Source organism: Streptomyces sp. 4N509B, from assembly GCF_052245655.1.
GTDB lineage: Bacteria > Actinomycetota > Actinomycetes > Streptomycetales > Streptomycetaceae > Streptomyces.
The window spans coordinates 1-114,937 of sequence record NZ_JBQQBZ010000012.1 but is presented as its reverse complement, the minus strand read 5'-3'; the positions used below and the strand labels follow the sequence as shown (position 1 = coordinate 114,937).

96 protein-coding genes, 2 tRNA genes and 3 pseudogenes are annotated in these 114,937 nt (G+C 72.7%); 32 read left to right on the top strand and 69 right to left on the bottom strand.

Features of this window, described 5'->3' with window-relative positions; translation table 11 throughout:
• Positions 1-83: 83 nt before the first annotated feature.
• The 3 genes from ACTWP5_RS14250 to ACTWP5_RS14240 form a co-directional block, all read right to left on the bottom strand.
• Positions 84-557, bottom strand: coding sequence for a Dps family protein (locus ACTWP5_RS14250; protein ID WP_443221280.1), 474 nt, complete (start codon positions 555-557; stop codon positions 84-86).
• Between the two features lie 134 nt (positions 558-691).
• Positions 692-1,492, bottom strand: coding sequence for an enhanced serine sensitivity protein SseB C-terminal domain-containing protein (locus ACTWP5_RS14245; RefSeq protein ID WP_443221279.1), 801 nt, complete (start codon positions 1,490-1,492; stop codon positions 692-694).
• Positions 1,493-1,725: 233 nt separating this feature from the next.
• Positions 1,726-2,439 (bottom strand): enhanced serine sensitivity protein SseB, encoded by a 714-nt coding sequence (locus tag ACTWP5_RS14240; protein WP_443221329.1) that lies wholly within the window; start codon positions 2,437-2,439, stop codon positions 1,726-1,728.
• Between the two features lie 491 nt (positions 2,440-2,930).
• Here ACTWP5_RS14240 and gcvT point away from each other — a divergent pair, with 491 nt between their 5' ends.
• Together gcvT and gcvH are read left to right on the top strand one after the other, a co-directional pair.
• Positions 2,931-4,058 carry a glycine cleavage system aminomethyltransferase GcvT gene (gene gcvT / locus ACTWP5_RS14235; protein ID WP_443221278.1) on the top strand — a complete coding sequence of 376 codons (1,128 nt, stop codon included), beginning with the start codon at positions 2,931-2,933 and terminating at the stop codon, positions 4,056-4,058.
• 112 nt (positions 4,059-4,170) lie between these two features.
• Positions 4,171-4,560, top strand: a complete 390-nt coding sequence (gene gcvH / locus ACTWP5_RS14230) for a glycine cleavage system protein GcvH (protein ID WP_443221277.1) — start codon at positions 4,171-4,173, stop codon at positions 4,558-4,560.
• On the opposite strand, the gene glgX is transcribed toward gcvH, so the two are convergent.
• Positions 4,555-6,816, bottom strand: coding sequence for a glycogen debranching protein GlgX (gene glgX, locus ACTWP5_RS14225; RefSeq protein ID WP_443221276.1), 2,262 nt, complete (start codon positions 6,814-6,816; stop codon positions 4,555-4,557). The genes gcvH and glgX overlap by 6 nt on opposite strands.
• Positions 6,817-7,271: 455 nt before the next feature.
• Between glgX and ACTWP5_RS14220 the strand changes: the two genes are divergently transcribed.
• The gene (locus ACTWP5_RS14220) at positions 7,272-8,522 is read left to right on the top strand and encodes a L,D-transpeptidase (RefSeq protein WP_443221275.1); all 1,251 of its coding nucleotides are present in this window, start codon (positions 7,272-7,274) and stop codon (positions 8,520-8,522) included.
• Between the two features lie 127 nt (positions 8,523-8,649).
• The gene (locus ACTWP5_RS14215; RefSeq protein WP_443221274.1) at positions 8,650-9,147 is read left to right on the top strand and encodes an ATP-binding protein; all 498 of its coding nucleotides are present in this window, start codon (positions 8,650-8,652) and stop codon (positions 9,145-9,147) included.
• Positions 9,148-9,221: 74 nt separating this feature from the next.
• Here the strand turns inward: ACTWP5_RS14215 and ACTWP5_RS14210 are convergent, their stop codons facing one another.
• A complete protein-coding gene (locus tag ACTWP5_RS14210) occupies positions 9,222-9,650 on the bottom strand; it encodes a hypothetical protein (RefSeq protein ID WP_443221273.1) in 429 nt (142 codons plus the stop codon).
• Between the two features lie 142 nt (positions 9,651-9,792).
• Between ACTWP5_RS14210 and ACTWP5_RS14205 the strand changes: the two genes are divergently transcribed.
• Positions 9,793-11,700 (top strand): ABC transporter ATP-binding protein, encoded by a 1,908-nt coding sequence (locus ACTWP5_RS14205; RefSeq protein WP_443221272.1) that lies wholly within the window; start codon positions 9,793-9,795, stop codon positions 11,698-11,700.
• Positions 11,697-13,763 (top strand): ABC transporter ATP-binding protein, encoded by a 2,067-nt coding sequence (locus ACTWP5_RS14200; RefSeq protein ID WP_443221271.1) that lies wholly within the window; start codon positions 11,697-11,699, stop codon positions 13,761-13,763. The genes ACTWP5_RS14205 and ACTWP5_RS14200 overlap by 4 nt, the downstream gene beginning before the upstream one ends.
• Here the strand turns inward: ACTWP5_RS14200 and glgP are convergent.
• From glgP to ACTWP5_RS14170, 6 genes are all read right to left on the bottom strand, one after another.
• Positions 13,760-16,564, bottom strand: coding sequence for an alpha-glucan family phosphorylase (glgP, locus tag ACTWP5_RS14195; RefSeq protein ID WP_443221270.1), 2,805 nt, complete (start codon positions 16,562-16,564; stop codon positions 13,760-13,762). The genes ACTWP5_RS14200 and glgP overlap by 4 nt on opposite strands.
• A gap of 142 nt (positions 16,565-16,706) precedes the next feature.
• The gene (locus tag ACTWP5_RS14190) at positions 16,707-17,756 is read right to left on the bottom strand and encodes an ABC transporter ATP-binding protein (RefSeq protein WP_443221269.1); all 1,050 of its coding nucleotides are present in this window, start codon (positions 17,754-17,756) and stop codon (positions 16,707-16,709) included.
• A complete protein-coding gene (locus ACTWP5_RS14185; RefSeq protein WP_443221268.1) occupies positions 17,753-18,925 on the bottom strand; it encodes an ABC transporter ATP-binding protein in 1,173 nt (390 codons plus the stop codon). Before ACTWP5_RS14185 ends, ACTWP5_RS14190 begins: the two co-directional genes overlap by 4 nt.
• Position 18,926: 1 nt before the next feature.
• Positions 18,927-19,895: an ABC transporter permease gene (locus ACTWP5_RS14180; protein WP_443221267.1), complete on the bottom strand. Its 969-nt coding sequence runs from the start codon at positions 19,893-19,895 to the stop codon at positions 18,927-18,929.
• Positions 19,895-20,899, bottom strand: coding sequence for an ABC transporter permease (locus ACTWP5_RS14175; RefSeq protein ID WP_443221266.1), 1,005 nt, complete (start codon positions 20,897-20,899; stop codon positions 19,895-19,897). Before ACTWP5_RS14175 ends, ACTWP5_RS14180 begins: the two co-directional genes overlap by 1 nt.
• Before the next feature lie 114 nt (positions 20,900-21,013).
• A complete protein-coding gene (locus ACTWP5_RS14170; protein ID WP_443221265.1) occupies positions 21,014-22,684 on the bottom strand; it encodes an ABC transporter substrate-binding protein in 1,671 nt (556 codons plus the stop codon).
• A gap of 292 nt (positions 22,685-22,976) precedes the next feature.
• Between ACTWP5_RS14170 and ACTWP5_RS14165 the strand changes: the two genes are divergently transcribed.
• The 7 genes from ACTWP5_RS14165 (at position 22,977) to ACTWP5_RS14135 (ending at position 34,156) form a co-directional block, all read left to right on the top strand.
• Positions 22,977-24,887: a rhamnogalacturonan lyase gene (locus tag ACTWP5_RS14165; protein WP_443221264.1), complete on the top strand. Its 1,911-nt coding sequence runs from the start codon at positions 22,977-22,979 to the stop codon at positions 24,885-24,887.
• Between the two features lie 131 nt (positions 24,888-25,018).
• Positions 25,019-25,813, top strand: a complete 795-nt coding sequence (locus tag ACTWP5_RS14160; protein ID WP_443221263.1) for a pectate lyase — start codon at positions 25,019-25,021, stop codon at positions 25,811-25,813.
• Positions 25,814-26,104: 291 nt separating this feature from the next.
• Positions 26,105-28,171 carry an alpha-1,4-glucan--maltose-1-phosphate maltosyltransferase gene (locus tag ACTWP5_RS14155; RefSeq protein ID WP_443221262.1) on the top strand — a complete coding sequence of 689 codons (2,067 nt, stop codon included), beginning with the start codon at positions 26,105-26,107 and terminating at the stop codon, positions 28,169-28,171.
• The gene (gene treS, locus ACTWP5_RS14150) at positions 28,158-29,861 is read left to right on the top strand and encodes a maltose alpha-D-glucosyltransferase (protein WP_443221261.1); all 1,704 of its coding nucleotides are present in this window, start codon (positions 28,158-28,160) and stop codon (positions 29,859-29,861) included. Before ACTWP5_RS14155 ends, treS begins: the two co-directional genes overlap by 14 nt.
• Before the next feature lie 247 nt (positions 29,862-30,108).
• Positions 30,109-31,575 carry a maltokinase N-terminal cap-like domain-containing protein gene (locus tag ACTWP5_RS14145; RefSeq protein WP_443221260.1) on the top strand — a complete coding sequence of 489 codons (1,467 nt, stop codon included), beginning with the start codon at positions 30,109-30,111 and terminating at the stop codon, positions 31,573-31,575.
• Positions 31,576-31,597: 22 nt separating this feature from the next.
• Positions 31,598-33,595 carry a 1,4-alpha-glucan branching protein GlgB gene (gene glgB / locus ACTWP5_RS14140; RefSeq protein ID WP_443221259.1) on the top strand — a complete coding sequence of 666 codons (1,998 nt, stop codon included), beginning with the start codon at positions 31,598-31,600 and terminating at the stop codon, positions 33,593-33,595.
• Between the two features lie 99 nt (positions 33,596-33,694).
• A complete protein-coding gene (locus tag ACTWP5_RS14135) occupies positions 33,695-34,156 on the top strand; it encodes a protein-tyrosine phosphatase family protein (protein WP_443221258.1) in 462 nt (153 codons plus the stop codon).
• Here ACTWP5_RS14135 and ACTWP5_RS14130 read toward each other — a convergent pair.
• Positions 34,132-35,355 (bottom strand): amidohydrolase, encoded by a 1,224-nt coding sequence (locus tag ACTWP5_RS14130; RefSeq protein ID WP_443221257.1) that lies wholly within the window; start codon positions 35,353-35,355, stop codon positions 34,132-34,134. The two genes, ACTWP5_RS14135 and ACTWP5_RS14130, sit on opposite strands and share 25 nt — an antisense overlap.
• 65 nt (positions 35,356-35,420) lie before the next feature.
• Between ACTWP5_RS14130 and ACTWP5_RS14125 the strand changes: the two genes are divergently transcribed.
• Positions 35,421-36,389 (top strand): serine/threonine dehydratase, encoded by a 969-nt coding sequence (locus ACTWP5_RS14125; RefSeq protein ID WP_443221256.1) that lies wholly within the window; start codon positions 35,421-35,423, stop codon positions 36,387-36,389.
• Positions 36,390-36,483: 94 nt separating this feature from the next.
• Here the strand turns inward: ACTWP5_RS14125 and ACTWP5_RS14120 are convergent, their stop codons facing one another.
• A complete protein-coding gene (locus tag ACTWP5_RS14120; protein WP_443221255.1) occupies positions 36,484-37,509 on the bottom strand; it encodes a 6-phosphofructokinase in 1,026 nt (341 codons plus the stop codon).
• 317 nt (positions 37,510-37,826) lie between these two features.
• Between ACTWP5_RS14120 and pyk the strand changes: the two genes are divergently transcribed.
• A complete protein-coding gene (pyk, locus tag ACTWP5_RS14115) occupies positions 37,827-39,248 on the top strand; it encodes a pyruvate kinase (protein WP_443221254.1) in 1,422 nt (473 codons plus the stop codon).
• Between the two features lie 74 nt (positions 39,249-39,322).
• Here the strand turns inward: pyk and ACTWP5_RS14110 are convergent, their stop codons facing one another.
• The 7 genes from ACTWP5_RS14110 to ACTWP5_RS14080 form a co-directional block, all read right to left on the bottom strand.
• Positions 39,323-40,777 (bottom strand): hypothetical protein, encoded by a 1,455-nt coding sequence (locus ACTWP5_RS14110; protein ID WP_443221253.1) that lies wholly within the window; start codon positions 40,775-40,777, stop codon positions 39,323-39,325.
• Positions 40,767-41,309 carry a DUF6114 domain-containing protein gene (locus tag ACTWP5_RS14105; protein ID WP_443221328.1) on the bottom strand — a complete coding sequence of 181 codons (543 nt, stop codon included), beginning with the start codon at positions 41,307-41,309 and terminating at the stop codon, positions 40,767-40,769. The genes ACTWP5_RS14110 and ACTWP5_RS14105 overlap by 11 nt, the downstream gene beginning before the upstream one ends.
• 148 nt (positions 41,310-41,457) lie before the next feature.
• Positions 41,458-42,081: a DUF6230 family protein gene (locus tag ACTWP5_RS14100; protein WP_443221252.1), complete on the bottom strand. Its 624-nt coding sequence runs from the start codon at positions 42,079-42,081 to the stop codon at positions 41,458-41,460.
• A gap of 564 nt (positions 42,082-42,645) precedes the next feature.
• Positions 42,646-43,641 carry a tetratricopeptide repeat protein gene (locus ACTWP5_RS14095; protein WP_443221251.1) on the bottom strand — a complete coding sequence of 332 codons (996 nt, stop codon included), beginning with the start codon at positions 43,639-43,641 and terminating at the stop codon, positions 42,646-42,648.
• 155 nt (positions 43,642-43,796) lie between these two features.
• A complete protein-coding gene (locus ACTWP5_RS14090) occupies positions 43,797-45,497 on the bottom strand; it encodes an acyl-CoA mutase large subunit family protein (RefSeq protein WP_443221250.1) in 1,701 nt (566 codons plus the stop codon).
• 85 nt (positions 45,498-45,582) lie between these two features.
• On the bottom strand, positions 45,583-45,915 hold the full coding sequence (locus tag ACTWP5_RS14085) for a DUF3817 domain-containing protein (RefSeq protein ID WP_443221249.1): 333 nt from the start codon (positions 45,913-45,915) through the stop codon (positions 45,583-45,585).
• Positions 45,916-46,038: 123 nt separating this feature from the next.
• Positions 46,039-46,548 carry a MarR family winged helix-turn-helix transcriptional regulator gene (locus ACTWP5_RS14080; RefSeq protein ID WP_443221248.1) on the bottom strand — a complete coding sequence of 170 codons (510 nt, stop codon included), beginning with the start codon at positions 46,546-46,548 and terminating at the stop codon, positions 46,039-46,041.
• An 82-nt stretch (positions 46,549-46,630) separates the two neighbouring features.
• Here ACTWP5_RS14080 and ACTWP5_RS14075 point away from each other — a divergent pair, with 82 nt between their 5' ends.
• On the top strand, positions 46,631-47,671 hold the full coding sequence (locus tag ACTWP5_RS14075; RefSeq protein WP_443221247.1) for a glycoside hydrolase family 6 protein: 1,041 nt from the start codon (positions 46,631-46,633) through the stop codon (positions 47,669-47,671).
• A 66-nt stretch (positions 47,672-47,737) separates the two neighbouring features.
• Here the strand turns inward: ACTWP5_RS14075 and ACTWP5_RS14070 are convergent, their stop codons facing one another.
• From ACTWP5_RS14070 to ACTWP5_RS14060, 3 genes and pseudogenes are all read right to left on the bottom strand, one after another.
• Positions 47,738-49,696, bottom strand: coding sequence for a galactose oxidase-like domain-containing protein (locus tag ACTWP5_RS14070; protein WP_443221246.1), 1,959 nt, complete (start codon positions 49,694-49,696; stop codon positions 47,738-47,740).
• Between the two features lie 398 nt (positions 49,697-50,094).
• Positions 50,095-51,852, bottom strand: a pseudogene (locus ACTWP5_RS14065) (glycosyltransferase family 2 protein); the annotation flags it as partial.
• A 207-nt stretch (positions 51,853-52,059) separates the two neighbouring features.
• Positions 52,060-52,404: a DUF3817 domain-containing protein gene (locus tag ACTWP5_RS14060; protein WP_443221245.1), complete on the bottom strand. Its 345-nt coding sequence runs from the start codon at positions 52,402-52,404 to the stop codon at positions 52,060-52,062.
• Between the two features lie 135 nt (positions 52,405-52,539).
• Here ACTWP5_RS14060 and ACTWP5_RS14055 point away from each other — a divergent pair, with 135 nt between their 5' ends.
• Positions 52,540-53,025, top strand: a complete 486-nt coding sequence (locus tag ACTWP5_RS14055; protein WP_443221244.1) for a MarR family winged helix-turn-helix transcriptional regulator — start codon at positions 52,540-52,542, stop codon at positions 53,023-53,025.
• Positions 53,026-53,112: 87 nt separating this feature from the next.
• Here ACTWP5_RS14055 and ACTWP5_RS14050 read toward each other — a convergent pair whose 3' ends face one another.
• Together ACTWP5_RS14050 and ACTWP5_RS14045 are read right to left on the bottom strand one after the other, a co-directional pair.
• Positions 53,113-54,873, bottom strand: a complete 1,761-nt coding sequence (locus ACTWP5_RS14050) for a sensor histidine kinase (protein ID WP_443221243.1) — start codon at positions 54,871-54,873, stop codon at positions 53,113-53,115.
• Positions 54,866-55,537 carry a response regulator transcription factor gene (locus ACTWP5_RS14045; RefSeq protein ID WP_443221242.1) on the bottom strand — a complete coding sequence of 224 codons (672 nt, stop codon included), beginning with the start codon at positions 55,535-55,537 and terminating at the stop codon, positions 54,866-54,868. Before ACTWP5_RS14045 ends, ACTWP5_RS14050 begins: the two co-directional genes overlap by 8 nt.
• A gap of 131 nt (positions 55,538-55,668) precedes the next feature.
• Between ACTWP5_RS14045 and ACTWP5_RS14040 the strand changes: the two genes are divergently transcribed.
• Complete coding sequence (locus ACTWP5_RS14040) at positions 55,669-56,568, top strand: PepSY domain-containing protein (RefSeq protein WP_443221241.1); 900 nt, start codon at positions 55,669-55,671, stop codon at positions 56,566-56,568.
• Between the two features lie 103 nt (positions 56,569-56,671).
• Positions 56,672-57,175, top strand: coding sequence for a GNAT family N-acetyltransferase (locus tag ACTWP5_RS14035; RefSeq protein ID WP_443221240.1), 504 nt, complete (start codon positions 56,672-56,674; stop codon positions 57,173-57,175).
• On the opposite strand, the gene meaB is transcribed toward ACTWP5_RS14035, so the two are convergent.
• Both meaB and ACTWP5_RS14025 read right to left on the bottom strand, forming a co-directional pair.
• Positions 57,159-58,190 carry a methylmalonyl Co-A mutase-associated GTPase MeaB gene (gene meaB, locus ACTWP5_RS14030; RefSeq protein WP_443221239.1) on the bottom strand — a complete coding sequence of 344 codons (1,032 nt, stop codon included), beginning with the start codon at positions 58,188-58,190 and terminating at the stop codon, positions 57,159-57,161. The genes ACTWP5_RS14035 and meaB overlap by 17 nt on opposite strands.
• A 109-nt stretch (positions 58,191-58,299) precedes the next feature.
• Positions 58,300-59,475, bottom strand: a complete 1,176-nt coding sequence (locus ACTWP5_RS14025) for an acetyl-CoA C-acetyltransferase (protein ID WP_443221327.1) — start codon at positions 59,473-59,475, stop codon at positions 58,300-58,302.
• A gap of 172 nt (positions 59,476-59,647) precedes the next feature.
• Here ACTWP5_RS14025 and mce point away from each other — a divergent pair, with 172 nt between their 5' ends.
• From mce to ACTWP5_RS14000, 5 genes are all read left to right on the top strand, one after another.
• Positions 59,648-60,109, top strand: a complete 462-nt coding sequence (gene mce / locus ACTWP5_RS14020; RefSeq protein WP_443221238.1) for a methylmalonyl-CoA epimerase — start codon at positions 59,648-59,650, stop codon at positions 60,107-60,109.
• Between the two features lie 159 nt (positions 60,110-60,268).
• Positions 60,269-63,586 carry a hypothetical protein gene (locus ACTWP5_RS14015; protein WP_443221237.1) on the top strand — a complete coding sequence of 1,106 codons (3,318 nt, stop codon included), beginning with the start codon at positions 60,269-60,271 and terminating at the stop codon, positions 63,584-63,586.
• A gap of 298 nt (positions 63,587-63,884) precedes the next feature.
• Positions 63,885-64,832 (top strand): cellulose-binding protein, encoded by a 948-nt coding sequence (locus tag ACTWP5_RS14010; protein ID WP_443221236.1) that lies wholly within the window; start codon positions 63,885-63,887, stop codon positions 64,830-64,832.
• Positions 64,833-65,116: 284 nt separating this feature from the next.
• On the top strand, positions 65,117-66,364 hold the full coding sequence (locus ACTWP5_RS14005) for an ABC transporter ATP-binding protein (protein WP_443221235.1): 1,248 nt from the start codon (positions 65,117-65,119) through the stop codon (positions 66,362-66,364).
• Positions 66,361-67,353: an ABC transporter permease gene (locus tag ACTWP5_RS14000; protein WP_443221234.1), complete on the top strand. Its 993-nt coding sequence runs from the start codon at positions 66,361-66,363 to the stop codon at positions 67,351-67,353. The genes ACTWP5_RS14005 and ACTWP5_RS14000 overlap by 4 nt, the downstream gene beginning before the upstream one ends.
• Here the strand turns inward: ACTWP5_RS14000 and ACTWP5_RS13995 are convergent.
• Entirely contained in the window at positions 67,334-67,687 is a 354-nt protein-coding gene (locus ACTWP5_RS13995; protein ID WP_443221233.1) for an ATP/GTP-binding protein, read from the bottom strand. The genes ACTWP5_RS14000 and ACTWP5_RS13995 overlap by 20 nt on opposite strands.
• A gap of 237 nt (positions 67,688-67,924) precedes the next feature.
• On the opposite strand from ACTWP5_RS13995, the pseudogene ACTWP5_RS13990 reads away from it, so the two are divergent.
• Positions 67,925-68,947, top strand: a pseudogene (locus tag ACTWP5_RS13990) (LLM class flavin-dependent oxidoreductase); the annotation flags it as partial.
• Positions 68,948-69,165: 218 nt separating this feature from the next.
• Here ACTWP5_RS13990 and ACTWP5_RS13985 read toward each other — a convergent pair.
• Complete coding sequence (locus ACTWP5_RS13985) at positions 69,166-69,558, bottom strand: SCO5389 family protein (RefSeq protein WP_443221232.1); 393 nt, start codon at positions 69,556-69,558, stop codon at positions 69,166-69,168.
• Between the two features lie 391 nt (positions 69,559-69,949).
• Between ACTWP5_RS13985 and nucS the strand changes: the two genes are divergently transcribed.
• The gene (gene nucS, locus ACTWP5_RS13980; RefSeq protein ID WP_443221231.1) at positions 69,950-70,630 is read left to right on the top strand and encodes an endonuclease NucS; all 681 of its coding nucleotides are present in this window, start codon (positions 69,950-69,952) and stop codon (positions 70,628-70,630) included.
• 24 nt (positions 70,631-70,654) lie between these two features.
• Here nucS and ACTWP5_RS13975 read toward each other — a convergent pair whose 3' ends face one another.
• The 3 genes from ACTWP5_RS13975 to ACTWP5_RS13965 form a co-directional block, all read right to left on the bottom strand.
• Entirely contained in the window at positions 70,655-73,234 is a 2,580-nt protein-coding gene (locus tag ACTWP5_RS13975) for an ATP-binding protein (RefSeq protein ID WP_443221230.1), read from the bottom strand.
• Between the two features lie 268 nt (positions 73,235-73,502).
• On the bottom strand, positions 73,503-73,799 hold the full coding sequence (locus tag ACTWP5_RS13970; RefSeq protein WP_443221229.1) for an STAS domain-containing protein: 297 nt from the start codon (positions 73,797-73,799) through the stop codon (positions 73,503-73,505).
• 321 nt (positions 73,800-74,120) lie between these two features.
• On the bottom strand, positions 74,121-74,978 hold the full coding sequence (locus tag ACTWP5_RS13965; RefSeq protein WP_443221228.1) for a 3-hydroxyacyl-CoA dehydrogenase family protein: 858 nt from the start codon (positions 74,976-74,978) through the stop codon (positions 74,121-74,123).
• A 153-nt stretch (positions 74,979-75,131) separates the two neighbouring features.
• Between ACTWP5_RS13965 and ACTWP5_RS13960 the strand changes: the two genes are divergently transcribed.
• Entirely contained in the window at positions 75,132-75,707 is a 576-nt protein-coding gene (locus ACTWP5_RS13960) for a cob(I)yrinic acid a,c-diamide adenosyltransferase (RefSeq protein ID WP_443221227.1), read from the top strand.
• 45 nt (positions 75,708-75,752) lie between these two features.
• On the opposite strand, the gene ACTWP5_RS13955 is transcribed toward ACTWP5_RS13960, so the two are convergent.
• Entirely contained in the window at positions 75,753-76,352 is a 600-nt protein-coding gene (locus ACTWP5_RS13955; RefSeq protein ID WP_443221226.1) for a hypothetical protein, read from the bottom strand.
• A gap of 144 nt (positions 76,353-76,496) precedes the next feature.
• Between ACTWP5_RS13955 and ACTWP5_RS13950 the strand changes: the two genes are divergently transcribed.
• Together ACTWP5_RS13950 and ACTWP5_RS13945 are read left to right on the top strand one after the other, a co-directional pair.
• Entirely contained in the window at positions 76,497-77,804 is a 1,308-nt protein-coding gene (locus ACTWP5_RS13950) for a sensor histidine kinase (protein WP_443221225.1), read from the top strand.
• Positions 77,801-78,487 (top strand): response regulator, encoded by a 687-nt coding sequence (locus ACTWP5_RS13945; RefSeq protein WP_443221224.1) that lies wholly within the window; start codon positions 77,801-77,803, stop codon positions 78,485-78,487. The genes ACTWP5_RS13950 and ACTWP5_RS13945 overlap by 4 nt, the downstream gene beginning before the upstream one ends.
• A 239-nt stretch (positions 78,488-78,726) precedes the next feature.
• Here ACTWP5_RS13945 and ACTWP5_RS13940 read toward each other — a convergent pair whose 3' ends face one another.
• The 24 genes from ACTWP5_RS13940 to ACTWP5_RS13825 form a co-directional block, all read right to left on the bottom strand.
• The gene (locus tag ACTWP5_RS13940; RefSeq protein WP_443221223.1) at positions 78,727-79,173 is read right to left on the bottom strand and encodes a DUF2550 domain-containing protein; all 447 of its coding nucleotides are present in this window, start codon (positions 79,171-79,173) and stop codon (positions 78,727-78,729) included.
• 93 nt (positions 79,174-79,266) lie between these two features.
• Entirely contained in the window at positions 79,267-79,656 is a 390-nt protein-coding gene (locus ACTWP5_RS13935) for a F0F1 ATP synthase subunit epsilon (RefSeq protein WP_443221222.1), read from the bottom strand.
• Positions 79,657-79,771: 115 nt separating this feature from the next.
• Positions 79,772-81,226 (bottom strand): F0F1 ATP synthase subunit beta, encoded by a 1,455-nt coding sequence (atpD, locus tag ACTWP5_RS13930; RefSeq protein WP_443221221.1) that lies wholly within the window; start codon positions 81,224-81,226, stop codon positions 79,772-79,774.
• Between the two features lie 2 nt (positions 81,227-81,228).
• Positions 81,229-82,158: a F0F1 ATP synthase subunit gamma gene (locus tag ACTWP5_RS13925; RefSeq protein WP_443221220.1), complete on the bottom strand. Its 930-nt coding sequence runs from the start codon at positions 82,156-82,158 to the stop codon at positions 81,229-81,231.
• Between the two features lie 2 nt (positions 82,159-82,160).
• Positions 82,161-83,732 carry a F0F1 ATP synthase subunit alpha gene (gene atpA, locus ACTWP5_RS13920; protein WP_443221219.1) on the bottom strand — a complete coding sequence of 524 codons (1,572 nt, stop codon included), beginning with the start codon at positions 83,730-83,732 and terminating at the stop codon, positions 82,161-82,163.
• 94 nt (positions 83,733-83,826) lie between these two features.
• Positions 83,827-84,657: a F0F1 ATP synthase subunit delta gene (locus tag ACTWP5_RS13915; protein WP_443221218.1), complete on the bottom strand. Its 831-nt coding sequence runs from the start codon at positions 84,655-84,657 to the stop codon at positions 83,827-83,829.
• On the bottom strand, positions 84,654-85,202 hold the full coding sequence (locus ACTWP5_RS13910; RefSeq protein ID WP_443221217.1) for a F0F1 ATP synthase subunit B: 549 nt from the start codon (positions 85,200-85,202) through the stop codon (positions 84,654-84,656). Before ACTWP5_RS13910 ends, ACTWP5_RS13915 begins: the two co-directional genes overlap by 4 nt.
• A 43-nt stretch (positions 85,203-85,245) precedes the next feature.
• Positions 85,246-85,470, bottom strand: a complete 225-nt coding sequence (gene atpE, locus ACTWP5_RS13905) for an ATP synthase F0 subunit C (protein WP_443221216.1) — start codon at positions 85,468-85,470, stop codon at positions 85,246-85,248.
• Between the two features lie 94 nt (positions 85,471-85,564).
• Positions 85,565-86,371: a F0F1 ATP synthase subunit A gene (gene atpB / locus ACTWP5_RS13900; protein ID WP_443221215.1), complete on the bottom strand. Its 807-nt coding sequence runs from the start codon at positions 86,369-86,371 to the stop codon at positions 85,565-85,567.
• Between the two features lie 228 nt (positions 86,372-86,599).
• A complete protein-coding gene (locus ACTWP5_RS13895; protein WP_443221214.1) occupies positions 86,600-87,055 on the bottom strand; it encodes a hypothetical protein in 456 nt (151 codons plus the stop codon).
• A 228-nt stretch (positions 87,056-87,283) separates the two neighbouring features.
• Positions 87,284-88,768 (bottom strand): MraY family glycosyltransferase, encoded by a 1,485-nt coding sequence (locus ACTWP5_RS13890; protein WP_443221213.1) that lies wholly within the window; start codon positions 88,766-88,768, stop codon positions 87,284-87,286.
• Between the two features lie 122 nt (positions 88,769-88,890).
• The gene (locus ACTWP5_RS13885; protein WP_443221326.1) at positions 88,891-89,586 is read right to left on the bottom strand and encodes an arsenate reductase/protein-tyrosine-phosphatase family protein; all 696 of its coding nucleotides are present in this window, start codon (positions 89,584-89,586) and stop codon (positions 88,891-88,893) included.
• A gap of 8 nt (positions 89,587-89,594) precedes the next feature.
• Positions 89,595-90,242: an L-threonylcarbamoyladenylate synthase gene (locus ACTWP5_RS13880; protein WP_443221212.1), complete on the bottom strand. Its 648-nt coding sequence runs from the start codon at positions 90,240-90,242 to the stop codon at positions 89,595-89,597.
• A gap of 37 nt (positions 90,243-90,279) precedes the next feature.
• Positions 90,280-91,185, bottom strand: coding sequence for a peptide chain release factor N(5)-glutamine methyltransferase (gene prmC, locus ACTWP5_RS13875; protein WP_443221325.1), 906 nt, complete (start codon positions 91,183-91,185; stop codon positions 90,280-90,282).
• A gap of 37 nt (positions 91,186-91,222) precedes the next feature.
• Positions 91,223-92,293 (bottom strand): peptide chain release factor 1, encoded by a 1,071-nt coding sequence (gene prfA / locus ACTWP5_RS13870; protein ID WP_443221211.1) that lies wholly within the window; start codon positions 92,291-92,293, stop codon positions 91,223-91,225.
• Between the two features lie 105 nt (positions 92,294-92,398).
• Complete coding sequence (gene rpmE / locus ACTWP5_RS13865; RefSeq protein WP_347585111.1) at positions 92,399-92,623, bottom strand: 50S ribosomal protein L31; 225 nt, start codon at positions 92,621-92,623, stop codon at positions 92,399-92,401.
• A 259-nt stretch (positions 92,624-92,882) separates the two neighbouring features.
• Positions 92,883-94,031, bottom strand: a complete 1,149-nt coding sequence (locus ACTWP5_RS13860) for an LCP family protein (RefSeq protein WP_443221210.1) — start codon at positions 94,029-94,031, stop codon at positions 92,883-92,885.
• 112 nt (positions 94,032-94,143) lie between these two features.
• Positions 94,144-96,141 carry a transcription termination factor Rho gene (gene rho, locus ACTWP5_RS13855; RefSeq protein WP_443221209.1) on the bottom strand — a complete coding sequence of 666 codons (1,998 nt, stop codon included), beginning with the start codon at positions 96,139-96,141 and terminating at the stop codon, positions 94,144-94,146.
• 393 nt (positions 96,142-96,534) lie between these two features.
• Complete coding sequence (gene thrB / locus ACTWP5_RS13850; protein ID WP_443221208.1) at positions 96,535-97,461, bottom strand: homoserine kinase; 927 nt, start codon at positions 97,459-97,461, stop codon at positions 96,535-96,537.
• 304 nt (positions 97,462-97,765) lie between these two features.
• A complete protein-coding gene (gene thrC, locus ACTWP5_RS13845) occupies positions 97,766-98,866 on the bottom strand; it encodes a threonine synthase (protein WP_443221207.1) in 1,101 nt (366 codons plus the stop codon).
• Positions 98,867-98,916: 50 nt separating this feature from the next.
• Positions 98,917-100,212 (bottom strand): homoserine dehydrogenase, encoded by a 1,296-nt coding sequence (locus ACTWP5_RS13840; protein ID WP_443221206.1) that lies wholly within the window; start codon positions 100,210-100,212, stop codon positions 98,917-98,919.
• A 193-nt stretch (positions 100,213-100,405) separates the two neighbouring features.
• Positions 100,406-101,803 carry a diaminopimelate decarboxylase gene (gene lysA / locus ACTWP5_RS13835; protein ID WP_443221205.1) on the bottom strand — a complete coding sequence of 466 codons (1,398 nt, stop codon included), beginning with the start codon at positions 101,801-101,803 and terminating at the stop codon, positions 100,406-100,408.
• Between the two features lie 175 nt (positions 101,804-101,978).
• Entirely contained in the window at positions 101,979-102,860 is an 882-nt protein-coding gene (locus ACTWP5_RS13830; RefSeq protein WP_443221204.1) for a DALR anticodon-binding domain-containing protein, read from the bottom strand.
• The gene (locus ACTWP5_RS13825; RefSeq protein WP_443221203.1) at positions 102,857-103,300 is read right to left on the bottom strand and encodes a response regulator; all 444 of its coding nucleotides are present in this window, start codon (positions 103,298-103,300) and stop codon (positions 102,857-102,859) included. The genes ACTWP5_RS13830 and ACTWP5_RS13825 overlap by 4 nt, the downstream gene beginning before the upstream one ends.
• A gap of 157 nt (positions 103,301-103,457) precedes the next feature.
• On the opposite strand from ACTWP5_RS13825, the gene ACTWP5_RS13820 reads away from it, so the two are divergent.
• A tRNA-Arg gene (locus tag ACTWP5_RS13820) sits at positions 103,458-103,529 on the top strand.
• Positions 103,530-103,822: 293 nt separating this feature from the next.
• Here ACTWP5_RS13820 and ACTWP5_RS13815 read toward each other — a convergent pair.
• From ACTWP5_RS13815 to ACTWP5_RS13790, 6 genes are all read right to left on the bottom strand, one after another.
• Positions 103,823-104,470, bottom strand: a complete 648-nt coding sequence (locus ACTWP5_RS13815; RefSeq protein WP_443221202.1) for a hypothetical protein — start codon at positions 104,468-104,470, stop codon at positions 103,823-103,825.
• 133 nt (positions 104,471-104,603) lie between these two features.
• Complete coding sequence (locus ACTWP5_RS13810; RefSeq protein WP_443221201.1) at positions 104,604-105,266, bottom strand: hypothetical protein; 663 nt, start codon at positions 105,264-105,266, stop codon at positions 104,604-104,606.
• Positions 105,182-105,901 carry a replication initiator gene (locus ACTWP5_RS13805; RefSeq protein ID WP_443221200.1) on the bottom strand — a complete coding sequence of 240 codons (720 nt, stop codon included), beginning with the start codon at positions 105,899-105,901 and terminating at the stop codon, positions 105,182-105,184. Before ACTWP5_RS13805 ends, ACTWP5_RS13810 begins: the two co-directional genes overlap by 85 nt.
• 619 nt (positions 105,902-106,520) lie before the next feature.
• Positions 106,521-106,829, bottom strand: coding sequence for a hypothetical protein (locus ACTWP5_RS13800; RefSeq protein WP_443221199.1), 309 nt, complete (start codon positions 106,827-106,829; stop codon positions 106,521-106,523).
• On the bottom strand, positions 106,822-107,121 hold the full coding sequence (locus ACTWP5_RS13795) for a hypothetical protein (RefSeq protein WP_443221198.1): 300 nt from the start codon (positions 107,119-107,121) through the stop codon (positions 106,822-106,824). Before ACTWP5_RS13795 ends, ACTWP5_RS13800 begins: the two co-directional genes overlap by 8 nt.
• A complete protein-coding gene (locus ACTWP5_RS13790; protein ID WP_443221324.1) occupies positions 107,111-107,662 on the bottom strand; it encodes a bifunctional DNA primase/polymerase in 552 nt (183 codons plus the stop codon). The genes ACTWP5_RS13795 and ACTWP5_RS13790 overlap by 11 nt, the downstream gene beginning before the upstream one ends.
• A gap of 254 nt (positions 107,663-107,916) precedes the next feature.
• Here ACTWP5_RS13790 and ACTWP5_RS13785 point away from each other — a divergent pair.
• Positions 107,917-109,298: pseudogene (locus ACTWP5_RS13785) on the top strand (helix-turn-helix domain-containing protein).
• A gap of 42 nt (positions 109,299-109,340) precedes the next feature.
• On the opposite strand, the gene ACTWP5_RS13780 reads toward ACTWP5_RS13785, so the two are convergent.
• From ACTWP5_RS13780 to ACTWP5_RS13760, 5 genes are all read right to left on the bottom strand, one after another.
• Complete coding sequence (locus ACTWP5_RS13780; protein ID WP_443221197.1) at positions 109,341-109,880, bottom strand: hypothetical protein; 540 nt, start codon at positions 109,878-109,880, stop codon at positions 109,341-109,343.
• A 144-nt stretch (positions 109,881-110,024) separates the two neighbouring features.
• Complete coding sequence (locus ACTWP5_RS13775; RefSeq protein WP_443221196.1) at positions 110,025-110,951, bottom strand: phosphotransferase; 927 nt, start codon at positions 110,949-110,951, stop codon at positions 110,025-110,027.
• Positions 110,952-111,561: 610 nt separating this feature from the next.
• Entirely contained in the window at positions 111,562-111,717 is a 156-nt protein-coding gene (locus ACTWP5_RS13770) for a hypothetical protein (protein WP_443221195.1), read from the bottom strand.
• 1,042 nt (positions 111,718-112,759) lie between these two features.
• Positions 112,760-112,996, bottom strand: a complete 237-nt coding sequence (locus ACTWP5_RS13765) for a hypothetical protein (protein ID WP_443221194.1) — start codon at positions 112,994-112,996, stop codon at positions 112,760-112,762.
• A 179-nt stretch (positions 112,997-113,175) separates the two neighbouring features.
• On the bottom strand, positions 113,176-113,808 hold the full coding sequence (locus tag ACTWP5_RS13760; protein ID WP_443221193.1) for a hypothetical protein: 633 nt from the start codon (positions 113,806-113,808) through the stop codon (positions 113,176-113,178).
• A gap of 135 nt (positions 113,809-113,943) precedes the next feature.
• Between ACTWP5_RS13760 and ACTWP5_RS13755 the strand changes: the two genes are divergently transcribed.
• Positions 113,944-114,021 (top strand) — tRNA-Arg (locus tag ACTWP5_RS13755).
• 407 nt (positions 114,022-114,428) lie between these two features.
• Here ACTWP5_RS13755 and ACTWP5_RS13750 read toward each other — a convergent pair.
• Positions 114,429-114,937 (bottom strand): hypothetical protein (locus tag ACTWP5_RS13750; protein ID WP_443221192.1); only part of this gene is annotated, 509 nt, incomplete at its 5' end.

The following is a 114,937-nucleotide window of genomic DNA, read 5'->3' as shown; positions in this document are numbered from 1 at the left end:
GCGTTCGTACCGGTCAGGAGCCCGACGCGGGACCCCGCGACCGCGGAAGCGCGGCGGCGCAGAAGCGCGGGGCGGCTCTGGTCTCAGCCGACGTTCTCGGCCTGGAACATCCAGTGGTGCTTCTCCAGGTCCTTCGTGATCTGGACCAGCACGTCCTGGGTGACGAGGTCCGTGTCGCCGATCGACTCCAGGCGCTCGCGCATGCGCGCCACGACGGCGGCCAGCGCCGCGACCATGCCGCGGATGGCGTCGACGTCCTGCTGCCAGCCCTCGGGCGCGGTGGGGAGCCCGGAGTGCGAGGCGACGGTGGCGGCGCGGCCGTCCGGGGAGATGCCGACGGTCGCGGCCCGCTCGGCGACCGTGTCGGCGTGGGCACGCGCCGTCGAGACGACGTCGTCGAGCTGGAGGTGGATCGAGCGGAAGCGCGCGCCGAGGATGTTCCAGTGCGTCTGTTTGGCGACGAGCGAGAGATCGACCAGGTCGACGAGGGCGCCCTGCAGGGCCTCGCCCACCAGCTTCACCGTGGTGTCGGGAAGGGAGCTCTTGACGGCGTACATGAGATGTACCTTTCCATACAAAAGCGCGTTACGTCCGTTTCCGGCCAGCGTACCTCCGGCGCCGACGACGCACGCGGTGTCACGGCGACCGTCCGTTCGGGCACTGTCGGCCCGCAGCCGGGCGGCGCCACCGGTCAGTACGGTCGCGGGTACCCGTAACCGCGCTGCCGAAGCACGGACGGGTCCTGTGCGGGACCGGGGACCGCGGCGCCGCCCGCGACGGGCGTGTCGCGGTCGTAGAACGGGCGGGTGTTCGCCCGCAGCCACATCGCGACCGGGTCGTAGACGTCGGCCATGGCGACGGTGCCGACCGCCAGGCCGTCGGGGACGCTTCCGACGGCCTGGCGCATCATCTCCCGCACCGCCTCCGCCCCCCGCTCGTCGCCCGGGTCGTCCATCTCCAGGCCGATCACGAGGTACGCCGTGCCGACCGCCGGCTGCACCCAGGCGCGCCGGAGGCTGCGCAGCGCGGGGGTGCGCCGGGCGTGGGCGGTGAGCCGCTCGTAGAAGGCGTCGGCGCGGATGCTCGGCTCGCTGATGCGCAGCGGCCCGGCCGGCAGGCGGTCCAGGCCGCCGGCGATGCGGCGCAGGTCCAGCCACGGGATGCCGAGGCCGCCGCCGGGGGCGTGCGGGTTGAGCCACAGGCCCCAGTGGTCGGGGTAGAGAGCGGCGGCGACGTCCCGGCCGCCGACCACCTCGTGGGACCGGGTCCAGCCGCTGGCGGCGAGCTCCCGCTCGGAGGTGACGCAGGGCGCGTAGCCGTGCCCCGCGACCTCCATGCTGCCGTACTGCGCGTCGCGCTCGCCCGGCCTGCCGTGCCACAGCAGCATCCACACCCGACCCTGGCCGAGCGCGGCGAGCAGGGCCTCGTAGGCGTCGAGCCGGTCGGCCGTCACGCGCGGCAGCAGCTCCTCGACGCGTCTGGCCGCGCCCACCTGGGCTGACCCTCCTCGCACCGCACCTCCACTGGGCTTCGCATCCGGCACCGGGTCGCTCTCCACGCCTCAGAGGCCTAACGACGCGGCGGACCGCGACGCTTCTCCTGCTGCGTTCCCTCTCTCCGCGTTCCCCCGCGCACGTTCGCGTTCACGTGCGCCCGCGTCCCTTCGCCCGCCCGGTCGCGTGCGCTCACGCGTCGGCCAGCCTCACCAGCTTAGGGCCCGGAACGTCACGGTTCACGGGCGTAGAACGGCCGTACGCAGTGGCGCAGCCAGTCCACGACCGGGTCCTCCGCCGCGTCCAGCAGCACCATCTGCACGGGCCAGGCCACCGGCTGCCGCGCCAGCGCGCGTTCGAGCGCCTCGTGGGCGGCGGCGCGGCACTGCTCGTCCAGCAGCTCCAGCTCCAGCCCGACGAAGAGGGACGGCGGGCCGCCCTCGGCGCTGGCCAGGCCCCGGCGCGCCGAGCGCACGAACCATAGGCCCGACAGCTCGCCCGAGACGGTGGCGAGGAAGTCCAGCGGCTCGTCCTGCCAGTCCGGCTGGAACAGGCGCATGCGGGCGCCCGAGGGGACGCCGGGGACGCGCTCGCCGGGCGTGGCGCGGCACAGCTCGGCGACGGCCACGGGCGGCACCGGGATGCCGACCGTGCCGCCGGGGTTGACCGCGATGCCGAGCTCCGGGGGAAGGCCCCTGGCGAACTCGGGGACCGGTGCGACGGTGAACGACAGGTGCGCGGCGCCACCGAGCTGGTACTGGGCCGCGGAGGTGAACGCGGGGACGTACGGGGCGCCGTTCAGCCTGAGGGTGGGCAGGCGCAACGTGCGGCTGCTCGGGCCGCCGCCCTCCGGCAGCGGCACCCACAGCCTGCTGCGGGACAGCACCTTCAGCAGGTGGGGCGCGGCCTCGCGGACCCCGACGGCGGCGGCGAGCGCCTCCTCCAGCTCGTTGCTGGGCCAGCCGCTGGCGGCGGCGGAGGGCTGGGACGCGGACTGGGACGACGGCCCGGCGAGCGGCTGGTCGAGTTGGGCCGTGCCCCACGGGTCCGGGACACCGTCCTGACCCCCCGCGCCCCAGTCCTGTCCGCCCGACGCCGCCTGGTCCCAGCTCTGGTTCCCGCCCTGGCCTCCGCCCTGGTGCTCGACCGCCCGTGGGTCGAAGGACGGCGGGACGTCCACGGGGTGGCCCTCGCCTGCCTGCGCGTCCCACGCGCCCCCCGGGTGACCGTTCCCCCCGGGGACGTCCGCGCCCTCACCCTGGGGCCACTGGGCCTGCCACGGCTCGCCCATCCGTACCCACCGCCGCCTCTCAGCCGTTCGGCGGCCCGTTCCCGGCCGCCAGGTCGCCCAACACCCTAAAGGCTGTCCCCGGCCACGGGGGCGGACTCCGCTCCGCCCAGGGGCCACTGTCGGAGGGCCATGCGATGATGTGCGGCATGTCGGACACCCCGCGCGAGACCCCGCTGGAGCCGGTACACCGGTCTCTCGGCGCCACCATGACGGACTTCGCCGGCTGGCGCATGCCCCTGCGCTACGGCAGTGAGCGCGCCGAGCACCAGGCGGTGCGCGGCTCCGTCGGACTGTTCGACCTGACGCACATGGGGGAGATCACCGTCACGGGGCCGGCCGCCGGCGCCCTGCTGGACCACGCCCTGGTGGGCCACCTCTCCGCCCTCCGCCCCGGCCGTGCCCGGTACACCATGATCTGCGACGAGGACGGCGGCATCCTCGACGACCTGATCGTCTATCGGCTGGCGGGCGAGGAGTTCATGATCGTCGCCAACGCGGCCAACGCCCAGGTCGTGCTCGACGCGCTCACCGCGCGCCAGGGAGGCTTCGACGCGGCGGTCCGCGACGACCGCGAGGCGTACGCGCTGCTCGCCGTGCAGCGGCCCGCCTCCCCCGCCGTGCTGGCGCGGCTGACCGACGCCGACCTCGCGGGCCTGCGGTACTACGCCGGGCTGCCGGGCACGGTCGCCGGGCGGCGGGTGTTGATAGCCCGCACCGGGTACACGGGCGAGGACGGCTTCGAGCTGTTCTGCTCCCCCGAGGACGCGGAGCCGCTGTGGCGGGCGCTGACCGAGGCCGGCCGGGAGGACGGTCTGGTGCCGTGCGGCCTGTCCTGCCGGGACACGCTCCGGCTGGAGGCCGGCATGCCGCTCTACGGCCAGGAGCTCACCCGGGCGACGACGCCGTTCGACGCGGGTCTCGGCCGCGTGGTGCGGTTCGACAAGCCCGGGGACTTCGTGGGCCGGGCGGCCCTGCGCGCCGTGGCGGAGCGGGAGGGCTCCCCCGGCGGCGGGCCGCGGCGGGTGCTGACCGGGCTGGTCGCCGAGGGCCGGCGGGTGCCGCGCACCGGGTACGCCGTGGTGGACGCCGAGGGCCGGCCGATCGGCGAGGTCACCTCGGGCGCGCCGTCGCCGACGCTGGGCAGGCCCATCGCGATGGCGTACGTTGACGCCGCGCACGCGACGCCCGGGACACCCGGGGTCGCGGTGGACATCCGTGGCAGCCGCGAGCCGCACGAGGTCGTGGCCCTGCCGTTCTACAAGCGCCACACCTGAGCCCGGGCGCCGCGGCGGGGGACACGGGTGTGCGCCCGCGCCGTGACGTGTCCGTGTCGTGTCCGTGAAGTGCCCCGACAGCGAGGCCAAGGCTAAGGAGAGTCCCACCCCGATGAGCAACCCACCCGAGCTGCGCTACAGCAAGGAGCACGAGTGGCTGGCGACCGCCGAGGACGGCGTGGCCACGGTCGGCATCACCAGGTACGCCGCCGACCAGCTCGGCGACGTCGTCTTCGTCCAGTTGCCCGCGGTCGGGTCGACGGTGGCGGCGGCCGAGCCGTGCGGCGAGCTGGAGTCCACCAAGTCCGTCAGCGACGTCTACTCGCCCGTGTCGGGTGAGGTCACGGAGGTGAACCAGGACGTCGTGGACGACCCCTCCCTGATCAACTCCGCCCCCTTCGAGGCGGGCTGGCTCTTCAGGGTCCGCCTCACCGGGGAGGCCGGCGTGGCCGGCGAGCTGCTCACCGCCGACGAGTACGAGACGTTCGTCAACGCGTCATGACGACGGCGCGCCCGGTCCGGCCGGTTCGGCCGGACCGGGCGGCTCGGCCGGACGTGTGGAGTGGGCGCGGAGCAGCAGCACCGAGCGCTCCGGCACCCTGATCACCGCGCCGGCGGCGTGCCACGTGCCGGGCGCGGCCGCCTGCTCCTCGCGCGAGGTGTCCACGAGCAGCTCGTAGCCCTGAGCCCAGGGCGGGCCCGGCAGCGGGAAGTCCAGCGGCGCGGCTCCGGCGTGCAGCAGCACCAGGAAGCTGTCGTCGGTCACCGGGCGGCCACGGGCGTCGCGCTGCGGGATGTCCCGCCCGGAGAGGAACATGCCGAGGGTGTGGCTGGGCGCGTACCAGTCGTCCTCGGTCATCTCCCTGCCGTCGGCGGTGAACCAGCCCAGGTCCCGCATGCCCCGAGGGCCCTCGCGGCGTCCGGAGAAGAAGGCGCGGCGGCGCAGCACCGGGTGGTCGCGGCGCATCCGGATCAGGCGGCGGGTGAAGTCCAGCAGCCGCCGCCAGCCGGGGTCGGCCCCCTCCCCCGTCCCGGCGGCCAGGGACCAGTCCAGCCAGCCGAGTTCGTTGTCCTGGCAGTAGGCGTTGTTGTTGCCGCGCTGGGTGCGGCCCATCTCGTCACCGGCCACGAGCATCGGCACGCCGGTGGAGAGCAGGAGCGTCGTCAGCAGGTTGCGCAGCTGGCGGCGGCGGAGCGCGGTGACGTCCGGGTCGTCGCTGTCGCCCTCGGCGCCGCAGTTCCACGAGCGGTTGTCCTCCGCGCCGTCGCGGTTGTCCTCGCCGTTGGCCTCGTTGTGCTTCTGCTCGTAGGAGACGAGGTCGCGGAGGGTGAAGCCGTCGTGCGCTGTCACGAAGTTGACCGAGGCGTAGGGGCGGCGACCGCCCCAGGCGTAGAGGTCGCTGGAGCCCGACAGCCGGTAGCCGAGGTCGCGCACGTCGGGGAGGGCGCCTCGCCAGAAGTCGCGAACGGTGTCGCGGTACCGGTCGTTCCACTCGGTCCACAGCGGTGGGAAGGCGCCGACCTGGTACCCGCCGTCGCCGACGTCCCACGGCTCGGCGATCAGCTTGACGCGCCGCAGCACCGGGTCCTGGGCGATCACGGCGAGGAACGGGGAGAGCATGTCGACGTCGTGGAAGGAGCGGGCGAGGGCGGCGGCGAGGTCGAAGCGGAAGCCGTCCACGCCCATCTCCGTCACCCAGTACCGCAGCGAGTCGGTGATCAGGCGCAGCGCCTGGGGCTGGACGACGTGGAGGGTGTTGCCGGTGCCGCTGTAGTCGGTGTAGTAGCGCGGGTCGTCGGCGAGCCGGTAGTACCCGGCGTTGGCGATGCCCCGCAGTGAGTAGGTGGGGCCGAGGTGGTTGCCCTCGGCGGTGTGGTTGTAGACCACGTCGAGGATCACCTCGATGCCGGCGGCGTGGAGGGTGCGCACCATGGACTTGAACTCGCCGACCTGCTGGCCGCGGCTTCCCGAGGCGCTGTAGGCGGCGTGCGGGGCGAAGTACCCGACGGAGTTGTAGCCCCAGTAGTTGCGCAGGCCGCGCCGGAGCAGGTGGTCCTCGTCCGCGAACTGGTGGACGGGCATCAGCTCGACGGCGGTGACGCCGAGCGCGGTGAGGTGCTCGACGGCCGCGGGGTGGGCCAGGCCGGCGTAGGTGCCGCGCAGCGCGGGCGGGACGCCCGGGTGGCGCATGGTGAAGCCGCGCACGTGGAGTTCGTAGATGACGGAGTCGGCCCACGGGGTGTCGGGGCGGCGGTCGTCGGCCCAGTCGTCCTGGTCGTGGACGACGACGCCCTTGGGCAGGTACGGCGCCGAGTCGCGTTCGTCGCGGACGGTGTCGGCCTGGTCCTGGCGTGGCCAGTCCCTGACGTGGCCGTAGAGCTCGGCGGGGAGGGCGCGGTCGCCGCCGAGGTGCCCGTCCACGGCGCGGGCGTAGGGGTCGAGCAGGAGCTTGGCGGGGTTCCAGCGGGCGCCGTCCCGGGGGTCCCAGGGGCCGTGGACGCGGTAGCCGTAGCGCTGGCCGGGGCGGACTCCCGGGACGAAGCCGTGCCAGATCTCGTAGGTCACCTCGGTCAGCGGCAGGCGGGTCTCGCGTTCGCCGCCGGGTGCGTTGTCGAAGAGGCAGAGGGTGACGGCCTCGGCGCCGCCGGCCCAGAGGGCGAAGTTGGTGCCCGCGACGCCGTCGGGACCGGTGAGGCACCGGGCGCCCAGCGGCTGGGGGGAACCGGGCCAGACCTCGCGCGCGGCGTGCGGCGGCACGGCCGGCGCGGTTGGCGTGGTCGGCGTGGTCGCGGGCGCCGGGCTCAGGACGCGTGGGGGGCCGGACGCGGGGGTCCGCGGCGGGGCGGAGTCCCGGGCCGGAGGGGAGGCCGGCGCGGGGGCCGGGGTCGGTGGCCGCGTCGGGGGGCGCGTCGGGGGGCGCGTCGGAGCCGGGTCTGGCTGCGTCTGGGACACGTGTCGCTGTTCCTCCAGTCCCCGCTCACGCCGACGCGCTTCCGCGCCCCGACGCCGGGACGTCCCCGGAACCATGGCCTGTGGACCGGCATTCTGCCACGCGTTCGGCTCTTTTCCACATGAACTGCCGTAAAGCGCAACGAATCAGCACGGTCGAGAGGGGTGGCATGGTACGTACTTTGTGATTACCTGTCGATACGATGAGTTGTCCGTCGCCCAGTGCGGTGTGACGGGTGGTCGGGAAGGGGCAGGCCGGCGTGATGGTGCGTCAGAGAAGTCGAGGTCGGCGCGGCGGTGGGGCGGGATCAGGCGCCGTGACGGCACTGCTGGGCGTCGTCCTTCTGCTGGTGGTCGCCGTGACGGCGTGCAGCGGCAGCGGCAGGGCGGAGGAGTCCGCGTCCGACGGGTCCGGCGCCGCGGAGGGCTCGGGCGGCGACAGGCCCCCGGCGCCCGTGGAGATCTCCATCTCGCCGGGTGACGGCGCCAGGAACGTGGAGACCTCGGGCGCGCTGGAGGTGACCGCCGAGCGCGGCCGGCTGACCCGCGTCACCGTCACCGACGCGGACGGCCGGCGCGTCGCCGGCGCACTGGCCGAGGACGGCACGGCCTGGCGGCCGAGCGAGCACCTGGCCAACGCCACGCGGTACGCCGTCGAGGCCGTGGCGGAGAACGCCGCGGGCCGGCAGCGGACCCAGACCGCGAACTTCCGCACCGTGAGGGCCGAGTCGACGTTCGGCACCACCTGGAACGTCGGGGACGGCGCCGAGGTCGGCGTCGGGATGATCCTCTCGGTCGTCTTCGACACCCCGATCGAGGACACCGCCGCCGTGCGCGACGCCATCGAGATCACGAGCGAGCCCGCCGTGGACGTGCGGGGCCACTGGTTCGGCCAGCAGCGGCTCGACTTCCGCCCCGAGGAGTACTGGGAGCCCGGCACCGAGGTGACGGTGCGCTTCGGGCTGCGGGGCGTCGAGGGCGCCGACGGCGTCTACGGCACACTCCGCGAGGAGATCGACTTCACCGTCGGCCGCAGCCAGATCAGCACGGTGGACGCCGAGGAGATGACGATGGAGGTCGTCCGCGACGGCGAGCGCCTGCGCACCCTCCCCGTCACCACCGGCGCCCCCGGCACCGAGACGTGGAACGGCCGGATGGTGATCACCGAGCGGCTCGTGGAGACCCGGATGGACGGCGCCACCGTCGGCTTCGCCGGGGAGTACGACATCCCCGACGTCCCTCACGCGATGCGGCTGAGCGACTCCGGCACCTTCATCCACGGCAACTACTGGGCCGGCGGCGCCTTCGGCACCGCGAACGTCAGCCACGGCTGCATAGGACTGCGGGACGTGCAGGGGGCGTACGACGACTCCACGCCCGGCGCGTGGTTCTTCGAGCGCTCGATCGTCGGCGACGTCGTCGAGGTGGTCAACTCGAACGACGAGGTGATCTCGCCGGACAACGGACTCAGCGGTTGGAACATGGAGTGGAGCGCGTGGGGAGCCGGACAGTAGCCCTTCACGTCTCGCGTCCCCTGCCCATGGCATATATGGGTCACCACGCCGCTCTCACGTACCTCACACGTGCCTGTTGCCACCGAAACGACCGCACCGGCCGCATATGCACGCCATGATGGGGGCCATGTCACTAGCGGCACACGTTCCGCCACCGATCCCGGCGCACGACGCGCCGGGAAGGGCCGGAGACCGGCCGGAGCGGCCGGGGAGGGCGCCGGATCCGACGCGCGAGCCGTGGGTCGGCGAGGTGCGGCTCGTCTCCCGGCCCGAGTCGGCCGGGGTCGCCCGGCGCCTGACGCGCCATCAGCTCCAGAGCCGCTGGCTGCTGGGGCCCAAGCTCGCCGACGACGCCGTGCTGCTCGTCTCCGAACTCGTCGGCAACGCCGTGGCACACGCCGGGGCCCACGTCTTCGGCCTGCGCATCCGACGCCGTCGCGGCTGGGTCCGCGTCGAGGTGCGCGACCCGTCGCGGGCGCTGCCCTGCCGGCTGCCGGTGGGCGAGACGGACGTGAGCGGGCGCGGCCTGTGGCTCGTCGAACAGCTCGCCGACCGCTGGGGCGTGGACCTGCTGCCCGACGGCAAGACCACGTGGTTCGAGCTGCGCCTGGCGAAGGAACGCTGAACGTCGGCCCGTCGGCCCGTCGGCCCGACCGCCTGGACGGGCGGCCCGCGCGCGGCGCGGCGCGCCGCCGGTGCTCAGGAGGGGGTGAGGCCGCCCCTGCGGGCGCCCGCCCGGCGGCGGCGGTCGTTGCACAGCAGGCATCGGCCCCAGCCGGGCGGCAGCGGGTCCTCCGGGTCGCCGTAGAGCGGATCGACGGCACCCCGCGGATGCTCGCGGCAGCCCGTCGTGGCGGGGCCCTCGCTGAGCGCCTGGGCGGCCCCGAGGGCGCGCCGCAGCGCGTCCACGAGGACGTCGACCTGCTCGCCCGTCGGCATCTGGACGTCACAGGCGATGTCGGACGCGGTCCGCAGCGCCGCCTGGAGCTCGCCGAGCTCCGCCTGCTGGTCCCGCTGGCCGCGAGGCCCCGGCGGGGGCTGCCGGGCCTGGCGGCCCTGCTGACCGTGATGGCCCTGGTGGCCCTGGTGACCCGGGTGACCCTGCTGGCTGACGTGGCTCACGCTCATGGCCGCAAGCGTAGGACGCGACACTGACACCGGCCTCCTCCCGTGAGCACCGGCCCGTCTCCCGGAGCCGGGGCCAGGGCCCCGCCCCAGGTCCAAAAACCCGGTGGGAAGTGTCAGTGGTCGCCCGTAGGCTCCCATGTTGATGTGTTCTACAGCCGAATCCTCCGCCCTGCCCGCCAAACCCTCCGTCGTCCGTACCCTCCTTCGGCTGTGGCCCTACGTGCGTCCCGTGCGGGGCCGCGTGTTCGGTGCGGCCGGCGTCGCGATCCTCGCCGCCTCCATGGGGCTGGCCATGCCGCTCGTGTTGAAGTGGATCGTCGACGGCCCGGTCGCCGACCGCGACACGGCGGGGATCTGGCTCGGCGGCGTGCTGCTGCTCCTCCTCGGCGTCGTGGAGGCGCTGCTGTTCGGTCTCAGACGGTGGATGGTGGCCCGGCCGCTCGCGGGCGTCGAGGCCACCATGCGCGCCGCTCTCTACCGGCACCTCCAGCGCCTGCCGATCTCCTTCCACGACCGCTGGCCCACCGGCCAGCTGCTCTCCCGTGGCACCGGCGACCTCCAGCTGCTGCGGATGTTCCTCGCCTTCGGCCTGACCTTCCTCGTCGTCAACAGCGCCACGATCGTCATCGGCTTCGCGGTCCTCCTGGCGCAGGACTGGGGGCTCGGCCTGCTGCTGATGGTCCCGGTGCCGCCGCTCATCTGGACCTGTGTCGTCTTCGAGACGCGGTACTCGGTGGCCGCCCGCCGCGCCCAGGACCAGATGGGCGATCTCACCACCGTGGTGGAGGAGTCCATCCTCGGCATCCGGGTGATCAAGGGCTTCGGCAGGCACCGCAGCCAGGCCCGCGCGTTCCACGCCCTCACCGACCGGCTGATGGCGACCGAGCTGCACAAGGCGCGGCTGCTGGCGGCGATCTGGATGGTCATCCTCTGCCTGCCCGAGCTCTTCCTCGGCGCCACGCTCGTGCTCGGCGTCACGCAGGTCGCCGACGGGGAGCTGACGGCGGGCACGCTGGTGGCGTTCATGACCACGGCCATCGCGCTGCGCTGGCCCGTGGAGTCGATCGGCTTCCTGCTGGCCCTCACCAACGAGGCGGCCACCGCGACGCAGCGCTTCTTCGAGGTGATGGACGCCGAGGTGCCGCCCGACGCGCCGCCCGCGAAGGCCGCCCGGCCGCGGGCGGCCCCGGCCGCGCCGGCCCTCTCCTCCTCCCCCGCCCGGCCCTCCGCCCCCGCCCCGGCGGGGACGGGCGGCATCAGGTTCGAGCGGGTCGTCTTCCGGTATCCGGAGAGCCCGCCCGACGCGCCGCCCGTGCTGGACGGCGTCGACCTGCACGTCCGCCCCGGCGAGACGATGGCGCTGGTCGGCGGCACCGGGAGCGGCAAGACCACGCTCATCAACCTGCTGCCGCGGCTGTACGAGGTCACCGAGGGCCGCATCACCCTCGACGGCGTCGACATCGCGACCCTGCCGCGCCACGAGGTCCGCACGCGCGTCGCCGTCGCCTTCGAGGAGCCCACGCTCTTCTCCGCCTCGGTCCGCGAGAACGTGGCCATGGGCGGGGAGGGCGAGCTGGACCGGGCGCTGCGGGTGAGCCAGGCCCACGGCTTCGTCCACGCGCTGCCCGACGGGCCGGAGACGGAGGTCGGTGAGCAGGGGCTGAGCCTCTCCGGCGGCCAGCGGCAGCGGCTGGCGCTGGCCCGCGCGGTGGTCGCCCGGCCGCCGTTCCTGGTGCTGGACGACCCGCTCTCCGCCCTCGACGTGCACACCGAGGCCCGGGTCGAGGCGGCGTTGCGCGAGGTGCTCGCCGACACCACCGCCCTCGTCGTCGCGCACCGGCCCTCCACGGTGCAGCTCGCGGACCGGGTGGCGCTGCTCTCCGGTGGCCGGGTGGCCGCCGTCGGCACCCACGCCGAGCTGTTGCGCGGCAACGCCGAGTACCGCTTCCTGATGACCGGCTCGGCCGTCGCCGCCAGCTCCCACGGGGCCGACGACGGCAGGAGCCCCGACACCGACCACCGCGAGACCACCGAGGTCAGCGCCCGATGACCAGTCCCAGCACGAGCACCAGCAGCAGCCCGAACGGCGGCACCCCGTCGGACCCCGCCTCCCCGACCAGACGGGACGTCACCGCCGCGGGACCCGGCGCCCCACCCGTCGACGCGGCCGGCCGGGGGAACGGCGAGGCCGCCGCGGGCCCGGGGCCAGGGACCGGCGCCGGGACGGCGGCCGGCGACGGGGACGGCGGCAGCGGCGGAATCGGGAACGACGCCGCGAACGACGCCGGAAGCGGGAGCGGAGCGGCCGCGTCGCTCGACCCCTTCGACCAGGACCGGCTGCCCGCGCCCAGAGGCGCCTCGCGGCGGCTGCTCGGCTCGCTGCTGCGGCCCCACCGCGCCCGGGTCGCGTTGGCCGCGGTGCTGCTGCTCACGCAGCAGGCCGCGGTGCAGGCCGTCCCGCTGCTGGTGGCGTACGCCATCGACACCGGCGTGCCGGCGCTGCGCGAGGACAACCACGGGCCGCTGGTCGCCGTCGCCGTCGCGTACCTGGTCTGCGCCCTGGCGGGCGGCGGGCTCCAGTACGTCTTCATCCGGATCTCCGCCCGGGTCAACCAGAGCATCCTGCTGGAGCTGCGCGGCAGGATCTACCGCCACGCCCAGGCGCTGAGCCTCGACTTCCACGACCGGTACACCTCGGGCCGGCTGATCTCCCGCTCCACCAGCGACGTGCTGTCGCTGCGTGAGCTGCTCGACGAGGGCTTGCAGGACCTGCTGATGATGCTGGTCTCCCTCGTCTACGTCGGGAGCCTGCTGTTCTACCTCGACCTCGGCATGGGCGGCGCCGCGCTGCTGTCGTTCATCCCGCTGGCGTTGCTGGTGCGCAGCTTCCGCCGCCGCTCCGCCGAGCGCTTCAGCCGCAGGTCGACGGCCATGGCCCGGCTCATCGTGAAGTTCTCCGAGACCCTGGGCGGCATCCGCCCGGTGCAGGCGTTCCGCCGCGAGCAGGCCAACGACCTGCGGTTTCAGGAGCTCAACCGCCACCACGAGCGGGTCAACGGCGACACCATCCTGGAGCTGGGGCGCTTCGTGGTGCTCTCCCGGCTCGTCGCGGCCGTCGCGGTGGCCTCGATCGTGCTGTGGAGCGCGCACCGGGTGGCCTCGGGCGACCTGGAGCTCGGCGTGCTGGCCGCCGGCGCGCTCTACATCCGCCGCCTGTACGACCCGATCGACCGCTTCGCGATGATCCTCAACGCCTACCAGTCCGCGGCCGCCTCCCTGGAGAAGATCGCCGGCCTGCTCTACCAGCGGCCCGACGTGCCCGAGCCCGAGCGGCCGGTGTCGCTGCCGGCCCGGGGGGAGCGGGCCGGCGGCCCGGCCGGCCGCGAGGTGACCTTCGAGGGCGTCTCGTTCTCGTACCGGACGGGCGGCGAGGTGCTGCCGCCGTTCTCGCTGACCCTGCCGGCGGGGCAGACCACGGCCCTGGTCGGGGCGACGGGCGCCGGCAAGTCCACGCTGGCCAAGCTGCTGGCCCGGTTCTACGACCCGACCCAGGGGCGGGTGCTGCTCGACGGCGTGGACCTGCGCGAGCTCAGCCTCACGGAGCTGCGGCGCAGCGTGGTGATGGTGACCCAGGAGGCGTTCCTCTTCTCCGGGACGATCGCGGAGAACATCGCGCTCGGGCGGCCGGACGCCAGCCGCGAGGAGGTCGTGAGCGCGGCGAGGGCGATCGGCGCGCACGAGTTCATCGCCGCGCTGCCGGACGGGTACGACACCGACGTCCGCAAGCGCGGCAGCCGCATCTCGGCCGGTCAGCGGCAGCTCGTGGCGTTCGCCCGGGTGCTGCTGGCCGACCCCACGGTGGTGATCCTGGACGAGGCGACGTCCTCCCTGGACATCCCGGGCGAGAAGGCGGTGCAGAACGCGATGGCCACGGTGCTGCGCGAGCGGACGGCCGTGGTGATCGCGCACCGCCTGTCCACGGTGGAGATCGCCGACCGGGTGCTGGTGATGGACGGCGGCCGGCTCGTCGAGGACGGGCGGCCGGCCGAGCTGACGGCGGGCACGGGCCGCTTCGCCACGCTGCACCGCGCCTGGCGGGAGAGCCTGGTCTAGAGGCCGTCGGGTCCCTCGTCCGGGCCCGCGCCCGACGCGGCCGGGCCGTGCTCGCTCCGGCCGGACTCGCCGTCCCGGTCCTGCGCACCCCGGGTGTCGTGGGTGTCCTGCCTGCCCTGCGGGTCCTGCGGGTCCTGCGGGTCCTGGATGTCCGAGGGGTTCGGGGTGTCCGGGAGGCTCACCAGGCCGAGTTCGGCCCGGTGGGCGAGGCGCGGGTGGGCGGGCAGGACGCGGACGGTGTACCCGTAGGGCCCCGGCCGGTGGAGGGTCAGCTCGCCCTCGAAGGTCCAGTGGCCACTCAGGTCGGGCCCGCCGCTCGGCTTCAGCGGCACGCAGACGGTGTCCGCCAGCGTGTCGTCGCCGACCACACGGCCGGCGACCGCCTGCACCTCGACCGACGGCGGGTCGAGGTCGCCGAGCGTGACCCGGGCGCTCAACGGCAGCGTCGCCCCCAGGGTCGGCGGCTCCTCGCCCGCCTCCACCGACGCGACGGCGACGCGACGCCACTCCCGGCGGACCCGTTCGGCGAAGGCCGCGAGCTCCCCGGCGGCCCGCCCGCCGTCCTCGACGAGCGCGCGGTGCGCGACGGCGGCGGGCGCGTACAGGCCGGTGACGTACTCGCGCAGCATCCGGTCGGCCAGCACGCGCGGAACGAGCCGGTCGAGGGTGGCGCGGACCATCGCGAGCCAGCGCCCCGGCAGACCGGCCGCGTTGCGCTCGTAGAAGCAGGGCACGACCTGCTCCTCCAACACCTCGTAGAGGGCGGTGGCCTCCAGGGCGTCGCGCCGCTCGGGGTCGTCGGCCGCCGGGCCGTCGGCGGTGGGGATCTCCCAGCCGAAGTCCGGGTCGTACCACTCCTGCCACCAGCCGTCGCGGACCGAGACGTTGAGGCAGCCGTTGAGCGCGGCCTTCATGCCGGAGGTGCCGCACGCCTCCATGGGGCGCAGCGGGTTGTTCAGCCAGACGTCGCAGCCCGCGTAGAGGCTGCGGGCCATCCCCATGCCGTAGTCGGGCAGGAAGACGACGCGGTGACGCACGGCCGGGTCGTCGGCGAAGTGGACGAACTCCTGGATGAGCCGCTTGCCCTCCTCGTCGGCCGGGTGGGCCTTGCCCGCGACGACGATCTGGACGGGGCGCTCGGGGTGACACAGCAGCGCCCTGAGCCGTTCCGGGTCACGCAGCATCAACGTGAGGCGCTTGTAGGAGGGGACGCGCCGGGCGAAGCCCAGGGTGAGGATCTCGGGGTCGAAGACCTCGGCGACCCAGGCCCGTTCCGCCGCCGCGGCGCCCCGCTCCCGCCACGCCGTGGCCAGCCGGGCGCGCACCTCGCCCACCAGTTCCTCGCGCAGGCCGCGGCGGAGCTGGAACAGTTCGGCGTCGGTCAGGCGGCGGCCGGAGGAACGGGCCCGTCGCACCGCCTCCGCGGTCCAGCTGGGGGCGTGGACGCCGTTGGTGACCGCGCCGATGGGCACCTCCTCGGGTTCGAAGCCCTGCCAGAGCGGCGCGAACATGGCGCGGCTGACCTGGCCGTGGAGGGTGGAGACGCCGTTGGCGCGCTGGGCGGTGCGCAGGCCGAGGACCGCCATGTTGAACAGGGGGGCGGGCGGGTCCGGCTCGTGGGACGGCGGGGCGGGCTCGCGCCCGAGGGCCAGCAGGCGCGTCACGTCGAGCCCGGGGAGCATGCCGCCCTCACCGTCGGCGCCGCCGTCACCGCCACCGCCGTCACCGCCACCGCCGTCACCGCCGAGGTAGCGGGCGACGAGATCCTCGGGGAAGCGGTCGATGCCGGCGGGCACCGGCGTGTGGGTGGTGAACACGGTCCCGCCCCGGACGGCCCGCAGCGCCGCGTCGAAGCCGATGCCGCGCTCGCCGAGCTCCCGGACCCGCTCGGGCCCGAGGAACCCGGCGTGCCCCTCGTTCATGTGGAAGACCTCGGGCGCCGGATGGCCCGTCAGGCGGCAGAAGGCGCGCACCGCGCGGACGCCGCCGATGCCGAGGAGCAGCTCCTGGAGCAGCCGGTGCTCGCTGCCGCCGCCGTAGAGCCGGTCGGTGACCTCCCGTTCCGGGGGCTCGTTGGCGGCGGTCGCCGAGTCGAGGAGGAGCAACGGGACCCGGCCGACGCGCACCTGCCAGACCCGGGCGGCGAGCGTCCGGCCACCGGGGAGCGCGAGGCGCACCTCGACGGGTGAGCCGTCGCCCTCGGTGAGCGGCGTCATCGGCAGCTCCTCGGGCGTGAGCTCCGGGTAGTGCTCCCGCTGCCAGCCGTCGTCGGTGAGGCTCTGGCGGAAGTAGCCGCGGCGGTAGAGCAGGCCGACGCCGATCAGCGGGACGCCGAGGTCGCTGCCGGCCTTGAGGTGGTCCCCGGCGAGGACGCCGAGGCCCCCCGAGTACTGCGGCAGGGCGGCCGTGATGCCGAACTCCGGCGAGAAGTACGCCACGGCCCGGGGCAGCTCGCCGCCGGTCTGCGCGGTGGCGCGCTGGTACCAGCGGGGCTCGGTGAGGTAGTCGCGCAGGTCCTCCGCGGCGAGGGCGACGCGGCGCACGAAGCCGCGGTCGGCGGCGAGTTCCGCGAGGCGGCCCGCCGAGACCGTGCCCAGCAGTCGGTAGGGGCACCTCCCGGGGCCGAAGGAGCCCGGGGAGGCGCCCTCCCGCGCGTCCCGCCAGCGCTCGGGGTCGACCGAGCGGAGCAGCTCGTGGGTCTCGGGGTGCCAGGACCAGCGAAGGTTCAGGGCCAGCTCGCGGAGCGGGTCGAGGGGCTCGGGCAGCACGGGGCGCACGGAGAAGCGACGGATGGCCTTCACGCCATGACCGTAACCGCACACCGGGCGAATCAGGATGATAGCGACAGGGGTGTCGCCGAGCCCGACCCCGGGAAGCGGAGCGGCCGGAGCCGGGGCCGTGCCCGGCCCCGGCTCCGAGCCTGGGTACGGCTCGGCTGGCGCGTCAGCCCTTCGCGACGTCGACGAGCGGCGGCGCCACCTGGTCCTGTCGCGGGAGCAGGGTGCCGTCCGCGATCTCGGCGGCGTAGTGGCACGCCACCTTGTGGCCGCCGCCGACGTCGGTGAGCGCGGGCCGCTCGGTGGCGCAGCGCTCGGGCTGCCGCCACGGGCAGCGGGTGTGGAAGCGGCAGCCGGGCGGCGGGCTCGCCGGCGACGGCAGGTCGCCGGTGAGCAGGATCCGCTCCCGCGTCGCCTCCACCTCCGGGTCGGGCACGGGCACGGCCGACATCAGCGCCCGCGTGTACGGGTGGCGCGGCTCCTCGTAGAGCGCGTCGCTGGCGGCCTCCTCGACGAGGTTGCCGAGGTACATCACGCCGATGCGGTCGGATATGTGCCGGACCACCGCCAGGTCGTGGGCGATGACGAGATACGTCAGGCCCATCGACTCCTGGAGCTCCTCCAGCAGGTTGATGACCTGCGCCTGGATGGAGACGTCGAGGGCCGAGACCGGCTCGTCGCAGATGATCAGGTCGGGGTCGAGGACCAGCGCGCGGGCGATGCCGATGCGTTGCCGCTGCCCGCCGGAGAACTCGTGCGGGTACCGCGAGAGGGCGGAGGCGGGCAGGCCGACCCGGTCGAGGATCTCGACGATGCGGGCGCGGCGCGCGGCGCGGTCGGCGCCGATGCCGTGGGCGGCCATGCCCTCGGACAGGATCGACTCGATGTTCTGGCGCGGGTTGAGGCTGCCGAGCGGGTCCTGGAAGACCATCTGGAGGCGCCTGCGGGAGCGCCGCATCTCCTCGTCGCCCAGTTGGGCCAGGTCGGTGCCGTCGAAGACGACGCTGCCGCTGGTGATGTCCGTGAGGCGCAGGACGGCGCGGCCCAGGGTCGTCTTGCCGCAGCCCGACTCGCCGACCAGGCCGTAGGTCTCGCCGGCGGTCACGGAGAGGGAGACGCCGTCGACGGCGTAGACGTGGCCGACCGTGCGGTCGAAGAGGACGCCCCGCTTGACGGGGAAGTGCACCTTCACCTCGTCGAGTTCGAGCAGGCTCATGCGCGTGTCTCCGTCTCTTCTTCCTGTGCCTCGGCGCTGGAGCCGTTGCCGGAGCCGGAGCCGTTGCCGGCCGCCTCCGACGCCGGTTCCTCGGCCGTGTCCGTGTCCGCGTCCGCGTCCACCTCCGACACCGCCTCCGACACCGCCTCCGTGTCCGCCTCCGTGGCGGCGTCCCCGTCCTCGCCCCCGGGCAGCACCGGGTTGACGCACCGGACGTGGTGGGCCTCCCCCAGCTGCGGCAGGGTCCGCAGCGCGGGCGGCCCCTCCAGGCAGGCCAGCGTGTAGAAGTCGCAGCGGGGCGCGAAGGCACAGCCGTCGTCCCAGGCGATGGTGTCGTTGATGGAGCCGCGCACCGGCGTCAGCGGCTCGCCGCGCGGGGCGTCCAGCCGGGGAATCGAGCCCAGCAGCCCGTGGGCGTACGGGTGCGCGGGCGTGGCGAAGAGCGGTCGACGCTCGGCCGACTCCACGACCTTCCCGGCGTAGAGCACGTTCACCGTGTCGCACAGGCCGGCCACCACACCCAGGTCGTGGGTGATCATCAGCAGCGCGGTGCCCTGCTCGTCGACGAGTTCCCGCAGCAGTTCGAGGATCTGCGCCTGGATGGTGACGTCCAGCGCCGTCGTCGGCTCGTCGGCGATGAGCAGGCGGGGCGCGCAGGCCACCGCCATGGCGATGAGGGCGCGCTGGCGCATGCCGCCGGAGAGCTGGTGCGGGTACTCCTTCAGCCGCCTGGTCGGGTCGGGGATGCCGACCCGGTCCAGCAGCGCCGCGGCCTCCCTGCGGGCCGCCGCGCCGCGCAGGCCGCGGTGGCGGCTGAGCGTCTCGGTGACCTGCACGCCGATGGGGACCACCGGGTTGAGGGAGGAGAGCGGGTCCTGGAAGATCATCGCCAGCTGGGAGCCGCGCAGGTCGCGCAGGGCGGAGCGGGAGAGGGACAGCAGGTCGGTGCCGTCGAAGTCGGCGCGACCGCCGATCCGGACGCCCTTGCCGGGCAGCAGCCCCATGAGCGCCAGCGAGGTGACGCTCTTGCCGCAGCCGGACTCGCCGACCAGGCCGGTGACCTTCCCCGCGTCGATGGAGAAGGAGACCCCCGAGACGGCGTGGAAGTCGCGGCCGTCCCCGCGACCGGTGAACGTGACGGACAGGTCGTCCACGGAAAGCAGTGACATGTCAGCGGCTCCGCAGTTTCGGGTCGAGCGCTTCCCGCATGGCCTCGCCCAGCAGGGTGAAGCCGAGGGCGGTGATGATGATTCCCAGCGCGGGATAGACGGCCAGCATCGGCGCCTGGCTGAAGTCCTCCTGCGCCTTCGCCAGCATGACGCCCCACTCGGGCTGCGAGGCGTCCGGGTTGCCGAGTCCCAGGTAGGACAGGGCGGCGGCCTCGATGATGGCGGTGGCCAGCACGAGGGTGGCCTGGACGATGATGGGCCCGAGGGAGTTGGGCAGCACGTGGCCCAGCACGATGCGCCGCCGCCGCACGCCGACGGAGCGGGCGGCGAGCACATAGTCGGCGTTGGCCTGGGCGAGCATGGAGCCGCGCAGCAGCCGGGCGAAGATCGGGATCTGCACCACGCCCACCGCGATCATGACGGTGGTCAGGCTCTGCCCCATGACGGCCGCGATGCTGACGGCCAGCAGCAGGGAGGGCATCGCCAGGGTGATGTCGATGAAACGCATCAGCACGGTGTCGATCCGCTGCCCGACGCGGCCGCCGAAGGCGAGCGCGGCGCCGGACAGGCCGCCGATGAGGACGCCGACGGCGAAGCCGAGCAGCGTCGCGACGATGCCGACCAGCAGCGTCTGCCGGGCGCCGACGAGCATCCGGGAGAGCTCGTCGCGGCCGAGGTGGTCAAGACCCAGCCAGTTGTCCGAGCGGGGCCCGACGAAGATGCCGCGGTTGCTGAAGACCTCGCCGCGCCACGTCTGGGCGGTCGGGTCGTAGGGCGCGACCAGCGGACCGACGAGCGCCACCAGCAGGAACACGGCGATGATGACGGCGCCGACCAGGGCCATCTTGCTGGCGCGCAGGCGCCGCAGCGTCTCCACCCACAGGCTGCCGCCGGCGGCGGTCTCGCGGCGCGCCGTGAGCTCGGCGAGCCGGTCGATCCTGGTGGACTTCTTCTCCACGGTGATGGCCATCAGTGCACCCGCACTCTCGGGTCGATGAGGCTGTAGGCGATGTCGACCAGCAGGTTGATCACCACGTAGGTCAGCGCGATGAAGAGGATGAAGCCCATCAGCACGGGGTAGTCGCGTTCGTCGATGGCGGTTCGGATGAACTGGCCGATGCCGCCGAACTCGAAGACGGACTCGGTCAGCACGGCGCCCGACAGCAGGCTGCCGGTGAGCAGGCCGATCGTGGTGATGACCGGCAGCAGCGCGTTGCGCAGGACGTGCCGGGTGCGCACCACGTTCCTGGCCAGGCCCTTGGACTCGGCGGTGCGCACGTAGTCCTCGCCCAGCACGTCCAGCACGCTGGCCCTCGTCATGCGGACGACGACCGCCAGCGGGATGGAGGCGAGCGCGACGGCGGGCAGGATCAGGTGTTGCAACGCGTCCCACGAGGCGTCCCACTCGCGGGTGAGGAGGCCGTCGAGGACGTAGAAGCCGGTCACCTCCGTGGCGTCCAGCCCCGTGGTCTGGCGGCCGAAGCTGGGGAGCCAGCCGAGTTCGACGGCGAAGACCTGCTTGAGGAGGAAGGCGAGGAAGAAGACGGGGATGCAGATGCCGACGAGGGAGCCGGAGACCGCGGTGAGGTCCAGCCAGCCACCGCGACGGCGGGCGGCGAAGTATCCCAGCGGGATGCCGACGACGACGGCGATGAGCATGGCCGTCAGGCCGAGCTCCACCGTGGCGGGGTACCGGAGCGTGAACTCCTCCCAGACGGGTCTTCCGGTCTGGGACGAGGTGCCGAGGTCGAGCTGGACCAGCTCGCCCACGTAGGTGACGTACTGCTGCCACAGCGGGTCGTTGAGGCCGAGGGCCTCCTCGATGCGCCGCCGGTCCGCCTCGGTGGCGTGTTCGCCGAGCATGGCGGCGACGGGACCGCCTGGTAGCTGGTGCACCCAGATGAAGAGCAGCACCGACAGGCCGACCAGCGTGGGGATCAGCTGGAGAAGCCTGCGGACGATGAGACGCACCACGGTTGGTTGTCGCCCCCTTCTCGGTTCGTGTCAGCCGACCGCCCGGCCACGGGGTGCCGTGGCCGGGCGGTCAGTGGTGGACTGCGCCGTGCCGTGGGTCGAGCGGTCAGGCGCTCACTTGAACGAGGCCTCGGCGAAGTTCTCCTGGGTCAGCGGGGAGACGTTCGGCGGGTTGACGTTGTCGGCGAAGGCGATGGAGGGGGGCGAGCTGGAGAGCGGCACGCCCGGCAGGAAGTCCATCACCGTCTCGTTGATCTGCTGGTACAGGCCCACGCGGGTCTCGAGGTCCGGCTCGGTGGAGGCCTCGGCCATCAGGTCGAAGAGCTCCTGGTTACGGAAGCCCCACTGCGGGTCGTAGTCGGCGAACCAGGTGCCGATGAAGTTGTAGGCGTCGTTGAAGTCGCCCGTCCAGCCGAGCATGTACATGTCGCAGCCGCCGGTCTCGACGGTGTCGAGGTAGGTCGGGTTCCAGACCATGGGGTTGGGCTCGACGGTGATGCCGGCCGCCTCCAGGTCGGAGCGCATCAGCTCGTACATGTCCTCGGGCGCCGGCATGTAGGGCCGGGTGACCTCGGTCGGGTAGCAGAACTCCAGCGTCAGGTTCTCCTCGCCGGCCTCGGAGAGCAGCCTGCGCGCCTCGTCAGTGTCGTAGGCGTAGGTGGTGACGTCCTCGGAGAAGCCCTCGACGGTGTCGGGGATGAACTGGCTGGCGACGACGCCGCCCTCGGGCAGCTGGGTGTCGACGAGGGTCTGCCGGTCCAGGGCGTGGGCGACGGCCTGACGGACCTGGATGTCCTCCAGGGCCGGGTTCGCCTCCTGGTTGAAGCCGACGTAGAGGATGTTGAAGACGTCACGGGTCGGAACCTGGAAGCCCTCGTCGAGCAGGGTCTGCACGTCGCCGGGGGCCACGAGGTCGTAGCCGTGGATGTTGCCCGCCTGGAGGGCCTGGCGCCGGGCGCCCTCCTCCGAGATGGTGCGGAAGACCAGCTCGTCGAGGCCGGCCGGCTCGCCCCAGTAGTCCTCGAAGCGCTCCAGGGTGACCTCGCCGTTGCCCTTGTTCCACTCGGTGATGCGGAACGGGCCGGTGCCGGCGACCGTGCCGGCCTCCTGGCTGTAGTCCGGGTAGTTCAGGTTCTCGCCCTCGCCGCTGGCCTGCTGCTCCGCGTAGGCGTCGATGGCCTTGGGCGAGTGGATCGCCATGGCCTGGAGGGAGAAGCCGCCGGGGAGGTTCGCGGAGGGCTCCTTCACCTCGATGACGGCGGTGAGCTCGTCGGGGGCGGTGCAGCCGACGTAGTTGGACTCCGGCGTGTCCTCACTCTCGTTCTCGGCGAATCCACCGAAGACCGACTGCCAGTAATACGTCAGGGCCGGATTCTGGTACGTGCCGGTGTAGTTGTACCAGTGGTCGTAGTTCTTGCAGACCGCTTCACCGGTCAGTTTCTCACCGTCGTGGAAAGTGACGCCGTCCCGCAGGTGGAATGTCCACTCGGTGCCCGCTTCGTTACTCTCCCAGGTCTCGGCGAGGCCGCCGACCAGCTCGGAGCCTCCGGACTCGTGCTCCAGCAGCGCCTCGAACGCCTGACGGGTGACCCGGAAGGTCTCACCGTCGCTGGCCAGCGCGGGGTCGAGCGACGCGGGGTCGCCCGGGGCGCCGAAGACGAAGGCTTCGGAGTCGCCGGACGAACCATCGTCGTCACGCTCACTCTCCGCGCAACCGGTGACGATCGCACCGATCGCGAGGGCGGCCACAATGGTCCGCACGACTTTGGGTCTGGCTATGCGCATCGTCCACCTCAGGGTGTCAGCGACGGTTTGGCGTTTCGGTGGGGGAACATTACTGCGCGCGTAGATAGCTGTGAACCGCAGGCTGAACGGCGATACCGACCTGAGACTCACGGAATATGTAGTGGTGTTGTGAAGTTCTCCCATAGTCGCACCAAACGGACAATGGGTAATCTATTCATCCACACATGACGTTTCCCGCGATTCCGCGCCGATACTCCCCGCACGGCAACCTCCTGGTCCCCCGGTGGCAACACGCCGGTGACAAGTCCCCCCACGAGGCAAGGAGGGTCGCGTGCGACCCCTGCACCCCACACGAGAGCCCGGCCGCCGGCGACGACTGCTGGCCGCGGGACTCGTCGGCGTCCTGTGCGCCGGCGGGCTGTCCGCGCTGGCGTACGCCGGCGAGGAGGAGGCCGGCGCACGGTCCGGCGACCGGGCGGCGGCCCCGTCCGACGTCGCCCCGGCGACGAGCGGCCCGTACCAGATGGACGACCTCGACCGCGGCCTGGTGAGCGTCGGCTCACCGGACGGGAACCTGGTGAGCTGGCGGCTGCTGGCGACCGACCCGGACGACGTCGCCTTCCACGTCTACCGCGACGGCACCCGGATCACCGAGCGTCCGATGACCGGCCGCACCAACCTCCTGGACGCCGACGCCCCCGCCGACGCCACCTACACGGTCAGCGCCGTGGTGGACGGCGTCGAGACCATGGCCGCCGAGCAGTCCCTGGCGCTGCCGACCGCCAGCACCGACATCCCCCTCGACCGCCCCGGCGGGAACTACCAGGCGAACGACGCCTCCGTCGGCGACGTCAACGGCGACGGCGAGCTCGACATCGTCCTGAAGTGGAACCCCGACGACGCCAAGGACAACTCGCAGTCCGGGGTCACGAGCAACGTCTACGTCGACGCCTACACCCTGGGCGGCGAGCGGCTGTGGCGCGTCGACCTCGGCCGCAACATCCGCGCCGGGGCCCACTACACGCAGTTCCAGGTCTTCGACTACGACGGCGACGGCTCCGCCGAGGTCGTCATGAAGACCGCCGACGGCACCGTGGACGGCGAGGGCACCGTCATCGGCGACGCCGACGCCGACCACCGCAACTCCGGCGGCTACGTCCTGTCCGGCCCCGAGTTCCTCACCGTCTTCGACGGCGAGACCGGCGCCGCGATCGACACCGTCGACTACGTCCCGGGCCGCGGCAACGTCGCCGACTGGGGCGACGACTACGGCAACCGCGTCGACCGCTTCCTGGCCGGCACCGCCTACCTCGACGGCCAGCGCCCCTCGATCATCATGGCCCGCGGCTACTACACCCGCTCCGTCATCGCCGCCTGGGACTTCGACGGCAGCAGCCTGAGCCAGCGCTGGGTCTTCGACAGCGACGAGGCGGGCGGGCAGTACGCCGGCCAGGGCTCCCACAGCCTGTCCGTCGGCGACGTCGACGAGGACGGCCGCGACGAGATCGTCTACGGCTCCATGGCCGTCGACGACGACGGCTCGCCGCTGTGGACCACCGGCACGGGCCACGGCGACGCCCAGCACCTCGGCGACTTCGACCCCAGCGACCCGGGCCTGGAGTACTTCAAGGTCTCGGAGTCCGCGAGCCAGCCCAGCTCCCTGTTCATCGACCCGGCCAACGGGGACGTGCTGTGGGAGACGGCCTCGGGCTCGGACAACGGCCGCGGCGTCGGCGGCGACATCTGGGCGGACAACCCGGGCGGCGAGTACTGGTCCAACGCGGACGGCAGCCTGCGCGACGGGGAGGGCGAGGCGATCGGCCGCAAGCCCGGCAGCGCCAACTTCCTCGTCTGGTGGGACGGCGACACCACCCGCGAACTGCTGGACGACACCCACATCGACAAGTACGGCCCCGACGGCGACACCCGGCTGCTGACCGGCGAGGGCGTGGTGTCGGGCAACGGCACCAAGGCCACCCCCGCGGTCTCGGCCGACATCCTGGGCGACTGGCGCGAGGAGGTCGTGTGGGCCGCCTCCGACAGCAGCGCGCTGCGGATCCACGCCACGGACGAGCCGACCGACGTCGCGATCCCCGCGCTGATGCAGGACCGGCAGTACCGCACGAGCGTGGCCTGGCAGAACACCGCCTACAACCAGCCGCCCCACCCGGGCTTCTCCATCGGCGCCGAGATGGCCGAGGTCACGCCGTCGATGCTGGGCGGCGTCCCGGCCGGCCGCTGACCCCACCCACCACACCACGCACACGCGTCAGTCACACGCACCGCACCGAAACCGCCGGTTCCCGGGCGCAACCTTCCCGCGGCCGGCGGCGACCCACAGACGCAAGTACCCCCACATTTGAGGAGCATCACGTGCGATCCCACCATCGCGGCGGACCACGGCGACGTGGCCGCGTGCTCGCCGCCGCGTTCGCCGGCGTCCTGGTGGCCGGCGGCGTCACGACGTTCGCCACCGCCTCCGAGGACCAGACCGACGGCCAGACCACCGCCCAGGAGGTGGTCGAGGAGACCATCGAGGTCACCGAGGACTTCGACGGCGGCGGCGCCACCTTCGTCCCGGGCGACGGCCTCGGCGGCGGCGACCAGGACGAGGACCAGCTCCCGGTCTTCGAGGTGAGCAACGGCGCCACGCTCAGCAACGTCGTCATCGGCGCGCCGGGCGCGGACGGCGTCCACTGCCAGGGCAGCTGCACCCTCCAGAACGTCGTCTGGGAGGACGTCGGCGAGGACGCGGCGACCTTCCGGGGCGACGCGAGCTCGCAGTACACCGTCTCCGGCGGCAGCGCCGCGAACGCCGACGACAAGGTCTTCCAGTTCAACGGCTCGGGCACCCTCACGATCCGGGACTTCGAGGCCGAGGACTTCGGCACCTTCGTCCGCTCCTGCGGCAACTGCTCGTCGATGTCGGACCGGCACATCGTGCTGGACGGCGTCACGCTGAGGGCCCCGGGCAACACGGTCGCCGGCATCAACGAGAACTACGGCGACACGGCGCGCTTCAGCAACATCACGATCGTGGGCGACGACGACATGACCGTCTGCCAGCGGTACATCGGCAACGACGAGGGCGACGAGCCGGAGGAGTCCGGCGAGGGGCCCGACGGCACCCACTGCCTCTACAGCGAGTCGGACATCAGCTACCAGTAGCCGACTCGGGGAGGCGAACGGGCCACTCCGGCGCGCTCGCCTCCCTCTCCCTCTCCTTCCTCCCTCCCTCGGGCCGGCCCCCGCACCCCTCCGCGGTGCGGGGGCCGGCCCTCGTCCGTCACCGGTCGCCCACCGCGCCGCCGTCGACCCGGGCGCCCCGCCCACCCGGGTGAACGCGCTCCGTCGCCCTCACGGATCAAACGCGCCCTATCACTTCAAATAAGGCGAAACAGATAAAAAGGACCGACGCAAGGAGAACGCAGCCACCCACTCACTCCAGGTGATCACCACATGATCGGTCGCATCCCCGTCCTCGACGTCCAGCCACGCATCGACTGCGGCCGCCGGCCGGTCAAGGCGGTACCCGGCGAAACGCTTCTGGTCAGCGCCACCGTCTTCCGCGAGGGCGCCGAGGCCGTCGGAGCCAACGTCGTGCTGCGCGATCCGGCCGGCCGCGGCGGCGCCTGGCTGCCGATGCGCGAACTCGCGCCCGGCAGCGACCGCTGGGGCGCGGAGATCACCCCCGACAGCGAGGGCCGCTGGAGCTTCTCCGTCGAGGCGTGGGGCGACCCGCTGACCACCTGGCGGGAGCACGCCCACGTCAAGATCGCCGCCCCGCCCCGCGGCGCGACGGCGACCGACCGGGCCGACGCCGAGCTGACCCTCGCCGAGGGCGCGGAGCTGCTGACGCGCGCCGCCCGCGACATCCCCAAGAGCGAGGGCCGCACCACCGTCCTGGCCGCCGCCGACATCCTGCGCGACGCGGCGCTGCCCCCGCGCGCCCGGCTGGCCGCCGCCCTCACCCCGCAGGTCGTCGCGGTGCTGACCCGCCATCCGGTGCGCGAGCCGCTGAGCTCCTCCCGCCCGCTGCCGCTGCTGGTCGAACGCGAACGCGCCCTGGTCGGCGCCTGGTACGAGATGTTCCCCCGCTCCGAGGGCGCGAGCACGCGGCCGGGCCAAGCCCCCGTCTCCGGCACCCTGCGCACCGCCGCCGCCCGGCTGCCCGCCATCGCCGCCATGGGGTTCGACGTGGTCTACCTGCCGCCGATCCACCCCATCGGCACCTCCTTCCGCAAGGGCAGGGGCGGCGCCCTGGAGGCCGGCCCGCACGACGTCGGCTGCCCGTGGGCCATCGGCTCCCCCGCCGGCGGACACGACGCCGTCCACCCCGACCTCGGCACCCTGGAGGACTTCGACGCCTTCGTCGCCGCCGCCGCCTCCCGTGGCCTGGAGGTGGCGCTGGACTTCGCACTCCAGTGCAGCCCGGACCACCCCTGGGTGAAGGAGCACCCGGAGTGGTTCCGCCGCCGGGTGGACGGCTCCATCGCCTATGCCGAGAACCCGCCGAAGAAGTACCAGGACATCTATCCGATCTCCTTCGAACAGGACTTCCGGGGTCTGGTGACGGAGACCCTCAGGCTGCTGCGCTTCTGGATGGCACGGGGTGTCCGCATCTTCCGTGTCGACAATCCCCACACCAAGCCGGTGGTCTTCTGGGAGAAGGTCATCGCCGAGATCAACCGCACCGACCCGGACGTGGTGTTCCTCGCGGAGGCTTTCACGCGCCCCGCGATGATGCACGCCCTCGCCCGGATCGGATTCCAGCAGTCCTACACCTACTTCACCTGGCGGACCACCAAGTCCGAGCTCACGGAATACCTCACCGAGCTGAGCGGACCAGCGGCCGCATATATGCGCCCGAACCTGTTCGTCAACACTCCGGATATCCTCCACGCCTATCTCCAGGAGGGGGGCCGTCCGGCATTCGAGACCCGGGCCGTACTCGCGTCGACGCTCTCCCCGAGCTGGGGAATGTACGCAGGCTACGAGCTGTGCGAGGCCACGCCGGCCGAGCCGGGCAGCGAGGAGTACGCCGATTCCGAGAAGTACCAGCTCCGACCCCGGGACTGGGCCGCCGCCGAGCGCACCGGCCGCACCATCGCCCCGCTCATCACCCGCCTCAACGAGCTGCGCCGCCGCCACCCCGCCCTTCGCCAGCTGCGCAACCTGCGCTTTCACCGCACCAACAACGAGCACATCCTGGCGTACTCCAAGCGTATGAGGACACCTCACGCCGACTGCGTTCTGATCGTGGTCAACCTCGATCCTTCACGCACCCAGGAAGCCACCGTGTCGTTGAATATGGCGGAACTTGAAGGGTGCGGACTGTCTGCCTCTCAGGAAGCCGGCGCCGAGCCCTTCCCGGTGCGCGACGAGCTCACCGGAGAAACCTACTACTGGGGCAGGGACAACTATGTGCGGCTTGAGCCGGGCCTTGCGGGAAGGCTCGCCTCCTCGGCGCACATTCTTTCTCTGCGACCCGAGACCGGAGGGTCACCCAACGATGAGCGTCAATGAGCCGGTCCCCGACAGGTTCGAGGACACGCCAGCCCGTGAGCGCGACCCGGAGTGGTTCAAACGCGCCGTCTTCTACGAGGTCCTCGTCCGTTCCTTCATGGACAGCAACGGGGACGGAACCGGGGATCTGAAAGGGCTCACCAGCAAGCTCGACTATCTGCAGTGGCTCGGGGTCGACTGCCTGTGGCTGCCGCCGTTCTTCAAGTCCCCCCTGCGCGACGGCGGCTACGACGTCTCCGACTACACGGACGTCATGCCCGACGTCGGCAACCTCGCGGACTTCGTGGAGTTCGTCGACGCCGCCCACCAGCGCGGCATGCGGGTCATCATCGACTTCGTCATGAACCACACCAGCGACCAGCACCGGTGGTTCAGGGAGTCCCGCAGCGACCCCGAAGGGCCCTACGGCGACTACTACGTCTGGGCCGACGACGACAAGAGCTACGCCGACGCCCGGATCATCTTCGTCGACACCGAGACGTCGAACTGGACCTTCGACCCCGTGCGGCGCCAGTACTACTTCCACCGCTTCTTCTCCCACCAGCCGGACCTCAACTACGACAACCCCGCCGTCCAGGAGGAGATCCTCTCGGCGCTGCGGTTCTGGCTGGACCTCGGCATCGACGGCTTCCGCCTCGACGCCGTCCCGTACCTCTTCGCCGAGGAGGGCACCAACTGCGAAAACCTTCCTGCGACGCACGCCTTCCTCAGGCGGGTGCGCGCGGAGATCGACGCCCACTACCCCGACACCGTGCTGCTGGCCGAGGCCAACCAGTGGCCGGAGGACGTCGTCGACTACTTCGGCAGCTTCGCGGCCGGCGGGGACGAGTGCCACATGGCGTTCCACTTCCCCGTCATGCCCCGCATCTTCATGGCGGTGCGGCGCGAGTCGCGCTACCCGGTCTCGGAGATCCTCGCCAAGACCCCGCAGATCCCCTCGGGCTGCCAGTGGGGCGTCTTCCTGCGCAACCACGACGAGCTGACCCTGGAGATGGTCACCGACGAGGAGCGCGACTACATGTACGCGGAGTACGCCAAGGATCCCCGGATGCGCGCCAACATCGGCATCCGGCGACGCCTGGCCCCGCTGCTGGACAACGACCGCAACCAGATCGAGCTCTTCACGGCCCTGCTGCTGTCGCTGCCCGGCTCGCCGATCCTCTACTACGGCGACGAGATCGGCATGGGGGACAACATCTGGCTCGGCGACCGCGACGCGGTGCGCACCCCCATGCAGTGGACGCCCGACCGCAACGCCGGCTTCTCCACCTCCGACCCGGGCCGGCTCTTCCTTCCGACGATCATGGACCCCATCTACGGGTACCAGGTCACCAACGTCGAGGCGTCGATGAGCTCGCCGGCCTCGCTGCTGCACTGGACACGCCGGATGATCGAGATCCGCAGGCAGAACCCCGCCTTCGGCCTCGGCTCCTACGCGGAGCTGCCGTCCTCCAACCCGGCCGTCCTCGCCTTCCTCCGGGAACACGGCGACGACCTGGTGATGTGCGTCAACAACTTCTCCCGCTTCTCCCAGCCCACCGAGCTGGACCTCAGGCCCTTCGCGGGGCGCGTCCCGGTCGAGCTGCTCGGCGGCGTCCGCTTCCCGCCGGTCGGCGAGCCGCCGTACCTGCTGACGCTCGCGGGCCACGGCTTCTACTGGTTCCGGCTGCGCCGGGTTCCCGAGGCGTAGGCGAGGGCCGCCGGCGCAGCCGGCGCCGGCACCGGCGCGCGCGCCGGACGGCCTGGTGACAGGCCCACCCCCTGCCTCGGGGAGGGCCTGTCCCGACCGCGGCGCAACGCTGCCCAAAGCCCTCCGTTTGTGTGACGGGTCTCACCCTCACGGTTGTTCCTCGACGACACGTCCGGCGCCGCACCGGGCGCGTCCCGCCGCCATCCGGAACACTTCTCACATATTTCGTCATCCGGGAAAGGACGCCATGTCGGACAGCTCCTCACCCCGGACCGCTCCGGCGCGCCTCCTCCCCCACGGCACCGCCCTGCTGCACTCCCTCACCGAGCTGCTGGCCCGCTGGCTGCCCCGGCAGCGCTGGTTCGCCGGCAAGGGCCGCCCCCTCGACGGCCTCGCCCTCGTCGCCGCCACCGAGCTGCTGCCCTGCACCGCCACGGGACCGGCCCCCGGGCTCCTCCACCTCCTCGTGCGCGCCCGCCAGGACCACCGCTCCCACCCGGCCAGGGCCGGCGCCGACGCCACCGTTGGGGCCACGGTCGGCGCCGGCGACTGCTACCAACTCCTCCTCGGCGTCCGCCCCGTCCTGCCCCCCGCCCTCGCGCCCGCCCTCGTCGGCCGCCCCGTCGACGGCCCGCTGCGCGGACGAGCCGTCTACGACGCACTCCACGACCCCCGCCTCGCCGCCCTCCTGCTGGAACGTCTCCGCGCCCCCGGCCGCCTGGGTGACCTGCGCTTCGGCCGCGCGCCCGGCAGCGCCATCCCCGCCGGCCTGCCCGCCCGCCTCCTCACCGGCGAACAGACCAACTCCTCCGTCGTCTACGGCGACAGCCACATCCTCAAGCTCTTCCGCCGCGTCGCCCCCGGCCTCAACCCCGACCTGGAGCTGCCCCGCGCCCTGGCCGAGGCGGGCTGCACCCGCGTCCCCGCGCCCTCCGCCTGGTTCGAGGCGCACGCCGCCGTCACGACGGAACCGCTCACCCTCGGCGTGCTCCAGCCCTACCTCGCCGGCTCCCGCGACGGCTGGCACCTGGCGCAGCGCTCCCTCAGCCAGCGCACCGACTTCCGGGCGGCGGCGCGCTCCCTGGGCCGTGCCACGGCCGAGGTCCACACCGCCCTGGCCGCCGCGCTCCCCACCTCCGCGCTCGGCCGGGCGCAGCTGGAGCAGACGGCCACCGCGATGACCGAACGCCTCACCGAGGCCACCGCCGCCGTTCCCGCGCTCCGCCCCTACCGCGTCGGGCTGCGCCGCGCCTACGAGGACCTGGCCGCCTTCGCCCGCGGCGGCGGGCGCTGCACCGTGCAGCGCCTCCACGGCGACCTGCACCTCGGTCAGGTCCTGCACTCCGGGGCCGCCGCCGACCAGGCGACCGGCTGGTCCCTCATCGACTTCGAGGGGGAGCCCGCCCGCCCCCTCGCCGACCGCCGCCGGCTGGGCCCGCCCGTGCGCGACATCGCGGGCATGCTGCGTTCCTTCGACTACGCCGCCTGCCAGCACGGCGCCGCCGCCGCGTTCGCCCGGCGCTGGTCCGACGCCGCGCGGCGCGCGTTCTGCGAGGGGTACGCGGCGGCCTCCGGCCACGACCCGCTGGAGCAGCGGGAGCTGCTGCGCGCCTACGAGACCGACAAGGCCGTCTACGAGGTGCTCTACGAGGCGCGCCACCGCCCCGCCTGGCTCCACGTCCCCATGACCGCCGTCCGCCGCCTCGCCGGCTGACCTCCGGCGCCCCCGCCATCCCGTGATCCCGTCACTCCGTCCCGCACTCCACCCGTCCCCCACTCCACCCCGGCCGACCCGACCCGACCGTGACCGTCCCCACCATGACCGTCCCCACCATGACCGTCCCCACCGTGACCGACCACCGAGAGGAGCCCGCGTGCTCGCCGAGCGCGTCTGGGAGGCGCTGGGCGCCCACCCCACCACCCACGAGGGCCGGCCAGGCACCCGCTTCGCGGTCTGGGCCCCGAACGCCCGCGCCGTCGCCGTCACCGGCGACTTCAGCGACTGGGACCCGGCCGCCCACCCCCTGCGACGCACCGGCGCCCCGGGCGTCTGGCAGGGGTTCGTGCCCGGGGTGGGGCCCGGCGCGCTCTACAAGTTCGCCGTCACCGCCGCCGACGGCGCGTGCTCGCTGCGCGCCGACCCGCTGGCCCGCCGCACCGAGCACCCACCCGCCACCGCCTCCGTCGTCTGGCGCGGCGGGCACGTCTGGCGTGACGCCCGCTGGCTCGCCGAGCGGGCGGGCCGGCGCTGGCGCGAGGAGCCGCTGTCGGTCTACGAGCTCCACCTCGCGTCCTGGCGTCCCGGCCTCGGCTACCGCGAGCTCGCCCGCGAGCTGCCCCGCTACGTCCGCGACCTCGGCTTCACCCACGTCGAGCTGCTCCCGCCGGCCGAACACCCCTACGGCGGCTCCTGGGGGTACCAGGTCACCGGCTTCTACGCCCCCACCGCGCGGCTCGGCACCCCCGACGACTTCAAGCACCTCGTCGACGCCCTCCACCAGGCAGGCGTCGGCGTCATCGTCGACTGGGTGCCGGCCCACTTCCCCAAGGACGACTGGGCCCTGGCCCGCTTCGACGGCACCCCGTGCTACGAGCCGGCCGACCCGCGCCAGGCCGAGCACCCCGACTGGGGCACCCTCACCTTCGACCACGGCCGCCCCGAGGTCCGCGCCTTCCTGATCGGCAGCGCCCTGTACTGGTGCGAGGAGTACCACGTCGACGGCCTCCGCGTGGACGCCGTCGCCTCCATGCTCTACCTCGACTACTCCCGGCCGCCTGGCGGCTGGACGCCCAACGCCGACGGCGGTCGCGAGAACTGGGACGCCGTCACGTTCCTCAGGGAGCTCAACGACACGCTCCACCGCCACCACCCGGACGTCCTGACCATCGCCGAGGAGTCCACGGCCTGGCCCGGCGTCACCCACCCGACCGCCCACGGCGGCCTCGGCTTCGACCTCAAGTGGAACATGGGCTGGATGCACGACTCCCTGTGTTACGTCTCCCGCGACCCGGTCCACCGCGCCTGGCACCACCACGAGATCACGTTCTCGATGGCCTACGCCCACACCGAGGCGTACCTGCTGCCCGTCTCCCACGACGAGGTCGTCCACGGCAAGCGCGCCCTGGTGTCGAAGATGCACGGCGACTGGTGGCAACAGCGCGCCGGCCACCGCGCCTACCTCGGCTTCATGTGGTCCCACCCCGGCAAGCAGCTGCTGTTCATGGGCCAGGAGTTCGCCCAGGGAGCCGAGTGGTCCGAGACCGAGGGCCCCCAGTGGTGGGTGCTCGACCCCGCCTGGCCCGCCGCCCCCGACCACCTCGGGGTCCTCTCCCTGGTCCGCGAGCTCGGCGCCCTCTACCGCGCCACCCCGGCCCTGTGGCGGGCCGACACCGACCCGGCCGGCTTCCGCTGGATCACGGCCGACGCCGCCGAGGACAACGTGCTGGCCTTCCTGCGCCTGGCCCCGGACGCCGAACCCCTGCTGGCCGTCACCAACTTCTGCCCCGTGGTCCGCCACGACTACCGCATCGGCAGCCCGCAGGACGTCACGGCCTGGCGCGAGATCCTCAACACCGACGACCCGCGCTACGGCGGCAGCGGCCTGACCCACCCCGACCCGGTGAAGACCGAGGCCATCCCCTGGCACGGCCACGAGACCAGCATCTCCCTCACCCTGCCGCCGCTGGCGACGCTGTGGCTCGGGCCCGCCGGGGGCACGCTTCCCCCGCCCTGAACCCCGCCCTGACTCCCCGCCCTGAACCGCCCGCCCCGGCCGCCCCGGCCGCCCCGCCCGGGGGCACCGTCACGCGGCACGCCCGGATACGGTGAACAGGTGAACGACACCTGGGATCCCACCTCCCCCGGCGTCCTGCGTCTGCCCTCCGGCCGCCTCGTGAGGGGCCGCGGCCTGCGCAGGGCCCTGCCGCCGGGCACCGAGCCCACGCTGGGCGTATACCTCCTCGGACACGAGCCACCGACGACGCCCTGGGAGGCGCGGTGGCTGCGGTGGCCCGACTTCCGGCTGCCCAGCGACCACGACCAGGCCAGGGCCCTGCTGGCGGAGGTGTGGGAGCGCGCCGAGACCGAACGCGTCGAGCTCGCCTGCGGCGGCGGCCGGGGCCGCACCGGCACCGCCCTGGCGTGCCTCGCGGTCCTCGACGGCGTGCCCGCCGACCGCGCGGTGCGGTACGTGCGCGAGCACTACGACGCGCGCGCCGTCGAGACGCCCTGGCAGAAGCGGTACGTGCGCCGCTTCCCCGTGGAGCGGTCCTACGGCCGCGCTGACTCCCGGTAGTACGGGTCGAGGACGCGGCCCTCGCGCGCCTGCTCGTCGTAGGTGTACACCTCGCGGCCCGCGACGAAGACGCGCAGCGCGCGGCTCATCACGTCCAGCGGGTCGCCGGACCAGACCACCACGTCCCCGTCGAGGCCGGGCCGAAGCGAGCCCACCCGGTCGTCCAGGCCCATGATCTCGGCGGGGTTCACGGTGATGGTGCGCAGCGCCTCCCCGCGGTCCAGCCCCTCCTTGACGCAGAGGGTCACCTGGTGGACCAGGAAGTTGATCGGCACCACCGGGTGGTCGGTGGTGATGGCCACCTTCACCCCGGCGCGGGCCAGGATGCCGGGGTTGGCGAGCGTGCGCTGCCGGACCTCGACCTTGACGCGGGTGGTGAACAGCGGGCCGCTGATGACGGGCACCTCGCGGCGCGCGATCTCGTCGGCGAGGAGGTGCCCCTCGGTGCCGTGGTTGATGACGACGCGGTACCCGAACTCGTCGGCGAGCCGCAGCGCGGTGGCGATGTCGTCGGCCCGGTGGGTGTGCTGACACCACGGCAGCTCCCCGTCGAGGACCCGGACGAGCACCTCCAGCGTCGGGTCGCGGTCGAAGGGCTTGCCCTCCTCGGCCGCGTGCTGCCGCCTGGCGCGGTAGTCCTGCGCCCTGGTGAACGCGTCGCGGATCACGGCGGCGACGCCCTGCCGCGTCGAGGGCAGCTGGTTCTTCTCGCCGTAGACCCGCTTCGGGTTCTCCCCGAGCGCGCTCTTCACGCTGACCGGATGACGCAGCAGCATCTCGTCGACGCTGCGGCCCCAGCACTTCACGGCGACGGTCTGGCCGCCTATCGGGTTGCCCGAGCCGGGCTTGATGACGGCGCTGGTGACGCCGCCGGCCAGGGCGTCGGCGAAGCCGGAGTCGGCGGGGTTGATGGCGTCCAGCGCCCGCAGCCGCGCGCCGTTGGGGTCGGTCATCTCGTTGGTGTCCTGCCCGGCCCACCCCTCGGCCTCCTCGTGGACCCCGAGGTGCCCGTGGGCCTCGACGAAGCCGGGCAGCACCCACCGCCCCGCCGCGTCCACGGTGCGCACCCCCTCGGGCACGGCCACCTCGTCGTCGGGGCCGACGGCGGCGATCTGGCCGCCGGTGACGAGGACGGTGCCCCGTTCGATGGGCTCCCCGACGACGGGTACGACGTATCCGGATCTGATCGCGATGTCCATGGGTGAGGAATCTATCCGACCACCTGTTCTCCACCGACGGTCCGGCACGTCTACGCTCTCGTCCCGTGACGTTCACCTACGACGACGTGAAGGCCGCGGCCGGACGGATCGACGGGCGCGTCCGGCCCGTGGCGCTCGCCCGCGCCGACGCCCCGGCCGCGCCCTCCGCGGGCCGCCCGCCGTGGTTCGCGCTGGAGTTCCTCCAGCACACCGGGACGTTCAAGGCGCGCGGCGCGCTCAACTTCGTCACCGCCCGGCTGGAGGAGGGCTCCCTGCCGCCGGCCGGGATCGCCATCGCCTCGGGCGGCAACGCCGGCCTGGCCTGCGCCTGGGCGGCCCGGGAGCACGGCGTCCCGGCGACCGTCTTCCTGCCGGAGACCGCCCCGGCCGTGAAGGTGGCGGCCCTGCGGGCGCTCGACGCGCGGGTGCGGCAGGTGGGCGGCCAGTACGCGGAGGCGGCGGAAGCGGCGCAGGCGTTCACGGCCGCAACGGGCGCGGTGGCCTCGCACGCCTACGACAACCCGCTGGTGGCCGCCGGCGCCGGCACGCTGCTGGAGGAGATCCACGCCGCCCGGCCCAGCGTGACCACGGTCGTGGTCTCCGTCGGGGGCGGCGGGCTGTTCGCGGGGGTCGCCACCGCGGCGGCGGCCCACGGCCTGCGGGTGGTGGCCGTCGAGCCGGAGCACTGCCGCGCGCTCAACGCGGGGCTCGCGGCCGGCCGTCCGGTGGACGTGCCCGTGGACTCGGTCGCCGCCGACGCGCTGGGCGCGCGGCGGGCCTCGGCCGACGCGGTGCGGCTGGCGGCGGCCCCGCACGTGACGTCGGTGCTCGTCAGCGACGAGGCGATCGTCGCGGCGCGGCGGGCGCTGTGGCGCGACCACCGCCTCGCCGTCGAGCACGCGGCGGCCGCCGCCCTGGCCGCGCTGCGCTCCGGCGCGTACACGCCGGGGGCCAAGGAGGAGGTGTGCGTGGTGCTGTGTGGCGCCAACACCGACCCGGGCGACCTCGCCGGGGGCCCGGGGCCCACCCCCTGACCGGGACGTGGCCCCTGCGGCGGGGTCGACCGACGGCGGGGTCGACCGACGGCCTGGCGGTGGCCCCGGCGGTGGGCCGGGCGGCCGGGGGCCGTCAGAAGACGGCCTCGGCCTCGTCCATGCGGTACTGCGGCAGGTGCTTGAGCTCCATCGTGGCGGTGGCCAGCGGGGTCATCACGATGTCGGTGCCGATCAGCGCCGTCATCATGCCGAACTCCTCGCGGTGCGCGGCCTCCACCGCGTGCCAGCCGAAGCGGGTGGCGAGCACCCTGTCGTACGCCGAGGGCGTGCCGCCGCGCTGGATGTGGCCGAGGATGACCGGCCGGGCCTCCTTGCCCAAACGCTTCTCCAGCTCGCTGGCGAGGCGGTTGCCGATGCCGGCGAAGCGCTCGTGCCCGTACTGGTCGATCTCGCCGCGCTCGTAGGGCATGGAGCCCTCGGCGGGCCGCGCGCCCTCCGCCACACAGACGACGGCGAACTTCTTCCCGCGAGCGAATCGCTCCTCGACCATCTTGCACAGGTCGTCGACCTGGAAGGGCCGCTCGGGGACGCAGATGCCGTGGGCGCCGCCCGCCATGCCGGCCTCCAGCGCGATCCAGCCCGTGTGCCGGCCCATGACCTCCACGACCATGACGCGCTGGTGCGACTCGGCGGTGGTCTTCAGGCGGTCGATGGCCTCGGTCGCGACGCCGACGGCCGTGTCGAAGCCGAAGGTCCGGTCGGTGGCGGAGATGTCGTTGTCGATCGTCTTGGGGACGCCCACGACCGGCAGCCCGGCGTCGGCCAGCATCCGGGCGGCGGTCAGGGTGCCCTCGCCGCCGATCGGGATCAACGCGTCGAGCCCGAGCTTGCGGCGGAAGGCCTCGGCGTTCTCCGTGGCCTCGCGCAGCCGGTTCCGCTCCAGGCGACTGGAGCCGAGGATGGTGCCGCCGCGCGCGAGGATGCCGCTGACGGCGTTGAGGTCGAGTTCGCGGTACCGGCCTTCGAGCAGGCCCTTGAATCCGTCCTCGAAGCCGATGACCTGGTCACCACGGTCGACCACGGCTCGGTGGACGACGGAGCGGATCACGGCGTTCAGGCCGGGGCAGTCTCCACCTGCCGTGAGTACGCCAATACGCATCGGATTGCTCTCCTGCCTCGCTTACGGCGACGGGTGGCCGTCCGGATTCTTGCACGAGCGGCGGTCGCGTTCGAACAGCGCGCGCAACCTCTTTCGCGCCCCCTTGGGGGACGTGAGGGCGCGGGGGGCGTGGGAGAGGGCGCGCGAGGTACCCGGCCGGAGTAGGCTCGAAGCGCGGTCGCCGAGAAGCCCAGCGGACGAGGAACTCGTGATCGCCAGGCCGGCGTTCATCCTGGTCCGCCTGGTGGCGTCGCGTGACGCGCACTGTTCACTCGCCTGATTATTCCGCTTCGGAACAAACCGATAGGATCGCCCTCATGCGCCGTTCCAAGATCGTCTGCACCCTGGGCCCCGCCGTCGACTCCTTCGAGAGGCTGAAGGGCCTGATCGAGGCCGGCATGAACGTGGCCCGTTTCAACTTCAGCCACGGCAGCCACGAGGAGCACGAGGAGCGGTACCACCGGCTGCGCAAGGCCAGCGAGGAGACCGGCCAGGCGGTGGGCGTCCTCGCCGACCTCCAGGGCCCCAAGATCCGGCTGGAGACCTTCGCGAACGGCCCGGTGGAGCTCAAACGGGGTGACGAGTTCACCATCACCACCGAGGACGTGCCCGGGGACCGCAGCATCTGCGGCACCACGTACAAGGGCCTGCCGGGCGACGTCGCCAAGGGCGAGACGATCCTGATCAACGACGGGAACGTGGCGCTCCAGGTCATCGAGGTGGACGGGCCGCGGGTGCGCACCATCGTCATCGAGGGCGGGGTCATCTCCGACCACAAGGGCATCAACCTCCCGGGCGTCGCCGTGAACGTCCCGGCGCTGTCGGACAAGGACGAGGAGGACCTGGAGTTCGCCCTCCGCCTCGGCTGCGACATGGTGGCCCTGTCCTTCGTCCGCAACGCCGACGACGTGCGGGACGTCCACCGCGTGATGGACCGGGTGGGCCGGCGGGTCCCGGTGATCGCCAAGGTGGAGAAGCCGCAGGCGGTGGAGAACATGGACGAGGTCGTCGCCGCGTTCGACGCGGTGATGGTGGCCCGCGGCGACCTGGCGGTGGAGTACCCGCTGGAGAAGGTCCCGATGGTGCAGAAGCAGCTCATCGAGAAGTGCCGCCGCAACGCCAAGCCGGTGATCGTCGCCACCCAGATGATGGAGTCGATGATCGAGAACTCCCGCCCCACCCGCGCGGAGGCGTCCGACGTCGCCAACGCGATCCTCGACGGCGCCGACGCGGTGATGCTCTCCGCGGAGTCCTCCGTGGGCAGGTACCCGATCGAGACCGTCAAAACGATGTCGCGGATCGTCGTCGCGGCCGAGCGGGAGCTGCTCTCGCGCGGGCTCCAGCCGCTGGTGCCGGGGAAGAAGCCCCGCACCCAGGGCGGCTCCGTGGCGCGGGCGGCCTGCGAGATGGCCGACTTCCTCAACGGGAAGGCGCTGGTGGCGTTCACCAAGTCGGGCGACACCGCCAGGCGGCTGTCGCGGTACCGCGCCGAGCAGCCGATCATCGCCTTCACCACCGAGCCCGCCACGCGCAACCAGCTCACGCTCACGTGGGGTGTGGAGACGTACGTCGTGCGGTACGCGGACCACACCGACGAGATGGTCGAGATCTGTGACGCCGAGGTGGCCAGGCTCAACCGCTTCGAGCGCGGCGACACGCTCATCATCACGGCGGGCTCGCCTCCCGGCGTCCCCGGCACCACCAACATGGTGCGGGTCCACCACCTCGGCGGCCTGTGAGCCCGTCCCCGCACGCGCCCACCCGCCCGTGACCTCCGCCTCGGGGCCCTCTCCCACGACGGCCCCGGGCGGTGTCACTCCGGCAGGGTGGGTCCGTCGTGCGTGATGTACGAGCTCATGCCCTGCATGGTCAGCTCGCCGCCGAACTGGCCGGCCTGGACGACGAAGACGTTGGTGAAGTGGGCGATCGGCAGGTCGAGCGGGGGCTGGTGCTCCGGGTCGAAGACGATCGGTATGAGCCCGAAGAGGTTGCCCTCGAGCCGCTCGGTGTACATGGTGACGGTGCCGTTGCGGAAGGTGGAGGTGGAGCCGGGGGCGGTCGCGACGTGGTTGCGCACGGCGCCCTGGCCGTCGACGATCTGGTGGAGGTCGCCGATGTCGACCCGCTCCGCGGTGAACTTCAGGACCTGCTTGGTGGTGCCGTTCGCGGTGGTGACGTTGACGACGCCGTGGTAGTCGAGGCCGTAGAGGGTCAGCGAGCTGGCCTCCAGGTACCACTCGTCGTTCGGCAGCACGAGTGCCGTGTCCTCGTCCACGCCCGCGACCTGCCTCTCCTCCGGGCAGGGGAAGGGCTCCTGCCCCTCGGCCGTGTCCCCGGCTCCCTCGGCGGCCCCGTCCTCGGCGGTCGCGTCGGGCGTCTGCTCCGGCTCGTCCTCGGCGGGCTCCTCGGTGGACTCCTCGCGGGAGGGCTGCTCCTGCGCCGGGTCCTCCTCGGGCTCGGGCTCCTCCTCGGCGGGCGGCTGCTCCGGCTCGGGTGACGGTGACGGCGCCGGGTCCTCCTCGGGCTCCGTCGGCTCCGGCGTCGGCTCCTCGGGCTCCGCCGGCTCCTCGGGCTGCGTCCCGTCGCCGGGGGTGAAGAAGTCGACCACGCCCTGGCCGAGGTCCTCAAGGCCCTGCCCGATGGGTCCCAGCAGGCCCCCCGAGCCGTCCTCGGCGTCCTCCTGCGCGGGCTCCTGCCCGGCCGTGTCCTCGGCCGAGTCCTCCGCCGTCTCCTCGGCGGCGCCCCCGCCCGACTCCTCGGCGGCCTCCTCACCCGCGTCCTCGGGCGTGGCGCTCTCCTGCTCCTGCTCCTGGTCGGTGTCGGGCCGCAGCAGGTCGTCCTCGGCCTCCGCGGCCTCGTCCTCGCCCTGGCCCTGCTGCTCCTGCTCGTCCTGCTCGTCCTGCTGGGTCTGCTCGTCCTGCGGCTCGTCCTCGGCCTGCCCGTCGGTCTCCTGGGCCTGCTCGCCCTCCGCCTGCTGCTCCTCCTCCAGCGGCGTGTCGGGCATCTCCACGCACGAGGTGCCGGAGAACGGGCTGTCGGGATGCTGGTCGGCCTTGGCCGCGAGCGGGGAGGTGAACCCCGTCCCCAGCAGCACCGCCGACGGCATCGCCGCCAGCGCGACGGCCTTACCGAACGGCATGTGCAGGCGCTGGAACAGCGATCTGCGCTGCTTCGCGTGGCGTCCGCCCGCCGGTGTGAACGGCTCCTCGCCCTCTCCCCCACCGTCGGCGGACGCGGCTATGGCCTCGCTCGGCTCTTCACTCGACACGATGTGTCCCTTTCCCCGGAGTCGTCCCGTCCGCCGGCGCCGTTCCCGTGAAGCCGGCCAACGCGCTGCCCGTGCCGGGCGTGGCGGCCGGGGGGCCTCCCGCCTCGGCGTCGTCCCTCTCCGCCGTCCGCGCCGGCTGGGTCTGACCCGGTACCCAGGCGATGCTCATCCCGCCGCCGATCAGCCCGAAGAGGAACCCGATCAGGAATCCGCCGAAGTTCGAGACGACCAGGGAGACCAGGGAGAGCAGGATCGCCGCGACCCCGGCGAATATCCGCACGTGGGGCTGGAACCACATGACGAGGCCGAGCACCATCAGCAGGACGCCGATGACGAGCGAGCCGGCTCCCGCCGTGGTGGACATGCGGATCGTGAGATCGCCGAAGGTCATGTGGGCGTACGGGAAGTAGACGATCGGCACCCCGGCGACGAGGGTGAACAGACCTGCCCAGAACGGCCGCCGCCATCTGAAGTAGCGGAACGCCGTGCGCCCTCGGCTGAGGCGTGAGGCCGTCGTCGAATCTGCTGCGATTGTGCTCACGGCACGTACTCCCTGGTGGCGCGTCTGAGATGGCGGGGTGCACGATACGGTGCGGTGCCCCTGGGGCAGAGGCGCCAGTTCCTCTGCCCCAGGCACCGGTCTGGGCCGTCAGGTCACGTGGACCGTCGGGTCTCGGCCGTCAGAAGCACTCTTCGTCGTCGCCGGTGTGCAGGCTCATGCTGAGACCGCTGAGACGGAAGGTGCCCGCCGAGGTGGCCCAGGCCGTCTGCTCGACGTCCCTGAGCACGACCTGGTCGGCCTGCTGGGCGAACGACCCGGGCAGTGTGCCCTCACCCGGCTCGGGGCCCTTGGTGGTGTCGTCGACGCTCACGCCGATGTCGACGTTGGTGAAGACGGCCTGCGAGGTGTCCAGCTGGGCGACGTCGATGAACAGGTTCTCGGCCGTCACCGGGTTGTCGGGGTCGGTGCCCGCCCTCAGCTGGAGGGTGACCTCACCGAGGAACGGCACGCCCGGAACCACCACCGACTGGCAGAGGTTGTTGATCGTGGCCTCGTCGAACGCGGAGATCGCGACGGGCTCCGTGCCGCCGCCCGCGGGGCGGGCGATCGAGCCGTACTGGACGAACCCCTCACCGACCAGCTGGTCGGCGGTGACCTTGAACTCCTGCCCTGAGACGGCGAAGGACGCGGCGAGCGCTCCCTGCGCCAGGGCGAGACCTATGGCTGCCGAGGCGGCCACGCCCGGCACCATCACCAGCCCGAACCGCCCCCATCTGGTGCCGCCGCGAGGCTGTGACTCCATGACTTTCCTCCTTCTCGGACGATCGATCTCCGGCGCCCGGCCACCCGTTGGTCGGCAAGCTGCCCCAGCCCGGAGAGGAGACGCGAGATATCCCCGGGCTGCACCCCGGTGACAACCACGGGCCCAGGGCCCCGTCGTGCTCCTCGGGATCCTCGACCTTGAGGCCGGACCAGGCCCCGTGCGACGCCTCGTTGGACGGGCATGCCGTCACAGGCACCCCCCTGGTCCGCGACCGACGCGTGGCACGTCGGCTGGGCTGATCGTGGTGCATCTCACGGAATGACACAAGGGGTTCGTTACTAGCCGGTAATCCACGTATGTCGAGTCCGCGTCATACACCCAGAGGAGGCAGCGGAGGGTTACTGGGACGAAGCGCCACCGACCGGAAGCAAAGCGGACGTAAGAGCAGCTTGTACGCCTGCGGACGTAGCCGAACGTGACGGCGACCGCGTTTATCACGGTTTGGTAAACGCGATCACCGTCCCTGTTATGTGAACATCTGTCGGCACCGCCGCTCAGGTGCGCCGCGTCCGGCGACCCGGCGGCGGTCGTTCCCCGGGTATGTCAGAAGAGCACGCGGGCCAACGCGCCACGGGCGGCCGTCACGCGCGGGTCCTCCGGTCCGACGAGTTCGAAGAGCTCCAGCAGACGCACCCGCGCCGCCTCCCGCTCCTCCCCCGCCGTGCGCTGCACGGTGCTCACCAGGCGACCGAAGGCGTCCTCCACGTGGCCGCCGACGAGGTCGAGGTCGGCCGCGTCCAGCTGGGCCGCGACGTCGTCGGGCCGCTCGGCCGCCGCCTTGCGGGCCACCTGCGGGTCGAGCTCCTGCACCCGCCGCAGCAGCTGCGCCTGGCCGAGGCCGATCCTCGCCTCCTCGTTCGCCGGATCGTCGGCGAGCACGTTCTCGTACGCCTGGACGGCCCCGCCGAGGTCCCCGGCGTCGAGCGCGGCGTGGGCCGCCGCGAGCGCGGGGTCGCCGGGCGGCTCGGGCGCCACCTGCCCGCCCTGGGCCGCCGCCTCCCGCGCCTGGGCCGCCTGCTCGGGGTCGACGGGCGCGCCGACGACGCCGAAGCGCTGCTCGGCCGCCTCGATCAGCTGGTCGAGCACCTGCCTGACCTGCGGCTCGGGCGCGGCTCCCTGGAAGAGGGGCAGCGCCTGCCCGGCGATCACGGCGAAGACGGCGGGGATGCCCTGGACACCGAACTGCTGGAAGAGCATCTGGTTGGAGTCGACGTCGATCTTGGCGAGGACGAACTTTCCGGCGTACTCCTCGGCGAGGCGCTCCATGATCGGGCTGAGCTGCTTGCAGGGCCCGCACCACTCGGCCCAGAAGTCGATGACGACCGGGACCTCGGTGCTCCGCTGCAACACCTCCCGCTCGAAGCTGGCCTCGTCGACGTCGATCACCAGCTGGACGGCGTTCGCCGCCTGCGGCCCGCCTGCCTGGGCCTGAGCCGCGCGCTGGGCGCGGGCCTGCTCGGCCTTCTGCTTGGCCTCGGCGGCCGCCTTTACCGCGGAGAGGTCAACGGCTCCGCTCATGGACATGTTGCGTGGCTGCATGGCATACAGTCTCCCCCCTCCCGCCCCCGTTCCGGAACGCGGCCGGACCGGGGCGGGGCCGGAACCGGACGGGCGGCGGCGGGTCGGCGGGCGGCTCGGGGCCCGCTCGGGGGCGGGTCGGCGCACAGCCGCGGGACCCGCCGGACCCGCGGAGGTCAGAAGCCGGGAGGCTCGGTGTAGGTGCCCCACTCCTCGCGCAGGGTGCCGCAGATCTCTCCGAGGGTGGCCTCCGCGCGGACGGCCGTCAGCATCGGCTCGATCATGTCGCCGTCCCCGCGGGCCGCCTCGCGCAGCACGCCCAGCGCGGCCCGGACCGCGGCGTCGTCGCGCGCCGCGCGGCGCGCGGCCAGCGTCCGGACCTGCTCGCGCTCCACCTCGTGGCTGACCCGCAGTATCTCCAGGTCCCCGGTGACGGAGCCGGTGTGGCAGTTGACGCCGACGATCCTCTTCTCCCCCTTCTCCAGCGCCTGCTGGTACTGGAAGGCCGACTCGGCGATCTGGCCGACGAACCAGCCGTCCTCGATGCCGGCCAGCAGCCCCGAGGTGACGGGCCCGATCGGGTGCTCGCCGTCCCCGACCGCCCGCCGGCCGCGCTCGATGATCTCCGCGAAGACCCGCTCGGCCTCGGCCTCGATCCGGTCGGTCAGCTGCTCGACGTACCAGGAGCCGCCGAGCGGGTCGGCGACGTTGGTGACGCCGGTCTCCTCCATCAGCACCTGCTGCGTGCGCAGGGCGATCTCCGCCGCCGTCTCACTGGGGAGGGCGAGGGTCTCGTCGAGGGCGTTGGTGTGGAGGGAGTTGGTGCCGGCCAGGACGGCGGCCAGCGCCTCGACGGCGGTGCGGACCACGTTGTTGTACGGCTGCTGCGCGGTCAGCGACACGCCGGCGGTCTGGGTGTGGAAGCGCAGCCACTGCGCGCGCTCGTCGCTCGCCCCGTAGACGTCGCGCATCCAGCGGGCCCAGATGCGGCGGGCGGCGCGGAACTTCGCGATCTCCTCGAAGAAGTCGATGTGGGCGTCGAAGAAGAAGGACAGGCCGGGCGCGAACGCGTTGACGTCCAGGCCGCGCGAGCGGCCGAGCTCGACGTAGCCGAAGCCGTCGGCAAGGGTGAAGGCGAGCTCCTGGGCGGCGGTGGCCCCGGCCTCACGGATGTGGTATCCGGAGACCGACAGCGGCTTGTAGGCGGGGATGCGGCGCGCGCAGTAGGTCATCAGGTCGCCGATGAGCCGCAGGTGCGGCTCGGGCGCGAAGAGCCACTCCTTCTGGGCGGTGTACTCCTTGAAGATGTCCGTCTGGAGGGTGCCGTTGAGCACCGCCGGGTCCACGCCCTGCCGCTCCGCGGCCACGAGGTACATGCAGAAGACGGGCACGGCGGGGCCGCTGATCGTCATCGAGGTGGTGACCTGGTCGAGCGGGATGTCCCGGAAGAGGACCTCCATGTCGGCGGCGGAGTCCACGGCGACGCCGCAGTGGCCGACCTCGCCCAGGGAGCGGCCGTCGTCGGAGTCCCGGCCCATCAGCGTGGGCATGTCGAAGGCCACGGAAAGGCCGCCGCCGCCGTTGCGCAGGATGGTGCGGTACCGCTCGTTGGTCTGTTCGGCGTTGCCGAAGCCCGCGAACTGGCGGATGGTCCAGGTGCGGCCCCGATACCCCGTGGCGTACAGCCCCCGTGTGAAGGGGAACTCCCCCGGCCAGCCGATGCGCTCGAAGCCCTCGTACCGGTCGGTGGGCCTGGGCCCGTACACGGGGTCGACGGGGTCACCGGAGAGCGTGGTGAAGTCGGCGTCCCTCGTGCGGGCCGCGTCGTAGCGGGCCTGCCAGCGACGGCGGCCCTCGGCGATGGCGTCTGCGTCCATACCGCCAATTTACTAGGACGTCCAAGTAACGTCGAGGGAAGACACCGATCCGTGCCCGTCCGCACCCTCCCGTGCCCGGCGGGGGCTACGCGCCGACCGGCTCCGCGCGCTCGTCGGCCACGAGCGGCAGCACCTGCTCGGTCACCTTCCGCTCGACGAAGAAGGCCGCGAGCGGGATGGTCCCCGAGACCAGCACCCACAGCAGCCTGCCGAAGGGCCAGCGCGCCTTCTGCCCGAGGTCGAAGGCGAAGACGACGTAGACCATGAAGAGCAGGCCGTGGGCCTGTGAGACCACCAGGGTCAGGTTCTCGCCCGTGTCGAACCCGTACTTGAGGACCATGCAGGCGCACAGCACCAACAGCATCACCGCGGTGACGTAGGCCATGACGCGGTACCGCGTGAGCACACTCCGTTTCATGGCCACGAGCCTAACGGCCCATTCAGGGCGTTTGGCACGCGGGGAGGGGACGGCGGGGGCGCCCCCTCCACGGCACCCCTTCGGGGCACCCGTCCACGGCGCCACCGCACCGCGCCCCCGGCGTCAGTCCTCCCTGAAGTCCTGGGCGGCCACGCGCAGCGGGCGGAGGATCGCGAAGATCTCGCGGCACTCCTCCTCGTCGTAGGCGGAGAACCCGAAGTCCACCCCCATGAGGTCGCGGGTGGCGGCGTCGCAGACGCGGCGGCCCTCCTCGGTGATCGAGGCGAGGACGCCGCGGCCGTCGTCGGGGTTGGGCCGCTTGGTGACCAGCCCCGACCTGACCAGCCGGTCGATGGTGTTGGTGACCGAGGTGGGGTGGACCATCAGCCGCTCGCCGATCTTCGACATCGGCAGTTCGCCCGCCCTGCTGAACGTCAGCAGCACGAGCGCCTCGTAGCGGGCGAAGGTCAGCCCGTAGGGCCGGACCACCGCGTCGACCCGGGCCAGGAGTATCTGGTGGGCGCGCATGACGGAGGTGATGGCCGCCATCCCTGGCGACGGGCCCCAGCGATCCTTCCAGAGCTCCTCGGCTCGGGCGATCGGATCGAACGGAAGACTGAGCGGCTTCGGCACGTCATGACCCTACCGGCTGGTCGCCTCGGATGGGGGGCGCTCACTCCAGGACGTTCACGCTCCGTCATGCGACGATGACTCCATGCGCCGATCCCTCCGCGCGCCGGCCGCGCGCCCAGCCCTGACCGTGCTGTTGGCCCTCGCCGTGCTGCTGGGCTGCGCGGGGTCGGGAAGCGGTGGCGGGGGCGGTGCCGGTGAGGACCCGTCCGAGCCGGCGGCCCGCGGCGCGGGCGTGGCGGGCGGCGCCTCGGAGTTCTGGGTGGACCCCGACAGCCCCGCCGCCCGCCAGGTCGAGGCGTTCGAGCGGGAGGGGAACGAGGAGGACGCGCGGCTGCTGCGGCGGATCTCCGAGCAGCCCCTCGCGCACTGGCCGCCCGGTTCCGACCCGACGGCGGAGGTCGCCGCGGTCACCGGGGCGGCAGCGGCGGCCGGACGGACGGCGGTGCTCGTCGCGTACAACATCCCGCACCGGGACTGCGGCCAGTACTCGAGGGGCGGCGCGCCCGACGGCGCGGCGTACCGGGCCTGGATCGACGCCTTCGCGGCGGCGATCGGCGAGGCCGAGGCGGTGGTGATCCTGGAGCCCGACGCGGTGTCGCACACCGTCGACGGCTGCACCGCGCCGATGTACGTCGAGGAGCGCTTCCAGCTGCTGTCGTACGCGGTGGACCGGCTGGCGCGGCAGCCGGGGGTGCGGACCTACCTCGACGCGGGCAACCCGAGCTGGATCACCGACCCCGGGCAGCTCGTCGAGCCGCTGCGGCGGTCGGGGGTGGAGCGGGCCGACGGCCTGGCCGTGAACGTCGCGAACTTCCAGACGCTCGCCGACAGCAGCGCGTACGGGCACCGGCTGTCGGAGCTGCTGGGGGGCGCGCACTTCGTCGTCGACACCAGCCGCAACGGCAGCGGGCCCTACGAGGGGGACGACGAGCCCTGGTGCAATCCGCCGGGACGGGCGCTCGGCACGGCGCCGACCTCGCGGACCGGGGACCCGCTGATCGACGCGTACCTGTGGGTCAAGCGGCCGGGCGAGTCCGACGGCGAGTGCCGGGGCGGCCCCGCGGCCGGTCAGTGGTGGCCGGAGTACGCGCTGGGGCTGGCCCGGCGGGCCGCCGGTGGGTGACCGGGGGCGGAGCTCGACGGCGGGCGGGCTCGACGGCGGGCGGGACTCACCGTCCCGCGGACCCGTTCAGACCCGAACCTGGACCCACACGGCCTCGGACGGCGTGCCCTCGCCGTCGGTGACGAACAGCATGTACCAGCCGGGCGGGACGAGGGAGGGGTCGTCGGGCACGGAGAGCGTCACCTCGCCCTCGCCCCGCGTGACGCCCAGCCGGACCGAGCGCTGCTCCACGTCGGTGGTGTGGGTGACGGCGCTCGGCCGCATCAGGCGGGCGCTCTCGATGCGCTCCGGGTGGCGCGTCGCGAAGGTCGCCTCGCCGCCCGGCTCGACGTGGCTCGGGCCCCGGCCGAGCTCCGGCCGCCTCTCGCCGCGCTCGCCCTGGAGGTAGGGCGGGGTGAAGACCTCGACGCGCCGTTCGAACTCGCCCTCGGTCGTGTTGGCCTCGTCGCCGAAGAGCGGGTCGGAGCCGAAGGTCGCGACCCGGCCGTCGGGCAGCAGCAGCGCCGCGGCGTGGTAGTTGCGGCCCACGGTGGGGTCGGCGGCGGGGGTGAACGCGTTGGTCCGCGGGTCGTAGAACTGGGCGGCGAGGATGTCGCTGTCGCCTCGGCCCCGGTAGTCCTCCGAGCCGCCGGTGGTGAGGACGGTGTCGTCGGGGAGGATCACGGCGTTCAGGTACCGGGTGCCCTGGGGCAGCGTCGGCCCCTCGCGGTACCGCGGCTCGTCCTCGGTGAGGTCGATGACGGCGGTCCTGCCGGTGGACCGCGACGTCTCGCCCACGCCGCCGCCGCCGAGCACCATGAAGCGCTGGTCCTGGGCCGGGGGCAGCAGCAGCGAGGCGGAGGTCTCCAGCTGGTCGGCGTCGGTGAGGCCGCCGACGGGCGTGAAGGTGTTCGTCGTCAGGTCCCAGATGCCGGGTTCGCGGCCCTCGTCGGCCGGGCCGTAGCCGGCGTTGGAGCCCGTGTAGAAGATGTCGCCGCCCTGGGTGAGGAAGAGGGCGGGGTAGGTGGGGAAGTACCGCTCGGGGCCCTCGGACCAGGTCCGGGTCTCCGGGTCGTAGATCTCGTTGACGCCGGGCACCACCTCGCCGACCTCGTCGAGGCCCGAGACGGTCAGCACCCGACCGTCCGGCAGCGCGGTGAGGGTCGGGTACCAGCGCGCCTCCCGCATGGGCGGGACCGGGACGTAGGCCCGGGCCTCGGCGTCGAACTCGTAGGCCACGTCGATGCCCTGGAAGTCCTGGTCGTCGAGGGTCATCTCGCCGCCCATGCCGTAGAGGTTCCTCGCGTCCCGCCCGCCGAGGCCGACGATCCGGTACTGGGCGGGCTTCGTGGTGACCCCGGCCCGCCCCTCCTCGACGGCGGTGACGAAGACGCGCTCCTCGCTGGCCGTGACGGTGACCTCCCCGGTGTCCGGGTCGGTCCTCTTGACGGCGGCGGGCACGGTGACGTCGGCCTCGGTGACGTACTCCCGGCCGTCGGGGGCGCGCAGGCGGGTGCCCTTCGGCAGCTGGTGGCGGCGGTCGGGGTCCTCGTTCTTGAGGAGCACGGGCCCGCCGGCGTGGGTCACGTCGTCGCCGAGCACCTCGTAGCGCAGCGTGCCGCCGGCGACGAGGAGGCGGCCGTCGGGGAGCTGGGCGTGGCCCGCGCAGAAGAGGTCCTCCGGGGTGGGCACGGTGGTGAAGGTGTTGTCCTCCGGGTCCCACAGGACCGTGTCGAAGGTGCCGGAGTCGAACGCCTCCTCGTCGTTGCCCGAGCCGGCGATGAGCAGCACCTCGCCCGTGTGGAGGAGGGCGGCGTGGATCGCGCGGGTCTGGTACTCCTCGGGGACCTCCACCACCTCCCAGGAGCCGTACCGCGCCCGGTACTCGGGCTGCGAGACGCGGTAGTCGTGGAGGCGGTCCTCGGCGAAGCCGAGCACGGCCGGCACGTTCAGGCCGGCGAGCAGGAGGCCGACGCCCACGGCGGTCGCGGTCTTCTTCAGGCTCCTACGGGGTCGGTGCGGCGCGGCGTGGGACAGGGGTATCACGGCTCGGCTCCCGTCTGGCTCGCGAGTGGTGGTTCGGGCGGCGGCGGGGGTGGCGACGGCGGCAGCGGCGGCGCGGGCGGCGGGAACGGTGACGGCGGCACGTGGTCCGCCGGGGCGGCGTCCCGGGCCCGGGAGGGGATGGGGGCGTGGGGGGACCGTCCCCGCAGGGCGGCCAGGCCGAGAGGCCGACGCGGCGCCCGGTGCCGGCCGCGGTGCCGGCCTACCGGGTGCGGGCCCGCCACGGGCGGGCGCGGGGGTTGGGTTGGGGGTGGGGGCGACAGCGGACCGTGCGCGGCCAGGGCCGCGGCGGGCACGGGCGGCGCCGGCAGGTGGACCGCGGGGTGCGGCACCGGCCCGGCCAGGGGCGTCGCGAGGGGCGGCGGAAGCCGCCTGGGGACGGGCGCGGGACCGGACGTCGGATCGGGCGTCGGACCGGGTGGGCGAACGGTCACGGGCACCGGCCCCGCCGGGGCGCCGCCCCGCTCGGCACGGCGCTCGGCACAGAGTTCGGCACGGCGGGCACCGCGCCGCTCGGCCCGGCGGTCGGCGCGCAGGCCCACGGCCCAGACCACGGCCGGCGCGAGCGAGACGGCCAAGGCCAGCAGCGCCCAGGTGCGCATCGCCACGTGCGTGTGCCCGAGCACCAGCGAGACGAGCAGGGCGCCGCCCAGCACCCCGGCCCAGCCCAGGTGGAGCCGGAACGTCGCCGGCCGGTCGGGGCTCACGCTGCCGCCCTTGGGCGTGACGACGAAGCGGCTGGGCCGGCGCAGCACGGCGTCCAGCAGCGAACGGGCGTAGACAGGCGCGCAGAGCGCCGACATCAGCATGCCGGCGGCGCCCGAGGAGCCGGCCGGCTCGTGGGGGGAGACGTTGTGGCGGCGGTTCCAGAGGTAGAGGCCGACCTGGAGGGCCGCCACGTCGCTGTAGAGCATCAGCCAGGCCGCGGCGGCGACCTGGGTGCCGGAGGCGCCGAGGGTGAGGTAGAGCACGCAGCCCAGCGCCCCGAGCAGCCAGGTGACCGCGGCCATCGGGTAGAAGGCCAGCATCAGCGCGTAGGCGAAGCGGGGCCCGGGGGCGTGGCGGCGCGGGCCGCGCAGGCACTGGCGCAGGATCGTCTCGTAGGTGCCGCGTGACCAGCGCGTCTGCTGGTTGAAGAAGTCCGTCCACGAGGAGGGGCCCTCGCCGACGGCGAGCACGTCGGGGGTGTAGACCGAGCGCCAGCGTCCCCCGGTGGCGGGGTTGGTGGTGCGGTGGAGCTCGAAGCCGGTGGCCATGTCCTCGGTGACCGAGTCGGCGAGGCCGCCGACGGACCTGAGCGCCTGGATGCGGACGGCGTTGTTGGTGCCGACGAACATGGGGCAGCCGTAGCGGTTGCCGGCGCGCTGGATGAGGGCGTGGAAGAGGAACTGCTGGCTCTCCGCGGCCTTGGTGACGACACCGGTGTAGTTGCCGTAGACCTGTGGGCCGACGACGAAGGCGACGTCGGGGTCGCGGAAGTACCCGAGCATCCGCTCCAGGTAGTCGGGCAGCGGCACGTGGTCGGTGTCGACGGAGGCGAACACGTCGTAGTCGTCGCCGTGGGCGGCGAGCCAGGCGTTGTAGTTGCCGTGCTTGCTGCGGGCCTTGTGGGGGCCGCTTTGCCGGTTCCACTCCGGGACGCCGTGGCGGGTGAAGTGGCGCACGCCCAGCTCGGCGCAGAGCGCGCGGGCGGCCGGGTCGTCGCCCTCGTCGAGCAGCCACACGTCCAGCGGCCCCGGGTGGCGCAGCAGGACCGCGCCCTCCAGCGTGGCCCGGAGCATGCCGATCGGCTCCTTGCCCGGCACGTAGGTGGTGAGGAACGCGACGCGCAGGCCCGGCTCGGGGAGGACGGGCACGGGGTCACGGGCGACGAGGGTGGCGTGGGCCACGGAGACGATGTTGACCAGCCGGAACAGCTCGATCAGGGCGACCGACAGCAGCATCACCACGTCGGCGGCGACCAGCCAGAGCGGGGCGTTCGTGCGCCGGGTCCAGTGGTCGGGCCACACCAGCCACAGCAGCAGCACGGCCGAGAGCGTCGGGGCGCAGACCATCAGCGCGGTGGCCAGGAACCGGTGGGGCTCCTGCGCGATCAGCGAGCGGTAGCGGACCCGGTACCCCTGCTCGGAGGGGGTCAGCGAGCCGGCGAGGTGGCTGTAGGACGCGTAGTCGTAGTCGCCGCGCGGCGCCCGGCCGGCGGGGTGTCCGGGCGCGCGGGCGTGCTCGTCGTTGACGTCACCGCGCACGGCGCCCTCCTCCGACCACCCGGCCGACAAGTCCGTTGTGTCCACCTCATGGCAGAAACAGCGCCCTGTCGAACCGGGTGCGGCCGGGCGAGCGACGCGTCAGGCGTTGACGACGCCCTCGCGCCGGGCGCGGGCCGCGATCGTCGCGTCCTGCTCCGCGCGGCGCAGTCGCCGCTCGGCGAAGAAGCCGCCGACGGGCACCACCGCCATCAGGAAGAACCACGCGGCCGTCGGCAGCGACCAACGCGTGCGGTTCCAGGCGTCGAGCCAGAAGACCAGGTACAGGACGAACAGGGCGCCGTGGACCATGCCCATGACCGGGACGGCGTCGAAGTCGGTGGTGCGCCGCAGGACGGAGCAGACCAGGAGCACGAGGAACGAGACCGCCTCCGGGGTGGAGACCAGCCGCAGCCGTCGCAGCGCCGTCGCCGTCTTCGGATCCATGGGGATACCGCCTTCCCGCGCTCTCGTGGAGGATCTGGATGATCGTTTGTGAACGGATGCACAAGCTCCCGCTCATTGTCGCAGCCGCGTTCGTCGGGCCGTCGGCGGGGGCGCCGCTTCGTTAAGGTTCACACCATGGAGACGGATACGGGCACCCGCTGGCTGAGCGAGGCGGAGCAGCGGGTCTGGCGCACCCACCTGGCCGTGACCCGGCTGCTGACGCACCGCCTGGAGCGGGACCTTCAGCCCTTCGGGCTGACCATGAACGACTACGAGATCCTGGTCAACCTCTCCGAGTCCGAGGGCCACAGGATGCGCATGAGCGACCTCGCCGCCGCCACCCTCCAGTCCAAGAGCAGGCTCTCCCACCAGATCACGCGCATGGAGCGGGCCGAGCTGGTGCGGCGCGAGAGCTGTGACTCCGACCGGCGGGGGCTGTTCGCCGTGCTCACCGAGCACGGCTGGGAGACGATGCGGAACGTCGCGCCGCACCACGTGGAGTCGGTCCGGCGGCACTTCGTTGACCTGCTGCCGCCCGAGAGCCTGACCACCCTCCAGGAGTCCCTGGCGCCGATCGCGCGTCACCTCCACGACGAGCGGGGGCGCTCCTCCCAGGGCTGAGAGGGCGGCGACGGGCCGGGGCACCGGCCGGCTCGGGACGCGGTCCGTTCGCGCGCACGGCCGGTCGGGTGCGGGAGGCGGGCGCGATCACGGGGTGGCGGGCAGGCGCAGCACGAACAGGGCGCCGCCCTCCGGCGCACGGCTCACCGTGAGCGAGCCGCCGTGGCGTCCGGCGACGTCGCGGGCGATGGCGAGGCCGAGGCCGGCGCCACCGTCGTCGCGGCTGCGGGCGTCGTCGAGGCGGACGAACCGTTCGAAGATGCGCTCCCGGTCGGCCTCCGGCACGCCGGCCCCGTCGTCGGCGACCTCCACGACCGCGGTGCCGGCGTCGGCCCCGCCGTCGGCCCCCGCCTCCTCCCGGCGGACCGAGACGCGGACCGTCGAGGCGGCGTGGCGCCGCCCGTTGTCGAGCAGGTTCCCCAGCACCCGCAGCAGCTGGCCGCGGGACCCCGAGACCCGGACCGACTCCGCCATCTCCCCGGCGCGCACGGCGACACCGCCCGCCTCCCCGCCGGGCTCGGCGCCGCGCCGCGCGACCTCCTCGGCGACCAGCCGGGTGAGGTCGACCGGGGCGGCGGCCGGCCGCTCCCCCGCGTCCAGCCGCGCCAGCAGCAGCAGGTCGGCGGCGAGGTCCTGGAGCCGTATGGTGTCCTGCACCGCGCCGGGGACGTCCAGCAGCTCGGGATGGGCCTCGCCGACCTCCAGCTGGGTGCGGAGCGAGGCGATCGGGCTGCGCAGCTCGTGCGAGGCGTCGGCGACGAAGCGGCGCTGCCGCTCCACGGACGCCTCCAACGCGGTGAGCGTCTCGTTGGTGGTCTGCGCCAGCCTGCCGATCTCGTCCCGGGAACCGGGCTCGGGGACCCGGCGGGAGAGGTCCTGCGAGCGCGTGATCGCCGCCATCTCCTGGCGGATGCCCTCCACGGGGCGCAGGGCGCGGCGGGTCACCAGCCAGGTGACGCCGGCCACGACGGCCAGCAGGACGGGGATGCCGACGAGCATCGAGGTGCGGACGCTGTCGAGCGCGGCGCGCTCGACCTCCAGGGGGGCGCCGGCGTAGACGGTGACGTCCTGGCCGTTGGTGGTGCGGGCCCTGACGATCGCGAAGCGGTACTCGCCGTGCTGGCCGTCGACGACGGCGGTGCCGGTCGCCATGGCGGCCGGCTCGCTGTCCACCTCGCCGGGGCTCAGGGGGTCCTGCTGGTCTCCGCCGCTGCCGCCGTCGCCGTCGTCACCGCCGTCATCGTCACCGCCGTCATCGTCGCCGCCGTCATCGTCGCCGCCGTCGTCGTCACCGCCGTCGCTCTGGCTCAGCTCCTGGCGCTCGCCGTCGTCGCCGCCGTCACTGTCGTCGTCACTGTCGTCGTCACTGTCACTGTCGTCGTCGCCGTCATCGTCGTCGTCACTGTCGTCACCGCTGTCGCCGTCCTCACCGTTGGAGTCCCCACCGGCGCCGGGCCTCGCGTCGGCTCCGCCCCCGGCGGGCGCCTCGGTCTCCGTCTCCCGCGGCGGACGGGGGTTCTCCGCGGCCTCGAGCCCGCCCTGGCGCGGGACCACCTGCCCGCTGGCCGTGCCGGTGATCTCCTCCAGCCCCTCGCTGACCGCGACCAGCTCGCCGTCGCCGTTCAGCACCTGCACCGGGTTGGCGCCGTCGAGCTCCTGCCCCGCGACGTTCCGCGTACGGGTGGCCAGCTCCGTGGCGACCTCGCGGGCGTTGAGCTCCGCCTGGAGGTCCACCTGGTCGTCGAGGGTCTGGCGCAGGGTCACCAGCATCAGCAGCCCCGCCGCGACCAGCACGGCCGCCACCACCGCGGTGGCCCCGAGGGCGGCCCTCCCCCGCACGCTACGCACGGGAGGCCACCAGGCGGTATCCCGCGCCCCGCACGGTGACGATGAGGTCCGGGCCCAGCTTCCTGCGCAGCGCGCTCACGTAGACCTCGACGATGTTCGGATCGCCGTCGTAGGCGAAGTCCCAGCCGTGTTCGAGGATCTCGGCCTTCGAGACGACCTCCCCCGCCCGGCTGGCGAGGTGTTCCAGCACGGCGAACTCCTTCGCGGTGAGACTCGTCTCGGCCCCGGCCCGCGTGACGCGGCGCGCGCCTCTGTCGATCACCAGGTCGCCGACGCGCAGTTCGGGCGAGGCGGTGGAGCCGCGTCCGCGCCGCCGCAGCAGGGCGCGCACCCGCGCCACGAGGACGACGTAGGAGAACGGCTTGGTCAGGTAGTCGTCGGCGCCGGTGTCGAGGCCCTCGGCCTCGTCGTACTCGCCGTCCTTGGCCGTCAGCATCAGGATCGGCGTCTCGTCCCCCGCGGCGCGGAGCGCGGCGCAGACCCGGTACCCGTTCATGCCGGGCAGCATGATGTCGAGGATGACGAGGTCGTAGGAGGTCTCGGTGGCACGGTGCAGGCCGTCGGTGCCGTTGTGGACCACGTCCACGGCGAAGCCCTCGGCCGTCAGGCCCTGTGCCAGCGACCGGGCCAGTCGCCGCTCGTCCTCCACGATCAGCACGCGCATGGGACAAGCTTCGCAGAGCGTTCCTGAAGAGACCTTCAGGTTCCTTCAGCTCCGCTTCAGCAACGGTGGGCCATCGTCGTTCCCGTCGAACAGCACAGCACCCGGTGAACGGGAGCGAGGAGGAACCCGAGATGAAGCGCAACGTCATCGCGGCCGTCGCGGTCGCGGCCGCCGTGGTCGGTGGAGGCACCCTGGCCGGCATGAGCCTCGGCTCGGACGACGACACCACGGGGCAGAACCCGTCGGCCGTCGCGCCGGCCTCGGACGAGACGGTCGTCACGACGGGCGGCGAGGACGCGGCCGACGACGGCGGCGACGACGCCGGCGCTGACTCCGGCAGCGGCCAGGACGACGACGGGTCCGCGGCCCAGCGGGCCGCCGAGGCCGCCGCGGAGGCGGCGCCGGGCGTGGTGACCGCGGTCGAACTGGACGCCGACGACGGCACGGTCACCGGCTGGGAGGTCCGGGTCTGGGGTGACGACGACCAGTGGCACCGCGTCCTGGTCTCCGAGGACGGCACCGAGCTTCTCGACACCCGCCTCACCGGCGACGACGACGGGGACGACTGGAACGACGACGACGGCGACGACGGCGACGACGGGGACGACTGGAACGAGGACGGGGACGACGAGGGCTTCCTCCGTGACCTCGACGCCCTGGCCGACGGCACCCACATCGGCGAGGCGATCCGGATCGCCGAGGACCACACCGGGGCCATGCTGCGCGAGGCGGAGTTGGACGACGGCCGCTGGCACGTCGAACTGCGCGGCGAGGACGGCACCGAGTACGAGCTGGAGATCAACCCGGCCACCGGCGCGATCACCGAGGAGGAGCAGGACGACGACCGCAACGACGCGGACGACGGCGACGACCAGGGCGACGACCAGGCCGATGACCAGGGCGACGACCGCCACGACGACGGTGACGACGGGCACGACGACGACAGCGACGACGACCGTCACGACGACGCGGACGACCGCCACGACGACCACCACGACGACGACGCGGACGACGACGGCAGCGACGGCTGACGGAGCACCGACACGGGGACACACCGACGGGGCGTGAGGAGCGCTCGGGGCGAGCGGAGGAATCTTCCGCCACCCGAGTGCTCATGCCTATACGATAGAGCGCATGTTTATAGAGGAGCGCTCCCCTGACGACCCGGAGCTCGCCTGGCTACTCCACGCCGCCTTCGCCGAGCTCGTCGCCCGCGCCGGGGCGCGGGGCCGTTCCGGCGTCCGCCGCGAGGCCAGGTACCTGGTCGCCGTGGCCGAGGAGCGGGCCGTCGGGTGCGTCGCCCTCCAGCCGGTGCCGGAGGAGGCGACGACGGGCGAGGTCAAGCGCATGTACGTGACGCCGGCCGCCCGCGGCCGCGGCATGGCGCGCGGCCTCCTCACCGCCGTGGAGCGCCTCGCCCCCGAGCTGGGATACCACCGGCTGCGGCTGGTCACGGGGGTCGGACACGTCGCCGCCGTCGCGCTCTACGAGTCGGCGGGATACGTCCGCACCGCGCCGTACGGCCGGTACGTCACGGAGGCGGGAAACGTGGTCTGCTTCGCCAAGTCCCTCTCCCCCGGCGCATCCGCCGCACCCGGCGCCTCCGCGCGGCCCTCCGCCCTCAGCCAGTCGGGCTAGGGCCCGAGCCGCCGCCCTCGGCCTCGGCCACCGCGGCCACCAGCCGGTCGGCCGCCGCGTACGGGTCGAGCCCGCCCGTGGCGACCTGCTCCGCCAGCGCGGCCAGCCGCTGGTCGCCGCCGAGGTCGGCGATCCGCTCCCGCAGCGCCGTGACGGCGATCGTCTCCACCTCGCGCGCCGCCCGGCGGACCCGCCGCCGGGCGAGTTCGCCGCGCTCCTCCAGCCACGCGCGGTGCTTCTCCAGCGCCTCGACGACCTCCTCGACGCCCTCGCCCCGCGTCGCGACGCTCCGCACGACCGACGGCCGCCAGTCACCCGGGGCGCGTGCCTCGCCGAGGCCCAGCATGTGGTGCAGCTCGCGGACGGCGGCGTCGGCGCCCTCCCGGTCGGCCTTGTTGACCACGAAGACGTCGCCGACCTCCAGGATTCCGGCCTTGGCCGCCTGGATGCCGTCCCCCATCCCGGGCGCCACCAGCACCACCGTGGTGTCCGCCTGGGAGGCGATCTCCACCTCCGACTGCCCGACGCCGACCGTCTCCACCAGGATCACGTCGCAGCCCGCGGCGTCCAGCACCCGCACCGCCTGCGGGGCCGCCCACGCCAGGCCGCCCAGGTGGCCGCGGGTGGCCATCGACCGGATGTAGACGCCGGGGTCCGCGGCGTGCTCGCTCATCCGCACACGGTCGCCGAGGAGCGCGCCGCCGGAGAACGGCGAGGACGGGTCGACGGCCAGCACCCCGACGCGCCGGCCCGCCGCGCGGTAGGCGGTGACGAGCGCGGAGGTGGTGGTGGACTTCCCGACGCCCGGTGGGCCCGTCAGCCCGACGACGTAGGCGCGGCCCGTCAGCGGCGCCAGCGCGGCCATCACCTCGCGCAGCCGTGGCGAGGCCCCCTCGACGAGCGAGATCAGCCGGGCCACCGCGCGAGGCTGCCCCTGCCTGGCTCGTTGGACCAGTTCCGCCACCGTGACCTGGGACACGTCACCACCGCCGTCGTCGTCGCTGCCGCCGTCCACCGTGCGACACCTGTCTCGTGCGTACCTCCAGCGCCGCTGTAGCGCCGGCACCGCTCAGGGCGCCCGCCCGTGGCGCCGGCGCCGCTGGAGCGCCGGCGCCACGGCACCGCTACGGCGTCGGGACCCGCAGCAGCAGCGCGTCGCCCTGGCCGCCCCCGCCACACAGGGCCGCCGCGCCCAGGCCGCCGCCCCGGCGGCGCAGCTCCAGCGCCAGGTGGAGGGCGATGCGGGCGCCGGACATCCCGATCGGATGGCCCAGGGCGATGGCACCGCCGTTCACGTTCACCCTTTCGGGGGACACGCCGAGGTCCTTCATTGACTGGACGGCGACGGCGGCGAACGCCTCGTTGATCTCGATCAGGTCCAGCTCCGCGACGTCGCGGCCGGCCTTGCCCAGCGCGTGCCTGATCGCGCCCGAGGGCTGGGAGTGGAGGGAGTTGTCGGGGCCCGCGACGTTGCCGTGGGCGCCGATCTCGGCGATCCAGGGCAGCCCGAGCTCCTCGGCCCTGGCGCGGGACATGACCACCACCGCCGCGGCGCCGTCGGAGATCTGCGAGGCCGAGCCGGCCGTGATGGTGCCGTCCGCGGAGAACGCGGGCCGCAGCCGCGCCAGCGTCTCCTCGGTGGTCTCCGGCCTGATGCCCTCGTCCCGGTCGAACATCACCGGGTCGCCCTTCCGCTGCGGCAGCGCGACGGGGACGATCTCCTCCTCGAAGAGGCCGTTCTTCTGCGCGGCGGCGGCCCGCTGGTGGGAGGCCGCGGCGAAGGCGTCCTGCTCCGCGCGGGTCAGGCCGAGGCGGGTGTTGTGCCGTTCGGTGGACTCACCCATCGCGATGTTCTCGAAGGCGTCGGTCAGCCCGTCGTGCGCCATCGAGTCGAGCACCTCGACGGCGCCGTAGCGGTATCCGGCACGGGCCTTCGGCAGCAGGTGGGGGGCGCCCGTCATCGACTCCTGGCCCCCGGCGACGACCACGTCGAACTCACCGGCCCGGATCAGCTGGTCGGCCAGGGCGATCGCGTCGAGCCCGGAGAGGCAGACCTTGTTCACGGTGAGTGCGGGAACGGTCATGGGAACGCCCGCGTGGACGGCGGCCTGCCGTGCCGGGATCTGTCCCGCCCCGGCCTGGAGCACCTGGCCCATGATCACGTACTGCACCTGGTCGCCCGTGAGGCCGGCGCGCTCCAGCGCCGCCCGGATCGCGAAGCCGCCCAGCTCGGCGGCGCTGAAGGGGCTCAAGGACCCCAGCAGCCGGCCCATCGGCGTCCGGGCGCCCGCGACGATCACCGAGGTGCCCTGGCCCCTGGTCGTGGGAGCGGTCATGAGAGAACTCCTTCGCGTGAGGAGTGAACGAGGGTTTACCTCAAACGTACTGAGCGTGACACGAGAGCGTCACGGTCCGCGTCATGTGACCCCGCGCACGTTGCGAGCACGGCCCCAAAGACGGTGGACTGTGCAGATGTTGAGTCGCATCGATCACATCGGCATCGCCTGCTTCGATCTCGACGCCACCGTCGCCTTCTACCACGACACCTACGGCTTCGAGGTCTTCCACTCCGAGGTCAACGAGGAGCAGGGCGTACTGGAGGCCATGCTCAGGATCAACGGTACCGACGACGGCGGCGCCTCCTACCTCCAGCTGCTCCAGCCGATCCGGGACGACTCACCCGTCGGGAAGTGGATGGCGAAGAACGGCGAGGGCGTCCACCACATCGCCTTCGGCACGGCCGACGTCGACGCGGACGCCGAGGCCGTCCGCGCCAAGGGCGTCCGGGTGCTCTACGACACCCCGCGCCGCGGCTCGATGGACTCCCGTATCACGTTCCTCCACCCCAAGGACTGCCACGGCGTGCTCACCGAGTTGGTCACGGCGGCGCCCACCCCGGGTGGGGAGGAGCCCCGGAGCCCCGAGAGCCACTGACGAGGGCTCTCCTGCCCGGTAGAGTGGCCCAGCCGGGGCATGGACTTCACCTCGTCCCGCGTTCGGCCGATGATCCGACGTCGACCTGCGGAGGTGTTTCCCTCGCAGACAGCATCCGGATCAGCACTACCACGACCAGGGGACGGATGGGACCGCGCAGTGCGGGGCTACGACGCCTACCAGCCTGACGACCACCTCTCGCGACTCGAAGCCGAGATGGAGCGGCTGAAGAAGGAGCGGGACAAGGCCGTCGACCACGCCGACGACCTCGGATACCAGGTCGAGGTGCTGCGTGCCAAGCTGCACGAGGTCCGCCGCGCCCTGGCTCTCCGGCCTGTCTACGGCGACGCCCCCTCCCACGCGGAGCAGATCCTGCGGGCCGCCCAGATGCAGGCCGACCAGATGCGGTCGGACGCCGAGCGCGAGCTGCGCGACGCCCGCGCGCGGACCCAGCGCGCCCTCCAGGAGCAGTCGGAGCAGCGCGCCCGGCTGGAGGCCGAGCTGCACGCCGAGGCCGTGGGCCGGCGCCAGCAGCTCGACGAGGAGCTCGCACAGCGCCGGTCCACCGTCGAGTCCCACGTCAACGAGAACGTCGCCTGGGCCGAGCAGCTGCGCGCCCGCAGCGAGGCGCAGGCGCGCCGGCTGCTGGAGGAGACCAGGGCCGAGGCCGACCAGACCCTGACGCAGGCCAGGGCGGAGGCGCAGCGGCTGGTCGAGGAGGCCCGCCAGCGGCTGGCCGAGGACGCCGCCTCGGCCCGCGCCGAGGCCGAGGAGCTGCTGCGCCGGTCCCGTTCGGACGCCGAGCGGATGCTGGCGGCCGCCTCCGCGCAGGCCCAGGAGGCCACCGAGCACGCCGAGCGGCTGCGTTCCTCCACGGCCAACGAGACGGAGGCGGGGCGGCGCGAGGCGGCCGGCCTGGTGCGCAAGGCCGAGGAGCGGATGGCCGAGGCCGAGACCCGGCTGCGCGCGTCCCGCGAGGAGGCCAAGCAGCTCCTGGAGGAGGCCACCGCCGAGGCGGACAAGCGCCGCGCGGCGGCGGAGGCGGTCTACGAGCAGCGCACCAGCACCGCCAAGGCCGAGATCGCCCGCCTGGTCAGCGAGGCCACGCAGGACGCGGAGAACCGCCGCGAGGAGGCCGAGCACGCGCTGGCCGAGGCCCGCGCCCAGGCCGAGCAGCTGCTGGCCGAGGCCGCCGAGGAGGCGCGGACGAAGTCGGCCGAGGAGTACGCGGCCCAGCTGGCGGACGCGGCCCGCACCGCCGAGGAGGTGCTCACCAAGGCCGCCAAGGACGCCCAGGCCACGACGAAGGCGGCCACGGAGGAGGCCGAGCGGCTGCGCGCCGAGGCGGAGGAGGAGGCCGACCGGCTGCGCGCCGAGGCGCACGACGTCGCCGAGCAGCTGAAGGGCGCCGCGAAGGACGACACCAAGGAGTACCGGGCCAAGACCGTCGAGCTCCAGGAGGAGGCGCGGCGGCTGCGCGGCGAGGCCGAGCAGCTGCGCGCCGAGGCCGCCGAGGAGGCGGAGCGGCTGCGCGCGGAGGCCCGCAGGGAGGTCGTGCAGCAGATCGAGCAGGCCGCGGCCAGCGCCGAGGAGCTGCTCTCCCAGGCCAAGGCGGACGCCGACGAGACCCGCTCCGCGGCGATGACGGAGAGCGAACGGGTCCGCACCGAGGCCATCGAGCGCGCCACCACCCTGCGCAACCAGGCCGAGCAGGCGCTGAAGAAGGCGCGCGCCGAGGCCGAGAAGGAGCGCACGGACGCCGGCGAGCAGGCCGAGCGCGTCACCCGCGAGGCGGAGGAGGCCGCCCGGCAGCTGCGCGCCGAGGCCCGGCAGGCGGCCCGCGTGGAGCGCGAGGCGGCCACGGCCGAGCTCGAACGCCTGCGGGAGGAGGCCGAACGGCGCGTCGCGCAGGCCGACGAGGCGCTCGGCGAGGCCCGCGCCGAGGGCGAACGGCTGCGCAGCGAGGCGCACGCCGAGATCGAGCGGCTGCGCGCCGAGACCGCCGAGCGCATCAGGGCCCTCACCGAGCAGGCCGAGGAGGCCGCGCAGGAGCTGCGCGACGAGGCCGCCGCGGACGCCGCCCGGGCCCGTGCCGAGGGCGAGGAGCTGGCTGTGCGGCTGCGCGGCGAGGCCACCTCCGAGGCCACGCGGCTGCGGGACGAGGCCCGTCAGGCCGCCGACCGGATCCGCGCGGATGCCGCCGCCTCCGCCGAGCGCACCGCGAACGAGGCGGCGGCCGCGCTGGCCGCGGCGCAGGAGGAGGCGGCCCGGCTGCGCGCGGAGGGCAACGCCTTCCTCGCCGACGCCCGCGACGCGGCGCACCGGGAGCGGGCCCAGGCCCGCGAGCAGGCCGAGGAGGTGCTGGCCACCGCGCGCGCCAGGATGGACGAGGCGGAGCGCCGCGCCGAGACGCTGGTGGCCGCGGCCGAGCACAAGGCGCAGCAGGTGCGTGACTCGGTCAGCGGGCTCCGCGAGGAGGCGGAGGCGGAGATCGCCACCCACCGCGCCGAGGCCGAGCGGGAGGTCGCCCGCGTGCTGCGGGAGTCCGCCGAGGAGAAGGAGGCCGCCTCCGCCCTGGCCGAACGCACCGTCAAGGAGGCCATCGCCGAGGCGGAACGGCTGCGCACCGAGGCCGCGGAGGACGCCGAACGGGTCCGCGCCGACGCGGACGCCGTCCAGGACACCGCGCGCCGCGAGGCCGCCCGCAAGCGGAGCGACGCGGCCGCGCAGGCCGACGAGCTGCTGGCGAAGGCTCAGGAGGAGGCGCTGCGGATGGCCGCCGCGGCCGAGGAGCAGTCCGACACGATGGTGGCCGCCGCCCGCAAGGAGTCCTCCCGCCTCATCGCGGAGTCGCGGGAGGCCGGCAGCGAGCTGGTGGAGACCTCCCGGGCCGACGCCAACCAGCTGCTGGAGGAGGCTCGGCGGGACGCGGTGTCGATCCGCGCGCGCGCCGAGGAGCTGCGCGTGCGCGTGGAGGCCGAGGTCGAGGAGCTCCACGACCGGGCCAGGCGGGAGTCGGCCGAGCAGGCCAGGGCCGCGGGCGAGCGGGTGGACAAGCTCGTCCGGGCCGCCGAGGAGCAGCGCGCCGAGGCCCGCGCCGCCGCCGAGACGACGGTCGCGGAGGCCAACGCCGAGGCCAACCGGGTGCGCATCGCGGCCGTGAAGAAGGCCGAGGCGCTGATGAAGGAGGCCGAGCAGCAGCGCGCCGAGGTGCTGCGCGAGGCGCAGCGGATCCGTGGCGAGGCGGAGCGCGAGGCCAAGCGCGTCGTGGACGAGGGACGGCGGGAGCTGGACAAGCTCGCCCGCAGGCGCGAGGACATCAACGCCGAGATCTCCCGGGTGCAGGACGTGCTGGAGGCGTTGGAGTCCTTCGAGGCTCCCAAGGGGAACAAGGGGCAGAAGCCGGGCGGCACGGGCGGGGCGGTCGGCGCGGCCGCCGGCGCGCCGCGGCCCGGCGGGAAGCGCCCCGGCACGTGAGGCCGGCGGGCCCGTCGGCGGCCCGCCCGCGTGGCGCGTGGGACGCCCGTTGTCTCCCGTCGCCGGACCGGCGTACACGATCCGGCGGATCGTCAAAATGTGGGGGAACATTCTCCACACAGAACGCGTGATCCGCTCGATGACACGCCGGATTGCCCCCTAGGATGATGCCTTCGAGGGCGTGACCCGTCTGGAGAACTCAAAGGCTGATCAACACGCTGAGGAGCTCGACCTCGAAGCGCTGAACGCCCAGGCCCCAATCCCTACACACTCAGCCGTCTGAATCGACAGGAACCCCATGAGCGACACTTCCTCCTCTCCCTTCGGCTTCGAGCTCGTGCGGCGTGGCTACGACCGCGGGCAGGTGGACGACCGCATCTCGAAGCTCGTTGCCGACCGCGACAGCGCGCTGGCGCGCATCACCTCCCTGGAGAAGCGGATCGAGGAGCTTCACCTCGAGTCGCAGAACGCCCAGGCCCAGGTCGCCGACGCCGAGCCCTCGTACGCCGGGCTCGGCGCTCGGGTCGAGAAGATCCTCCGCCTCGCCGAGGAGGAGGCCAAGGACCTGCGTGAGGAGGCCCGCAGGGCCGCCGAGCAGCACCGCGAGCTGGCCGAGGGCGCGGCCCAGCAGGTGCGCAACGACGCCGAGGCGTACGCGGCCGAGCGCAAGGCCAAGTCCGAGGACGAGGGCGCCCGGATCATCGAGAAGGCCAGGAACGAGGCGGCCGCGATGCTCGCCGAGGCCGACAAGGACGCCCTCGCCAAGCGCGAGGAGGCCGACTCCCTCTTCGAGGAGACCCGCGCCAAGGCCGCCCAGGCCGCAGCCGACTTCGAGACCAACCTCGCCAAGCGCCGCGAGCAGTCCGAGCGCGACCTGGCCTCCCGTCAGGCGAAGGCCGAGAAGCGGCTGGCGGAGATCGAGCACCGCGCCGAGCAGCTGCGCCTGGAGGCCGAGAAGCTGCGCACCGACGCCGAGCGCCGGGCGCGTCAGACGGTGGAGACGGCGCAGCGGCAGTCCGAGGACATCGTCGCCGACGCCAACGCCAAGGCCGACCGGATCCGCAGCGAGTCCGAGCGCGAGCTGGCGGCGCTCACCAACCGCCGCGACAGCATCAACGCGCAGCTGACCAACGTGCGCGAGATGCTGGCCACGCTCACCGGCGCGCAGGTCGCCGCGACCTCGCTCGCGGACGACGACGGCGACGACGGCCTGACCAAGGGCGTTCCCGCGCAGCAGTCCCGCTGACGCCGCCGCGGCGCGGCGCGACGCCGCGCGACGACACGACACGGCCACGACACAGGGCCCGCCCCGCCGGGGGCGGGCCCTGTCCGTGTGCCCGGCACCCGGGCCGAGATCGTGTCGCGGGGTGGGCCCGCGCGCCCGTTGCCGCGCGGCGGCCGGGTCGATGCGAGGGCGTGACGTGGAACCGTGGGACAGCCGATAGGGTCTTAGGCCGAAAGGGGGACGAGTTCCGGACAGGTGCCGCCGGTCGGCCCCCACCCCCCACCCAGTCGAGCAGGGGCGAGCGGATGATCGAGGCAGTCGGCCTGACGAAGAGCTTCGGCTCCAAGACGGCCGTGTACAACCTGACGTTCCACGTACAACCCGGGAAGGTCACCGGGTTTCTCGGGCCGAACGGGGCCGGGAAGTCCACGACCATGCGGATGATCCTGGGGCTGGACGCGCCGACCAGCGGCAGAGTCACCATCGGCGGCTACCCGTACCGGCAGCTGCCCAACGCCCCCCGGCAGGTGGGCGCCCTGCTGGAGGCGGGCGCCCGGCACGGTGGCCGCAACGCCCGCTCGCACCTGCTGTGCCTGGCCCAGCTGGCCGGCATCCCCTCCCGCCGGGTGGACGAGGTGCTCGCCCTCGTCGGCCTCCAGGGAGTGGCGAGGAAGCGCTCGAAGGGCTTCTCCCTCGGCATGGGCCAGCGGCTCGGCATCGCCGCGGCGCTCCTGGGGGACCCGCAGGTGCTGCTCTTCGACGAGCCGGTCAACGGGCTCGACCCCGAGGGCATCCTGTGGATCCGCACCTTCATGCGCCGCCTGGCGGCCGAGGGGCGCACCGTCTTCGTCTCCAGCCACCTGATGAGCGAGATGGCGCAGACCGCCGACCACCTGATCGTGATCGGCCGCGGCCAGCTGATGGCCGACATGCCCGTGAAGGAGTTCATCGAGCGGAACTCCACGGGCTTCGCGCGGGTCCGCACCCCCGAGGGGGAGACCTCGCAGCGCGAGGCGCTGGTCAAGGTGCTCGGCGAGGCCGGCGGCCACGTGCAGCCCGAGGAGGACGGCGCCCTGCGGGTCGTCGGGCTCGACCTGCCGCGCATCAGCGACCTCGCCCACGCGGCGGACATCCGCCTGTGGGAGCTGTCGCCCCACACGGCCTCCCTGGAGGAGGCGTACATGCGGATGACCCAGGGCGCGGGCGACTTCAGCACGGCCGTGGGCGCGCCCGCGCCCGCGCACCTCGCGCAGGGCGCCCCTGTCCACGCGGCGGGCGTCGCCCTCCCCGGGCCGCCCGCGACGCCGGTGCCGGCGGCACCGATGTCGGCGGCACCGGCGGAACAGCCGGGCGCGGGACACGGCGGGTACGCCGCCGCTCCCGTCGGGCCGCCGCCGGCCGCCCCGCCCCACCACGGCCAGCACGCGCCGACGCAGACCGCGCAGGTGCCCCCCGCCGAGCCCTGGGCCGGCGGCTCGCCCGACACGACCATGCAGATCCCCACGCAGCGCCTGCGGGGACCCGCCCCGTCCCCGTCGGAGGAAACCCGATGACGACCCCACCGATGTCCTCCCCCGTGCCCCCGCAGGCCCCGCCCGTCGGGCAGGTGGCCCCCGGCGGCCCCGCGGGCCAGCCGCTCCACCAGGGCCCCGCCGGCCCTCCCGGACCTGCCGGCCCCGCGGCCGGACCGGTCTACGCCTCCCCCATGCCGGTGCGCCGCAGTCACCTCGGGCACGCCCTCGCCTCGGAGTGGACGAAGATCAGGACCGTGCGCTCCACCGTGTGGACGCTCGTGATCATGTTCGTCCTCGTCGTCGGCCTCGGCGCGGTCATCGGCACGGTGCTCAGCGGCGAGGACGAGCTGAACGCGCCGCTGCTCGGCGGCGGCTTCTTCGGGCTGATGCTCGGCCAGCTGTGCATCATCACCCTCGGCGTCCTGGTCGTCTCCTCCGAGTACGGCACCGGCATGATCCGCACGACGTTCACCGCCTGCCCGCAGCGCGGCCGCGTGCTGCTGGCCAAGGCCGTCGTGTTCTTCCTGCTCGCCTTCGTCATGACGCTCGCCGCCACCGGCCTGACCGGCCTGATCCTGGAGTCGATGCTCTCGGGGATGCCCGTCGACCCGTACGCGGACCCGGACGTCATGAAGGACTCGGTCGACCCGCAGACCGGCGAGGTGATCGTGCCCGGCAGCCACTGGCTGGGCGCGACGGTGGGCGCGGCGCTCTACGTCTCGCTGCTCGGCCTGCTCGGTCTGGCCGTCGGCGCCCTGCTGCGGCACTCGGCCGGCGCCATCACCGCCATGATCGGTGTCGTCGTCGTGCCGCTGCTGATGGCGCTGTTCATGGTCGGCGACGGCCTCGCGGAGCTGCGCGAGAAGCTGATCGAGTACTCGCCGCTCAACGGGCTGGCGTCGCTCTACCGCATCCCGATGCAGGGCGAGGACGACGCGACCGGCTGGCCGCTGCTCGGACTCCTGGCGGCGGTCACGCTCGCCGTGCTGATCGGCGCCTTCGCGCGGGTCAACGCCACCGACGCGTAGGGCCCAGGGCGCCGCCGCCCCTGGGCCGCGAGAGCCGGGCGCTCCTGCGGTCCCTGGCGTTCCAACAGGCGTGGTGCCAGTGGCGGCGGTCGGCCACGTCCCCGTGGCGGGGCCAGGCCACCGCGTGCGGCACGCCGGGCGGGATCTCCTGGTCGCAGCCGGGGCAGCGGTACCGCTTGGCGGCGGCGTCGGCGGCCATGCCGCGGACGACCCACTCCTCGCCGCGCCACTCCACGGTGTGTTCCAGGCCGTACCGGGGCGCGTCGTCCTCGGCGCGGCGGTCCTGCCGCTGCTGCTTCTCCTGACCGCGGGAACGGTTGCGACGGGGGGACACGGGACACCTCTGGGCGGAACGGGACGCTGCTCTCTTCGCTCACAGCAGTCTACGCAGCACCACGGTCCGCGACCGCACGCCTACTGACGGATCATCCGATGAAGATCATCCGAAGAACCCCTCACAGACCCCGTGCCTTCGGCACGTGTCCCGCGTTAATGCCTGTGGAACATGCCAGAACGTGGAGGACGTCGACGGGGACGTCGTGAGGAAGGGGCGAGGCCGATGCCGGAGGGGGTGCGGATCGGGGCGTTCCTGCTCGCCGGGCAGTATCCCGGACAGAGCCAGCAGGAGGCGCTGCACCGCGCGGCACGCGCGGCGGAGGTGGCCGACGAGGCGGGGCTCGACGCCGTCTGGCTGGCCGAGCACCACTTCGTGCCGTACGGGCTCTGCCCCTCGGCCACGACGTTCGCGGCGCTGCTCCTCGGCCGCACCCGGCGGATACGGGTGGGCACGGCGATCAGCGTGCTCTCCACCTCGCACCCGGTCGCCCTCGGCGAGCAGGCCGCGCTGCTGCACCTCCTGACCGACGGACGGTTCAGCCTGGGCGTGGGGCGAGGCGGCCCCTGGGTGGACCTGGAGGTGTTCGGCGGCGGCGCGGCGGCGTACGAGCACGGCTTCCCCGAGTCACTCGACCTGCTGCTGCGCTGGCTGCGCGAGCCCCGGGTGGCGGCCGAGGGCGAGCGGTACCGCTTCCGCGAGGTGCCCGTGGTGCCGCGGCCCCGCACACCCGGGAGTCCCGGGCCCGAGGTGCTGGTGGCCTGCACCTCCCCCGCCACCGTCAGGCTGGCCGCGGAGCGCGGGCTGCCGATGCTGCTCGGGATGCACATCGGGGACGAGGAGAAGGCCGGGATGGTGACGCTGTGGCGCGCCACGGCGCGGGAGGCGGGCCTCGGCCGGGCGGAGATCGCCGCGGCGCAGCGGCAGCACGTGTCGGCCGGGGTCGCCCAGGTCGCGGACAGTCACTCCGAGGCCGTGCAGACGCTGCGGCACGCGCTGCCGGGGTGGCTGCGCGCGGGGCTGGCGGCCCACCGCACGCTGGACGGCGGTCACCGGCCGATGCGGGACCCGTTGGCGTACACGGAGTTGCTGTGCGAGCTCCACCCGGTGGGGGATCCGGAGCTGTGCGCCGAGCGGCTGGCGGCCACCGCCGAACGGACGGGCATCAGCCGCTTCGCGCTGCTGGTGGAGGGCTCGGGGGACCTGGCCGCCACCGAGGAGAACGTCCGCCGGCTCGGCCGGGACGTGAGGCCGCTGCTGGCGCGGCGCGCGTCACCGTCTGCGTCGGCCTCGGCGGGGACGGCGATGGGGACGGGGACGGGAAGCGTGGGAGGAACGGGAGACTTGGGGGGCACGAGGGGCGCGGGGGGCACGAGGGGCGCGGGGGATCGGGAGGGGGAGGGCGGCTCGGACGCGGAGCCGGGCTCCGCCGGGTCGTCTGCCCGGGGAGCCCAGGAACTCCGGCGAGGATGAACCTTTCAGCAGTCGCGCAACTCCGGCGACTGGTTGAGCAGTTGGCCCCGGACGGAGGTGAACCGCGCCAGCCGCTCGTCGGCCGAGGCGTCGAGCGGGAAGACCGCCACCCGGTGGCAGTTCTGGAAGGCGAGCCGCACGCCGAAGTGGCGTTCCAACGCGCCCCTGATGGCGTCGCTGGCCAGCGCGCGCAGCAGCTGACCTCGGGCCTGCTCGTCCGGCGGCGGCGTGGTGTTGTCGGCGATGACCCCGCCGTCGACCTGTAGCCGGGTCACCAGGGAGCTGATCATGTTCCAGGCATAGGGCAGGGAGTTTCGGACGCAGTCGATGAAGTCCGCTTCATCGACCTCGCCTCGCTCGGCCTGCTCAAGCAGCGCCGGTGAGACGTCGAGCGACATGGAGATCTCCTCTCACGAACCCGGACGGGATCGGGGGCAGGGCCGACCGGCGGACGGCGGTCACGTCAGTTCGGCGCCCAGAGCCCACTACGTTAGAACTCCCGACGCTGGCATGTCAGTGGAATGGGCACATAACTGGCCACTGTCAACGTGGTGCCCGTCGGGTCCGCCCGCCCCGTTTCGCGGTACGCGACCCGTTTCCGGCAGCGGAACATCACGTTACGTGAGCAAACGATCGCAGCTCTGGCTCTGCCCACGGTGCGGCCCGGGGCCCCCGGCATCGGAGCCCACGGACGCGGTGTTCACAGAGCGTGGGCAAGTTAATTGGCTCAACCACGTACTGCGGCACCGTGTCCGGAGGGGCACGGCGGGGGACCTAGGATGAACGGCCATGCGTCTCGTCATCGCTCGTTGCTCCGTGGACTACGTCGGGCGCCTCACCGCGCACCTGCCCTCCGCCCCACGGCTGGTCCTCGTCAAGGCGGACGGGTCGGTCTCGGTCCACGCCGACGACCGGGCCTACAAGCCCCTGAACTGGATGTCCCCGCCCTGCACGCTGAAGGAGGCCGACGGCGAGGGCGAGGACGCCGCCGCGGTGTGGACCGTGGAGAACCGCAACGGCGAGCGGCTGATCCTCACGATGGAGGAGATACTCCACGACTCCACGCACGAGCTCGGCGTCGATCCCGGCCTGGTCAAGGACGGTGTGGAGGCCCATCTCCAGGAGCTGCTCGCCGACCGCATGGAGACCCTCGGCGAGGGCTGGAGCCTGATCCGCCGCGAGTACCCGACGGCCATCGGTCCGGTGGACATCCTCGGACGCGACGCGGACGGCGTGACCGTCGCCGTCGAGATCAAGCGGCGCGGCGAGATCGACGGCGTCGAACAGCTCACCCGCTACCTGGAGTTGCTCAACCGGGACCCGATCCTCGCCCCGGTCCAGGGGGTTTTCGCGGCCCAGGAGATCAAGCCCCAGGCCCGCACCCTCGCGACGGACCGCGGCATCCGCTGCGTCACCCTCGACTACGAGGCGCTGCGCGGCACGGACGACGACAAGCTGCGGCTCTTCTGAGGCCGGCCGCCCGCGGCCCACTGCTCAGGGGGTGACCTCCGCCGAGGGTGACTCGGACGGGGCGGGCTCCGTCATGGTCGACGAGCCGTCGGGCCGCGACGGCTCGGGCTCGGTCTCCGTCGGCGAGGGGTCCGGCTCCTCGTCCGTGGGGGACGGGTCGGGCTCCTCGTCCGTGGGGGACGGGTCGGGCTCCTCGTCGGTGGGGGACGGGTCGGGCTCCTCGGGTCTCGTCGGACGGGCGGGGCTCGTCGTCACCTCACCGGTGGCCGTCTCGGTCGGCGCGTCCGACTCGCCGGGGTCGGGAGAGGTGGGCGTGTCCGGGTACGGGGTGGTGGCCTCGGAGGTCTCCGACAGGGACGGCGACGTCGGGCTCGGCGAGGTCTCGTCCGTGGGCCGGGACGTCGGTCCGGTCGGCTCGGCCGGCGTGGTGGCCTCCGGGTCGACGACGAAGTCCGGCTCGGTGGCGGCGGGCAGCGGCTGGTCGTCGCTGACCGGGGTGTCCTCGTCGTGCGAGGTCAGCGCGAACGCGACGACCGCTCCGACGGCGGCGACGAGCGCGGCTCCGCCCGCCGCGACGTACCCGCCGCGGCGCCGTGGGCGCGCGTGGCGCGGGCTCGGGGCGGAGTTGGCTCTCCACCCGGGCGCCAGGTCGACGGTGCCGACGCTGGACGCCGCGTCGTCCTCCCCGACTCCCCCGTACTCCCCGTCGGTGCCGTCCCTGCCGTCCACGTCGTCCCTGCCGTCGACGGCGTCGAGGTAGGCCGTGCCGACGGCGTCGACGGGCTCGATGGCCTGGGTGAGGTCCTCCGACCCGACGGGCACGGGCACCGGGACGAGCTCCGGGCCGGCGAGCGCCGGCGGAACGGCGTGCGGCAGGGCGCGGGTGGGGTCGTCGTCCGCCGCGCTCCGCGCCACCGCCGAGGAGGCGGCCGGCGGCAGGGCGGGAAGCCCGGTGGTGGGCTCCTCCCGGTGGGCGGCGCCCTCCGGGCCCACGGCCGGGGTCGGCCCGACGGGCGGCGCCGGGGACGGCGCCGCGGCCCCGGGCGGGAGGCTCAGACGGGCGCTCCGCTCGCTCGGCGGCAGCGCGCGGGGGGCGTTGAGGTCCCGCGCCAACGCCAGCGCGCGACGGCCCGCCGTCGCGCCGGCCGCGTCGGATATGACGCTGCGCAGCGTCGTCGACGCCTCCAGCTCCGCCAGCGCCCGGTCCAGGCGGCCCTGACAGATGGACAGGACGCCCAGCTCGTGGTGGAAGTACGCCTGCGCCGCGAGGTCCCCCGCGGCGCGCGCGGCCTCCCCGCCGCCACGCACCATCCGCTCCCAGGCGCTCCACCGCGCGCCCGTCACCAGCCGCGGCGCGGCGGCCCTGGCGAGCGCGACGGCCGCGGCGGCGTGGTCGGCGCGGCGGACCGCCTGAAGAGCGGCCAGCAGGACCTCGGCCTCGGCCTCCACGCGCCAGGCCGCCGTGGCCGACGACCCGGCCCACCGGGCGAAGTGCCGCGCGGCGGTCAGCGCGCGGCCCGTGGCGCCGTCGGCGAGGCCGGCGCCGGCCAACGCGGCGCTGGTCGCCGGTGCGACGCGGTGCCGGGAGCCGACGGCCGTGACCAGGCCGCTGCCGACGAGCTCGGCGTGGCCGTGGACGGCTCCCGGGTGTCCGGTGAGCTCGACCAGGTGGGCCGCGTCGGGCAGCTCGCCACCGAGCGCCAGCGCGAACCGCAGCGCCTCCCTGGCCTCCTCCGGCAGCCGCCGCAGGAGCTCGGCGGTGAGGCCGCCGCCCCGCTGGCCGCCGCCCGGCGGGGCCTGTCCGCCGTGCCGCAGCAGCGCGCCGGCCTGGGTGAAGCAGAGCGGCAGCCCCTCCGTCGCGAGCCAGAGGTCGGCCGCCCAGTCGGCCTCGGCGTCGCTCGGCGGGCGACCGGCGGTGATCTCCAGGATCTCCAGGCAGGCGGTGCGGCTCAGCCCGGCGAGCGCGACCTCCTCCACGCGGGAGGTGACGGCGGGCCCTGGCACCTCCGGGGAGGGCGAGAGGAGGAACGCGCACTCGGGCGTGGCGTCGAGCACGTCGTCGAGGGCGGACCCGCCGAACTCCAGGTCGTCGACGACCACGACGGCGCCGATCTCCCGCAGCGCGGCGGCCAGCTCCTCCCGGCCGGGACGATGTCCCCCGGCGTCGGGGCGGGCGACGCGGTACAGCTCGTGAAGCAGGTCGTCGGGGGTGCGGCGGTGACCGCTGAGGCGTATCACCCCGTCGGGCGCGAGGCCGGCCGCGTCCTGGGCGACGGCCGACAGCAGCGCGCTGCGGCCGACGCCCGGCGGGCCGAGGAGGCGCACCGAGCGGCCACGCGACAGCAGCCGGCGCAGGCGCTGACGGTCCTCGTGGCGCTCCAGCAGCAGGGAGCCGCCCATGTCCGGGCGGCCGATCCTGCGCTCCACGCCGCCGCCCTCGCCCTCGGCCGCGCGCCGGGTGGGGCGCGGCGGGGGGCGACGGCCGGGCGGGCAGGGCTCGATGGTGCAGCCCTCCGCCGGATCGACCGTCACGAGGAAGTCCCCGACGACGAGCTCGGCCGACGCGGCCTGCTCGTCCCGCGGTACGGGGTGGTGGCGATCCATCGTCTACGCCCCTTGGCGGTCCCTGTGGAAGCACGGAGCGGCGCGCGCCGGGTGCTCGGTCGCGGGCCGCTTGAACATACGTGCGTACGCTACCGCCCGTGCCATGCGGGAAACCAGGGGCTACCCGGGACTATCCGGAACCCGTGGGACGACTCACGGGACTACGGGGCGATCGGGACCACGCGCACCACCCGTCACCCGCCCGCGCCCGGCGCCCGGCAGGCGTCCCGGCCCCGCGAGGACCGGGAGAGCAGCGGTCGGGACAGCGTCAGGAGGCGATGGTCAGCACGCGGTGCAGGCGGGTGGCGACGAGCACCCGGTGCATGCGGGGCGGCACGTCGCGCAGCACCAGCCGCCGCCCGCAGTGCCCGGCCCTGCGGTGCGCGGCCATGATGACGCCGAGTCCCGCGGCGTCCCACGCGTCCAGCCCTCTGAGATCGAGCACGAGGTCCCCCTCCCCCGCGTCCACGGCGCGTTGCAGCGCCTGCCGCGCGTCGGCCGCGCTGCGGACGTCGAGACACCCTCCGACGACGACGAGTTCCTCGTGGTCGCCCGTGATCTGCATGTGGTGCGCTCCCCTTCGGTGACGTGGTCGGGCTCGGGATCGGGAGACGGGGCGGCTGGGAGCCGAGGCTGGCGGGGCCGGGTTTGCTGGAGACGGGGCGGCTGGAGACGGGGCGGCTGGCGGTGAAGGAGGCGAAGGAAGTGAAGGGGACACGGCGGGCGGTGAGGTGAGGGGGTGAGGGGACACGGCTCGTGAGGGTTGATACGCATGACGGTCACGGAAGCGGTCTGGTTGTCGACCGTGCCCGAACCGATACCAAGATCACCCGTGTGGGTGACCCGTGTGGGGGGGTGCGGTGTGGGGGTGCGGTGTGAGGGTTGTTCAGCGTTCTTCGTACGAGTAGAAGCCACGGCCGCTCTTACGGCCGAGTTCCCCGGCGTCCACCATCCGACGCATCAGCTCCGGGGGCGCGAACTTCTCGTCCCTGCACTCGGCGTAGATGTTCTCCGTCGCGTGCATCAGCACGTCCACGCCCGTGAGGTCGGCCGTGGCCAGGGGACCCATGGCGTGGCCGAATCCCAGGCGGCAGGCGGCGTCGATGTCCTCGGCGCTGGCCACCCCCGACTCGTGGAGCCGCACCGCCTCGTTCACCAGCGCCGTGATCAGGCGGGTGGTGACGAAGCCGGCGACGTCGCGGTTGACCACCACGCAGGTCTTGCCCGTGGACTCCGCGAACTCCCGCGCGGTGGCGAGGGCCTCGTCACTCGTCCGCAGGCCGCGGACCAGTTCGCACAGCGGCATCATCGGCACCGGGGAGAAGAAGTGCGTGCCCACCACCCGCTCGGGCCGCTCGGTGGCCGCGGCGATCGAGGTGATGGGGAGGGCGGAGGTGTTGGTGGCCAGCACCGCGTCGTCACGAACGATGCCGTCGAGGGCGGCGAACAGCTCCCGCTTGACCTCCAGTCGCTCGAAGACGGCCTCGACGACGAGGTCGGCGTCGCCGGCCGCCTCCAGCTCCGTGGTCGTGGCGATCCGCCCCATGGCCGCCTCGGCGTCCGCCTCCGCGAGCGTCCCCTTGGCGACGAACCTGCCCAGGGACGCGCCGATCGCGTCCCGCCCCCGCGACAGCGCCGCGTCGGTGATGTCCCGCACCACCACGTCCCACCCCGCGACGGCGGCCACCTGGGCGATGCCCGACCCCATGAGTCCGGCACCGATGACCGCGAGCTTCCTGGCCACGCGTGATCTCCCTTGATCCGACGAACCGAGCCGAAATGATCCGAGCCGAAAAACTTCCGGGCGCGCCACCGTAGTGCATGCGACCCGCCGGTGGTGGACAACGAGACCAGCGTCACGCGATCACGCGTCCGCGCCGGGCGATACGCTCGAATCATGGTCAACCTGACCCGCATCTATACCCGTACCGGCGACGACGGCACCACGGCGCTCGGTGACTTCAGTCGCACCGCCAAGACGGACCCGCGCATCGCGGCCTACGCCGACGCCAACGAGGCCAACGCCGTCATCGGCACGGCCCTCGCCCTCGGCGAGCTCCCCGAGGAGATCAGAACGGTCCTCGTCCGGGTCCAGAACGACCTCTTCGACGTCGGCGCCGACCTGTGCACCCCGGTCGTGGCGAACCCCGAGGTCCCGCCGCTCCGCGTCGAGCAGGGCTACGTCGACCGGCTGGAGGCGGAGTGCGACCGCTTCCTCGCGGAGCTGGAGAAGCTGCGCAGCTTCATCCTCCCGGGGGGCACGCCGGGCGCGGCCCTGCTGCACCAGGCGTGCACGGTCGTCAGGCGGGCGGAGCGCTCCACGTGGGCCGCGATCGAGGCCCACGGCGAGACGATGAACCCCCTGGCGGCGACGTACCTGAACCGCCTCTCCGACCTGCTGTTCGTCCTCGCCCGCGCCGCCAACAAGGACGCCGGCGGCGACGTGCTGTGGGTCCCGGGCGAGAACCGCTAGCGCGCCGGGCCGGCGCCACGCCGGCCCCTCACCCCCGTCGGCCCCTCACGCGGCGGTTCCGTGCTCCCCGGCGCGCTCCCGTGCCGCGACCTCACGGTCACCGGCGGGCGGCTTCTTGCGCCAGATCGTGTACGACAGCGCCACGAGCGCGTGGATCCCGACGATCCGCAGCGCCGTGAACTCGGCGGCGCGCAGCGGCTCCACGCGGTCGGGGTCGCCCGGCTCCTCGGCGACCAGGAACAGACCCTCCAGCACCGCGAGCGAGATCACCACCGCCACGAGCGTCAGCACCCAGACCCGCCACTCCTGCCGGGCGCGGTCCCAGCCGTACCGCTTCGGGGTGGCCGGCTTCGGGCCGCCCCCGAGGCGGTGCGCCGCGTGCCGGTCGGCCCAGGCGATGACGGAGTGTCCGTAGGCGACGGTGAACCCCAGGTACAGCGCCGCCATGCCGTGTGCCCACGTCGGCTCGGCGCCGCGCTCGATGTCCACGGCCGTCGCCGTCAGCAGCAGCAGGTCGATCAGCGGCACGCACAGCAGCAGCACGGTGCTGGTGCGCCGCAGCCGCAGCACGTAGCGGGCGCCGAGCCCGGTGCCCAGCACGACCCAGAAGGCGACCTCGGCGGCGATGATGAGGGAGACGATCACGCCACCCAGTGTCGGCGCCCGCGCCCGTCCCTCTCATCGTCGGGGACGGTGATTCCCCGGCCGGCCGGCTGCATCCTTCGATGTACCCGCCGCTACGCCGAACGAGGGTGCCGTGAGTGCCCCTGACGTGCTGGGATGGAGGGTATGCAGCTCCCGCGCCGCCCCGCCCGCCCCCACCGCGACGACGTGGTGATCGCGCTGGCCGGGCTGCTCGGCGGCCTGGTGGGCATCGTCTTCGAGCTGCACGTCCTGCGGCCGGACGTCGCCCCGAGCCCCTGGATGCTGGGGGGCCTGCTGCTGATGTGCGGGGCGGAGCTGCTGCGCCGCAGCGCACAGCCCTGGGTGCTGGCGCCGGGGCTGCTCGCCCTCGTCCTCGACGGCCTGACGGGCGGGCTGCTCGCCGTGGTCATCATGTTCACCGACCTGGTCTACGCCGCCGTGCTCTACGGCCGCCCCCGCGCCGCGCGGGCGGTGCTGCGCGGCAGCGTGCTCCTCACCGTGGCGGGCACGGTCGCCGCCGTCGCCTGGCTGCGGCAGCCGGAGGCGCTGCTGTTCGGCGTGCTCCTGGCCGGCGGCCTCGCGGCGCCGGCGTGGACCGCGCTGATCATCCGCGACCACCGCGACGAGGCGGCGGCCGAACGGCTCCGCGCCGAGCAGACGGCGCTGCTGGCCGAGATGGACCGGGTCCAGGCGGTGACCGCGGAGCGCTCCCGCATGGCCCGCGAGCTGCACGACCTGGTGGCCAACCACCTCTCCGCGATCGCCATCCACGCCACCGCCGCGCTCTCCCTCGACGACCTCGACCAGCACGGCAGAGCCCACACGGCGCTGACGGTGATCCGCGAGAACAGCACGCAGGGCCTGGCCGAGATGCGCCAGCTCATCGGCCTGCTGCGCCGCACGGCGACGCCGGACGGCGGAAGCGGCGAGACCGGAGAGCGTGCCGGACCCGAGGCCGTGCCGAGCCTGGACGGCGTCGACGCGCTGGTGGAGCGGGCCGCGCGCGGCGGCACCTCCGCCCAGCTGCGCTTCACCCACCACGACGCGCGCGCGGGCCGGCCCCGGCCGCCCGCCCCCGTGGAGCTCGCGGCGTACCGCATCGTGCAGGAGTCCCTGACCAACGCGGTCAAGCACGCCGCGCCCGGCGAGGTCTCCGTCGTCGTGACGCAGGACGCGCGGACGCTCACCGTGGACGTGACGAGCCCCTACGACGGCGCGCGGCCCGCCTCCGCCCGCGCCCCCGGGTCGGGCGCGGGGCTGACCGGGATGCGGGAGCGGGTGGCGCTGCTCGGCGGCTCGTTCGTCGCGGGCCGCGTCGCCGGCCACGCGCCACCGCCGGAGGACGGCGACGGCTGCCGGGGGAACGGGGCCACCGTGTGGCGGGTGCGGGCCGAGCTGCCGCTCGGCGACGCCGCCGCGGCGGCCCACCGACAGGCCGGGGAGGCGACGTGACGGAGACGGAACGGGTTCGGGTGCTGGTCGCCGAGGACCAGGCGGCGGTCCGCCAGGGGCTGGTCCTCATCCTCGGCACCGCGCCGGACGTCGAGGTGGTCGGCGAGGCGGCCGACGGCGAGGAGGTGGTGCGGCTCGCCCGGGCGCTCCGACCCGACCTGGTGCTCATGGACGTGCAGATGCCGCGCCTCGACGGCATCTCGGCCACCCGGATCGTCGTGGACGAGGGCCTGGCCGACGTGCTGGTGCTGACCACCTTCGACTTCGACGACTACGTCTTCGGCGCGCTGCGCGCCGGCGCCGCCGGCTTCCTGCTCAAGGACAGCGACGCCGCCACCCTGCTGTCGGCGGTCCGCACGGTGGCGGCGGGCGAGGGGCTGATCGCGCCCGCCGTGACGCGGCGGCTGATCGCCGAGTTCGCCCGCAGGCCGCCGGCGGGGCGGGGGCCCGCCGAGCGGACGCCGACCGCCGACCCCGAACGGCTCGCCGCGCTGACGCAGCGGGAGCGGGAGGTGCTGGTCCAGCTCGGCGCGGGGCTGTCCAACGCGGAGGTCGCGCAGCGGCTCGGCATGGCGGAGGCCACGGTGAAGACGCACGTCAGCCGGGTCCTGCACAAGCTCCGGCTGCGCAGCCGGGTGCAGGCGGCCGTCCTGGCCCAGGAGCTGCGCCTCGACGACGCCTGAGGCCGGCTCTGCGCGCAGCCCCGCCGTGTCCGGCCACGGCGTCGGGACGGGCCCCGTCACAGACGGTGCCCCCAGGCCACCGAGGGGCCTACGGACACCCGAGGGCCAGCTCGGCTGACGCTGGCGTCACCCCGGCCGACGGGTGCCCGGCGGGCCCGACGGGCCGAGGGCTGGAGGCGGGGGAGGTGGCCGGTCTCGCGCCCGGTCCCGAGGATCGGAGAGGAGGGTGAGCCGTCAGTTCAGGCGACGTTGACGCGCTGGCCCGGCGGGGCGGCCTCCAGCCAGGCGAGGAATCCGGTGAGGGCGTCCTCGCTCATCGCCAGCTCCACGTCCAGGCCGTCGTGGCGGCAGTTGAGAACCAGGGCGCCGGGGAGCAGTGCCAGCTCCTCGTCGCCCTGGGGGTGTCGACGCTCCCTGACCTGGATGTCGTCGCGCCGCAGCGTCTGCCGGGGGCGGGGAGCGTAGGAGAAGACGCGGAACCACTCCACGTTGTCGCCGTTGTACCGGGCCACGCCGTAGAGCCAGCCCTTGCCCGGCGACTGGCCGGGCCGTGGGGCGGTGAAGCGGGCGCTGCAGTCGAAGGTGCCACCGGAGCGCTGGATCACGCGGCGCCGCACGCCGAAGGCGAGCAGGCCCACCAGCGCGAGCAGCACCACGGAGCCGGTCACCAGCAAGGCGAGGACCATCTCGACCGACCTCCTCGCCTCGTGGTGTGTGTCCCGGTGTGCTCCGGTCGCTTCCGTCTGCCTACTGACGACTGTCCGCTGCGGACAGTGACGTCAGCGGGCCGCCGCCGCGGCGCGCAGCCGCACCGACGCGCGACGCTCGGCCGACGCGTCCGCGTCCGACTTCGCCTGCTCCAGGGCTCGCTCCGCCCGCTCGACGTCGATCTCGTCGGCCAGCTCGGCGATCTCCGCGAGCAGCGACAGCTTACCCTCCGTGTACGAGACGAAGCCGCCGTGTACCGCTGCCACCACGGTACCGTCCGCCCCGCCGTCCTCACCGACCGTGCGGATCGTCACCGGGCCCGACTGCAGCACGCTGAGGATCGGCTGGTGGCCGGGCATGATGCCGATGTCACCGGCGGCGGTGCGCGCCAGCACCAGGCTGGCCCGGCCGGTCCAGACCCGGCGGTCGGCCGCGACCAACTCGACGTTCAGCTCAGCCACGATGGCTCCTTACCGTCTCGTCTCTCGTCATCGAAGAATAGTTCCCGGGTGCGCGGGGCCGGGACGGGGGTCGGAGTGGACACCCGTCCCGGCCCCGCGGCCCGCGCGCCGCGCGTCAGGAGACGCCCAGCTGCTTGGCCTTGGCCTTCAGGTCGTCCAGGCCACCGCACATGAAGAACGCCTGCTCGGGGAAGTGGTCGAAGTCACCGTCCGCGATCGCGTTGAACGCGGCGATCGACTCGTCCAGCGGCACGTCGGAGCCGTCCAGGCCGGTGAACTGCTTCGCCGCGTGGGTGTTCTGCGACAGGAAGCGCTCGATACGGCGCGCCCGGCTGACGGTGAGCTTGTCCTCCTCGCTCAGCTCGTCGATACCGAGGATGGCGATGATGTCCTGGAGGTCCTTGTACTTCTGGAGGATCCCCTTGACCCGCGAGGCGCAGTCGTAGTGGTCCCGCGAGATGTACCGCGGGTCGAGGATCCGGGAGGTGGAGTCCAGCGGGTCCACCGCCGGGTAGATGCCCTTCTCGGAGATCGGCCGGGAGAGCACCGTGGTGGCGTCGAGGTGGGCGAAGGTGGTGGCCGGGGCGGGGTCGGTCAGGTCGTCCGCCGGCACGTAGATCGCCTGCATCGAGGTGATGGAGTGACCACGGGTCGAGGTGATGCGCTCCTGGAGGAGGCCCATCTCGTCCGCGAGGTTCGGCTGGTATCCCACGGCCGAGGGCATGCGGCCCAGCAGCGTGGAGACCTCGGAGCCGGCCTGGGTGAAGCGGAAGATGTTGTCGATGAAGAACAGCACGTCCTGCTTCTGGACGTCGCGGAAGTACTCCGCCATCGTCAGACCGGCCAGGGCGACGCGCAGGCGGGTGCCCGGCGGCTCGTCCATCTGGCCGAAGACCAGCGCGGTCTGCGGGAGGACGCCGGACTCCTCCATCTCCTGGATGAGGTCGTTGCCCTCACGGGTGCGCTCGCCGACGCCCGCGAAGACGGAGACGCCCTCGTGCAGCTTGGCGACGCGCATGATCATTTCCTGGATCAGCACCGTCTTGCCGACGCCGGCGCCGCCGAACAGGCCGATCTTGCCACCCTTGACGTACGGGGTGAGCAGGTCGATGACCTTCAGGCCGGTCTCGAACATCTCGGTCTTCGACTCGAGCTGGTCGAACGCGGGGGCCGTGCGGTGGATGTCCCAGCGCTCGGTGACCTCCGACTCGGCCTCGGGCTCGTTCAGGATGTTGCCGAGCACGTTGAAGACGCGGCCCTTGGTGACGTCGCCGACCGGCACGGACACGCCGCGGCCGGTGTTGGTCACCGGGGCCTGGCGGACCAGGCCGTCGTTCGGGCCGAGGGCGATGGCGCGCACCAGGCCCTCGCCGAGGTGCTGGGCGACCTCGAGGGTGAGGGTCTTGGTGGTGCCGGCCTCGGCCGGGTCGGCGAGGTCGACGGTCAGGGCGTGGTAGATCTCGGGCATGGCGTCGACGGGGAACTCCACGTCGACGACGGGGCCGATGACGCGGGCGACACGGCCCGTGGCTGCGGCCTGGGTGGGGGCCGCCTCAGCAGCAGTAGTCATGGTTATCGCTCACTCCCGGCGGTGGCATCGGCCAGGGCGTTGGCGCCACCGACGATCTCGCTGATTTCCTGGGTGATGTCGGCCTGTCGGGCCTGGTTCGCAAGCCGCGTGAGCGACCTGATCAGATCCTCCGCGTTGTCCGTCGCCGACTTCATCGCCCTGCGGCGGGCGGCGTGCTCGGACGCGGCGGACTGGAGCAGTGCGTTGTAGATCCGGCTCTCCACGTAGCGCGGAAGCAGCGCGTCGAGGACCTGCTCGGGCGAGGGCTCGAACTCGTACAGCGGGCGCGCCTCGCCACCGCGCTCCAGCACCTCGGCGGACTCCTCGGCCGTCGAGGCCAGGTGCAACGGCAGCATCCGGCGCTCCACCGGGTTCTGCGTCATCATCGACACGAACTCGGTGTAGGCGATGTGCAGCTCGTCCACGCCGCCCTCGTCGGTGTCGCGCTCCATGGCCTCGATCAGCGGGGCCGCGACCGCCTTGGCGTCGGCGTACGTCGGACTGTCGGTGAAGCCGGTCCAGGTCTGGACGACGGGCCGCTCACGGAAGGCGTAGTACGCCACGCCCTTGCGGCCCACGATGTAGGTGTCGACCTGCTTGCCCTCGGCGACCAGCTCACCCGTGAGGTGCTCGCCGGCCTTGAGGGCGTTGGCGGAGTACGCGCCGGCCAGGCCACGGTCGCTGGTGATGATCAGCACCGCGGCCCGGCGGGCCGGGTCGGCCTCCGTGGTCAGCGGATGCTTGACCTCCGAGCCGTGCGCCACGGCGGTCACGGCGGCCGTGAGCGTGTCGGCGTACGGCGTGGAGGCGTCGACCTGCCGCTGCGCCTTGATGATCCGCGAGGCGGCGATCATCTCCATCGCCCGCGTGATCTTCTTGGTCGCGGTGACGGACTTGATCCGACGCTTGTAGACGCGAAGCTGTGCGCCCATGATCAGCCCTCGCCCAGCAGCTTGCCGTCCGAGGTCTCGAACTGCTGCTTGAACTTGTTGACGGCCGAGCCGAGGGCCTGGACGGTGTCGTCCGACATCTTCCCGCCCTCGCGGATCGCGGTCATCAGGTCCTTGTGCTCGCGGCCCAGGTAGTCCAGCAGCTCCCGCTCGAAGCGGCGGATGTCGCCGACCGGGATGTCGTCCATCAGGCCGGTGGTGCCGGCCCAGACGGAGGCCACGATGTTCTCGGTGGTGAAGGGGCTGTACTGCTCCTGCTTCAGCAGCTCCACCATGCGCTGGCCACGCGCCAGGGCCGCCTTGGAGGCGGCGTCCAGGTCGGAGCCGAAGGCGGCGAACGCCTCCAGCTCGCGGAACTGGGCCAGGTCCACGCGGAGCGAGCCCGTGATCTGCCGGACCGCCTTGTGCTGGGCGGCGCCACCCACGCGGGAGACGGACAGGCCGACGTTCAGCGCCGGGCGCTGGCCCGCGTTGAACAGGTCGGACTCCAGGAAGCACTGACCGTCGGTGATCGAGATGACGTTGGTCGGGATGTACGCCGAGACGTCGTTGGCCTTGGTCTCGATGATCGGCAGGCCGGTCATCGAGCCGGCACCCATGTCGTCGGAGAGCTTCGCGCAGCGCTCCAGCAGTCGGGAGTGCAGGTAGAAGACGTCGCCCGGGTACGCCTCGCGGCCCGGCGGGCGGCGCAGCAGCAGCGACACGGCGCGGTACGCCTCGGCCTGCTTCGACAGGTCGTCGAAGATGATCAGGACGTGCTTGCCGTCGTACATCCAGTGCTGGCCGATGGCCGAGCCGGTGTAGGGGGCGATGTACTTGAAGCCGGCCGGGTCGGAGGCCGGGGCCGCGACGATCGTGGTGTACTCCAGCGCGCCGGCCTCCTCCAGGGCGGCACGCACGGAGGCGATGGTCGAGCCCTTCTGGCCGATCGCCACGTACACGCAGCGGACCTGGCGGTTCGGGTCGCCGGAGCGCCAGTTGTCGCGCTGGTTGATGATCGTGTCGACGGCGAGGGCGGTCTTGCCCGTCTGCCGGTCGCCAATGATCAGCTGGCGCTGGCCACGGCCGATCGGGGTCATGGTGTCCACGGCCTTGTAGCCGGTCTCCAGCGGCTCGTGGACGGACTTGCGCTGCATGACCGTGGGCGCCTGGAGCTCCAGGGCGCGACGGCCGACGTTCTCGATCTCGCCGAGGCCGTCGATGGGGTTGCCCAGCGGGTCGACGGTGCGGCCGAGGTAGCCGTCGCCGACGCCGACGGAGAGCACCTCGCCGGTGCGCTTGACCGGCTGGCCCTCCTCGATGCCGCTGAACTCGCCGAGGACGACGACGCCGATCTCCCGCTCCTCGAGGTTGAGGGCGAGGCCGAGGGTGCCGTCCTCGAACTCCAGCAGCTCGTTCGCCATGGCCGAGGGCAGCCCCTCGACCTTCGCGATGCCGTCACCGGCAACGCTGACCGTCCCGACCTCTTCGCGCGAGGCCGCGTCCGGCGTGTACGACTGGACGAAATCCTCCAGCGCGTCCCGGATCTCATCCGGCCGGATCGTGAGCTCCGCCATCTGGGTTCCCTGCTCTCCTTGTTGGGACCGTAATGTCTGGGTACGGCCCCACGAGGGCCGCTGTCTGTTGTCTAGGGGCGGGTGTGGCCGCGACTCAGTCGAGCCGCCGGTTCACCTCTTCGAGGCGGCCGGCGAGGGTGCCTTCGATGACCTCGTCGCCGATCCGCACCGCGATCCCGCCGAGGACCGACGGGTCCACGTCGAGGTTCAGGCGGATCTCCCGGCCGTACAGCCTGGTCAGCGCGGCACCGAGGCGCCGCTGCTGCGCGTCGCTGAGCGGGACGGCCGTGGTCACCACCGCGACCGAACGGTCGCGCCGCTCCGCGGCCAGCCTGCTCAGGTCCTCCAGGCCACCTTCCAGGCTACGGCCCCGCGGACGTTCCACCAGCCTGACGACCAGGCGGACGGTGACCTCCTCGGCCCGGCCGCCCAGCAGGCGCCTGACCAGCTCGACCTTGGCCGTCGTCTGCGCGGCCTCGGCGTCGCGGCTGGCGAGGGTGGTCCGCAGCTCCGGGGAGGAGACCACGATCCGGCCGAAGCGGAACAGCTCGTCCTCGACCCGGTCGAGGACACCGGCCTGCTCCGCCGCGGTGAGGTCGGCGAGGTCCGCCAGCTCCTCGACCGCGTCCACGAGGTCGCGCGAGGCGGACCAGCGGGAGCGGACCATGCCGGAGACCAGGTCGACCGTCTCGCCGCCGACCTGGCCACCCAGGACGCGGCCCGCCAGCTCGGCCTTGGCCTCGCCCGGCTTGCTGGCGTCGGTCAGCACCCGGCGCAGCCCGGTCTCGCGGTCGAGCAGCCCGGTGACACCGGCCAGCTCGTCGGCGAGCGTGGTCGCGTTGACCGACGTGCTGTCGGTCAACACGCTGAGCCGCTGCCGGGCGGCGGCGCGCGCCTCCCGGCTGGCGATGCCGCCGGCGGTCATCGCGCCGCCTCGACGGCGTCGGCGCGGCCCTCGAGCTCCTCGAGGAACCGGTCGATGACGCGGGACTGCCGGGCGTGGTCCTCCAGGGCCTCGCCGACGAGACGGCCGGCGAGCTCGGTGGCGAGCCGGCCGATGTCGCGGCGCAGGGCCTCGGCGGCCTGCCGGCGCTCGGCCTCGATCTGGGTGTGCGCGGCGCTGACGATGTCCTCGCGCTGGCGCTGGCCCTCCTCGCGCATCTCCGCGATGAGGGCGGCGCCCTGTTCGCGCGCCTCCTCACGCAGCCGCGCGGCCTCGTGCCGGGCCTCGGCGAGCCGCTCCCGGTACTCCTCCAGCGTCTGCCGCGCCTCGGCCTGCGTGGCCTCGGCCTTCTCCATGCCGCCCTCGATGGCGGCACGCCGCTCGTCCAGCGCCTTGTTGATGCTGGGCAGGAGCTTCTTGTGGAAGACGAAGTAGATGATGCCGAGGCACAGCAGGCCGATGACGATCTCGGGCCACACCGGCAGCAGTGGGTTCTGCGGCTCTTCGGAAGCCGCCAGCTGGATCATGGTGGTCCTTTCGTCGGATTCGGTGAGGTGCTGGGGCGCGTCGTCAGTAGACGAACGGCGCGACGAAGCCGATCAGCGCGAGCGCCTCGGCGAGGGCGAAGCCGAGCAGCATGTTCTGCCGGATCAGGCCGGTCGCCTCGGGCTGCCGGGCCATGGCCTGCACGCCGTTACCGAAGATGTAGCCGATGCCGATGCCGGGGCCGATCGCGGCCAGACCGAAGCCGACGGCGCCGATGTTGCCTTCGAGGGCGGCGAGGGTCTCAAGCATGGTGGTGGGTTTCCTTATCTCGGTTGGCCGGTGGTGTTGAGGTTGGGCCACCGGTCGTCTGTCAGGTGCGGAGTGTGGTCTGTGTGCGGGCGGGTCAGTGCGGCTCTTCCAGCGCACCCGAGATGTAGGTGGCGGTCAGGACGACGAAGACGTAGGCCTGGAGCGCCTGCACGAACATCTCGAAGGCCGTGAGGACGAGCGTCATCGTCAGCGAGGTGATCGAGAAGAAGGTGCCGACCACCGAGCCGAGCATGTACCAGCCACCGATGAGGAAGACCAGGATGAGCACGTGCCCGGCGAACATGTTGCCGAAGAGTCGGACCGCCAGCGTGAAGGGGCGGATGAAGATGTTGGACACGAACTCGATCGGCGTCAGCAGCACGTAGATCGGCTTGGGCAGACCACTGGGGACGCAGAGGTTGCGCATGCCCCCGACGAAGCCGTGGCTCCGGAAGGTGATCGTCATGTACGTGACCCAGACGACCAGGGCGAGCGCGACGGGATACCCGATGATCGAGCTGGCGGGGATCTGTGCGAACGGCACCACGGCCCAGACGTTGAGCATCCAGACCAGGAAGAAGAGCGACACCAGCAGCGGTACGTACCGCTCGCCCTCCTTGCCCATCACCTCGCGGGCGATGCCACGGCGCACGAAGTCGTAGAGGACCTCACCGATCAGCTGGAGCTTGCCGGGAACGACCTTGGCGCGGCCGAAGGCCATCCAGAAGAAGGTCAGCACGGTGACGGTGCTCAGCAGCGCCAGCAGCATCGGCTTGTCGAAGTCGACCGGGCCGATGGAGAAGATCGGCTCGAACTCGAAGGACCACAGCGACGGCGCCGGGTAGCCGCAGTCATGGAGCAGATGACAGTCGGTCTCAAAGGCGAGCTGGTCGTTATGCACGATGAGCTCCCTCAGCGTGACGCATGAATACGGCAACCTCACGTGTCGGCGTGGCGGCACGGCACCACGGAGCGGCACTGGACAGGGTGAGTGGGAGCGGACCGGACGGCGCGGATGCGGGCACGACGCGCACGGGACCGGGGTGGGCGGCTCCCAGCGGGGGACGATAGCAGCCCGTGGCGACGGGCCAGGTCACCGCCCCCGGGGTTACGACTGCGGAGGTCCGGCTCATGGCCGGCCGTCCGGTGAGGCGCCCGACGCCGCCCCGGACTTCGCGGGCGCGGCGTCGGACACGGGCTCGACGTAGGGAGTCCTGGACCTGAAGGCGGCCCGGGTCTGCCCGACCAGCCAGGCGATGGCGCCCACCAGGACGCCGGCGCCGAAGGCACGCTCGTTGAGGAAGGTGGCGTCGCGCAGCAGGAGCAACAGGCCCATCAGGAGCCCGATCTGCGTCGTGTAGACGAGGAAGCCGACACCGAGGAACAGCTCCGGCCAGCGGCGGCCCGCGCGCACGAGCGCGACCTGGCCGAGGCCGAAGAAGGCGGTCGCCAGCACGGCGCCGATGGCGACGCCGACGGCGCCGTCCAGCCCGGCGGCCACCACGCCGAGGGCGACGGCGGGCACGAGGGCGACAGCGGCGAGGAGTGCGGCGCCACGAATGATGCGCACGTCGTTGGACTGCATCAGCGAGCTTCTCCGGCAGCTTGGGGGACGGACGGCGTTGGGCGGAAGTTCGTGAACATGTGAGCCTCGTACCACTCAGGAGAGCGGACCGGTGTGGTACTCGTGAACGCTATCACAAACTATTTGATGAGGTCTTTACCCGTAGGTGTGCAGGCACTCACACCAACGGGGTAATCGGCGCGTCGCTGAGGTGACCAGGGGACTCTTTCGTGTTATAGAGCCCGGCTCCTAGGAGCGGCTGTCGATCTTGCGACGGGGTGCGAAGCGGTGCCGCTGGCCGACGGCCGTCGCGCCGTGGAGGTCGGCCAGGGTGGGGCGGCCGGTGCGGGGCGCGTCGCCGTTGACCGTTCGGGGAGCGGCGGACGCGTCCTCGTCCCGCGCCGTCGGACCCCCGCCCCCGGCGGCACTCCCGTCCCCGTTCCCGTGCTCGTCCCGGTCGCGGTCCGCGTCTGCGTCCTCGCCCCGCCGGTCCTCGTCGCCGTCCTCCCCCGCGTCGCCCCTCCCGGTGGCGGCGGCGGACGACGGCCGCGGCGGGCGGCGGCGCAGGCGGTACCTGCGGGGCACCAGCCGCTCGGTGAAGGTGAGCCGCCGGTTGGTGAACGTCGGCAGCAGCAGGATGATCAGGCCCACCGCGCTCAGCGCGACGATCATGGGCACCACCCAGGCCGCGGTGCTCGCCGACTGCACCGAGTACCCGACGATGCCGAAGGAGATCAGCGCCGACCAGAAGTACATGATCAGCACCGCGCGGCTCTGCGAGTGCCCGATCTCCAGCAGCCGGTGGTGGAGGTGCCCGCGGTCCGCGGAGAACGGGGAGCGCCCGTTCCAGGTGCGGCGGACGATCGCCATGACGAGGTCCACGAACGGCACCGCGATGATGGCCAGCGGCAGCAGCAGCGGGATGAAGATGGGGCCCGTCTCGGCGACGGCGGCGCGCTCGGAGCCGGTGAGCTCCTGGATGAGGTCGGGGTCGACCTGCCCGGTGATGGAGACCGTGCCCGCGGCGAGCACGAGCCCGAGCAGCATCGAGCCCGAGTCCCCCATGAAGATCCGCGCCGGCGGCATGTTGTGGGGCAGGAATCCGAGACACATGCCGACGAGCACCGCGGCGAAGAGCGTGGCGGGGGCGGCGGCCTCGACGCCGTACCCGTACCAGATGCGGTAGGCGTAGAGGAAGAACGCGGCCGCGGCGATGCAGACCATGCCGGCCGCCAGGCCGTCGAGGCCGTCGACGAAGTTCACGGCGTTGATCGTGATCACCACGATCGCGACCGTCAGCAGCGTGCCCTGGAGCGGGGTGAGGGCCACCATCCCGACGGTGGGGATCGGCAGCCACAGGATCGTCAGACCCTGCCACACCATCAGGCCGGCGGCGATCGTCTGCATGCCCAGCTTGACCAGCGCGTCCACGCCGTACTTGTCGTCGAGGACGCCGATCACCCAGATGAGGGCGGCGGCCGTCAGCAGCGCCCTCGGTTCGTCGGAGAGCCGGAACATCTCGCCGACGTTGGTGAGTTGGGAGGCCACCAGCAGACCGGCGCAGAGGCCGCCGAACATCGCGATGCCGCCCAGACGCGGCGTCGGCTCCGTGTGCACGTCCCGGTCGCGGATCGGGGGCATGGCGCCCCAGGCGATGGCGAACTTCCGCACGGGGCCGGTGAGCAGATACGTGACGGCCGCCGCCACGCACAGCGTCAGGAGGTATTCACGCACAGGCTGCCCCAGTGATCTCGCTGGTCTACCGCGCAACACCCTCTCATGCCGCGCCCCCTGCCCGCGTCCGTAAGGCCGCCCACCAGGCGACGCGTTCCGTGTACATCCCAGGCGTTCCCAGACTAGAACACCACCGTTCGGGCGCGGGCCGGCCGCGGCGGCACCCCGGTGAGCGCGGTCACCACCGGGTCGAGGGCGGTGCGGATCTCCTCGCCGATGCTGCGGAAGTACGGAAAGGGCGCGCCGTACGGGTCGGGCACCTCGTCCGCCTCGGCGTTCGGCGGCAGCAGCCAGTCGCGCAGGGCCGCCGCGGCGCGCGCCAGCGTGCGGGCGCGCTCCACCAGCCCCTCGGGCGAGGAGGCCGCGGGCAGCATGGTGACGTCCATGATCCGCACCAGCCGGGTGAACTCCTTCAGCGTGAACGTCCGCGGCCCCGCGTCGCAGCCCAGGGCGGAGCCCATGGCGATGACCTGGGCGCGGTGCTCGCGGGTGGCGGTCAGCACCAGGTCCGCCTGGACGACGTGGTCGTCGCTGAGCTCCCTGCCGATGAAGCCGCCGGGGTCCGCGCCGTACTCGGCCAGCACCCGCGCCGCGTGCTCCTCCATGGGCGCGCCCTCGTGCCCCCAGGTGCCGGCGCTCTCCACCACCAGGCCCGCCGCCTCGCCGCCGGGGCCGCCGAGCCGCTGCGCCAGCGCGAGGTGGGTGAGGCGTTCGGTGATCGGGGAACGGCAGACGTTACCCGTGCTCACGTGCAGGATCCTGAAGCTGGGGGCGAACCCGCCGGCCTCGGCCTCCGTGCGCACCGGCGCCGCCGGTATCACCGGTGTCAATGTGCGGTCTCCAGGTCGGGGACGACCGCGCGCAGCTCCTCCTCGCTGATCGCCCCGGCACGGCGCAGCACGGGCACCCGGCCCGTGACGTCCACGATCGTGGAGGGCACGGTGTCGGGCGTGGGCCCGCCGTCGAGGTAGACGGCGACGGAGTCCCCCAGCATCTCGCGGGCGTCGTCGCAGGTCTGCGGCGCGGGGTGGCCCGTGAGGTTGGCGCTGGAGACGGCCATCGGACCGAAGTCCTTCAGCAGGTCGAGCGCGACGGGGTGCAGCGGCATGCGGATGGCGGCGGTGCCGTGGGTCTCCCCCAGGTCCCAGGTCAGGGACGGCTGGTGCTTGGCGACGAGGGTGAGCGCGCCGGGCCAGAAGGCGTCGACCAGCTCCCAGGCCCGCTCGGAGAAGTCGGTCACCAGGCCGTGGAGGGTGTTGGGCGAGCCCACCAGCACCGGCGAGGGCATGCCACGGCCCCGGCCCTTGGCCTCCAGCAGGTCGCCGACGGCGGTGGCGTTGAAGGCGTCCGCGCCGATGCCGTACACCGTGTCCGTGGGCAGGACGACGAGGTCGCCCCGCCGCACGGCCCGTGCGGCCTCCAGCAGGCCGTGCCTGCGCGTCTTCTCCTCGCTGCAGTCGTAACGCCGTGCCATGGTTGAACGTCTCCTCCTTCACGCCCGCGCTCGGGCGTCAGCGCGCGACCCGCCGGGCGGTGGCGAAACGGGGGCGGTTGTTGAGATCGGGGTGGTCGGCGGCGTCGGCCCAGCCGCCGTCCTCGGTGAAGAGCCAGGGCACCAGGCCGCCCTGGGTGTCGGCGTGCTCGATCACCACCATGCCGCCGTGGCGCAGCAGCCGGTGGGCGGTGCGCTCCAGACCGCGGATGACGTCCAGGCCGTCCTCCCCGGAGAAGAGCGCCATCTGCGGATCGTGGTCCCGCGCCTCGGGGGCGACGTGCTCCCACTCGCTGAGGGGGATGTACGGCGGGTTGGAGATCACCAGGTCGACCTGGCCGGAGAGCTCCGGCAGCGCGGTGAGGGCGTCGCCCTGGTGGAGCGTGACGCGGCTGCCCTCGGCGTTGTCGCTGGCGTTGCGTCGGGCCCACTCCAGGGCGCGTTCGTCGAGCTCCACGCCGTGGACCGTGGCGCGGGGCACCTCCTGTGCCAGGGCGAGCGCGATGGCGCCGGATCCGGTGCACAGGTCGACGATGAGCGGCTCGGCGACGTCCATCGCCCGCACCGCGTCTATCGCCCAACCGACGACGGACTCGGTCTCGGGGCGGGGGACGAAGACGCCGGGGCCGACCTTCAGCTCCAGGTAGCGGAAGAAGGCGCGGCCGGTGATGTGTTGGAGCGGTTCGCGGGCCTCGCGGCGGGCGACGGCCTCCCAGTACCGGGCGTCGAAGTCGGCGTCGGGGACGGTGTGCAGGCGGGTGCGGTCGGTGCCGTGCACGTACGCGGCCAGCTCCTCGGCGTCGAAGCGGGGCGAGGGCACCCCGGCGTCGGCCAGGCGCTGCGTGGCGCGGGCCACCTCGGCCAGCAGCACGGAGGCCGAGCGCCGCGGCCGAGGCGGGGGCGAGGACTCGGGCGCGGAGGACACTGTCACGTCGCCCACCTTACGATCCCGCGCCGCACGCTCAGTGCGCCGCCGCCAGCCGGGCGGCCGAGTCGGCGTCCACACAGGCCTGGATGACGGCGTCGAGTTCGCCGTCGAGCACCTGGTCGAGGTTGTACGCCTTGAAGCCGACGCGGTGGTCGGAGATGCGGTTCTCGGGGAAGTTGTACGTGCGCACGCGCTCGGAGCGGTCCACGGTGCGGACCTGGCTGCGGCGGGCGTCGGACGCCTCGCGGTCGGCCTCCTCCTGGGCGGCGGCGAGCAGGCGGGCGCGGAGGATGCGCAGCGCCTGCTCCTTGTTCTGGAGCTGGCTCTTCTCGTTCTGGCAGGAGACGACGATGCCGGTGGGCAGGTGCGTGATGCGGACGGCGGAGTCGGTGGTGTTGACCGACTGGCCGCCGGGTCCCGAGGAGCGGTAGACGTCGACGCGCAGGTCGTTGGGGTTGATGTCGACCTCGACGTCCTCGGCCTCGGGGAGGACGAGGACGCCGGCGGCGGAGGTGTGGATGCGGCCCTGCGACTCGGTGGCGGGAACGCGCTGCACGCGGTGGACGCCGCCCTCGAACTTCAGGCGGGCCCAGACCCCGCCGCCCGGCTCGGGGGTGCAGCGGCTCTTGACGGCGACGGAGACGTCCTTGTACCCGCCGAGGCCGGTCTCGTTGCCGTCGATGATCTCGGTCTGCCAGCCGTGGCGCTCCGCGTACCGCAGGTACATCCGCAGCAGGTCGCCGGCGAAGAGGGCGGACTCCTCGCCGCCCTCGCCCGCCTTGATCTCCAGGATGACGTCCTTGTCGTCGTTGGGGTCCCGCGGCACGAGGAGCAGCCTCAGCTCGTCGGTGAGGGCCTCGCGGCGGGCCGAGAGCTCCTTGACCTCGCCGGCGAACTCGGGGTCCTCGGCGGCGAGTTCACGGGCGGCCTCGATGTCCTCGCCGCACGACAGCCAGGCGCGGTAGCTCGTGACGATGGGGGTGAGCTCGGCGTAGCGGCGGGAGAGCCGCCGCGCGGTGGCCTGGTCGGCGTGGACGGCCGGGTCGGCCAGCCGCCGTTCGAGGTCGGCGTGTTCGCCGATGAGTTCCTCGACCGCCTCGAACATCGTGGGTGCTCCTGAGCGAGTGAAGTGGGTGAGCGGGACGCGAAAAACGCCGGCCCGGCCCGCTCTGCGTTGACGCGAGCGGACCGGCCGGCGCGGTGGGCCTCGCTACTTGCGGGACGACCCGGCGTTCTTGCCGAAGCGGGCCTCGAAGCGGGCCACGCGGCCACCGGTGTCGAGGATCTTCTGCTTGCCGGTGTAGAAGGGGTGGCACTCCGAGCAGATGTCGGCACGGATGCGTCCCTCGGTGACGGTGCTGCGCGTCGTGAAGGAGGCGCCACAGGTGCAGCTGACCTGGGTCTCCACGTACGCCGGGTGAATGTCACGCTTCACGGTGTGTTACTCCTTGGTCGCTGTGGCCGCCGGGTCGGCATCGCCGGATGCGTGCCGTGAACCGGAGCCGGCGTCCCAGTGTGCCAGCACGGGACTCTGCCAGCCAAAACGGGGCGGCGATGCCCGATATTCCCGGCTCGCGGCCCGCCGGGCGCGAGCCGTGGTGGCCGCCGGGCTCCGGAAGGGCTGTGGGCCCCGGGCCGGCCGTCGCCCACCGGCGGCGCCACGGGCGGTCACCCTCCGGCGTCACGGCCGGGCGTCAGCGCGGGGCGATCGGGCTGGCGCGGCTGGCGGGCGCGTCGGCCGCCGCCGCCGAGCCGCGGGTGGCCGACGCGGGGACGCGCTCGTCCCGCAGCAGCGCCTTCCAGACCTGGTCGCACTGCCCGTCCAGCGGCACGACGCGGTTGGCGTCGACCGCGTCGTAGGTGACCGGAAGCGTGATCATCTGGAGGTCGTCGCCGCCGATGTCCCGCAGGTCGCGGGCGAGGCCGGCCAGCGCCGTCACGGAGGCGAGCCCGGTGTCGGTGGTGACGGCCGAGGTGGCGGCGTCGGCGAGCCCGAAGAGCCGGCCGGGGTCGGTGAGCAGCCCGAGGCCCCCGACCTGGTCGGCCAGGGCCCGCAGGAACTGGTGCTGGAGCCGGATGCGGCCGAGGTCGCTGCCGTCGCCGACGGCCTGCCGGGTGCGGACCAGCGCCAGGGCCTGCTGGCCGTCGAGGGTGTGGGTGCCGGCGGGCAGCCGGAGCTGGCTGTGGTCGTCGTCGATGGGCTTGGTGGTGGTGACCTCGACGCCACCGAGGGTGTCGATCAGCTCCGTGAAGCCCTTGAAGTCGATCTCGACGTAGTGGTCCATGCGCACGCCGGTGGCGGCCTCGACGGTGCGGACGGCGCAGGCCGGGCCGCCGACGCGGTAGGCGTCGTTGAACATGGCGCGGGAGGCCGCCGGGGCGGTGGTGCCGTCCGCGCGGCGGCAGTCGGGGCGCGGCAGCAGGGTGTCGCGGGGGATGGAGACGACGGTGGCGGCGGAGCGGTCGGCGTTGAGGTGGACGATCATCGCCGTGTCGGAGCGGGCCGGCTCTCCCCCGCCGTGGACGCCGCCGCTGCGGCCGGCGCGCGAGTCGGAGCCGAGGACGAGGATGTCCAGGGAGTCGTGGGGGCTGTCCTCGGGGCGGTCGGTCCCGAGGGCGGCGTCGATGTCGACGTCGGCGATGTTGCCGTCGAGCCTGAGGTAGAGCGCGCCGGCGGCCAGGACGCCCCCGACGCCCGTCAGCAGCAGCGTGGCGAGCGCGACGATCGCGACGACCCGCAGCAGCCGTCCCCGCCCGTGCCCCCGCCCACGTCCTCGCCCATCTCCATGCCCACCTCCACGCCCGCGGTCACGCTCGCGGTCAGCGGGAGACTGTGAGGCCATTGCTCCATTTTGCCCCTTATGCCCGGATGGCGCTCCCCGAGGCGGCACGGGCACGACGGTGCCCGCCGGACACGTGGTCCGACGGGCACCGGTGGTCGCTCGGGCGCGGGCGTCAGTCGCCGTTGCCCGGGGTCGGGGTGGTCTTCTGGATCTGGAGCAGGAACTCGGCGTTCGACTTCGTCTGCTTCATCTTGTCCAGCAGCAGCTCGATGGCCTGCTGCTGGTCCAGGGCGTGCAGCACGCGGCGGAGCTTCCAGACGATGGACAACTCCTCGCTGCCCATCAGGATCTCCTCCTTGCGGGTGCCGGAGGCGTCCACGTCGACGGCCGGGAAGATCCGCTTGTCGGCGAGCTTCCGGTCGAGCTTGAGCTCCATGTTGCCGGTGCCCTTGAACTCCTCGAAGATCACCTCGTCCATGCGCGAGCCGGTGTCGACCAGCGCGGTGGCGAGGATCGTCAACGAGCCGCCGTCCTCGATGTTCCGGGCGGCGCCGAAGAACTTCTTCGGCGGGTAGAGCGCGGCGGAGTCCACACCGCCGGACAGGATGCGGCCCGAGGCGGGCGCCGCGAGGTTGTACGCACGGCCCAGGCGGGTGATCGAGTCCAGCAGCACGACCACGTCGTGGCCGAGCTCCACCAGGCGCTTGGCGCGCTCGATCGCCAACTCGGCGACGGTGGTGTGGTCCTCGGAGGGCCGGTCGAAGGTCGAGGAGATGACCTCGCCCTTGACCGAGCGCTGCATGTCGGTGACCTCCTCGGGCCGCTCGTCGACGAGGACGACCATGAGGTGGCACTCGGGGTTGTTGCGGGTGATCGAGTTGGCGATCGCCTGCATGATCATCGTCTTGCCGGCCTTGGGCGGGGAGACGATCAGACCACGCTGGCCCTTGCCGATCGGCGAGACCAGGTCGATGATCCGCGGCGTCAGCGAGCCCGCGTCACCCTCCAGGCGCAGACGCTCCTGCGGGTAGAGCGGGGTGAGCTTGTTGAACTCGGGGCGGTTGCGGCCGGATTCGGACGCCATGCCGTTGACCGAGTCGAGGCGGACCAGCGCGTTGAACTTCTCGCGGCGCTCGCCCTCGCGGGGCTGCCGGACCGCGCCGGTGACGTGGTCGCCCTTGCGCAGGCCGCTCTTGCGGACCTGGGCGAGCGAGACGTACACGTCGTTCGGCCCCGGCAGGTATCCGGAGGTGCGCACGAACGCGTAGTTGTCGAGGATGTCGAGGATGCCGGCGACCGGGATCAGGACGTCGTCCTCGGCGATCTGCGGTTCGGCGAGCTCGTCGCGGCCACGGCGCCCGCGGCGGTCGCGGTACCGGCCCCGGCGGCCACGGCGGCCGCCCTCGAAGTCGTCGTCGCGCCCGTCGCGCCCGTCACGGCCGTCGCGGCCGTCACGTCCGTCGCGACGGCTGCCCTGGCCGCCCTGCGACTGGCCCTGACCGGACTGGCTCTGGCTCGAGGAGCCCTGACCGCCGCCCTGGCCACCGCTCTTGCCGCGGCGGTCGCGCTTGGACTGACGGTCGGAGGAGCCGCCGTCGCCCTTGGACTCGCCGCCCTTGCCGGCGTCGGCCCGGGCGTCCCTGGACTCGCCGCCCTTGCCGGCGTCGGTCCGGGCGTCCTTGGCCTCCCCGCCCCTGGCCGGGTCCGACGCGCCCGCGTCCGCCCTGGCCTCGGAGGAGACGGCCGCGGCCTGGGACGGCTGGGCCTGCGAGGTGCCCTCGGCCGCCTGGCCGGGGATCTCGATCTGCTGCTTGGCGGCCTCGTCGCCGGTCCTGGAACGCGACGTCGCGCGGCGCTTCGGCTTCTCGGCGCCGGCCCCCTGCGGGGCGGCCCCGTCCGCCGGCGCGGCGGCACCGGAGCCCGCGGCCTGCTTCTCCTTGATGACCTCGATCAACTGGCTCTTGCGCATCCGCGCGGTGCCCCTGATCCCCAGCCCCGAGGCGACCTGCTGCAACTCAGCCAGGACCATGCCCTCAAGGCCGGTACCGGAGCGCCGACGCCGCGGCGCGGCGCTGGCGGCAGGGGCGTCCGAGGCGGACGCGGTGGCATCACCGGCAGTCTTTGCGGCGTTGTCGGCACTCACGCCCATCAGATCGGTGGTGTCGCTCACGAAGGGTCCTTCCCTGGAGCGGACGTCGGCCTGTCTGGCTCGGCGACCGGTCGTGCTGTCCGGCTGCGGCCCCGTGTGCGGTGGACCCGCCGGTGCGGTGTTCCCACCCGCTCTTCCGGCAGGGTGGGAAAGAATGAATTCAAGGTGTTCCGGAGCGTGCTCGGCACTACCAGGCAGGCTGCTCAGGCAGATGAGTGGAGGCTCCCGGAAGAAAAGAGATGGTCCCGGAGGGGGCGGGACCCCTGCGTACCGTGCGGTACGTGCAGACTTGAGATTAACACTACCGGATCCTGCTTTCATTCCCCCTCTCGCCGTTCCCAGGTGACGTCGCTCGTGACCGTGCGGGCCCCCTGACCTGCCCGGAAGCCCGCGTCCCGCCGGCCGACGCGCCCGTCACTGCTCGGACCCGGCCAGGGGCAGCACGCGGGCCCCCTCGGTGTCGAGCGACAGCCGGTTCGCCGTCCAGCCGGCCCCGGCGAGGCGCGCGATCTTGTCGGCCTCCCCGTCCTCGGCCAGCGCGAGCACCGTCGGGCCCGCGCCGGAGATGACCGCGGGCACGCCGTCGGCCCGCAGCCTGCCGACGAGGTCCGCGCTCTCGGGCATCGCCGGCGTCCGGTACTCCTGGTGGAGCCGGTCCTCGGTCGCCGGCAGCAGCAGCTCGGGGCGCCGGGTCAACGCCTCGACCAGCAGCGCGGCGCGGCCCGCGTTCACCGCCGCGTCGGCGTGCGGGACGGTGCGCGGCAGCAGCCCGCGGGCGGTCTTCGTGGCCAGCGGACGCGCCGGCACGAAGACGACGGGGACGACGCTGGCAGCCGGCTCCATCCTGATCGCGCGGACATCACCCGCCTGGCCCCACGCCAGCGTGAAGCCACCGAGCAGGCAGGCCGCCACGTTGTCCGGGTGTCCCTCGATCTCGGAGGCGAGCTCCAGCAGCGTCTCGTCGCTGAGCCTGGCCTCGCCGCCCGTCGTCACCGCGCGGGCGGCCAGCAGGCCGACGCAGATGGCGGCGGAGGAGGAGCCGAGGCCACGGCCGTGCGGGATGCGGTTGGCGCAGACGACCTCCAGGCCGCGGGGCTGGCCGCCGAGCGCGGAGAAGCCCACCCGCAGGCTGCGGACCAGCAGGTTCTCCTCGTCACGCGGCAGGGTGTCGGCGCCCTCCCCCGCGATGTCGATGTGGAGGCCGGAGTCGGCCACCCGCACGGCCACGTCGTCGTACAACCCCAGCGCCAGCCCCAGCGCGTCGAAGCCAGGGCCGAGGTTCGCGCTGGTCGCGGGCGCGCGCACGCGCACGGCGGCGGCGCGGAAGGCGGGATGGGCCATCGCTCGATGACGCTCCTTGATGTGATGTGTGACACGTCCCCGATGTTCGCGCGGTGCGGCGACCAACCGCCCGGGGGTCCCTCTGCCCTGCCTCACGGGCGTACACACCGGAGAACAAACACAAGCCTATCGAAGGAAGGTTCCCCAGCGGTACAGGGCTGCGCGACGTGGCTCGTCACAACCGTACCCGGCCCGTCGCGGGCGCCGCTGTTGGTGCCGTCCCCGACGCTGTCCGGTGCCGTTTCCGGTGCCGTCGCGGGCGCCCGTCGCGGTCGGCGACCCGGCGCCCGCCGCGGGCGTCGTCTCAGGCGAGGTCCAGGCGGTGGGCGGCGGCGTCCGCGTCGACCGGGACCGTGATGGGCTGGGGCGCGCCGGCCACCGCCCAGTCGGGGTCCTTCAGCCCGTGTCCGGTCACGGTGCAGACCACCCGCTGGCCGGGGTCGAGCAGTCCCTGCTCGGCCGCCTTCAGCAGGCCGGCGGCGGAGGCGGCCGAGGCCGGCTCCACGAAGACGCCCTCACGGCCCGCCAGCAGCCGGTAGGCCGCCAGGATCTGACGGTCAGTCACCTCGTCGATGAGGCCGCCCGACTCCTCGCGGGCCTGCTCGGCCGTGGCCCAGGAGGCGGGGTTGCCGATGCGGATCGCCGTGGCGACGGTCGTCGGGTCCTTCACCGGCTCGCCGCGGACGATGGGGGCGGCGCCGGACGCCTGGTACCCCCACATGCGGGGGGTGCGGCTCGCCGGGCCGTCGCTCGCGTACTCCCGGTACCCGCGCCAGTACGCCGTGATGTTGCCGGCGTTGCCGACCGGCAGCACGTGGATGTCGGGGGCGTCGCCGAGCGCGTCGACGATCTCGAACGCCGCCGTCTTCTGGCCCTCGATGCGGGCCGGGTTCACGGAGTTGACCAGGGCCACCGGGTACTTCTCGGACAGCTCGCGGGCCAGCGTCAGGCAGTCGTCGAAGTTCCCGTCGACCTGCAGGATGCGCGAGCCGTGGACCAGGGCCTGACCCATCTTGCCCAGGGCGATCTTGCCCTGCGGCACGAGCACCGCGCAGACCATGCCGGCGCGCACCGCGTAGGCGGCGGCCGAGGCCGAGGTGTTCCCCGTGGAGGCGCAGATGACGGCGCGGGCGCCCTCCGCCTTCGCCTGCGTGATGGCCATGGTCATGCCACGGTCCTTGAAGGATCCGGTCGGGTTCGCGCCCTCGACCTTCAGGTACACCTCGCAGCCGGTGCGCTCGGAGAGCTCCTGGGCGGGCACCAGCGGTGTGCCTCCCTCGCGCAGCGTCACCACCGGCGTGTCGGCCGTGACGGGGAGGCGGTCACGGTACTCCTCGATGACCCCCCGCCACTGACGGGTGGTGCTGGTGCCGCCCACGACGGCAGGGCTGTTGGATGCGTCCATGATGACCACGGTCTCTCGTTTCCCTCGCTCCCCTTCGGTCCCCGCTCCCGCTACTCGCCCTCGACGCGCATGATGCTCACCACGCCGTGCACCGTGTCGAGCCGCCGCAGCGCCGCGACGGTCGAGGCGAGCGCGGCGTCCGGCGCCCGGTGGGTGACGACGATCAACGACGCCTCGCCATCCTTCCCGGTCTGCCGCACGCTGTCGATCGACACTCCGTGGTCCGCGAAGACCATGGCGCACTGGGCCAGCACGCCGGGTTTGTCCACCACGTCGAGGCTGATGTGGTACCGGGTGACGACCTCTCCCATGGGGCTGACCGGCAGCCGCGCGTAGGCCGACTCCCCCGGCGCGCGTCCGCCGCCCACGCGGTTGCGGCAGGTCGCGACCAGGTCGCCCAGCACCGCGGAGGCGGTGGGCACGCCGCCCGCGCCGGGCCCGTAGAACATCAGCCGACCGGCCGCCTCGGCCTCCACGAAGACCGCGTTGTACGCCCCGCGCACCGAGGCCAGCGGGTGGCTGAGCGGGATCATCGCGGGGTGGACGCGGGCGGTCACCGAGCGGCCGTCCTCGGCGCGCTCGCAGATGGCCAGGAGCTTCACGGTGCGCCCCATGTCGCGGGCGCACGCGATGTCGGCCGCGGTGACCTCGGTGACGCCCTCGCGGTGCACCTCGTCGAGGTGGACCCGCGTGTGGAAGGCGATGCCGGCGAGGATCGCGGCCTTCGCGGCGGCGTCGAAGCCCTCGACGTCGGCGGTGGGGTCGGCCTCGGCGTAGCCCAGGGCCGTGGCCTCGCTCAGCGCCTCGCCGTAGCCCGCGCCCGAGGACTCCATGCGGTCGAGGATGAAGTTCGTCGTGCCGTTGACGATGCCGAGGACCCGGTTGACCTTGTCCCCGGCGAGGGACTCGCGCAGCGGGCGCAGCAGCGGGATCGCGCCGGCCACGGCGGCCTCGAAGTACAGGTCGGCCCCGTGTTTCTCGGCCGCCGCGTACAGCAGGGGGCCGTCCTTCGCCAGCAGCGCCTTGTTCGCGGTGACGACGCTCGCGCCGTTCGCGAAGGCGGCCTGGATCAGGGAGCGGGCGGGCTCGATGCCGCCGATCATCTCCACGACGACGTCGATGTCGCCGCGGCTCACCAGGCCGGCGGCGTCCGTCGTCACCAGCTCGGGGTCGACGCCCTCCCGCACCTTGTCCGGGCGGCGCACGGCCACGCCCGCCAGCTCGACGGGGGCACCGATGCGGGCGGCGAGGTCCGCCGCGTGCGTCGTCATCAGGCGGGCCACCTGCGAGCCGACCACCCCACAGCCCAGCAGCGCCACCTGCAACGGACGCACGCGTTCCGCCACGATCCCTCCGCCTCTTTCGTCTCCAGCGTCGCAACGCCTCAGTCTCACGCACGCGGGGCCGGGCGCCCCGCGTACGTTCAGTATGCGGACCCCGGAGTGGACCGAGCGAATGTCGGCGGGCTCAGGCCCTCGGCCGTCGCTCAGCCGGCCTCAGCCTCAGCCGACCTCGGCCGGCCTCAGCCGGGCGTCAGCCTCAGCCGACGTCCAGGCGCAGCAGGTCCTCCTCCGTCTCCCGGCGGACGATCACCCGCGCCTGGCCGTCCCGGACGGCGACGACCGGGGGTCGGGGCGTGTGGTTGTAGTTGCTGGCCATCGAGCGGCAGTACGCCCCCGTGGCCGGCACCGCCAGCAGGTCACCCGGCGCGACGTCGGCCGGGAGGTAGGCGTTGCGCACCACGATGTCGCCACTCTCACAGTGCTTGCCGACGACGCGGACCAGCGTCGGCGGGGCGTCGGAGGCGCGGGAGGCCAGTGCCACGCTGTACTCGGCGTCGTAGAGGGCGGTGCGGATGTTGTCCGACATGCCGCCGTCCACGCTGACGTACGTGCGCAGCCCGTCGAGCGGCTTGACCGTGCCCACCTCGTAGAGCGTGAACGTCGTCGGCCCGGCGATCGCACGCCCCGGCTCGACCGACAGGCGGGGCGGCCGCAGCCCCGCCGCCTCGCACTCACGCGTGACGATGTCGTCGAGCGTCTTGGCGATGTCGTGCGGCTCGCCGGGGTCGTCGTCGGCGGTGTACGCGATGCCGAGGCCCCCGCCCAGGTCGATCTCGGGCAGCTCGACGCCGTGCTCGTCCCGCACGGCGCTGAGCAGCCCCACCACGCGGCGGGCCGAGACCTCGAAACCCGCCATGTCGAAGATCTGCGAGCCGATGTGGGAGTGGATGCCCACCAGGTCGAGGGCGTCGCCGTGCGCCAGCACGCGGCGGACCGCCTCCGCGGCGGTGCCGCCGGCGAGCGCCAGCCCGAACTTCTGGTCCTCGTGGGCGGTCGCGATGAACTCGTGGGTGTGAGCCTCGACACCCACGGTCACGCGGATCTGCACCCGCTGCCGCACCCCGTGGCGGCGCGCGGCCTCGGCGACGCGCTCGATCTCCTGGAACGAGTCGAGCACGATCCGCCCCACGCCGGCGGCCACGGCGCGGTCGATCTCCCGGGGCGACTTGTTGTTGCCGTGCAGCGCGAGGCGCTCCGGCGGCATGCCGCCGGCCAGCGCGGTCGCCAGCTCGCCGCCCGTACAGACGTCGAGGTTCAGCCCCTCCTCCCGCAGCCAGCCGACGACGGCGCGGCTGAGGAACGCCTTCCCGGCGTAGAAGACGTCGGCGTCCGCGCCGAACGCCTCGCGCCAGGCGCGGCAACGTGCGCGGAAGTCGTCCTCGTCCAGGACGTAGGCCGGGGTGCCGTACTCCTCGGCGAGGGCGCGGACGTCGATGCCGGCGACGGTGACGACGCCGTCGGCGGGGCGGCGCGCGACGGACCGGGCCCAGATGCGCGGGTCGATGGTGTTGGGGTCGGCGGGCGGCGCGGTGTAGTGCCCCTCGGGGAGCACGTCGCCGTGTCGGGGGCCCGCGGGGTGCGCGGAGCGGCTCATGGCAGGACCTTCCGTCTGTCTGTGCGTACGGGGGTGGCTGTGTTCGGGTGTCGTGGGCTGACCGACCGCGTGCCCGGGGGGCCGGGGTCCGGGTCCGGGGTCCGGGTGTTCCGGTCCTCGGGCGGCGCGGCGCGCGGTGGATCACCGCTGTTCGGAGGCAGCCGGTGGTGCTGGCTCAGAGGTGGTCGGGCGCGCTGATGCCCCACTGGTGCAGGCCGTCGGCGAGCACCGCCCCGGCGGCCTGGGCGAGGGCCAGCCGGGCACGGTGGACGACCCCGGGTTTCTCGTCGCCGACCGGCAGCGTCGGCCGCTCCCGCTCGGCCGTCAGCAGGGCGTCGGCGACCTGCCGCAGCCGCCCCGGCGCGTTGCCGCGCCCGCGCGGCATCCCACTCACCTCGCCGAGCAGCCCCAGCAGGGCCCGCTCGCCGGGGTACGGGAACGGGTACGCGTCGATCCCGCCCCGTCGCTCACCGCCGGCACCGGCACCTATGCCTCGACGCTGGGCGTCGTCACGTCGGACGTCCCCCCGCTCCTCGGGCGCGAACCCGAGCGCCGCCGCCCCCCGCACCAGCGCGCGGCTGCGCGCGTGCGCGTACCGCACCAGGAACAGCGGGTTCTCCTCCCGCTGCACCAGCAGCGAGGCCACGTTGCCCTCCCCGCCGCCCGCGGCGCGCCACCGCTCGACGTCCCTGGCCGGGTCGTCGGGAAGCGCGGGCGGGCGCGGCCGGGCGAGGATCTCGCGCAGCAGCGCGGCGTCGGCGCCGTCCCCCAACGTGATCGTCAGGAATCCGCCACCGCTGACCTCGACGTCCCGCACACCGTCCTGACGCATCAGCCTGGCGCCGAGCACCCGCGCCACCTCGTCCGCGGACCGCCCGGCCGGGCCGGCCAGGCGCAGCGCGATGCCGGTGGCCCACCGCCCGCCGCCGCCCCGGGGCGCGGGCCGCAGCGGCGCCCGCTCGGGCACCCGCACGGCGTCTCCGAGCTCACCGTCGGTGAGCGCGTCGCGCACGCTGCGCAACACGGCGCCGGAGAGCGCGGCAGGGGTCAGGATCACGGAGTCAGCGTACGAGGGCCCGGCCGGCACGGCGCCACTCGTTTCGCCAACTGGACGGCGCGCGGCCCGCCCCTGCCCTCGGCCGCCAGCCTGCGCACGACACTCACCAACTCGGCGGGCACGAAGGGCTTGGCCACCGCCGCGTCCACCCCGACCGGCGCGTGGCGCGGCACGACGCTGGCGCTGACCAGGACGAGGGGGATGTGCCGGGTGTGCGGATCGGCCCTCAGCCGACCGACCGCGCCGAGCCCGTCGAGGCGGGGCATGTCCAGGTCGAGCGTGATGACGTCGGGCAGGAAGCGCGCCACCGCCTCCAGGCACTCCGCGCCGTCGGACACGGTCATGACCTCGAACCCGTCGAGCTCGAGATTGACCCTGATCAACTGCTGGATGACCTGGCTGTCGTCCGCGACGAGCACCCGGCCGGAAGCGGCTGGCACACAGTCAGGGTAAGACGGCGGCCTCGCGCGCGCCCGCGATTTCCGCGAATCCGTACCCGAGGGTAGGGCCCCCCGCACCCATGAACGGAAACGCCGTGCGGGACACCCACGGCGAGCTGGTAGGGTTCTACCCGTCGCCGCCAGCAGGTGGCACACCGCCCCCGTAGCTCAGGGGATAGAGCAACGGCCTCCGGAGCCGTGTGCGCAGGTTCGAATCCTGCCGGGGGCACCCAAGATGATTAGCTGAAAGACCCCGTGACCAGGGCGCTTGCCTGGTCCGGGGTCGTTGTACGTGTACAGCCGGATGCGGCCGAAAGCAGCCCCATGTCAGCGATCACGTAATGGCCACGTAATGATCTTGGTGGCCATCTCCGCACGTCAGAGTCAGTGTCGTCCCCCATAGCGTTATCCGAGTAACGGAGCGAGGACCGAAGCGACCCGACCTCGCGGGCTCCCAGCCATGGAGCGTACGACGAGGGAGTCAAGATCCTTAGCGTGCTCCCCGAGTATCCATCCCAATGCTCAACGTGACCTATGGAACAAAATGGTTTCCACGGAGCTGCCGACGAGACTGACCAGGGCTGCCACTACTGCTGTAGTAGCCCAGAGGACCACGCGCTTCCAGTCTTCTCCGGACTCACGACGCCGGATACGCACGTCAAGGAGAGCCACGTCGAGCGTCAGACTCGGGTTTCTTCCGTCGGCGAGGACAGACAGGGTGAGGCGTTGCCCCCTGGAGATCATGCCTGGTCCGACCTCCAGCGCGCTTCCAGACACAGTGATCGGGGGAACTCGGTAGCCATGAGGAGCGGAGGAGGTCTCCAGCAACTCGACGATCGGTACGCCAACGTCTAGCCTCAACGGCTGGCCGCCATCGAAAGCTGCGCTGGGGATGTCGCGGCGGCCATCGTTGCGCAGCTCGATTTCCAGCACGTGGGGCTCGGTAAGGATCGCGCCGTTGCGCCGTACTTCCAGCGTGCTACGAACGGCGTTCGAAGGCCCGAGCCGGAGTAACGCCGTAGCAGACATGTCGTAGGACAGGAGGCGTTTGGGATTGCCGACCCGAATGGCCACCCACGCAGCCACGGGAATAGCCACCAAGGCCGCGATCGCGGAGACAGCGGTCCACAGGGTCCCGGAGGTATACCAAGCACCGGCCGTCGTCATCATGGATACAATCCAACCATCCGTCAGCGTTGGAACGTTCGGAGCCCTCCCCGCTAGCCCAGTGTGAGGAGCGGCCCTTTAGGCATAGCGAGGAGCCCCATGCTCCGGGGCTCCTCGCACTGGACCGACGTCCTCCTCACACCTCCGTGTCCTCGTCCTCCTCCCCTAGGCCCTTCATGATCCGCTCGTTCATAGCGGCTTCCTGGCCGTCGACGCACTTGGCGTAGATGTTCAGCAGCACCTCGACCGAGTGCCCCGCCCGCGCGGCGACATCGAGGGCGGGAACGCCGGAGTTCAGCCGCTGGGAGACGGCCCGACGGCGCCGGTAGGTCTGCGACGCCGCAGGCGTGCCGTCAATCTTCCGGGCCACGCCGTCGGCGAGCGCGTGCATGTGCGTGATCTCCGCCAGCTCCGCCACCGGCAGCGACGCCCGTTCCAACCAGCGCACAGCCGCCACGATCTCCTCCGGCCGTTCCCGCTCCCGACGCGGCGGCGGCAGGAGGTAGGAGCGCAGCGCCTTGCGGACGACGGCCACGGCGGGTCGACCGCGTACCTGTTTGACCAGCGCGGGGACGGCCGTCGCCAGGGCGTCGGTCATGCTGCCCCGTTGCTTGGCCGAGGCATGCGGCCAGCGGTGCTCGACGTACCAGAGCGCCAGCTCCAGGACCGACAGCGCCACCGTCCGCCCAACCCGGAGTGAGTCAGGCAGGCCGGTCACCGTGTCGAAGCGCTCTCCCTTGTCGGTGGCGCGCAGCAGCTTGACCCGGAAGCGGTCGGCGAGAGCTTTCGTCTTGTACACGTCGTGGAACGGGGCCCCGCAGGAGTCACCAGCTCCCCAGCGTCGAAGCCGGCCACCGGGCGCACGTCGAGCTGCGTGCCGAAGCGCAACACCCGGGGCCCGACGACCCCGGCGCCGACCGCCGGCAGTCGGACCAGACCGGCCGCCGTCAGGACCGAGGCGGCCAGGAATTCGGTCGTGGCCCAGCCGGGCGGGCGTGTGTCCGGGCCACCCTGGCCGTCGAGGCGGATCACGGCGTGGAAGTGGACCAGACCCCGCCGTTGGCACTCGGCGACCTTGGCGTAGGACAGCCGTACCGCCGTGGCGAACGCGGAGCGGGACAGCCCGGCGCGGCGGGCAAGCTCCCGGCGCAGTTCGAGGGTGAACTGGTGCCACAGCTCCCCGGCGTGCGCCCGCCACAGGACCGCGCCCGCGTAGTCGAAGCAGTGCGGGCAGAGCGGTTCGCCCAGCCGGGCATCCGTCGCGGCGTGCCGAGGTGGCAGCCCAACGGCAACCCGTGGGGACCCCCTCCACCGACTGCTGAGCTGGTAACGTCGATTGCGGCGACTTGAAGCCCATCCAACACCAAGCTCAAGCGGCCAGGCAGGGGAGCAGCCCCAGCGAACAGCGGCATGACGGCCGTGCGGAACAACCACATAGCTTCACGAGAGCGCCGGGTGTTTGGGGGTGATCTCGGATTGATCACTTGTTCGTGGTCAGACCGGGACCCCGTGGACGCTGGCCTGACCATTCGTCAGAAAGGCGCCGGTTTCAATGGAAGCGGTTGGATGGGCAACCACTGCGTTGGCTGTGGTCGGAGGGTGCATCCTCATCATCAGTTACGTTCTGGATCAAGTTGTCGTCATCTCTAGGAAGGTCGTAGCTGCGATCTGTGCCATTCGTGAGGCGCGGAAAGTGTGGCGAGATACAGCACCGGAAGTACAGCAACCGCAGCAACCAGAGGTGACCACCAGCGGCTCTACGCGGTGCGCTGATCAGCAGATCAGACCCCTGTGACCGCCCCGCCCGTAGTTCGTAACGAGAGGTGTTTGGCGTTCCGCCGCTCCGGCTCGGCTGCGGCGCTGGTGCGCCGGTCCGGCCGGGCGGCGGACGCCTACGTGCGCTCGTGGGTGCGGGATGTGGAGGAAGTAGACGGCCGGACATCGTGTGCTGCTTCCCGTTGGAAGGCAACACGACACCCGGGCAGCGGGGACACAGAGGCCCTCGCGGGAGCCAGGCTCGTACCGCTATCGGGCCGGGTGATGCGAGGCCCGCTCAGGGGGTGGGGTGCGGTCGGGCGTCGGTGGTTTCTCGGCTCAGGACCTCCATGGTCAGGCCCTGCACGATGAGTGTGGCGAGCAGTTGTGCTGTCGCTGGGCGGATCTGGCCGAGGTGGACGATGCCGTCTCCGTTGACGTTGACGTCGGCTTTGAGGCCGGCGAAGAGGTGGCCGACGTCCAGTGCTCGGAGCTGTTCGGCCAGGGCGTCGGCCCCGGTCTTGGCGTCGGCCCAGCCGCGTACGTAGCTCACGCCGGAGGCCAGCCCGGTTGCGCTGCCCGCGCATACTCCTCGTGCGTCAGTCATCGTTCCCATCCCTCCCGTCGTGCTCTTCCATGCAGGTCAGGGCCAGGCGCAGTAGCTCGGCGAGGCGTTGTGCCGTCTCTGGTGAGATGCGGCCCAGTTCGATCAGGCCCATGCCGAAGGCATTCAGGTCGGCTCGCAGGTAGGGGAACTCCCGGTCCAGGTCTGCCGCGATCAGGACATCACGCAGGGCGGTGACCGCGTCGCGGGCCGCGTACCACTCGCGGCTGTGGATCGGCGACCAGTGCGCCACGTCGGGCGCCTGTGCCCGTTCGTCGTCGTCGCTACGCCGCATCGCCGGGGCCCGCGTCGGCGTGGTCGGCTTCGTCGGCGAGGTAGTGGCTGTATTCCTTGCCGTACTGTTCGGCCCGCTGCACCACCTGGTGGGAGGCGACGAGCATCGCCGCCAGGGCCGCCGTGCGTGCGGGTGAGGCGTCCGGGGTGGAGGTCGGGGCGTACAGCCAGACGTAGCGGTCACCGGCGAGTGGCATCGGGCCAGGCACGACGACGAGGGAGCCGTCGTCGAGGTAGCGGTACTTCGGCGCGTTGGCCGACTCCGCCGAGAGCATACGGCCGAAGCGTGCCCGCGAGCGGGGTGGGACGAAGAAGCCGACCGCCTCCGATCCCCAGTCCGCCATGACCGGGCCCGTCGGCAGGCCGTGGCGGTCGAGCTGAGCGAAGGTCTCGACGCCGACGCGCTGTTCCACGACCACGACGTCGAAGCGTCGGCCAGCCGGCAGGCCGTAGGGCCTGCGGGGGTCGTCCTCCCACACCTCCCGGCATCGCTGGGGCAGTTCCGCCGCCTCCGACAGCCAGGCGATGCCCCGCCGCGTCATGACCTCCACGTTGACTCACCTCACCGTTGGGACCGCTCGACGACCGGTCGGCCGCCGCACCACCCAGCCTCGTGGCCAAGCCCAAGCGCCGGGGAGATGACGAGAGGTGACGAGGGATGACGAGTGCACGACGTGCGCGTCATCACCCGTCACCTGCGCAGGGGCGACGTTGTTCCTCAGAGCGGTACCGCGTGAGGTGGTGGCTGCGTAGGGTTAGGGGCCCATGGCGGCCGGCGGGAGGAAGGGGGGTTGCCATGGTGAACGACACCCGATCCGGCGACCGCCTTGCTGCTGCGCGAAAGGCGCGTGGCTGGGGGCAGCTGCGGCTGATTCGGGAGCTGCGGCAGCTCGCGGCGCAGCAGGGCCAGCAGCTGCCAACGGACGCGAGCGTCAAGCGGCGCATCGCCAGTTGGGAGAACGGTCACAGCGTCCCGGACGAGTTCTACGGGCCACTGCTGTGCAAGGCGTTCGATGTGAGCGCCGCCGAGCTCGGCCTGAACCACCTCACCGGGCACGACGCGGAGCTGTTGGACACCACCTACCCGGAGTCCCCCGAGGCAGCCATCAATGGCGTCCGGCAGCTGTGGCGTGCCGACCTCAACGAGTACGAGCCCCTACTTACTTCCCAGCCATCGGAAGCGGCCTGGCACGAAGCCTCGTTGCGGTGGCTGGTGACGCCGGAGTCCGCGCCACTCGTCACCAACGGCGGAAGCAGGGTCCGGGTGGGGCTCGCGGACGTGGCCGCGATCAAGACAACGACCGGGATGTTCTCCCAGCTCGACGACCGGTTCGGCGGGGACCACGCCCGGCACTCCCTGATCCAGTACCTCGCCCGCGACGTCGCCCCGGCACTCGACGGCCAGCACAAAGAGTCCGTGGGGCGGGCCCTGTTCTCTACCGTCGCCGAGGCGACGCTTCTCGCGGGGTGGATGTCGTACGACGCCTGCCAGCACGGCTTGGCCCAGCGCTACTTCCTCCAGTCCCTCCGCCTCGCCCAAGACGGCGACGACCGCCGCCTTGCCGGCAGCATCCTTTCCGCGATGAGCCACCAGGCGACCTTCCTCGGCCACTACACCCACGCCGCCACTCTCGCCCGCGCCGCCCTGATGGGCATCGCCAACGTAGCGACGCCGACGCTACGCGCCCAGTTCCACGCCATGGAGGCCCGCGCCCTGGCCCGTACGGGCGACACGCGCGGCTGTGAACGCGCACTCGCCGATGCGACCAAGGCACTGGAGAGCCGCAACAACCGCGACGAGCCGGAATGGATCACCTACTTCGACGAGGCGGAGCTTGCCGCCGAGGCGGCGCACTGCTTCCGCGACGTGAACAGCGCCCGGAAGTCCGTCGAGCACGCGCAGAACACCATGAGCGGCAGCCACGTCCGAAGCGACTTCTTCGCCACGATGGTCCTGGCGGACGCGCGCACCTCCGGGCGGGCGAACCCGAGGAGGCATGCCGCGTCGCCCTTGACGCACTGGACCTCGGCGAACAGCTCAAGTCCGCCCGGTGTGTCAGCTACCTCGCTGAGTTTCGGCAACACCTGCGCGGTATCGGCGCGACAGCCGCCATCCGGGACTTCCACGAGCAAGCAGCGGAGCACAGGTTGTGGACAGCCGCAGGGGGCATTGAGTAAGGGGCAAGACTCGTGGTGTGAGAGCGTTCGTGTTCGGGGCTCCTACGCACCCCGCTGCGGTTCGAACTCTGCGGTGAAGTCCTCCCAAAGCCCGCCGACGTCCTCGTGCAGGCCGTCGAGATGGCGGCCGGTGTGTTCACCAGTCGGCGTGGACTCCACCAGGCACCAGCCGGGAAGTACGTCGCGAAGCTCCATGAGCGGGTATCCGTCGGGATCAGCCGGATCGTGGTCGACGAAGTCCGAGTCCGCCAGCCGATACGCCAGGTCGAAGGCGGTCGCATGGGCGACCCGCCTGGCGAAGAGTGCCAACGTCCGTGGCTCGATGCCCGCATCCTCGAACTGCGCCAGAAGCGCGTCGGGGCTCTGCGGATCGGCGTGCAACTGCTGCACGGCTCCTGGCTGTTCCCACCGCGCCACCGCCTGACGGACACCGCGCAGGAGCAGGAAACGGGCCAGCTGCGCAATGTCTTCATCCATTTCGGAGTCGGCCCAGCCCTCCGGATCCGCCGCGCCCAGAGCCGTGAAGACCCGGACCAGATGGGCACGGCGCTGCTCAGGGTCCTGATGTGTGTCACCAGTCATAGGCGCAGCATGCCAGAGCCGCCGGGGCACATTGTCCCGAGTCCCACCGGCGCACCCAAACTCGCCACCATCACCCGCACCGTGCAGCGGTAAACCATCAACCGGCTAGCCCTTCCAAGCGAGTCCGAGCGTGCTTGTCAGGCGTCAGAGCGGACGCCAGTCCCGACGACTGCCACCCGTCCGTATCGCCCGTACCCGCTTGGCGAACTCCTCGGCCGCCACGGGACTGGACCCCGCCAGTGTGCCGACCCACACCGTCATCATCAGCTCGCGTGTGTCGGCCAGCACGGGGTAGCCCGGCCAGTTCATCAGCTCGAAGCCGTAGTGATGGACGAACGCCTCGTATTCCGTGCGCGTGTGCCAGCCGAACCGTTCGTAGTAGAGCGACGTCAGGACGAGATCCCACTCACGGTGCCCGAGAGAGAAGCCGTCCAGGTCGATCAGGATCGCGCGCCCGTCGTGCTGACGGATGGCGTTGCCGACGTTCGCGTCGCCGTGGATTGCGCCGAAAGGGAGGACGAAGTCCAACCGGTCGTAGTCCTTCTGGAGCTTCGCGGCTCGCTCCTCCACGAACGCGCGGTCGTCCTCGGCCACGCCCTCCATCCGGCTGAGCGAGCCCGCGACGTGTTCGAACGGGTCGTAGTAGGGCAAGCCCAGTGACTCCGGCTCTTCCAACCAGTGGAGCTGTCGCAGCAGGTCACCCAGCTCATCCAGCCGTGCGTACTCGTTCCGGTCCTGTGCGTTCTCCCAGAACGTGACCGCCCGCCCACCGGCCACCACTGGCTGATCGATGCCGGCCAGGACCCGCACTGCGGGGAAGTTCTCCGCCTCAAGCCACCGCGCCACCCGCACGACCCGCTTCATCTGGTCCAGCACCCCGGGGTCAGCCGCGACCCGGACAACAACCGGCGCCGTTGCCAGCCTGTACACGGCGTTGGAGCCCAGCCGCAGCAACTCGGCGCCCGACGGGTCGAGCCCGACCGCGTGGCATGCCTCCCGCAGAGTCGCCCCCGCGGGATCCGCCGTGAACGCTCCCGCGTCGCCCTGTTCGCCGCCGTCAGCCGAGATCATGCGATCGACGCTACCCTCGTCGGCCGGGTGGGGGCAGACGGCCCACGTAATGAGGGCGTGATGATCTTGCTGGAGACGCGGCTCAGCCACGCTCCCCACCAGCTCACCGCCCGCAGCCCGACTGCTTCCCCGGCCTCCGGCGCCGTGTGCGAAAGTTCGAACCCTGCCGGGGCACCCAGAACAACGTGGCAACAGACCCCGTGACCAGCGGCTTAGCTGAGTCCGGGGCTTTCGTGTGTGCGCAGCCGGCTGCGGCGCTGAGCGGCCGTATGTCGGAGGTCGCGGCGTACTCGTGGATGGCAGCGAGGGCGTTCTCCCTGGTCACCATGGGCACCGACAGCAGCTCTCGCCCGGCAGACGGCGCCCACGAGGGATCCGGGGCTTCCTGTCTGGCTGCCGTGATCACTCGTACTCGCGCAAACAGCCTCTCGATGCGTCGGTCGGCGATCTAGGACGACCGTCGATGCAGTTCGCGTAGCGCTGGAGCAGCACCTCGATGCTGTTCCCGGCCCGTGCCGCCACCCCCATCGCGACGACGCGACGAGTTGGGGCGAACGTCAGGAGTGTCCGCGCCTGTCCAGGGTTGGCGACGACCCCGGGGCGACCTCCTTCATGACCCTGGTTTCTGGCAGTTCTTCCCACCTGAGACAGGATTCTCGCTGAGCTTCCCGAGGTCGACGGCGTACGAGCAGGTGTTGACGAAGGCGTTCTTCTTGCTTTCGGCCGCAACTTTTGCGCCGTCGAACTTCAGCTTGAGGGCGTTCAATTGCCATATGGCAGCGGCGATAGCACACAGGAAGGCACGGACTTCCGTTGTGGTGATCAGGGACTCGACGCCTCCTGATCAGCGGAAGTCGTGCCTGCCTGCTCATCAGCCCAGTCGGACCCTATCCACACCCAGAGCATCCCACCCCGGACATATCGACTGACGACGCCACCTTGGACAACAGCCGGATACGCGACACCACAGAACGACGCGTCACTCTGGAAAGCTCAGCGTGCGAAGATCGAGCGGGCCGGGGGTGATCGTGTGATCACCACTGACCAACCTCAGTCAACGGGTACTCGGATAGGGAAATCGAAGGGCTTTTTGTTCATGCCGGTCCGTAGATTTCGGCAGCCTGGTGCCTCACACATGAAAAATTCAGCGACGGACTTCCGGCCTAGGCGATTTTTGAGCCAAGCGCTCTCATCATCGGTGAGGCGGCGGTGCGATTCTTCGCCGTCGCAGGTGTAACAGTACAGCTTCAAGCCCAGGTCACCTCCTGAAGCGAAATGATGACTATCCGTCATTCTATGGATCACATTGAGCAAGCCGACAGCATGAAACAAGACAACTTGTTCCCACTCCTGTGAATCCCTGCATCAAGAGAAACTGCAGGCCTTCCGATCATCGTTGCTGTGCCTTCCGCAAGATCGGCCACGTGCTGACCATCTCCCGTCGGCCACGGCGGCGAGGCCGGTGAGGTGTAGTGCGAGGCGATCGAAGGACTCTCCGGCTGACTGAGAGCGCGCCCGCGCGCCTGTTCAGCTGCGGTCGCAGAGTTGATCCGTCAGGCAGCATTTTCTGTCCGTGCGGGACATCGGTTAGCTCGACTTCATCCGGATCAGGTCACTTAGAAAACCTCAGTAGCCAGCTCGCCAATTGGCAAACCGTCCACCGAAAGCGAAATGCATGCCGCGCTGGGGCGGACGGCCTCCAAGTCTTGAGCCACCTCCCAGGGTCAGGCGCGCCGAGCATGACCCGGGTTAATCGGGCGCTTCGGCGGGCAGGTCAGGGCGCGTACTCGTCCCGACCCTGCACGTTCTCACAGAACATGACTCCCCGTCCACCAGCGATCACCGATTGCTCGACGCCCGACAGGACCCTCACCACAAAGAAGTCCTTTCGCCTCCAGCCACCGCGCCACCCGCACGACCGGCTTCATCTGGTCGAGCACGGCGGAATCAGCCGCGACCCGGACAACGACCGGTGTCGTCGCCAGCCGGTACACGGCGTTCGAGCCGATCCGCAGCAACGCGGCGCCGGACGGGTCGAGCCCCACAAGTGACTCGCCTTCCGCAGAACGATCACCGCGCTCTCCGCCGTGACACCGACGTGTCGCCATCACCCGAGGTCATGCGATCGACGCTACCTGTCGGCGGGCTGGGGGCAGACGGCCGGAGGTCAGGGGTGGCAGAGCCTGGTCCCCGTCTGCCGAGTCGCTGGTGGCGAGGCCCTGGATCAACTCCCGTCGGCGGGATCACCCCAGTACCACGGAACGGTGGGCGGTTGCCACGCTGCGCTCTCGGGTCGATCGAGGATCGGCGGGTCCACGCGCGCGGGGAGAGGCTGGCTGTCGATGACCGCTTCCAGGGAGTGCTGCACGTAACGGAGATAGTTCCTCACATCCCTTATCTGCCTCTTCCGGTCACCTGAACCGATGCCACGGAACCCGACGTCGTAGGCGAGCCGGACCAGATCCCGGTAGCGTTCGCGCACACTCACATCGCTGATCGCGTAGAGATCGGTGACCATGCCGCGTCGAACGGATTCCATGGCTTTGCAGCACTCATCGCGGGCATGGCGACTGTGGTACGGCTCATCGAGTGAAACGTCGGGTAACGACGGCATCCACGCATAGAGGTCTGCCAGCCGTTCGAGCAGCGCCCGTGCGGCGTCGGCGGACCGGGAGCGGCTGCGGCTCACTTCATCGAGTCGGGCGGTAGCGGCACGTTCCGCCACCGACAGAGAGGCTTGAGCGACGATCGCCTTGTTCGTCTGCCAACGTGCCACGACGACGGCGATCGCACCCCCGACCAACGTACCCGCCAGCGCGCCGACCGACTGTGTCACGATGTCTGCCCAGTAGCTCATGGTTCATTGCTTCGCCCTGACTGCCGCCTCGAACCGGCGAGTTGCCCCCGCCGGCTGTCTCCCCCCTCAGGGATCGGGGGCCCGATTCCTACGGCGTATTCGTGGCGTAGAACCGTCACCGAGGCGGAGCAGCAAGCCTCTGACCAGCTCAGAAGACCGATTCGGCGACGGCCTCCGGAGCCGTGTGCGCAGGTTCGAATCCTGCCGGGGGCACCCAGAACAACGTGGCAAAATGCCCCGTGACCAGCGGCTTAGCTGAGTCCGGGGCTTTCGTGTGTGCGCAGGCGGACGCCGCCGCGAGCAGCCTCGTGGCAGTGTTCGCGTAATGGCCACGTAATGATCTTGGTGGTCATCTGCGCACGTCACAGGCCGTTCTCGCCGAGCACGGCGAAGACCCCGGACAGGCCGGGGCCCCGCACGATCACTCCGCTGTCAGCTACTCACTCCCCCGTGTCGTCCTCCTCCCCCAAGCCCTGCATGATCCGCTCGTTCATCGCGGCCGGCCGACAGACCCGTGATCCGCTGGTTCCCCGCGATCACCGCGCGCTGCGTTCCCCACCCCACACACGGCTCAACGGCCAGCCCGCCCGACGCGCCACGGCCAACCAGGCAGGAGCTCGTCAGACGCCGTGGTGGTTCTGCGGCCCGGCGGAGGTCGCGGCCCTGTTGGCGGCTGCGGTGAGCCAGGGCCCGATGGAGCTGTCGTTGGTGAGGTCGGCGCGGTAGGCCAGCGCCACGCGCAGGTAGCGGTGTTGGCGCCAGGACCACCGCCCTCGGTAGCTGCGGCGGACCTCGTCGGGGCAGGGGGCGACGCCGCCCCCGTCGCGGGCGCTCCAGATGGTGAGGCGCCACACCCCTCCCCCGTCGCCCAGGTACTTGTGCGCGCCCTGGGCTGTCGCCACATCGGGGAACGCGAAGACCTGGACGGAGACGAGGACGGGGTTCTCGGGCGTGGCGTGGGGACCGGGCTGCTCCGCGTAGACGCCGACGACCACGTCGGTGCAGCCACGGCGCGCGAGATCCCTGGCCAGGTCGCTGGGGGCCGCTTCATGGGAGGGGCGGATGTCCTCGGCGATCCGCGCGAACTCGATGCCCAGGTCGTTGGTGAACCGCCGCGGCAGCAGGGCGT

Coding starts and splice junctions, on each gene's coding strand:
- ACTWP5_RS14075 (WP_443221247.1), top strand. CDS start 46,631: ATGCGCCGATCCCTCCGCGCGCCGGCCGCGCGCCCAGCCCTGACCGTG.
- ACTWP5_RS13910 (WP_443221217.1), bottom strand. CDS start 85,202: ATGATCCAGCTGGCGGCTTCCGAAGAGCCGCAGAACCCACTGCTGCCG.
- ACTWP5_RS13970 (WP_443221229.1), bottom strand. CDS start 73,799: ATGCAGATCACGGGCGACCACGAGGAACTCGTCGTCGTCGGAGGGTGT.
- ACTWP5_RS14095 (WP_443221251.1), bottom strand. CDS start 43,641: ATGCAGCCACGCAACATGTCCATGAGCGGAGCCGTTGACCTCTCCGCG.
- ACTWP5_RS14005 (WP_443221235.1), top strand. CDS start 65,117: ATGATCGAGGCAGTCGGCCTGACGAAGAGCTTCGGCTCCAAGACGGCC.
- ACTWP5_RS14180 (WP_443221267.1), bottom strand. CDS start 19,895: ATGGCCATCACCGTGGAGAAGAAGTCCACCAGGATCGACCGGCTCGCC.
- ACTWP5_RS13775 (WP_443221196.1), bottom strand. CDS start 110,951: ATGATCTCGGCTGACGGCGGCGAACAGGGCGACGCGGGAGCGTTCACG.
- ACTWP5_RS13915 (WP_443221218.1), bottom strand. CDS start 84,657: ATGACCGCCGGCGGCATCGCCAGCCGGGAGGCGCGCGCCGCCGCCCGG.
- ACTWP5_RS13985 (WP_443221232.1), bottom strand. CDS start 69,558: ATGTCGCTCGACGTCTCACCGGCGCTGCTTGAGCAGGCCGAGCGAGGC.
- gcvT (WP_443221278.1), top strand. CDS start 2,931: ATGTCGGACACCCCGCGCGAGACCCCGCTGGAGCCGGTACACCGGTCT.
- ACTWP5_RS14145 (WP_443221260.1), top strand. CDS start 30,109: ATGTCGGACAGCTCCTCACCCCGGACCGCTCCGGCGCGCCTCCTCCCC.
- ACTWP5_RS13960 (WP_443221227.1), top strand. CDS start 75,132: ATGGTCAACCTGACCCGCATCTATACCCGTACCGGCGACGACGGCACC.
- ACTWP5_RS13815 (WP_443221202.1), bottom strand. CDS start 104,470: ATGATGACGACGGCCGGTGCTTGGTATACCTCCGGGACCCTGTGGACC.
- ACTWP5_RS14190 (WP_443221269.1), bottom strand. CDS start 17,756: ATGAGCCTGCTCGAACTCGACGAGGTGAAGGTGCACTTCCCCGTCAAG.
- ACTWP5_RS14100 (WP_443221252.1), bottom strand. CDS start 42,081: ATGGAGTCACAGCCTCGCGGCGGCACCAGATGGGGGCGGTTCGGGCTG.
- ACTWP5_RS13800 (WP_443221199.1), bottom strand. CDS start 106,829: ATGACTGACGCACGAGGAGTATGCGCGGGCAGCGCAACCGGGCTGGCC.
- lysA (WP_443221205.1), bottom strand. CDS start 101,803: ATGAGCCGCTCCGCGCACCCCGCGGGCCCCCGACACGGCGACGTGCTC.
- ACTWP5_RS14250 (WP_443221280.1), bottom strand. CDS start 557: ATGTACGCCGTCAAGAGCTCCCTTCCCGACACCACGGTGAAGCTGGTG.
- nucS (WP_443221231.1), top strand. CDS start 69,950: ATGCGTCTCGTCATCGCTCGTTGCTCCGTGGACTACGTCGGGCGCCTC.
- ACTWP5_RS13880 (WP_443221212.1), bottom strand. CDS start 90,242: ATGGCACGGCGTTACGACTGCAGCGAGGAGAAGACGCGCAGGCACGGC.
- ACTWP5_RS14205 (WP_443221272.1), top strand. CDS start 9,793: ATGTGTTCTACAGCCGAATCCTCCGCCCTGCCCGCCAAACCCTCCGTC.
- thrB (WP_443221208.1), bottom strand. CDS start 97,461: ATGGCCCATCCCGCCTTCCGCGCCGCCGCCGTGCGCGTGCGCGCGCCC.
- ACTWP5_RS14130 (WP_443221257.1), bottom strand. CDS start 35,355: ATGGACATCGCGATCAGATCCGGATACGTCGTACCCGTCGTCGGGGAG.
- ACTWP5_RS14090 (WP_443221250.1), bottom strand. CDS start 45,497: ATGGACGCAGACGCCATCGCCGAGGGCCGCCGTCGCTGGCAGGCCCGC.
- ACTWP5_RS14155 (WP_443221262.1), top strand. CDS start 26,105: ATGATCGGTCGCATCCCCGTCCTCGACGTCCAGCCACGCATCGACTGC.
- ACTWP5_RS14185 (WP_443221268.1), bottom strand. CDS start 18,925: ATGTCACTGCTTTCCGTGGACGACCTGTCCGTCACGTTCACCGGTCGC.
- atpE (WP_443221216.1), bottom strand. CDS start 85,470: ATGCTTGAGACCCTCGCCGCCCTCGAAGGCAACATCGGCGCCGTCGGC.
- ACTWP5_RS13780 (WP_443221197.1), bottom strand. CDS start 109,880: ATGACTGGTGACACACATCAGGACCCTGAGCAGCGCCGTGCCCATCTG.
- ACTWP5_RS14035 (WP_443221240.1), top strand. CDS start 56,672: ATGTTTATAGAGGAGCGCTCCCCTGACGACCCGGAGCTCGCCTGGCTA.
- treS (WP_443221261.1), top strand. CDS start 28,158: ATGAGCGTCAATGAGCCGGTCCCCGACAGGTTCGAGGACACGCCAGCC.
- ACTWP5_RS14120 (WP_443221255.1), bottom strand. CDS start 37,509: ATGCGTATTGGCGTACTCACGGCAGGTGGAGACTGCCCCGGCCTGAAC.
- ACTWP5_RS13760 (WP_443221193.1), bottom strand. CDS start 113,808: ATGAGCTACTGGGCAGACATCGTGACACAGTCGGTCGGCGCGCTGGCG.
- ACTWP5_RS14085 (WP_443221249.1), bottom strand. CDS start 45,915: ATGAAACGGAGTGTGCTCACGCGGTACCGCGTCATGGCCTACGTCACC.
- ACTWP5_RS14210 (WP_443221273.1), bottom strand. CDS start 9,650: ATGAGCGTGAGCCACGTCAGCCAGCAGGGTCACCCGGGTCACCAGGGC.
- ACTWP5_RS13940 (WP_443221223.1), bottom strand. CDS start 79,173: ATGGTCCTCGCCTTGCTGGTGACCGGCTCCGTGGTGCTGCTCGCGCTG.
- ACTWP5_RS14200 (WP_443221271.1), top strand. CDS start 11,697: ATGACCAGTCCCAGCACGAGCACCAGCAGCAGCCCGAACGGCGGCACC.
- ACTWP5_RS14010 (WP_443221236.1), top strand. CDS start 63,885: ATGAGCGACACTTCCTCCTCTCCCTTCGGCTTCGAGCTCGTGCGGCGT.
- ACTWP5_RS14060 (WP_443221245.1), bottom strand. CDS start 52,404: ATGGATCCGAAGACGGCGACGGCGCTGCGACGGCTGCGGCTGGTCTCC.
- ACTWP5_RS14215 (WP_443221274.1), top strand. CDS start 8,650: ATGTCACTAGCGGCACACGTTCCGCCACCGATCCCGGCGCACGACGCG.
- ACTWP5_RS14220 (WP_443221275.1), top strand. CDS start 7,272: ATGGTGCGTCAGAGAAGTCGAGGTCGGCGCGGCGGTGGGGCGGGATCA.
- ACTWP5_RS13790 (WP_443221324.1), bottom strand. CDS start 107,662: ATGACGCGGCGGGGCATCGCCTGGCTGTCGGAGGCGGCGGAACTGCCC.
- ACTWP5_RS14045 (WP_443221242.1), bottom strand. CDS start 55,537: ATGCGCGTGCTGATCGTGGAGGACGAGCGGCGACTGGCCCGGTCGCTG.
- ACTWP5_RS13925 (WP_443221220.1), bottom strand. CDS start 82,158: ATGGGCGCACAGCTTCGCGTCTACAAGCGTCGGATCAAGTCCGTCACC.
- ACTWP5_RS13860 (WP_443221210.1), bottom strand. CDS start 94,031: ATGGCCTCACAGTCTCCCGCTGACCGCGAGCGTGACCGCGGGCGTGGA.
- thrC (WP_443221207.1), bottom strand. CDS start 98,866: ATGGACGCATCCAACAGCCCTGCCGTCGTGGGCGGCACCAGCACCACC.
- ACTWP5_RS14000 (WP_443221234.1), top strand. CDS start 66,361: ATGACGACCCCACCGATGTCCTCCCCCGTGCCCCCGCAGGCCCCGCCC.
- pyk (WP_443221254.1), top strand. CDS start 37,827: ATGCGCCGTTCCAAGATCGTCTGCACCCTGGGCCCCGCCGTCGACTCC.
- ACTWP5_RS14040 (WP_443221241.1), top strand. CDS start 55,669: ATGAAGCGCAACGTCATCGCGGCCGTCGCGGTCGCGGCCGCCGTGGTC.
- ACTWP5_RS14055 (WP_443221244.1), top strand. CDS start 52,540: ATGGAGACGGATACGGGCACCCGCTGGCTGAGCGAGGCGGAGCAGCGG.
- ACTWP5_RS13975 (WP_443221230.1), bottom strand. CDS start 73,234: ATGGATCGCCACCACCCCGTACCGCGGGACGAGCAGGCCGCGTCGGCC.
- ACTWP5_RS14170 (WP_443221265.1), bottom strand. CDS start 22,684: ATGCGCATAGCCAGACCCAAAGTCGTGCGGACCATTGTGGCCGCCCTC.
- atpA (WP_443221219.1), bottom strand. CDS start 83,732: ATGGCGGAGCTCACGATCCGGCCGGATGAGATCCGGGACGCGCTGGAG.
- ACTWP5_RS13895 (WP_443221214.1), bottom strand. CDS start 87,055: ATGCAGTCCAACGACGTGCGCATCATTCGTGGCGCCGCACTCCTCGCC.
- ACTWP5_RS13795 (WP_443221198.1), bottom strand. CDS start 107,121: ATGCGGCGTAGCGACGACGACGAACGGGCACAGGCGCCCGACGTGGCG.
- gcvH (WP_443221277.1), top strand. CDS start 4,171: ATGAGCAACCCACCCGAGCTGCGCTACAGCAAGGAGCACGAGTGGCTG.
- mce (WP_443221238.1), top strand. CDS start 59,648: ATGTTGAGTCGCATCGATCACATCGGCATCGCCTGCTTCGATCTCGAC.
- atpD (WP_443221221.1), bottom strand. CDS start 81,226: ATGACTACTGCTGCTGAGGCGGCCCCCACCCAGGCCGCAGCCACGGGC.
- prfA (WP_443221211.1), bottom strand. CDS start 92,293: ATGTTCGAGGCGGTCGAGGAACTCATCGGCGAACACGCCGACCTCGAA.
- ACTWP5_RS13950 (WP_443221225.1), top strand. CDS start 76,497: ATGCAGCTCCCGCGCCGCCCCGCCCGCCCCCACCGCGACGACGTGGTG.